This window comes from Aeromonas sp. 25-248, assembly GCF_053005425.1.
This window is the reverse complement of the sequence record NZ_JBRKTB010000002.1, coordinates 111,956-226,924: the sequence shown is the minus strand read 5'-3', so window position 1 is coordinate 226,924 and position 114,969 is coordinate 111,956. Positions and strand designations below refer to the sequence as shown.

The window sequence follows — 114,969 nt, the reverse complement described above, 5'->3', positions numbered from 1 at the left end:
CCCTGCTGGCCAACCTGCCGATGGGCTACTCCGACGGCTACCGCCGCGCCATGAGCAACAAGGCCTATGTGCTGATCCATGGCCAGAAGGCCCCCGTCGTGGGCAAGACTTCCATGAACACCACCATGGTGGACGTCACCGACATCAAGGGGATCAAACCCGGTGACGAGGTGGTCCTGTTCGGACGCCAGGGTGATGCCGAGGTGAAACAATCTGATCTGGAGGAGTACAACGGTGCCCTATTGGCGGACATGTACACCGTCTGGGGCTACACCAACCCCAAGAAGATCAAGCGCTAAGCAAATTGCTGACATGAAAAAGGGCTCCCGAGGGAGCCCTTTTTACTGCGCCGTTCACGCCGCCTTTTTGCGGGTCATCAGCAGACTCAGCCCCATGGAGGCCAGCAGGATCAGCGCCACCACGCCAAGGGCGATGCCGGTCGGTATCTTGAAGATATCGAGCAGCAACATCTTGACCCCGATGAACATCAGGATCAGCGCCAGGCCGTATTTGAGCAGGGCGAAGCGATCGGCCACCCCGGCCAGCAGGAAGTACATGGCGCGCAGCCCCATGATGGCGAAGATGTTGGAGGTGAGCACGATGAAGGGATCCGTGGTCACCGCGAAGATGGCCGGGATACTGTCCACCGCGAAGATGAGGTCGCTCACCTCCACCAGCACCAGGATGAGCAGCAGCGGGGTCGCGTAGCGCACACCGTCACGCCAGACGAAGAACTTCTCTCCCTCCAGCGTCTCGGTCACCTTGAAACGACGACGCATCCAGCCGAGCAGGGCATTGTTCTCGAGATCCGGCTCCTTGTCGGCCGCCCACAGCATCTTGGCACCGGTCAGCAGCAGGAAAGCCCCGAACAGGTAGAGGATCCAGTGGAACTGCTCGATGAGCCAGCTGCCCGCGAACACCATGCCGGCGCGCATCACGATGGCCCCCAGCACCCCGTAGAGCAGGACCCGGCGCTGCAGCTCCGCCGGGATGGCGAAGTAGCCGAACAGCATCAGCCAGACGAAGACGTTGTCCACCGCCAGTGCCTTTTCGATGAGGTAGCCGGTGAGAAACTCCAGCCCCTTCTGGTTCGCGATCTCGCGCCCGGCACTGTGATCCAGCCAGAGCCAGATGGCCAGGTTGAACAGGAGCGCCACGCTGACCCAGATGAGAGACCAGATGCCCGCCTCTTTCAGGGACACCTTGTGCGCCTTGCCGCCACCGACAAAGCGGATATCAATCCACAACAGGACCAGCACTATGCTGAAGAAACCGGTCCACATCCACCATTCACCCATTTTCACTTCTCCCAAAACGACAAAACCCACGGCCGGGAGGCAGTGGGTTCGCGTTTGGAGCAGATACACCTTGCCTCTCGGCAAGGTCTCACTTACAGCCGACTTGCGTCAACTGCCCGGCTGCCGGGTGCACTGCAGGATATGGGTGCACCGTAATGACGACAAACCGGCGAGAAGTTACTCCCCTTGTGCGGCGGATAGTAGCAGCGACAACCGCTGGCGCCAAGAGGCATCTTATCCCCCATGCAATAAAAAGGGCGCCAGCACGCGCCCTTCTCGATACGGTTCTCCTTAGAACCTGTTTACGAGCTGTCGCGAGAGGTCGTCAACAAGGTAAAGAGCAGCGCAGGAACCGGAATGTATATGAATACATGAGGATTCCGAACAGCGCATGAGCCTTGATCACGGCCTCGCAGCAAGATCGTTAACAGGTTCTCAGAGCGGATCCACCTTGAGACAGGAAACCGCGTGGTCGAAGTTGCCCTCGAGCTGGGGCCGGGTCTTGGCGCACTCCGGACCTGCCACCGGGCAGCGGGTACGGAACACGCAACCGGAGGGCGGATTCATGGGGGATGGCAGGTCCCCTTCCAGGATCTGGATGACCTTGCTGCGCTCCAGATCCGGATCCGGGATGGGGACCGCCGACATCAGCGCCTTGGTATAGGGGTGCAGGGGATTGGCGAAGATCTCCTTGCCGGTCCCCAGCTCCACCGCGTTGCCCAGGTACATCACCAGCACCCGATCGGAGATGTGTTTGACCACGGAGAGGTCGTGGGCGATGAAGATGAGGGAGAGACCCATCTCCTTTTGCAGAGATTTGAGCAGGTTCACCACCTGAGCCTGGATGGAGACATCCAGCGCCGAGACCGGCTCGTCACAGATGATCATCTTGGGCTCGAGGATGAGCGCCCGGGCGATGCCGATGCGCTGGCACTGGCCGCCGGAGAACTCATGGGGGTAACGGTTCACCAGGTTCGGCAACAGACCCACCTTGGTCATCATGGCGCGCACCTTCTCCTTCACCTCTTCCCTTGGCAGGGTCGGGTAGAAGGTGATGAGGGGCTCGGCGATGATGTCGCCTATGGTCATGCGGGGGTTCAGGGAGGCCAGCGGGTCCTGGAAGATCATCTGGATCTCCTTGCGCTTCTCCCGCAGGGCGTTCTGCTCGAGCTTGGTCAAGTCCTGCCCAAGCCACACCACCTTGCCGTCGGTGGCCGGTACCAGGCCGATGAGGGCACGGGCGAAGGTGGATTTGCCGCAACCGGACTCCCCCACTACGCCCAGGGTCTCCCCTTCATAGAGGCGCAGGGTCACCCCGTCCACCGCCTTCAGGGCGGAGGGCTTGGCCCAGGGCCAGGCCTTGTCACTCTTGATATGGAAGTGAACCTTGAGGTCGGACACTTCCAGCAGCAGTTTCTTGTCAGTACCCATTTAGTTCACTCCCTTGATCATGGCATCCGATACCCAGTGGCACGCCCGCTCCCGGCCGTCGTTGAACGGCGTCAGGATCGGAGACTGCTGGCCACAAATCTCGCTCACCCGGTGGCAACGCTCCTGGAAGGGGCAGCCGGTGGGCAAACGCAGCAGGTTGGGCGGATTGCCCGGAATGGTGGGCAGCTCTTCCCCTTCGGTGTCGAGGCGGGGAATGGCGCGCAGCAAGCCTTCGGTATAGGGGTGGCTCGGGCGATAGAAGATATCGTTGACCCGGCCGTACTCCATGGTCCGGCCTGCGTACATCACCAGCACCTTGTCGCAGATGCCGGCCACGACGCCAAGATCGTGGGTGATCATGATGATGGCGGTGTTGAACTCGCGCTTGAGCTCGTTCATCAGGGTCATGATCTGGGCCTGTACCGTCACGTCCAGCGCCGTGGTCGGCTCGTCGGCGATGAGCAGCTGCGGCCGGCACAGGAGCGCCATGGCGATCATCACCCGCTGGCGCATGCCGCCGGAGAACTCGTGGGGGTACATGTTCATCCGCTTGCGCGACTCGGGGATCTTCACCGCGTCCAGCATGCGCACAGACTCCTCGAAAGCAGCGGCCTTGGTCATCCCCTTGTGCAGCATCAGCACTTCCATCAGCTGATCCTTGACCTTCATGTAGGGGTTGAGCGACGTCATGGGGTCCTGGAAGATCATGGCGATCTTCTCGGAGCGGATCTTGTTGAGCTTGTGCTCCGGCAGATTCAGGATCTCGTCCCCCTGAAATTTGGCCGAGCCGGTTATGACACCGTTCTTCGCGAGCAGCCCCATGATGGCAAAGGCAGTCTGGGACTTGCCTGAGCCCGATTCCCCGACGATCCCCAGGGTTTCGCCGGCAGAAAGAGAAAAGTTGAGGTCGTTGACGGCCACCACATTGCCGTCCGGGGTCTTGAACTCGACCCGCAGATCTTTCACATCCAGTAATTTCATCTCAGTACTCCTTATCGCGCTGTCGTGATGGGGGCCTGCCCGTGGTGAACGCGGTGCGTTCCCTGAACGGGTCTGATGGCCCCTTGGCGTCTTGCCGGTCCCTGGGTATCAGCGATCCTTGGGATCCAGGGCATCACGCAGACCATCCCCGAGGAAGTTGAAGCAGAACAGGGTCACCACCATGAAACCGGCGGGGAACAGGAGTTGCCAGATGGCCACTTCCATCGACTTGGAGCCTTCATCCAGCAGGGCGCCCCAGCTGGTCATGGGCTCTTGCACGCCCAGACCCAGGAAGCTCAGGAAGGATTCGAACATGATCATCCCCGGCACCAGCAGGGTGGCGTAAACCGCCACTATGCCGAGCACGTTGGGCACGATATGACGGGTGATGATCTTCCACTTGGAGACGCCGCAGACGTGGGCCGCCTCGATGAACTCCTTGCTCTTGAGACTCAGGGTCTGGCCGCGCACGATCCGCGCCATGTCGAGCCAGCTCACCGCCCCGATGGCGAGAAAGATGAGGGCCAGGTTGCGACCGAAGAAGGTCACCAGCATGATCACGAAGAACATGAAGGGGAAGGCGTTGAGGATCTCAAGCCCCCGCATCATCAGGCTGTCGACGCGACCGCCGATGAAGCCGGACGCGGCGCCGTAGAGGGTGCCGATGATGACGGCGACCAGGGCCCCCATGATGCCGACCATCAGGGAGATGCGTCCGCCGAGCAGGGTACGCACGAACAGGTCGCGCCCCAGGCTGTCGGTGCCGAACCAGTGGCCGGTCTCCATGTCCGGGGCACTCTGCATGGCCCCCCAGTCCGGGTCATCGAACGTGTACTGGGACAGGTGGGGCCCCACGATCACCGCCAGACCGATGATGGTCAGGATGATGAGGCTGGTCAGGGCCGCCTTGTTGCGCAGGAAACGGCGACGGGCATCCTTCCACAGGGAGCGTCCTTCCACCACTTCCACTTTCTGGGCGAACGCCTCGACGGCTTCGCGCTTTTCAGTTGTGACTACCATGATGTACTCCCGGCTTAGTAACGGATCTTGGGATCGATGACGGCATAGAGAATATCGACCACGGCGTTAAAGGTGATGGTGAGCGCCCCGACCAGAATGGTCAGACCGAGCACCATGGAGTAATCACGGTTGAGGGCACCGTTGACGAACAGCTGGCCAATCCCCGGCAGGCCGAAGATGGTCTCGATGACCACGGAGCCGGTGATGATGCCCACGAAGGCCGGTCCCAGGTAGGAGACCACCGGCAGCATCGCCGGGCGCAGCGCGTGCTTGAGGATGATGTGGCGCAGCGGCAGCCCCTTGGCGCGGGCGGTACGGATGAAGTTGGAGTTCATGGTCTCGATCATGCTGCCGCGCATGATGCGGGAGATGGCCGAGATGTAGTACATCATCATGCCGAACACCGGCAGTACCATGAACTGGGCGCCGCCCCCCTGCCAGCCCCCCGCCGGGAACCAGCCCAGATAGATACTGAAGAAGAGCACCAGCAGCGGTGCCAGCACGAAGCCGGGTATCACCACCCCGGCCATGGCCGACGACATCAACAGGTAGTCGATGAGGGTGTTCTGTTTCAGGGCCGCAATGGTGCCGAAGGTGACCCCCAGGGTCACTGCCAGCAGGAAGGCGACCGAGCCTATCTTGGCGGAGACAGGCAGGGCCTGGCTCACCAGATCATTGACGGTGAAGTCCTTGTATTTGAAGGAGGGCCCCAGATCCCCCTGGACCAGGTTGCCGAGGTAAGTGAGGTATTGCATGCCGATGGGCTTGTCCAGGCCATATTTGGCTTCGATGTTGGCCAGGACTTCCGGCGGCAGGGCGCGTTCGCTGGTAAAGGGGTTACCCGGGGCGAAGCGCATCATGAAGAAGGAGACGGTGATCAAGACCAGCAGAGTCGGGATCGCTTCCAGTAGACGTTTAAGGATGAATTTCAACATAGACATTTCCTGTCCTGTACTGCTTCCAAAGGGTCGCGGTTGTAATAAAGGCCCGCCGTCTGGCGGGCCCTGCTTGTTATGCGACTTGTTTCTTTACTCAGTGAGCAACGATGTACATGTCTTTGCTGTAGATGTTGTCCAGCGGGTTGGCCGGGTAGCCGCCCACGTAGGGCTTGACCATGCGGGAGGTCACGTACTGATAGATGGGGGCGATCGGCATGTCCTTGGCCAGGATCTCTTCGGCCTGGACATAGAGCTTGTTGCGCGCCTCGGCATCCACCTGGTTGCGGGACTCGCTCATCAGCTTGTCGAACGTCGGGTTGGAGTATTTGCCGTCGTTGTTGCCGTGGGTGGTCTGCATCAGATCCAGCATGGAGGAGGCTTCGTTGTAGTCCGCAATCCAGCCGGCGCGGCCCACGTCGAAGTTACCCTGCTTCTTGGTCTCCAGGTAGGTCTTCCACTCCTGGTTCACCAGGCTCACCTGCACGCCGAGCTTCTTCCACATGGAGGCGACGGCCACGGCCACCTTTTTGTGGTTGTCATCGGTGTTGTAGAGCAGCTCGAACTTGAGCGGCTTGCCCGGGCCGTAACCGGCTTCGGTCAGCAGCTCTTTCGCCTTGGCATCGCGCTCTGCCTGGGTCAGCTTGGACCAGGCCGGCGCCACCGGCTTGAAGCCATCTACAAAGTCAGGCACGAGCGTATAGCCCGGGGTTTCGCCCTTGCCCATCACCTTGTCGGCGATCACGTTGCGATCGATGGCATAGGAGAGGGCGGTACGCACCCGCACATCGTCAAACGGCTTGTGCTTGAAGTTGTACTGGTAGTAGTAGGTGCCCACATAGCCGCTGACCTTTACTTCGTCCGGCAGCTCTTTCTTCATCTGCTTGAAGCGTTCGATGGGCATGTTGTAGGTCAGATCCACTTCGCCAGCCAGATAGCGGTTCAGCTCGGCGTTGGTGGACTGGATGGGCAGGTAGGTCACCTTGTTGATGACGGTCTTGCCGTTGTTCCAGTAGTTGGGGTTGCGCTCGACGTCGACGCGCTCGTTGACCACCCAGTCCTTCAGCACGTAGGCGCCGTTGGATACCATGTTGCCGGGCTGGGTCCACTTATCACCGAACTTCTCGATCACCTTCTTCGGGACCGGATAGGTGGTGGTGTGGGAGAGCATGCTGACGAAGTAAGGCACCGCCTTCTCCAGCTGCACCTCGAAGGTGTGATCGTCCACCGCCTTCACGCCCAGGGTGTCGGCCGGCTTCTTGCCCGCGATGATGTCGGAGGCGTTGACGATGGTCGGGATCTCCATGTACCAGGAGTAGGGAGAGGCCGTCTTGGGATCCACCGCGCGCTGGAAGGCAAAGACGAAGTCATGCGCGGTGACCGGATCCCCGTTGGACCACTTGGCATCCTTGCGCAGGTGGAACACGTAATGTTTGTTGTCCTTGGTTTCCCAGGACTCGGCGACGCCGGGCAGGGTCTCACCCTTGGGGCCGGAGGAGACGAGACCTTCGAACAGGTCACGCAATACGTTGGATTCGGGGGTACCTTCCACTTTCTGGGGATCCAGGGTGGCGGGTTCGGAACCATTGCCTTTCACCAGGGTTTGCTCGGGAGCAAGCTTGGTACCGGCGGGGACATCGGCGGCGTGAGCCAGGGTGGCGCCACCGAAAAGTGCAGTCAATAAAAGGGTATTAATAATTGTTTTTCTATGAGTCATTTCCATACTCCAACAAGAACATTCCATGCATTTGTTATCCACGAGACAAACACCTCGCTGCCCGCATAATTCCCTGACAATTCTGATAATGCAATAGATATCATCAGGAACAGGCCGCTTTCATGGTCAAAAAAACAACTTAAAACCATTTATTCAGCATTTAAATATCCCGCAGCGGTCATTTTTCGTACAAGGCCGCTCGATTCTAGGAAATGACCAACAAAAAAGAAACAATAAAAAGCCGGTCACAAGGACCGGCTCCGACAAAAACGGACCTGGCTCACACCAGACCGGGGAAGACTCCCTTGATGCCCGCCACGATGATCTCGATGCCAAGGGACATCATGATGAGACCCATGATACGGGTCACCACGTTGATGCCGGTGTTGCCCATCAGCTTGAACAGCAGGGGAGCAGCCCGGAAGATGAGCCAGGAACAGCAGGCAAACGCCACCACCACCACGAACATGCCGGCCATCTGGGGCAGGGTCTTCTGGCTGGCATAGACGATGGAAGAGGAGATGGCACCGGGTCCGGCCATCAGCGGCAGAGCCAGGGGCACCACGGCAATGGATTCACGCGCAGCCAGTTCACCCTTCTCCTGCTTGTTGTGCTTCACCTCCCCCAGCTTGCCCTGCAGCATGGACCATGCGATCAAGGTGATCAGCGAGCCACCGGCAATGCGAAACGACGCCAGGGAGATGCCGAAACTGTCGAGGATGAGCTGTCCCATGCACATGGAGACCATCAGGATGATCATCACGGCAATGTGGGCGGTGGTGTTGGTCTTGCGTCGCTCCTCCGGCGACATGTGGCCCGTCAGGCTCACAAAGACCGGCAACAGACCCAGCGGGTTGATGATCGCGAACAGGCCGACGAAAAATTTCAGGTATAAAGAGAAGTCTATTGCTGCCATAGGCGCCATCCAGAACCAATACGAGCCACAAGGGGCCAGCCCCCAAACTGCGCGTAAATTTACACCATGGCTTTTCCCTTCTCCAATCAAATAATCTCACCCTTACCGGGGCTTTTTAGTTAGTTCCGCTAATGTATCGACATAATTCAACATATCGGGTTGTTAAGGGAGAGAGGCCACCATTAACATCGCCGGGTGCCATGGCAGCGCGTTATATCAACCCTCAGCCAAGAAACGATATTTTCGGCAAATGGCACCCTTGCTTCTCACCACACCTGCTTGCTGCCACCGCCAGATGTGCTGTTTCGCCAGGGCGACTGGATGAAAACAACAACCCCTTTCTCAACATAAATGAAACGTCAGGGGAGTGAACGTTCTGCCACCATCACGGCGATACCGCCTCCCCCCATCCCGGTCAAGGCGAGAATTCATCGGATCCCCTTCCCTGAGCAGATATTCCAAGGGCGCGTGACAGCAGCTCGTGATGCCAAGAAAGGATGACACACTCCCGTAACATAGTGGTGCGATAAGGGGTGAAACAGAATTTCTTTTGTTCTTTTGTTACATATGATCCAGATCAATCTTTTCTGACACATCCCGACCCTATAATCGAGCCAGAAAACAGTTTACTAAGGCATGTAAATACCCCGTTATGGTGATTCTCGCCTTGACAAGGTGGCTATAATTGCCGGGCATTGCCAAGGTCTTACTAAACAGTTTTCAAATCATCAGGAGATAAACATGGCAGTAACCAATTTGGCTGAACTGGATGCACTGGTTGCCCGCGTCAAAGAAGCACAGCGTCAATTCGCCAGCTTCTCGCAAGAGCAGGTAGACAAGGTCTTCCGTGCCGCCGCCCTGGCCGCCAGCAACGCCCGTATCCCCCTGGCCCAGATGGCCGTGGCTGAATCCGGTATGGGTATCATCGAAGACAAGGTTATCAAGAACCACTTCGCCTCCGAATACATCTACAACGCCTACAAAGATGAGAAGACCTGCGGCATCCTCAGTGAAGATGACGAGATGGGCACCATCACCATCGCCGAGCCGGTAGGCATCATCTGCGGTATCGTACCGACCACCAACCCGACTTCCACCGCGATCTTCAAGGCACTCATCTCCCTGAAGACCCGCAACGCCATCATCTTCTCCCCGCACCCCCGCGCCAAGAACTCCACCAATACCGCTGCCAAGCTGGTACTGGATGCTGCCGTGGCTGCCGGTGCGCCGAAAGACATCATCGGCTGGATTGATCAACCCTCCGTCGAACTCTCCAACGCCCTGATGCGTCACGACGACATCAACCTGATCCTGGCCACCGGTGGCCCGGGCATGGTGAAGGCCGCCTACTCCTCCGGCAAACCCGCCATCGGCGTGGGTGCGGGCAACGTGCCCATCGTCATCGACGAAACCGCCGACGTGAAGCGTGCCGTCGCCTCCATCCTGATGTCCAAGACATTCGACAACGGCGTGGTCTGTGCCTCCGAGCAGGCTGTTATCGTAGTCGACTCCATCTACAACCAGGTCAAGGAGCGTTTCGCGACCCACGCCGGCTACATCCTCTCCAAGGACGAAGCGGACAAGGTGCGTAAAGTGCTGCTGATCAACGGCGCCCTGAACGCCGACATCGTGGGCCAGCCTGCTACCAAGATCGCCGCCATGGCCGGTGTGACCGTGCCTGCCACCACCAAGATCCTCATCGGTGAAGGTCTGGAACTCTGCGCGGAAGACGAGTTCGCTCACGAGAAACTCTCCCCGACGCTGGGTATGTTCCGTGCCAAGAACTTCGAAGAAGCCGTCGAAATGGCCTGCGACATGGTCAACATCGGTGGTATCGGCCACACCTCCGGTCTCTATACCGACCAGGATCGCAATGCCGACCGCATCAAGTACTTCGGCGACAAGATGAAGACCGCCCGTATCCTCATCAACACCCCCTCCACCCAAGGTGGTATCGGTGACCTGTACAACTTCGCGCTGGCCCCGTCCCTGACCCTGGGTTGCGGCTCCTGGAGTGGTAACTCCATCTCCGAGAACGTCGGTCCCAAGCACTTGATCAACAAGAAGACAGTCGCAAAACGGGCAGAAAATATGCTGTGGCACAAACTTCCGAAATCCATCTACTTCCGTCGTGGTTCCCTGCCGATCGCCCTGGGCGACCTGGAAGGCAAGAAGCGCGCCATGGTGGTGACCGACCGCTTCCTGTTCAACAACGGCTATGCCGATGAAGTGGTTCGCCTGCTCAAGAAGCTGAACATGGAAGTGGAGATCTTCTACGAAGTGGAAGCCGACCCCACCCTGTCCGTGGTACGCAAGGGCGCCGAGATGGCGAACTCCTTCAAGCCGGACGTGATCGTCGCCCTGGGCGGTGGTTCACCCATGGATGCGGCCAAGATCATGTGGGTCATGTACGAGCACCCGGACACCGCGTTCGAAGATCTGGCCATGCGCTTCATGGACATCCGCAAGCGTATCTACAAGTTCCCGAAAATGGGCGTGAAGGCCGAGCTGGTCTGCATCACCACCACGTCCGGTACCGGTTCTGAAGTGACCCCGTTTGCGGTCGTGACCGACGACGCCACCGGCATGAAGTACCCGCTGGCCGACTACGAGCTGACCCCGAACATGGCCATCGTGGATGCCAACCTGGTAATGGGCATGCCCAAATCCTTGTGTGCCTTCGGTGGTATCGACGCCGTGACCCACGCCATGGAAGCCTATGTCTCCGTGCTGGCCAACGAATACTCCGACGGTCAGGCGCTGCAAGCCCTGAAACTGCTGAAGGACTACCTGCCCTCCAGCTACATCAACGGCGCCAACGACCCGGTTGCCCGCGAGAAGGTGCACAACGCGGCCACCATCGCCGGTATCGCGTTTGCCAACGCCTTCCTGGGTGTGTGCCACTCCATGGCCCACAAACTGGGTGCGGAGTTCCACATCCCCCACGGTCTGGCCAACGCCCTGCTGATCAGCAACGTCATCCGCTACAACGCGAACGACAACCCGACCAAGCAGACCGCGTTCTCCCAGTACGACCGTCCGCAGGCTCGCCGTCGCTACGCCGAAGTAGCTGACCACCTGGGCCTGACCGCTGCCGGTGACCGTACCGCCGCCAAGATCGAGAAGCTGCTGACCTGGCTGGACGAGCTGAAGGCTACCCTGGGGATCCCGGCCTCCATCCGCGAAGCCGGCGTGAACGAAGCGGACTTCCTGGCCAAGGTAGACCAGCTGGCGCTGGAAGCCTTCGATGACCAGTGCACCGGCGCCAACCCGCGCTACCCGCTGATCACCGAGCTGAAAGCCATCCTGATGGACACCTACTACGGCCGTCCCTTCATCGAGGAAGCCCCTGCTGCCGCCCCGGTTGCAGCCAAGGTCGACGCCAAGGTGGACAACAAGAAAAAATCCAAGGCCTGATAAACGCCACGGATGACAAGAGCCCGCGCACATGCGCGGGCTTTTTTGTTTGTCTATCTGTTTAATTTTGCTAGCTTGTTGATAGGCAAATTCGACAGAAGAGCTAGTCCATGGCGCTGATACAGGCCTCCATCGAGCAGTTGAGAGTCGGCCACTACATCCATCTTCCCACGGGATGGACGAGCCACCCTTTCATGTTCAACGCCTTCAAAATCAAGGACCAGCAACAGCTCGACATCATCCGCCACCTCGACCTGACCCTGCTGATGGTGGATCCCGACAAGAGCGATCTGCCGGTCGAGCCCCTGCTGCGGGCCGAACCCGTCCCCTCTCTTGAGATGAGCGACACCGGGGATACCACCCCCTCTTCTGAGGGCCCCACCTTCGACGAAAAGGCGTTCAGGCGCTCCCTTCGCATCGCGGACAAGGCGTTCGGTCAATCCCTGTCAGATCTTCGCGACGCCCTTGGCGCCCTCAACCTCAAACCGGACGAAGGCCTGGCCAATACCGCACAGATAGTGCGCAGCACCGCCGCCCGTCTGGCAGAACACCAGGGACCGCTCGGTCTGCACCTCATCCGCAGCCAGAACACGGATACCCTGCTGCAACACAGCCTGAGCGTGGCATTCATCGCCATGTTGATGGCACGGGAGCTTGGCATGAATCCCGTCGAGATCGAGGAGACCGGTCTGGCGGGCCTGCTCCACGACATCGGCGAGCTCAGGATCCCGAGCCAGATCATCCAGAAGCGGGGGGAGCTCAGCAAGGCGGAGCAGAATTTCCTCAACATGCACCCCCAGTACGGACTGGAGATGCTCAACCAGTTGCAGGCTTTCGAACCCAGGATCCGCGAGGTGGCCTACCTGCATCACGAACGCCTCGATGGCAGCGGTTTTCCCCTCGGGATCAAGGGCGACAAGATCCCCCCCCTCGCCCGCCTCATCGGGCTGGTGGACCACTATGACGAGCTGCTTCACCCGCGCAGCGGCCTCAACCCACCGGGACCCAGCCAGGTGATCGGCCAGCTCTACAAGCTCTCCCAGAAGAAGTTCGAGCAAACCCAGGTCAGGTTGCTGATAAAAGTGCTGGGGGTCTATCCGCCGGGTTCCCTGGTGCGCCTGGATGACGATGCCCTGGCCCTGGTGCTCTCCACCGAGCCCAGCATGCCCCTCAGACCCAAGGTGCTGCCCTACCTCAAGGGACAGCGACCGGAAGGGGTGGTCATGATCGATCTGCGGGAAGATACGCGAAGCATCGTCGCCACCCTCAGACAGGAAGAGCTGGACGACGCGCAACGCGCCTTTTTCGGTCTGGGTCGGCGGGTCTGTTACTATTTCGCCTTCTGAGTTATCCCCAGAAGCTGGGGATAACTCATTGGACAAACCTGAATAATTGCTCAGGTCCCCTCGAAATCGTCCACCATTGGAGCTGGATAAAAAACGCCCAGCCGATGGCCGGGCGGAGCATGCCACCTCCGTGTGGCGTATCCGGTGGATACCTTCATGCTCGCATCAGCAATATCAAGCGGGCACCGATTACACAAATATCAATTTAACGTGCTGATTTTATATGGTTTTATTTTTCCATTCTGGCAAACTGCCGCAGCGTTCAGCCCGCAGCCCGCATCAGGACGGGCTCAGGCTCACCCTGCGTCATGACAACGCCCGGCTCCGGCGTGGTGTTTGAGGAAGCTTTTTTATGCAACTAGTCCTCTCTCTGCTCCAGCAGATGAGTGTCAGCCTGGTCATCGCCTACCTTTTTTCCAAGAGCCCCCTGTTGCGTCCCCTGGCCAACTACTCCGTCAGGCTGCCCCACAAGGTGCTCATCTATGTCATCTTCTCCTGCTTTTGCATCCTGGGAACCTATGTGGGCCTCGACATCGATGACGCCATCGCCAACACCCGGGCGGTCGGTGCCGTACTGGGGGGACTACTGGGCGGCCCTCTGGTGGGATGCCTGGTGGGGCTGACCGGCGGCCTGCACCGCTATACCCTGGGGGGATTCACCGATCTCGCCTGCGCCATCTCCACCACCTGCGAAGGCTTGTTGGGGGGGCTGGTCCACTGGCGGCTGATGCGGGCAGGCAGGGTCAATGACCTCTTTGCCCCCAGGGTCGCCTTCTTTACCACCTTCGTGGCCGAGATCATGCAGATGGTGATCATCCTGCTGGTCGCCACCCCCTTCGACAAGTCCCTGCTGCTGGTGCGCACCATCGCTACCCCCATGATCCTCGCCAACTCCTGCGGGGCGGCGCTCTTCATCAGCATGATCCGCGATCAGCAGCGGATGTACGAAAAGTTCTCCCGAGTCTTCTCCGCCAAGGCGCTCACCATCGCCAACCGCACCGTCGGCATCATGAGCCAGGGGTTCACTCCGGAGGCCAGCGGCAAGATAGCCCATATCGTTCAGGAAGAGACCGGCGTCGGCGCCGTCGCCATCACGGACACCGACAAAATCCTCGCCTTCATCGGCACCGGGGAAGATCACCACAAGCCGGGCACTCCCATCACCTCGGCGATCACCCTGCAAGCCATCGCCCAGAACAAGGTGCTGTTCGCCGATGGCAACAGCCAGCCCTATCGTTGCAGCATCTCCCCCCAGTGCCAGCTCGGCTCCGTGCTGGTGATCCCCCTGCAGGGTGACGAGGGGGTGATCGGCACCATCAAGCTCTATGAGCCAAAGAAGCGGCTCTTCCTCAAGATCAATCACACCCTGGGAGAAGGGATCGCCAACCTGTTGTCCCAGCAACTGCTGGCAGGCCGCCTGGAGCAGCAGCAGCGCCTGCTGGTGCAATCCGAGCTCAAGCTGGTGCAGGCACAGATAAACCCCCACTTCCTGTTCAACACCCTCAACACCATCAGCGCCATTACCCGCCGCGATCCGGGACGGGCACGGGAGCTGCTGCTGCACCTCTCCCGCTTCTTTCGCAACAACCTCAAGCGCCAGAGCGGCCTGACCACGCTGCGTGAGGAGCAGGAGCACTGCCTCTCCTACCTGGAGATAGAGCAGGCCCGCTTTGGCGAGCGGCTCACCGTCATCAACGAGATCCCGTTCCACCTTGCCGAGGTGCAACTGCCGAGCTTCACCCTGCAGCCCCTCATCGAGAATGCCATCAAGCACGGCATCTGCTCCCTGCTGGGAGAGGGGCGACTTCGCCTCTTCGCGAGGGAGACCCCCGAGGCGATCACCCTTTGCGTCGAAGACAACGCCGGGGCCTGGCAACCATCCGGCCAGGGGGATGGTCTGGGGATGAGCCTGGTGGACAAGCGCCTCAAGAGTGCCTTTGGCGAGCGCTATGGCATTGACGTCCAGTGGGAGCCAGAGCAATGGACCCGGGTCTCCCTGACGCTCCCACGACAACCCCGCACCACCGCCAAGGAGATGACATGATCCGCACCCTGATCGTCGATGACGAGCCCTATGCCCGCGAGGAGCTGGCAGAGCTGCTGGCCAGCGATCCCGACATCGAGATCCTGGGCATGGCGGGCAACGCCATCGAGGCGCTCGGCCTCATCCAGCAACTCAAGCCGGATGTGGTGTTTCTCGATATCCAGATGCCCAAGCTGAGCGGCATGGAGCTGGTGGCCATGCTCGATCCCCTGCCCCGCATCGTCTTTGTCACCGCGTTCGACGACTACGCCATCCAGGCGTTCGAGGAGAACGCCTTCGACTACCTGCTCAAGCCGGTGGAGCCGGCGCGCCTCGCCAAGACCCTGGCGCGGCTCAGGCAGGACATCACCCCGCAACCGGTCGGGACCCTGGCCCCGACCATCCACCATATCCCCGGATACCTGCACAACCGGGTGCGGCTGCTCCCAACCTCCCAGGTGGAGTACGCCTTCTCCGATCTCGGCGGTGTCCATGTCGCCTGCCAGGGCGAGCTGTTTCACACCCAGCTCACCCTCAAGTCCCTGGAGGAGAAGACCCCGCTGCTGCGCTGTCACCGCCAGTATCTGGTAGCCCCGGCCGCCATCTTCGAAATCCGGCTGCTGGAGAATCAACTGGCGGAGATCGTGACCCCGAGCGGGGCCCGGGTACCGGTCAGCCGCCGCTACCTCAAGGAGCTCAAAGACGAGCTGGGACTGGAATAAAACGGGGCGCGATGTGCGCCGGATCACAGCGGGCAACCGCTCGGGTCGCCATGTCGCCGCTCACCCTCTTTCACCTGCCGTTAACAGAAGTCCCCCCTACACTGGCTGCGCACACCAAAAAATAACAAAGCAGGAGCGTAGCAATGATCTGGTTCTTCCTCTGTGTCGGCTTGTTGATAGCCGGCTACTTCGTATACGGCAAATTCATCGAACGGATATTCGGGCCCAAACCCGAGTTGAAGACCCCCGCCATCACCATGGCGGACGGAGTGGACTATGTCCCCATGTCGGACAAGAAGGTCTACCTGGTTCAACTGCTCAACATCGCCGGCGTCGGCCCCATCTTCGGCCCCATCCTGGGTGCCCTCTATGGTCCGGTCGCCATGCTCTGGATCGTCTTTGGCTGCATCTTCGCAGGTGCGGTCCACGACTACTTCTCCGGCATGCTGTCGGTACGCGCCAGGGGCGCCTCGGTGCCGACCGTGGTCGGTGAGCACCTGGGCACCGCCGCCAAGCACTTCATGAACCTCTTTGCCGTGGTGCTCCTGATGCTGGTGGGCGTGGTCTTCGTCCTGAGCCCGGCGGGCCTGCTCGCCAACCTCACCTCCACCGATCTGGTCTACTGGATTGCGGCCATCTTCGCCTACTACATCCTCGCGACCATCGTCCCCATCGACAAGATCATCGGCCGCTTCTACCCCATCTTCGGCGCGCTGCTGGTCTTCATGTCGGTCGGCCTCATCATCGGCCTCATCGTCTCCGGCAAGGGCTTCTACAACACCGGGATGGACTTCTCCAACCTGCACCCGACGGATCTGCCGCTCTGGCCGCTGCTGTTTATCACCATCGCCTGTGGTGCCGTCTCCGGTTTCCACGCCACCCAGTCTCCGCTGATGGCGCGCTGCATGCAGAACGAGAGCTCCGGTCGCTTCATCTTCTACGGAGCCATGATAGGGGAAGGGATCATCGCCCTCATCTGGTGCACCCTGGGTCTCTCCTTCTACGACAGCACCGAGGCGCTCAACGCCACCCTGGCCAGCGGCGGCCCCTCTGCCGTGGTGCACGAAGTCTCCACCAGCCTGCTAGGTACCGTGGGCGGCATCCTGGCCATCCTCGGCGTGGTGATCCTGCCCATCACCTCCGGTGACACCGCGTTTCGCAGCGCCCGCCTCATCGTGGCGGACTTCCTTAACCTGACCCAGAAGCCCATGGCCAAGCGTCTGCTCATCGCCATCCCCATGTTCATCCTGGGCTTCATCATCTCCAAGGCCGAGTTCGGGGTGATCTGGCGCTACTTCGGCTGGGCCAACCAGACCACCGCCGTCATCATGCTGTGGGCTGCGGCCGCCTACCTCATCAAGGAAGGCAAGCTGCACTGGGTATGCACCATTCCCGCCATCTTCATGACCGCAGTGGTCATCACCTACCTGGCCAACGCCCCCATCGGTTTCGGCCTCGAGATGAATGTTTCCACCATCATCGGTCTGGTGAGCACTGCCCTCATCACCCTCGCCTTCCTGGTGAAATTCAGGCCCTCCCAACTGAGAGAGGCCAAGGAGAGCTGAGGCATCAGCTTCTCTTCATGACAAGAGGCCCGGCATTGCTGCCGGGCCTCTGCTTTTTGTGGTCACTCCCTGACGGGGGGCTCGGCGGGATCGGGCGCCCGGGCCGGCGCCTGATACCACTGCTCCCTGGCCACCAGCACAGCCTGCTCCGGCTGGGCAATGAAGTTGGGGGACATGATCTGCACCCCGAACTCGTTGAAGACATCCTGAATATGGCCATGGAGCTCCGTCTTGACCACCGCAGGGAGTTCGCTTGCCTTCATCCTCACCTGCAACTCGTACTCCACATACCAATCCTGCAGATTCAACTGCCGCACCAGGGGAGCTTCATCCTGATTGAGCCGGGTGCAGCGCCTCGCCGCCAGCTCCAGCATGGCATGTACCTGACGCCAGGGGGTGTCATAACCGATAGTCACCTTGGTCAACAGGGCCACCCCCTTCTCGCCCGCCAGCCGTGTCAGGTTCACCACCTTGCCACCCACCACCACCGCATTAGGCAGCGTGACCTCGTGATCCTGGCGCGTCACCAGCTTGGTCGAGAGGGCATTGAGCTCGCTCACCATCCCCTCCACCTCGCCGATCTGCACCAGATCCCCTGGCCGCAGTGCGCGGGAGTAGATGAGCACCAGGCCGCTCATGGCATGGTTCATGATACCGGCCGATCCCAGTGTCACCATCAGACCGAAGAAGACGCTGATCCCCTTGAAGGCATCGGAATCCGCCCCCGGCAGATAGGGGTAGGCCACGGTCAGGGCAAACAGCCAGATCACCACTGACAGCAGTCGCCGGGTGGCGCCTATGGTTTCGGCGTGCAAACCCTGCACCCGGAACTGGCCACGCTCGATGCGGTCGAAGAGGATGGCCAGCATCTTGATGAAGAAACGGGTGATGACCACGATAAGCAGCACGGTTACCAGACCGGGCATGGCGGCAATCATGCCTTCCAGCATGTCGCCACACAGGGCAAACAGGGATTCCCCAAGCTGATAGCTCCAGGCCCGGGTCTGGGGGAACAGGCCGAGCACATAGGTCAGCCAGCCATAGGTGAGCATGAAGATGAGCAGCAGCGTGATGAGGCCGAGCAAGCGGACCTCGACATTCCCGGTGACCTGGCGCCAGGAGTGGGGGACCAGCCCCTTCTGCAGCAACAGGCGGTTGGCCAGCCACTTTCTGACTCGCCGATGCCCCCGCTGCAACAGCCAGATGAGGCCGAAGAAGATCAGGCTGGCCACCACCGCCAAGCCGACGGCTCTGAGCAAATAGGGGGTCGAGTGCAGCTCGAGATACTTGATGCGCACGCCGTCGAGCCGATGCCGGACGCGCTCGGCCGCCTGATCCAGGGTCAGCTCGTCGAATTCATCAAGGTCCCCTTCCAGCAGCACCAGAATGCGCTTGCCATTGACCAGAAACTCCCGGCTCTCCTGGCCGTGTCGGCTGCCTTTCGTCACGGCCACAGGCGTCATGAGGTCGCTTGGCTCCATCCGCTGAACTCGCTCATGGGCCAGCCGTACCCTGGCCGCCCCATCCAGGTTGCCATATTTAGCCGTCAGCATGACGATGGGTTCATGAAGCAGGACCAGGGTCTGTGCCAATTCCTGCTCATTGGGTTCCATTCTGGGTTCGGCGGTCCAGCCGAGGCGGGACCACAACAGGCAGATCAGCAACAGGCCAAGCCGCCATCCTTTGCCACTGCACCATTCGTTCATCAGGTTCACCTCTCACCTTGCCCGGGCATCCATTGCTGTTTGATTTTATCTAACCAAATCAATTTTGTGTGTTAAATGAGCAACCGATGAACCATGCCTGTACCGCCACACCAACTCTCCGATTGCAGACTTGCACCGACGGCATATGCTGTCATTATTGCCGAAGCCTCGACTCGACAATCGAAGCATTGTTAGCGACTCAGACGGGAGAAATCGATGGTACTTGACTACATTGCCCTGGGGATCCTGGTGTTTGTCGTCTTGGTCATGTTCTATGGCATTATCGTCATTCACGATATTCCATATGAAATTGCCAAGCACCGTAATCACCCCCACCAGGACGCCATTCACGTGGCAGGCTGGGTCAGCCTGTTCACCCTGCACGTGCTCTGGCCCTTCCTCTGGATCTGGGCCACGATTTATCGCCCCGATCGCGGCTGGGGCTTCTCGCAACGCCTACAACATGACGAAACCGAGATCAGCGCACTCAAAGAGGAGCTGGCCGCACTGCAGGCTCGCATGACCACGCTCGAACAGACCGACAAATAGGTAACGCCCCATGGACCTGCTACTTATTCTCACCTATACGGCCCTCTGCATAGGTATTTTCAAGATCTTCAAGATCCCGCTCAACAAGTGGACCGTGCCGACCGCCGTGCTGGGTGGCGTCATCATCATCGGCACACTCATCATGCTGATGAACTACAACCACCCCTATTCCGAGCTGGCTCGCAACTATTATGTCTCCACCCCGGTCGTGCCCCTGGTCAAGGGGCGTGTCACCGACGTCCCGGTCAAGCCCAACCAGCCGGTCAAGAAAGGGGATGTGCTGTTTCGCATCGACGCTGAGCCCTTCAAGGAGAAGGTCGCCAGCCTGACGGCGCGCCTCGCCTCCAACACCGATTTTCTGAAGGCTCTGGACGCCCGCCTGCGCTCCGCCAGCCTGGACAGGGATCGCGCCCAGGAGCTGATGCGACGGGGCATCGGCAAACAGCGCGACCTCGACGTCACCCAGGCCAACGTGGATGACATCGTCGCCCAGATAGATCAGCAGAAAGCGACCCTCAATGACCTGAGTGCCCAGCTCAACATCGCCAAGTACGATCTGGAGCAGACCGTGGTCTACGCCCCGAGTGACGGTCATGTCGTGCAACTGGCATTGCGCCCGGGCATGATTGCCGCCCCCTTCATGTTCCGCCCCGTGATGACCTTCATTCATGAAGATGCCAATGCCTATGTCGGCTGGTTCTGGCAGAACAGCATGCAGCGGCTCAAGGCGGGTGACGAGGCCGAAGTCGTGCTCGACGGCATCCCGGGTCGCATCTTCAAGGCCAAGGTGCAGTCCGTTATCCCGGCCATGGCACCGGGCAATATCCAGGCACAGGCGGGTCTTATCGATCAGACCTCGGCCCAGGTACCGGGTCGCCTGCCCATCGTGCTCGAGATCACCGATCCCGAGTGGGCAAACTACCAGGTGATCGCGGGTTCCAGCGGTCAGGCCGCCATCTATACCGAGCACTTCCACCACGTGGCCATCATGCGCAAGATCCTGATGCGCATGGGTAGCTGGCTCAACTACCTGTTCCCCTTCCACTGAGGTCCCTGACCTGCACGGGCCGGCATCCTGCCGGCCCGCTTCCTGTCAGCGCGAGCCTCCCTCGCTGCATTTTCCCCGCAAGATCCCTATAATGGCGCCACCTTGCGCCACAGCCGTTCCCCATGTTCGTTCTCAGACCCTATCAAACCGACGCGGTCAACGCCGTCATCAGCCACTTTCGCAAACACCCGGATCCCGCCGTGGTGGTGCTGCCCACCGGGGCCGGCAAGAGCCTGGTGATTGCCGAACTGGCCCGCAAGGCCCGTGGCCGGGTGCTGGTGCTGGCTCACGTCAAGGAGCTGGTGGAGCAGAACCACGCCAAGTACGAGGCGTGGGGGCTCAAGGCCGACATCTTTGCCGCCGGGCTGGATCGCAAGGAGGCGAGCGCCCAGGTAGTGTTTGGCTCGGTGCAGTCGGTGGCGCGCAATCTGGATGCCTTCGACGGCGCTTTTTCGCTGCTCATCATCGACGAGTGCCACCGGGTCTCGCTCGATGACGACAGTCAGTACCATCAGGTGATAGACCACCTCAAGGCCGCCAATCCGGCCCTCAAGATCCTCGGGCTCACCGCCACCCCCTATCGACTCGGGCTGGGCTGGATCTACCGGCGCCACTACCACGGCATGGTCAAGTGCCACGGCGAGCGGCTCTTTGGTGACTGCGTGTTCGAACTGCCCCTGCGCTTCATGGTGAAAAACGGCTACCTGACCCCGCCGCGCCTGGTGGACGCCCCCATCGTCCACTACGACTTCAGCAAGCTGGTGCCGCGGGAGAACGGCCTGTTCAGCGAGGCGCAGCTCAACGGCGAGATCAGGCGACAGGAGCGGGTCACCCCCCATATCCTGAGCCAGGTGCTGGAGTATGCGGCCGACCGGCAGGGGGTGATGATCTTCGCCGCCACCGTCGAGCATGCCCGGGAAATTCATGGCCTGCTCGATGCCAGAGGCCAGCAGGCCGCCCTCGTCACCGGCGAGACGCCGGGACCGGAGCGCGACGCTCTAATCAGTGCCTTCAAGGCGCGCGAGCTCAAGTTTCTGGTCAACGTGGCGGTGCTCACCACCGGTTTTGATGCCCCCCACGTCGACCTTATCGTGATGCTGCGTCCCACCGAATCGGTGTCGCTCTATCAGCAGATTGTGGGACGGGGCCTGCGCCTCTCACCCGGCAAGAGCGATTGCCTGGTGCTCGACTACGCAGGCAACAACTTCAACCTGTTTGCCCCCGAAGTGGGGGAGCCCAGGCCCCACGCCGGCACAGAGCCGGTTCAGGTGTCCTGCCCCGCCTGCGGCTTTGCCAACACCTTCTGGGGCAAGACCGACGAGGATGGCAAGGTGATCGAGCACTACGGCCGCCGCTGTCAGGGACTGTTTGAAGATGACGAGGGCAACCGCGAGGAGTGCGACTACCGCTTTCGCGCCAAGATCTGCCCCGGTTGCGGCGCTGAAAACGACATCGCCGCCCGTCGCTGCCAGAGCTGTGACCAGCTGCTGGTGGACCCTGACGACAAGCTCAAGGAGGCCCTCAATCTCAAGGACTGCATGGTGATCCGCTGCGCCGGTTTGACCCTGAGTGCCGGGCGCGGCAAGCAGGGGGAGCGGCTGGAGGTGACCTACCACGACGAGGATGGCCTGACCCTGACGGAGTACTTCCCCTTTCACTCCCGGGGTGCACAGCGCTTGTTTCAACAACGCTTTGTGCGTCATCATTGGCCCGCCCCGGGCCTGGAGCCCGAATTCACTACCCTGGCGAGCGTGATGCTCGCGGCAGACCAGTTCCGTCACCCGGATTTCGTCATCGCCCGCAAGTCGGGACGCTTCTGGCAGGTGAAGGAAAAAATATTCGATTACGAGGGGCGTTACCGGACTGCCAACGCCCCGGCCTGACCCCATGGCAGGCGATACCCGGCAGTCACCCGTTTTGATTATCGGGGCGGTTTCTGATGCCGCCCTTTCGTTCAGTTAGAGGATCCTATGCAGCGGCTGTTGATTGGTTTTTGTGCTCTCTTTTCTTTGGCGGCCCAGGCCGCCCCGCTGACCCCGCCCAAGGGGGGCCAGTACGCCGTCATCGTACAGGGCAACAACGGGGTGGAATTTGCCCGTCACGCCGATGACATGATAGCCCCCGCCTCCACCATGAAGGTGCTCACCGCGCTCGCCGCCCGCCTCGAACTCGGTGCCGACTTCCGCTTCGCCACCGACATCCAGGCCCAGCCCGGCGCCAAACAGGGCACCACCATCAACGGCGACATCTGGATCAACTTCGTGGGCGACCCGACCCTGTCGCGCATGGATCTGGTCGCCCTGTTCAAACAGTTGGGCGTCACCCGCATTCAGGGCAACGTCTATGTCAACACCGGTGCCTACAACGGCTATGAGCGTGGCAACGGTTGGTCCTGGGGGGATCAGACCCTCTGTTTCGCCGCTCCCGTCTCCTCGGTCATCATCGACAAGAACTGCGCCTACGGCACCATCACCGCCACCCAGATTGGCAAGCCTGCGGTGGGCAACGTGGCCACCGGTGTGCCCATCGGCATCGGCGCCGACAACGTGGAGGTGATGAGCTATGGCGACATGGCGCGTCAGTTCTGCGCTCTGGAAGTAGAGATGGCCAAGGGCAACTTCTACGAGCTCAAGGGCTGCATCACCCCGAACAAGGAGCCACAAGGGCTGCGCTTTGCCATCCATGACGTGGAGGCCTGGGGCTGGGACAACATCCGCTGGGCCATGAACCGCGCCGGGATCAGCCACGACGGCCTGCTGCGGGTCACCCATCAGGCCCCTGTCGGTGCCCAGACCCTGGCGACCCACTACTCTGTCTCCCTGCCGGTGATGCTCGCCAAGATGTTGAAAAAGTCCGACAACCTCTACGCCGATACCTTCCTCAAAACCGTGGGGCGTCACTACTACAACAAGCCGGGAAGCTATCGCAGCGGTACCATGGCGGTGCGCGCCATCCTGACCAAGCACGGCATTGACCTTGGCAACGCCACCCTGGCCGACGGCTCCGGCCTCTCCGCCCACAATCTCATCAGCGCGCGCCAGATGTTGTCGGTGCTGAACTTCATCCAGAAGAACGATGCCGAGCTCGACTTCATCAAGCTGCTGCCAAGCTCCCAGGTGGACGGCACCCTGGCCTGGCGACGCAGCGTCACCGCTCCCATGATGAAGAACAAGGTGCACGCCAAGACCGGTACCATCACAGGTACGTCGAACCTCGCCGGCTTCATCGACACCGCCGGTGGCCAGCGCAAGGCCTTCGTGATGTTCCAGCGCGGTCTCTCCCAGGATCCGGCGACCCACGAGCGCTACCGCGCCAGCAAGGCGCCCTGGCCCTGGACCGTCTTCGAAAAAGGCGTGCTGGAGAGCATCTACCAGCAGCAACCCATCCAGATCGTCGAGCAGTGATAGACGGGCTGCCTTGCCGGCAAGGCGGCCCGATTCCCCGGCCTTGGGGCGAAACAGGGGCGCTGGCGCCGTCATCAGCAGCGGGCGCAATCGGAGATGGCGAACGTAAGCATCGCTATTTTCAGCTTTGACTGACAGGGCGCCACGGCTATGCTGTGCCCAGCCTCATCTCAATGGCCTTCTTCAACGGCTTGTTTAATGGAGAGAAAAGATGTTTGTAGAGATTTTTGGTCGTCCCGGTTGCCCCTATTGCGTGCGTGCCAAGCAGATTGCCGAGCAACTGACCGAGGAGCGCGATGACTTCGAGTTCCGCTACGTGGATATCAACGTGGCCGGGCTGACCAAGGACGATCTCGCCGCCAAGGCGGGCAAGCCGGTCACCACTGTGCCGCAGATCTTCCTGGATGAGCAGCACATCGGCGGCTGCACCGATTTTGAGGCCTATGCCAGAGCCAATCTGGGTCTGTAAGCCCCGACACCATGAAAAAAGGCGCCTCTGGCGCCTTTTTTCATGTCGCCAAACCTGCCTCAGGCCACCGGCGTGAAGCGGCTCACCACCTGTCCCTGATGTTCAATCCACTCCATGAACATGGCGACGGGGCGGGCATAGACCTGACCATCCTGTTCGGATTGATAGATCACCAGCTGCTCCTGGGTTTCGGTGTTCAAGGCCAGGGCCAGAACCTGGTAATAGCCCCCCTTGAAATGGCGGTAGCGACCGGTGGCGGGTGCCTGCATGAGTGAACCTCGAGAGCGGGAAGATGAGCCCCCGTGCCTGCGTGCTCCCCTGGCAGATCGACGGGTCGGGGCCTTTTTTACCCCAGCCAATCGTGCCAGATGGGGGAGATATTTCAATACACTCATGTTGCTTTATGAATCTGCCCCTCATCTTTCACTGATCTACCAAAGAGAGGCAAACGATCATGCTGAATTTAACATTTCAACAACCCTGTTTCAGGGGTAAATATCAGGGATTTATTCCATAAATTAGATTGTTCTAGCATTCAATTCTGTGAAGAATAGGGGCAGAGAAATTTGATACTAAAAACAGCTTTTCTGCCAACGCGCCCCACGGGGAAGGAATCACGCTCACCATGTTCACTATCGACAAGTCGCACAAGCTCGACGATGTCTGCTATGACATCCGCGGCCCGGTGCACAAAGAAGCTCGCCGTCTCGAAGACGAAGGTCACCGCATCATCAAGCTCAACATCGGCAATCCGGCCCCGTTTGGCTTCGAAGCACCGGAGGAGATCATCAAGGATGTGATCCTCAACATGCCCCAGAGCCAGGGCTACTGCGACTCCAAGGGGCTCTTCTCCGCCCGCAAGGCGGTGATGCAGTATTACCAGCAAAAAGGGATGCGCAAGGTCGACATCGACGACATCTACATCGGCAACGGTGCGAGCGAGCTCATCGTGATGGCGATGCAGGCGCTGCTCAACAACGGCGACGAGATGCTGGTGCCCTCCCCCGACTACCCGCTCTGGACCGCGGCCGTCACCCTCTCCGGCGGCCATGCGGTGCACTACCGCTGTGACGAAGGGGCTGACTGGTACCCGGATCTGGACGACATCCGCGCCCGCATCACCCCGCGTACCCGCGGCCTGGTGCTGATCAACCCCAACAACCCGACCGGCGCCGTCTACGGCAGCGAGTTTTTGCTTGAAGTGATCGAGATCGCCCGCCAGCACAACCTCATCATTTTCGCCGACGAAATTTACGACAAGATCCTCTACGACGACATCTCCCACACCAGCGTCTGCACCCTGTGCGACGATGTGATGGTGGTGACCTTCAACGGCCTCTCCAAGGCCTACCGCGCCTGTGGCTTCCGCCAGGGCTGGATGGTCATCACCGGGCCCAAGGGGCGCGCCAAGGGTTACATCGAGGGGCTGGAGATGCTGGCCTCCATGCGGCTGTGTGCCAACGTGCCCATGCAGCACGCCATCCAGACCGCCCTTGGGGGCTACCAGAGCATCAACGAGCTGATCCTGCCGGGGGGCCGCCTGCGTCGCCAGCGGGACAAAGCCTGGGAGCTTTTGAACGAGATCCCCGGGGTCTCCTGCGTCAAGCCCAAAGGGGCGCTCTACATGTTCCCGCGCCTCGACCCCAAGGTGTATGACATTCGCGATGACCAGAAGATGGTGTTCGACCTGCTGCAGCAGGAGAAGCTCCTGCTGGTGCAAGGCACCGGCTTCAACTGGCCGGCACCGGATCACTTCCGCCTGGTATTCCTGCCCCGGGAAGAGGAGCTGGAAGAGGCCATCGGTCGCCTCGCCCGCTTCCTCAAGGGCTACAAGCAGTAAGCAAGGCTCATGGAAAAGGCTCCCGCGGGAGCCTTTTTGTTGTCTGTCGTTTTCTATCCGCGCCATCAGCCGTGGAGCAGGGCACCGGCCACCAGCACCGCCATGGTGATGAGGGCCACCCCGATGATGAAGGGCAGCACCCAGCGCACGAAGCGATCGTAGGGGATCCTGGCGAGCGCCAGCCCCGCCACCAGGTGAGCGGCGGTGGGGGCAAACAGGTTGATCCAGCCGGAGGCGGACTGATAGGCGGTGATCACCAGATCCCGCGAGATGCCGGAAAAGTCCGCCAGCGGCCCCATCAACGGCATGGAGACGGTCGCGAGCCCCGAGGTGGAGGGAATGAAGAAGCTCAGGATGATATGCACCAGATAGGCCATCAGGATGAAGACCGACGACGACAGCCCGCTCACCAGCCCCTCGGCCCAGTGCAGTATGGTGTCGATGATGACGCCGTGCTCCATCACCACATAGATGCCGCGCGCCACCGCTACCACCAGGGCAACCCCGATGAGATCCCGCGCCCCGTTCAGGAAGGTCGCCACGTAGTTGGACTCCGGCATCCGGTTGATGAGGGCAATCAGGATGGAGGCGCTGAAGAAGAGGGTAGAAAGCTCGTCGAACCACCAGCCCAGGGTGGGCAACAGATCGATGCCCAGATCGGACCAGGGCACCACCGCATAGATCATCAGCAGGAAGGTGCCGAAGAAGACCAGCATGGTGAGTTTCTGCTTGCCGCTGAAGGCGAGGTTGCCGCTCTTCATCTGGGAGAACTCGTCGTCATAAACGATATCGGCCAGCACGGAGCGGGACTTGTCCTGCTGCACCTGCCTGGCGTAGCGCATCACGAACCAGGAGGCGAAGATCACCAGCAGCAGCCACTGGATGACCCGCAGCCCTATCCCCTCACCGATGGGGATACCCGCAAAGCCGGAGGCGATGCCGGTGGCAAACGGATTGACGGTGGAGGCGAGCACCCCGACCCCGGAGCCGAGCAGGATGATCCCCGCTGCCACCATGCGATCGAAGCCCGCCGCCATCATCACCGGCACGATGAGTGCCCAGAAGGCCACCGTCTCCTCCGCCATGCCGAAGGTGGAGCCACCAAGAGCAAACAGGGCGATCAGCACCGGGATGAGCAGCCGCTCGCGCCCGGCGAAGGTGCGCACTATGGCCCCGACCCCGGCATCCAGCGCCCCGCTTTGCATGGTCACCGCCAGAAAGCCGCCGATGATGAGCACGAACAGTGCCACGTCCGCCGCCTTGTGAAAGCCCTGGATGGGCGCCTTGAGCACATCGAATACCCCCTGGGGTTGGGAGGGGAGCTCGGTGTAACTGCCGGGTACCGGCAGCAATCGCTCGTCACCGCTGTAGTCGGCCACGGCCGCCGCAGCCACCGGCTGCTGGGTCTTGGCCGTCAGATAGTTGTATTTACCCGCCGGCAGCACCCAGGTGAGGGCCGCCATCAGGGCGATGATGATGAAAAGCAGGGTATAAACCGTGGGGAGCTGGCGCTTCTTGGGCGCCTCATGGGATGTGGTCATGACTTTCGTACCTCGGCGGTGCCGTCTGTGATCCGGACAGCGCAAGCCTAGCGGGTTTGTTCGGGGAAAAAGGTGATCGCGGATAATAAACCTGAGGCAACAGGTTGAGCCTGCTGCAAAAAAACAGGGCCCCGCAGGGCCCTGTCTGTGCTGACGACCGACTTACAGCTCGATCACGTCGAATTGCACGTCCGGATTCACGTCCGCATCGTAGTCCACCTCGTCCAGGCCGAAACCGAACAGGCGCAGGAACTCCTGCTTGTAGCCGGTGTAGTCGGTCAGTTCACTGAGGTTCTCGGTGGTGATGGAGGGCCAGAGATCACGGCAGGTCTGCTGCACGTCTTCACGCAGTTCCCAGTCATCCATGCGGATGCGGGCCTGCTCGTCCAGCGCCATGTCGGCGCCGTACAGGCGGGTGCGCATCATGCGGTCCACCTGCTCCATGCAACCCTCGTGGATGCCCTTCTCCTTCATGATCTTGAAGGCCATGGAGATGTAGAGCGGCATCACGGGAATGGCAGAGGAGGCCTGGGTCACCACGGATTTGAGCACGGCCACGTGGGCGGTCCCCCCCTTGGCGGCCAGATCGCCACGGATGGCGGTGGCGGCGCGGTCCAGATCTTCCTTGGCGCGCCCCAGGGTACCATGCCAGTAGATGGGCCAGGTCAGGTCGGTACCGATGTAGGAGTAGGCCACGGACTTGGCGCCGTCAGCCAGCACACCCGCATCGCGCAGAGCAGCCATCCACAGTTCCCAGTCCTGACCGCCCATGACGGTGATGGTGCTCTGGATCTCTTCCTCATTCGCCGGCTCGACGGTGGCGGTGATGATCTGATCCTTGTTGGTGTCGATGGCGGTGGAGGTGTAGACCTCGCCGATGGGTTTGAGGGCTGAGCGCACCACTTCGCCGGTGTCCGGCAGCTTGCGCACCGGAGAGGCCAGGGAATAAACCACCAGATCGATTTGACCCAGATCCTGCTTGATGAGCTCGATCACCTTGGCACGGCACTCGTGGGAGAAGGCATCGCCATTGATGCTCTTGGCGTAGAGGCCGGCCTCTTTGGCGGCCTTGTCGAAGGCGGCGGAGTTGTACCAGCCGGCGGAGCCCGTCTTGGTCTCGGAGCTCGGCTTTTCGAAGAAGACACCGATGGTGGCAGCTCCGCTGCCGAAGGCTGCGGCAATGCGGGAGGCCAGACCATAGCCGGTGGACGCGCCGATCACCAGCACCTTCTTGGGGCCATTCTCGATGGCGCCCTTGGCTTGGGTGTAAGCGATCTGGCGACGAACATTGGCTTCACAACCGACCGGGTGGGTGGTGGTGCAGATAAAGCCGCGAACCTTGGGTTTGATGATCATGTGTTGTCTCTTATCCGTTTGATGGATGAAATCGGGGCATAAGATACCTCATTGCGGCCCGTTATGGTGCTCTGATGTGTTGAACTGCGGGGAAACAGGCAGGGATCCGTCCCTTTGTGCCGCCATGGCACACCCATTGCACAGGAGATCTCCCCGCCATGGACCAGAGAGAGGCAACGTGAGGACCGGAATGTCACACCCGGAACGAGGCCGTTGTCTGACCTTGCGCCATGTACTAGTGTGCAAGGAAGAGGATTCAAGGAGGAGTCTATGTCACGCATGCTGGTCATCTCTCTCGCCTGCCTGGGGCTTGCCACCGTCCCCGTTGTCCAGGCGGCTGTCTATCAATGCGCCCGCGATGGGCAGATCACCTTCAGCGACATCCCCTGCAGCAGCGACGCCAAACCCATGGCACTCAATGTCTATACCCCCTCCCCCGAGGCGGTGGAGCAGGCGGCCAACCAGACCCGGGAGATAGAGCAGAGCCTGGCGAACGGCCAGAAACAACGCCAGGCCGAGGCGCTGCGCACCGAGATCGAGGCCAAAAAGCAGAAGATGAACAACGAGATGACCCAGATCACGGAGAACAAGGCAAGATCCCGCAATGTCTCGGCAGAGATGCAGTCGGTCACTACCCGATATCAGAAAGAGATTGAGTCCCTGAACCAGAAACTCTCTACCTTGCAGGCAAAATAAACACTCCCTGTTTCGGGACAGGAAATATACCGAAGCGGCAATGTCGTCACGGGTTCACACATGCCGCATATCCAAAAACTCACACCCTTGGCCGTTTATTTCTCACACCAGAGAGTCAGATAGCGGCTATTTCCAGATCCCCGCCTCCACCTATTTCACTGTGCCCATATAAGACTCATTGAATCCCCATGTAGGCCACATGGCGCGCCACTGGGTTCATATGAAGGCGATATATAGAATAGTCAGTGCCAAAAGAGGCGCCTTCATGCCAATATTCCCTGGGGCCAGGGCGGCCCAGGAGATAAATAACCCTTGTACGAGACCCCACAATTAAAAAGCCATTTATCAACATTGAAAAATAAAAAGTTAATTTGAGTTCGATGACGACTCATCAGGACGCAATGCTATTGTTAATTTACTCAGATTTGGTCGTTATCCCATTCAAGGGTCTCATGGAGGAGCACTGTCATGTTCTGGAATCAAAAAGCAAGCAAGGAAGCGAGTGAGCAAGCGGCAAGGGTGGTGGAGCTGGGGGCATTTGAACAGGCTATCCAGTTGCAGGTCCCCTTCGTCCAGTTCACCCCGGCGGGAGTGGTCACCTTCGCCAACGAGCTGTTTCTCAAGATCGTGGGATTTGAGCGTGACGAGGTGATTGGCAAGCATCACAGCACCCTCTGCTTCCCCGACGACGTCAATACCCGGGATTACGAGACCTTGTGGCAGGATCTGCGCCACGGCGTCTCCCGCAGCGGCCGCTTTATTCGCCAGTCGAAATCCGGCAAGGCCGTGTGGCTGGAGGCGACCTATTTCCCCATCGTGATCGACGGCAAGGTGGTGCGGATCGCCAAGGTCGCCTCCGACGTGACCCAGCAGCAATCCACTCTGGAGCGCACCCAGGCCCTGCTGGCAGCCCTGGACAAGTCCCTGGCGGTCATTGATTTCCAACCCGATGGCACCGTCATCACCGCCAACCAGAATTTCCTCAACTGCTTTGGCTACCGGCTGGAAGAGGTGGTCGGCAAGCATCATCGCCTCTTCTGTGACAGCGATTTCTACCAGAACAACCCCCATTTCTGGCAGGATCTTGGCTCGGGTGACATCAAATCAGGGCTTTTCATGCGTCTGGGTCACCGGGGGGAGAAGATCTGGCTGGAGGCCACCTACAACCCCATCTTCAACCACGAGGGCAAGGTGGTCAAAATCATCAAGCTGGCGAGCGACATCACCGAGCGGGTGGAGAAATCCATCTCCACCCGGGAAGCGGCCCAGAAGGCGTGTGCCATCGCCAGCGAAACCGTCGCGAGCGCCGCCAGGGGGCGGGAGGTCATCGACAGGGTGCTCGACACCTCCTCCCACATCAACACCTCGGTCAATGCGGTCAGCAAGCAGATAGAGCAGCTCAACCAGCAATCCAGGAGCATCGAATCCATCATCTCCACCATCAGCGGCATCGCGGATCAGACCAACCTGCTGGCCCTCAACGCGGCCATTGAGGCGGCCCGCGCCGGAGAACAGGGGAGGGGATTCGCGGTCGTGGCCGACGAGGTGAGGCAACTGGCGGCGCGCACTTCCAGCTCCACCAGCGAGATCGTCACCGTCATCAAGCACAACTCGGAGATCACCTCCCAGATCACCCAGACCGTCTCCGTCGTCTCCGACAAGGCGGTGGCAGGTCAGGAGCAGGCCACCATCATCGCCGACGTCATCAAGGAGATCATCGAGGACGCCAACTCGGTGTCGGACACCGTCAAGAGCCTCTCCATCTGAGCGACAGCTGCCAATGACAACGGGGGGCCCAGGCCCCCCGTTGTCATTGCTGTCCGCCCACCCGAAACCCGCTCAGCCATCCCCCAGGAGATAGTGTCTGGCTTCCTCGTCCGCCAGCGCGAGGGCGATGTCCCATAGCGCGGCGATGCAGAGCCCCTCCTCCCCCACAGCCTCCTCTTCCAGCGCCTCCAGGGCTCTGGCATCGGCCAGGGTAAAGGGGGGATGGCTCAACAGGCTTTTGGCAGCGGCCAGCAAGTGCATGTCGCTCATCGGTCGGCTCCTTCTTCGACAGCGTGTTTCCCTGCCCAGACTGTAGCCCAATGGCGGCGACTCATCCCCCGGTGGCGACTGCCTGCGCACGCTTCCTGCCGGACGGCAGTTGGCCAACCCCGATGCCGACCAGTACGGCGGCGCAGGCCACCCATTGCAGGGCCGTGAGCGTCTCTCCCAGCAGCAGATAGGCGAGCAGCAGGGTAAAGACCGGGATGAGGTTCACATAGGCCGCCGCCAGGGTCACCTTCACCTGGGTCACCGACCAGTTGTAGAGCAGGTAGGCACCCAGGGTCACGAAGGCACCGAGGAAGAGGATGACCCCCATGTCCTGCCAGGCCCAGCTCGCGGGCCAGGGCGCACTGAAGGCAAAGGGCGCAAAGAAGAGCGTGCCGACAAAGGCCTGCAACGCCGTCAGTGTCATCACGCCGTAGCGGCTGGAGAGCTTCTTGAATACCACAGAATAGGTGGCGGCGCAGAGCATGGCGCCCATCTCCATGCTGTTGCCGAGCAGGGCGTTGGGAGCGAACTCGTCGGCGCCCTCCCCCAACCCCAGCAGGGCGATGCCAACGATGGCGATGGCAAAGCCCAGCAGTTGGCGGCGACTCACCCGCTCTCCAAGCAGTACGAAGGCCACCAGGGCCACCATCAGGGGAAGCAGGGCACAGACCATGCCAGCCTGGCCGGCACTGGTGTAACGCAGGGCGTTGACTTCCAGAAGGAAGTAGAGGCAGGGCTCAAGCGCCCCCATCAGGGCCAACCAGCGCCAATCCCCCTTCTGGTAAGTGACGCGACCAAGCTGGCGGTAGCAGAGCAGCCAGCAACAGGACGCCACCCCCATCCGCATGAAGAGCACCTGACCGAAGGACCAGATTTCCAGCACATGTTTGAGGGCGATGAAGGAGCTGGACCAGAGTAGCATGGCCAGGGTCAGCGTCAGGACGGGTAAAGGGCGCACAATGCCTCCATGAATTGGGCATTCGAATAATAACCATACGGCCTTGCGGTTGTCTAAAGGCACCTAACATCAGATAATACGGCCGCCTTCATACCGGATAACCCATCTTCAATGACTGAGTACCTGCTTTTACTGGTCGGCACCGTGCTGATCAACAACTTCGTGCTGGTGAAGTTCCTCGGCCTTTGCCCCTTTATGGGTGTCTCCGGCAAGCTGGAAACCGCCATCGGCATGGGTCTGGCCACCACCTTCGTCATGACGCTGGCCAGCGCCTGCTCCTATCTGATGGAGCACTACATCCTGATCCCGCTGGAGATCGCCTACCTGCGCACCCTGGGCTTCATTCTGGTGATCGCCGTGGTGGTCCAGTTCACCGAGATGGTGATCCGCAAGAGCAGCCCGACCCTCTATCGCCTGCTCGGCATCTTCCTGCCGCTCATCACCACCAACTGTGCCGTGCTCGGCGTGGCGCTGCTCAGCATCAACGAGCGCCACAACTTCATCCAGAGCATCATCTACGGCTTCGGGGCCGCCGTCGGCTTCTCTCTGGTGCTGATCCTGTTTGCCGCCATGCGTGAGCGGCTGGTGGCCGCCGACGTGCCGGCACCGTTTCGTGGCGTCTCCATCGCCATGGTCACCGCTGGCCTGATGTCGCTGGCCTTCATGGGCTTTACCGGCCTCATCAAGATATAACGCTATGATTCACATACTCTTTGCCATTCTGGTGCTGGCCCTGCTTGCCCTGGCCTTCGGCATCATTCTCGGCTTTGCCGCCGTCAAGTTTCATGTGCAGGCCGATCCCATCGTCGATCAGCTTGATGCCCTGTTGCCCCAGACCCAGTGCGGCCAGTGCGGTTACCCGGGCTGCAAACCCTACGCCGAAGCCCTGGCCAATGGCGACAAGATCAACAAGTGCGTGCCCGGTGGCGACGCCACCATGCGCAAGATTGCCGACCTGATGGGGGTCGAGCCCCAGTCTCTGGACGGCGGTGAAGACGCGGCAATCCCCGTCAAGAAGGTGGCCTTCATTCACGAAGACATGTGCATCGGTTGCACCAAGTGCATCCAGGCCTGTCCGGTCGACGCCATCCTGGGTGCCACCAAGGCGATGCACACCGTCATCGCGGCCGAGTGCACCGGGTGCGACCTCTGCGTCGACCCCTGCCCGACCGACTGTATCGAAATGATCCCGGTGCCGACCACGGTCGACAACTGGAAATGGGATCTGGCCAAGGTCGCCATTCCGGTCAAGATAGTGGAATAAACAGCGGAGTAACCATGCAGCATCTGCTCGAACGCATCAAAGCCGGCACTCTGTGGGATTTTCACGGCGGCATCCATCCCCCCGAGAACAAGCACCAGTCCAGCCTGACCCCCGTCGTTGACGCGGGCCTTCCCCCCCAGCTCATCATTCCGGTGCGCCAGCACGCGGGTCCGGCCGGCGAACTGCTGGTGCGGGTGGGGGACAAGGTCAAGAAGGGGCAACCCCTCACCCGTTTTGACAAGGGGCGCATCGTGCCGGTGCACGCTTCCACCTCGGGCACCATCACCGCCATCGAGCAGCACACGGTGGCCCACCCCTCCGGTCTTGACGATCTCTGCATCCTCCTCACCCCGGACGGAGACGATGCCTGGGGCGAGCGCACACCCCAGCCTGACTACTGGAACCTGGAGCGGGGGGAGTTGCTCGAGCGCATCCAGCAGGCCGGCATCGCCGGGCTCGGCGGCGCCGTCTTCCCGACCCACAGCAAGCTCGACGGCCGTGGCCAGCTCACCGAGATCCTCATCGTCAACGGGCTGGAGTGCGAACCCTACATCACCACGGATGACAGGTTGATGCAGGAGTACGCCGACGAGATCATGGACGGCATCCGGGTACTCAAGCACCTGCTCAAGCCCAAGCTCACCCTGATCGGGGTGGAAGACAACAAACCGGCGGCCATCGAGGCCCTGACCCGCCATGCCAGCGACGCCGACGTGCTGGTCAAGTCGGTACCGACCAAGTACCCCTCCGGCGGCGCCAAACAGACCATAGAGCTGCTCACCGGACGCCAGGTGCCCAAGGGAGGCCGGGCGGTTGACATGGGCATCATGGTGCTCAACGTCGCCACCGTCTTTGCCATCAAGCGCGCCATCATCGATGGGGAGCCGCTCATCGAGCGCATCGTCACCCTCACCGGCGACGCCTTCAAGAAAACCGGCAATGCCTGGGTGCGTCTGGGCACGCCGGTACGCTGGCTGCTCCAGCGTTTCGAGCTGCAACCGGAGGCGGATCAGCGGGTCATCATGGGGGGCCCCATGATGGGCTTCACCCTGCCCCACGCCATGGTCCCCGTGGTCAAGGCCACCAACTGCCTGCTCTCCCCCACCCGCGCCGAGCTGCCGCCCCCCGGCCCGGAACAGGCCTGCATTCGTTGCAGTGCCTGCGCCGATGCCTGCCCCGCCACCCTGCTGCCCCAGGAGCTTTACTGGTACAGCCGGGTCAAGGAGTACGACAAGGCCGAGAAGCTCAACCTCTTTGACTGTATCGAGTGCGGCGCCTGTGCCTGGGTCTGCCCGAGCGAAATCCCCCTGGTGCAGTACTACAAGATCGCCAAGGATGACATCCGCGAGGCCCGTGCCGAGGCCGAGAAGGCCGAACGAGCCAAGCAGCGCTTCGAGGCCAAGCAGGCTCGCTTCGAGCGTGAGAAGGCGGCCCGCGAAGCCCGCCACGCCGAAGCCGCTGCCCAGCGTCGCCAGGCCATGACGACGGCCGGGGGCGAAGATCCGGTCGCCGCCGCCCTGGCCCGCATCAAGGCCAAACAGGAGACGGCCCAGGTGGCCGTGAGTGAACCCGCACCGGACAACGAGGCCATGATTGCCGCCCGTGAGGCGCGCAAGCAGGAGGCCATCGCCCGTCGTGCCGCCAAGGCCGCTAATGGCGAGGGCAATGGGCTTGCTGACACCCCGGCACCAGGGGAGCAACATTCCAAGGCAGAGCTGGATCCCAAGAAGGCCGCCATCGCCGCCGCCCTGGCACGGGCCAAGGCCAAGAAAGCCGCCCAGGCGCAAGGTGATGGGCCGGTGGTCGCGGATAAAACATCTGTGAACACAACCGATAACGCCGTTGAGGCCCCGGCCGCCGCATCCGGGCCCGCCGCCGAGGTGGACCCCAAGAAGGCGGCCATTGCCGCCGCCATCGCCCGGGCCAAGGCCAAGAAAGCCGCCCAGGCGCAAGGTGATGGGCCGGTGGTCGCGGATAAGACATCCGTGAACACAACCGATAACGCCGTTGAGGCCCCTGCCGCCGCATCCGAGCCCGCCGCCGAGGTGGATCCCAAGAAGGCGGCCATTGCCGCCGCCATCGCCCGGGCCAAGGCCAAGAAAGCCGCCCAGGCGCAAGGTGACGGGCCTGTGGTCGCGGGTGAGACATCCGTGAACACAAGCGATACCGCCACCGCCGAGGCCCCTGCCGCCGCATCCGGGCCCGCCGCCGAGGTGGACCCCAAGAAGGCGGCCATTGCCGCCGCCATCGCACGGGCCAAGGCCAAAAAAGCCGCCCAGGCGCAAGGTGATGGGCCTGTGGTCGCGGATAAGACATCCGTGAACACAACCGATAACGCCGTTGAGGCCCTGGCCGCCGCATCCGAGCCCGCCGCCGAGGTGGACCCCAAGAAGGCGGCCATCGCCGCCGCCATCGCCCGGGCCAAAGCCAAGAAGCTGGCGGCCGAGGCTGCCTCCTCCCCTTCGACCGACAAGAGCCACTGACCCATGTTCAATATCGCGAGTGCGCCCTTTGCCCACAACCGCAAACAGACCCAGACCCTGATGGTGCTGGTGATCCTGGCCTGCCTGCCCGGCTTCCTGGCGCAGACCTGGTTCTTCGGCTGGGGGACCCTGATCCAGATCCTGCTGGCGCTGGTCACGGCCCTGGGTTCGGAGGCCCTGGTCCTTCGCCTGCGCGGCCGCCCCGTCAAACCGGCCCTGCTGGATGGCAGCGCGGCGCTCACCGCCGTGCTCATCGGTCTCTCCCTGCCCCCCCTGCTGCCCTGGTGGATGCTGGTGCTGGGCACGGCGTTCGCCATCATCATCGCCAAGCACCTCTATGGCGGGCTCGGTCAGAACCTGTTCAATCCTGCCATGGTGGCCTATGTGCTGCTGCTGGTCTCCTTCCCGGTCCAGATGACCAGCTGGCTGTCCCCTTCAAGCATCGCCGCCTACGACATCGGCTTCGCCGATGCGGCCTCGGTGATCTTCACCGGCTTCAGTCTCGACGGCTACAGCATGCTGCAGCTCAAGCAGGGGGTGGATGGCCTGACCATGGCCACGCCGCTGGATACCTTAAAGACCGGGCTGACCCAGGGGCTGACCGCCACCGAAGTGATGACCCACAAGGTCTTCGAGGGCTGGGGTGGTATCGGCTGGAGCTGGGTCAACCTCGGCTACCTGCTGGGAGGCCTCTTCCTGCTCCAGCAGAAAGTGATCAACTGGCGCATTCCGACTGCCGTGCTGGGCGCATTGCTGCTCGCTGCTACCCTGGGCTATCTGGCCACCCCGGATGCCACTGCCACCCCCATGCTGCACCTGTTCAGCGGTGCCACCATGCTCGGGGCCTTCTTCATCGCCACCGATCCGGTGAGTGCCAGCACCACCGCAAAGGGGCGCCTCGTCTACGGTGTGCTCATCGGCGTGCTGGTCTATGTCATCCGCCGTTTTGGCGGCTATCCGGATGCCTTCGCCTTCGCCGTGTTGCTGGCCAACCTGTGCGTTCCCCTGATTGACAGTCTGACCCGCCCCAAGGTCTATGGAGCCCGTCGCAAATGAACCCACATCTGAATTGCCGCAGACGCGAGACAGGGAGCCTCCCATGTTGAAAAGCATGCGCAAGAATGGCCTGACCCTGGCCCTCTTTGCCCTCGGCTGCACCGCCATGGTGGTGCTGACCAACGAACTGACCCGGGATCGCATCGCCCACCAGCAAGAGCTGGAGAAGCTGCGCACCCTGCAGGCCCTGCTGCCCGAGGGGAGTTATGACAATGATCTGGTGGCCAGTTGCAAGCTGGTCAGCAGCCGGGAATACCTGGGCAGCGATGAGCCCATGCCCCTCTATACCGCCACCCTCAAGGGGGTGCATACCGGCTACGCGCTGGAAACCGTGGCCCCCGATGGTTACAGTGGAGCCATTCGCATGGTGGTCGGCACCGATGCAAAGGGGGCCGTCAGCGCGGTCAGGGTGCTGGCCCACAAGGAAACCCCGGGGCTTGGTGACAAGATAGAGCTGAAGAAATCCAGCTGGATCGACAGCTTCACCGGCAAGTCCCTCACGGCCGACAACGACGCCACCTGGGCGGTGAAGAAGGATGGCGGCGAATTCGACGCCTTCACCGGAGCCACCATCACCCCGCGGGCCGTGGTCAAGGCGGTGAAAAATTTGCTGAGGCTGCAACAGGAGCACCCCGAACTGCTGCACGATGCCCCCTCCTGCCATACCAACCCCTAACGCCGGAGCACACGCAATGGAACAAGTCGACGTGATTGACACGGCCAGCCAACCCGCCGGGGAAAGTGGCCGCCGCGAAGAGCTCAAGGAGCTGATGCTACAGGGACTGTGGAAGAACAACCCCTCCCTGGTGCAGGTGCTGGGTCTGTGCCCCACCCTGGCGGTCTCCTCCACCTTCACCAACGCGCTGGGGCTCGGCCTTGCCACCATGGCGGTGCTGGTCAGCTCCAACCTCGCCATCTCGCTGGTGCGCAACTGGGTGCCCAAGGATATCCGCATCCCGGTCTACGTGATGATCATCGCGGCCCTGGTGACCAGCGTGCAGTTGCTGATGAACGCCTACACCTACGGCCTCTATCAGGCGCTCGGCATCTTCATCGCCCTCATCGTCACCAACTGCGTCATCATCGGCCGGGCCGAGGCGTATGCCTCCAAGAACCCGCCGCTGCTGGCGGCCCTCGATGGCTTCATGATGGGGCTGGGCTTTACTCTGGTGCTGCTGGTGCTGGGTGGGCTGCGCGAGATCATTGGCATGGGCACCCTGTTTGACGGTGCCGAGCTGCTGCTGGGTGACTGGGCCAAGTCATTGCGCGTCGAGCTGTTCCACGCCGACGCCAGCCTGCTGCTGGCGATCCTGCCCCCCGGCGGCTTCATCGGCCTCGGTTTGATGATCGCCGGCAAAAACGCCATCAACGACTGGATGGGCCGCAAGCAGAGTGCCGAGAAGGCCCACTGCACCGTGCCGGCGGCGGGCGCCCGCACTACCCAGCTCTGAGACAAGAGAGAGCCATGAACAACCAGAAACGCAGGCTGATCCTGGAGCGGTTGCGCGATGACAACCCCCATCCCACCACAGAGCTCAACTTCACCACGCCCTTCGAGCTGCTCATCGCCGTGCTGCTTTCGGCCCAGGCCACCGATGTCAGCGTCAACAAGGCCACCGACAAGCTCTATCCGGTGGCCAACACCCCCCAGGCCATGCTGGATCTGGGGGTGGACGGGGTCAAGGAGTACATCAAGACCATTGGCCTCTTCAACACCAAGGCCGAGAACGTCATCAAGACCTGCGCCATTCTGCTGGAGCGCCACGGCGGCGAGGTGCCGGAGAATCGCGAGGCCCTCGAGGCCCTGCCCGGCGTCGGCCGCAAGACGGCCAACGTGGTGCTCAACACCGCCTTCGGCTGGCCCACCATCGCCGTCGACACCCATATCTTCCGGGTCTCCAACCGCACCGGCTTTGCCGTGGGCAAGAACGTCGATCAGGTGGAGGAGAAGCTGCTCAAGGTGGTCCCCGCCGAGTTCAAGCTGGACGTGCACCACTGGCTCATCCTGCACGGGCGCTACACCTGTCTCGCCCGCAAGCCCCGCTGCGGCTCCTGCATCATCGAAGATTTGTGCGAATACAAAGAGAAGGTCTATCCCGAGAGTTGATCTGCAGGCCTCTGCGGATCCGGTCTCGGGCCATGGATTCAAGGCAGTACCAATCCACCAACCCGGAGAATTGAGCAATGAGAATTCTGCATACCATGTTGCGCGTCGGCGATCTGCAACGTTCCATCGACTTCTACACCCGAGTGCTGGGCATGACACTGCTGCGCAAGAGCGAGAACAGCGAATACAAGTACACCCTGGCCTTCGTCGGCTACGGCGACGAGAAGGATGAAGCCGTCATCGAGCTCACCTACAACTGGGGGGTGAGCGAGTACGAGCTCGGTTCCGCCTATGGTCACATCGCCCTGGAAGCGGACGACATCTATGCCACCTGCGAGGCGCTGCGCGCCGCCGGCGCCAAGATCACCCGCGAACCGGGCCCGGTGAAGGGCGGCACCACCGTCATCGCCTTCGTGGAAGACCCGGACGGTTACAAGATTGAGCTGATTGCCAAGAAAGACGCCGGTACCGGCCTGGGCGCCTGAGCCCACGCCGCCTGGCGGTGAGAAAAACAACGGGGCCCAGGGCCCCGTTTTCATTGCCTGCAGCCACCGTCAGGCCAGGCGGAAGCGCCCCATGCTCTGGCGCAGACCCGCCGCCAGCTGGCTCAGCTCCAGACAGGCTTTGGCGGTATGATCCGCGCCGGTCGCGACCTCGTTGGAGGAGTCGTTGATGCGCGCCACGTTGCGGCCCAGCTCATTGGAGACCGCATCCTGCTCGCCACAGGCACTGGCAATCTGGATCGCCATGTCGGCTATCTGGGCCACCGCCTCTTCAATCTGACGAATGCCCGCACTGGTGCGTTCACTCTGGCTCACGCACTGGCGGATCATCTCGCAACTCTGGCCGGTCACCGACTTCGCCCGGTTGGCACGAGCCTGCAGGGTCTCGATGATGGCGACGATTTCGCCGGTGGAGGCCTGGGTACGCCCCGCCAGGGTGCGCACCTCGTCGGCCACCACCGCAAAGCCGCGCCCCTGCTCACCGGCACGGGCCGCCTCGATGGCGGCATTGAGTGCCAGCAGGTTGGTCTGGTCGGCAATGCCGCGAATGACATCCACCACCAGGTTGATCTGGGCGGACTCTTTCTCCAGTTCACTCACCAGGTTGCCCGCCTGCTCCATCTCACCGGCCACCCGGGTGATGGCATCCAGGGCCCCCTGCACATCCTGACTGCCGCGACGAGCCAGGGCATTGGCGGAGCTTGCCGACTCCGAGGCCACCTCGGTGTTGCCCGCCACATCCGCTACCGTCGCCTTCATCTGGGCCATGGCGGTGGCGACCTGGGCTATCTCCTGCTGCTGGCTCTGGATCCCCTGGGATGATTGCTCGGAGACCGCGCTCACCTCCTCGATGGCGGCCCCCAGCTGGGTCACGGCGGCGGCCACCTCCTCGATGAGCCCACGCAGGTTGTCCTGCATCTTGAGGGAGGCGCTGGCCAGCATCCCCAGTTCGTCCTGCCCGATGTGCTGGCGATCCAGCCGATGGGTCAGATCCCCCAGGGCGATGGCATTGGCCTGGGCCACCACGGCTTGCAGGGGCAGGCAGATCTGGCGGGTGAGGAACCAGGTCATGACCCCCATGAAGATCAGCAGGGTCGCGATGCTCACCACGGCAAAGGTCATCACCATGGTGACGCTGCCAAGCAGACTGCCACGGTTCTCTTCCACAAAGCCAAGATTCACCTTCACCAGGGCACGCACCGCCAGCTCCAGCTCGGTGTAAAGCCCGTTCGAGCGAAACAGCGCCTCCCTGGCCTCATCCCTGCTGCCCTGGAACAACAGGGCATCCACCTGGTTGACGGCGCCCAGATATTGCAGCCACTGCTGCTTGACGCGGTTGAAGGCCTGGCGTTCATGCTCGGCCCCCACGGTCGCCTCGTAGGCATCCATGACCTGCTGCACCTTGCCCAGGCTCTCCTGGATGCGGGCGCGGCGAACCTGCCTGTCGACGGCATCTTCCACCATCAGCAGGGCAAACTGGGCACGGCGTACATAGGAGACGTCGTAGAGCAGGTTGTCCACCGAGAGCACGCTTGGCAGGGTGGAGTCGGTGAAGTTCAATACCCGATCCCGAATGTCCCGCAGTTCGGTGGCGAGAAACAGGCCGAAGACGGCGTTGATGACGGCAATGACCGCAAAGACGGCGGCAATCTTCTTGCCGATGGAGAGATGCTTGTAAGACATGTTGGCTGGTGATCCTCGACTGCAGTTGTGCAGTGACACAATGATCACATCCGTGTAAGCGGTGACCCGAGACTCCTGACGGGAAATGACGATGGGAGCGAAGAGAGGGGATCCCTTGCTTCCCGCTCGCCCCACGCCGGGCCTTGTGCCCGCCACGAGGCTGCCAGCACAGGAGCGACCAGCTCGACGCAAAACTTGAGCCGATTGCCACAATCGGTCCGCCGTCATGGACAAAGCAGGGGCCAGGTTATGTAATGGCCGCTCGTCTCTCCCCATTCCTGTCTTCAGAGGCCCCATGGACAACGTATCGACCCTCTCCCCTTCCTGGTCTGTCCAACTGCGCGAGCAGATAGCGGATCGCCCCCTCATCGCCCTGGGGCTGCTGCTCGCCCTGGTCGCCGTGCTGCTGCTCCTGGTGCAGAGTCTCGTCATGCTGGCAGCAGGAGAGATCACGCCCGGGGTACGCTATGGCCTCATCGGCGGCGCTGCGGGTTTTGCCGCCACGGCGCTGGGCGCCCTGCCTGCCCTGTTCCTGCGCGCCGTTCCCCAACGGGTGGAAGATGCCATGCTGGGGTTCGCCGCCGGCATGATGCTGGCGGCGAGCGCCTTCTCCCTGCTGCTGCCGGGGCTCGAGGCCGCCGAGGGGATCACGGGTGACGGCTTCCTCGCCGCCGCCGTGGTGGTGGCCGGCATGACCCTCGGGGTGCTGCTGATGCTGGGACTGGATCAATTCACCCCTCACGAACACGACAAGACCGGCCCCTGTGGTCCCGGCCATGAGAGCTGCTCACGGGTCTGGCTGTTCGTCTTCGCCATCGCCCTGCACAACCTGCCCGAAGGCATGGCCATCGGGGTCAGCTTCTCCCAGGGAGACATGACGGTGGGACTGCCCCTCACGACCGCCATTGCCCTGCAGGACATTCCCGAAGGGCTGGCGGTGGCGCTGGCCATGTGCGCAGCCGGTTTTCGCCCGCCGGTGGCCGTGCTGGTCGCCATCGGCAGCGGCCTGCTGGAACCGCTCGGAGCCCTGCTCGGGGTCGGACTCGCCAGCGGCATGGCCATCGCCTACCCCATCGGCCTCGGGCTCGCGGCCGGTGCCATGCTGTTTGTTGTCTCCCACGAGGTGATCCCGGAAACCCATCGCAACGGCCACCAGACCCACGCCACCCTGGGGCTCATGGCGGGCTTCGCCCTGATGATGACCCTCGACACCGCACTCGGCTGATCACCCCCCTCAAGCCCCGTGCGCCCGGTGACGACAGCGCGAACCCCTTGAAATAAGAGGGGGAAATCGCCTAATGTTGAGCACCCGGCGCCCTTTGACTGGTTGATGTACGGCGCCTGAATCCCATCGGAAGCCTGCCCGGATGACCCTCAGGATAATCCTGCTGCTGTGTCTGCTTGTCCTCACCGCCAGGACCATTGGCGCCACCGAGGTCTTTCATACGGCCGCGCAGCAGGCGTCGTCCCCCAAGTACGTGACGCTCCCCGACGGGCATGTCGGCGGGATCTGCGTCGATCTCTTCCGGCTCATGGAAGCGAGGGAGCCTGCCCTTCGCATTGAGGGAGAGCAGCGCTTCCTGCCGCTGCGACGGCTGGAAAAGAAGGTGCAGCACGGCCAGCTGGACTTCATCTGCGGCGTGGGGGAGAACCCGGCCAGGCGGGATCACTTCATCGTCCTGACCCCCGCCATCTTCACGGTGCGCTACCACCTGGCGGTGCGCCGTGACGATCACGTCGAGATACGCAGCTGGCAGGATGTCAGGGCCCTCGGCCAGGCGGGCATCATCCTCATCAACCATGGCAGCGGTGCTATCGCCAGGCTCCAGGACATCGGCGGCCTCATCATCGACAGCGGCGGGATCAGCAACCAGGCCAACTACGAGAAGTTGTTGATGAAGCGCGGCCGTTTCGTCTACTACCGCTCCCCGGGGTTTGAGTCCGACTTGCGCGAACAGGGGCTGGCCGACAAGATCCGCATCCTCCCCACCGTGATGGAAGAGACCCCCTTCTACATTCTGTTCCATCGCCACAGTGCCCCCGAGCGCCTGACCCTGTTCGCCAATACCCTGCAACGGCTCGCAGACAGTGGTGAACTGGCCGCCCTGGCCAGACGCTACCCCTGACCCCCCATCCGCGCCATCGCAATGCTCGGCGCCACCGCCAAGTTTTGCTATCATCCACGCCAACTTTTTCGGCCCAGCGGCCATCGAGACGAGGTAGATGATGAAAGTAGGTATTATCGGCGCCATGGAGCAGGAAGTGGCCCTGCTGCGCAGCCAGCTGAGCGAGCCCACCACCCTGCAACTGGGCGGCTGCGAGTTCTATCAGGGCAAGCTGGCCGGTAAAGAGGTGATCCTGACCCGATCCGGCATCGGCAAGGTCGCCGCCAGCGTCGCCACCAGCCTGCTGCTGGAGAAGTTCGCTCCCGATTGCGTCATCAACACCGGTTCCGCCGGCGGCTTCGCCCAGGATCTGCACATCGGTGACGTGGTCATCGCGAGCGAGATGCGCTTCCACGACGTGGACGTGACCGCCTTCGGTTACGAGATGGGCCAGATGGCCCAGCAGCCCGCCGCCTTCCCCTGCGACGAAAAACTCATCGCCCTGGCACAAGCCTGCATTGCCGAGCAAGGCAAGCACCAGACCAAGGTCGGGCTCATCTGCACCGGCGATCAGTTCATGTGCAAGCCGGACGCCATCGCGAAAGCCCGTGCCGACTTCCCGCAGATGCTGGCGGTGGAGATGGAAGGGGCCGCCATCGGCCAGGTGTGCCACATGTTCAAGGTGCCCTATCTGGTGGTACGGGCCATGTCGGACATCGCCGGCAAGGAGCAGGTGGAATCCTTCGATGCCTTCATCGAGGTGGCGGGTCAACACTCCGCCGAAGTGATCATCGCGCTGCTCGGCAAGCTGTGATCGACGCCCCCTCCTGGGATGCTCTGATGACCGCCCTCGCCTCCACGACGGCGGCCATCATGGTGGGGGCCGCCCTGCTGGAGGCCCTGCTGCCCTGGCCCGCACGCTTTCGACCCGGCGCAGCCGTGCCTCTGCTCACCCGCCTCGGCCAGAAGGTCTATCGCCCCGACGGCACGCCACGCCAGCAGAGCCAGGCCGGGCTCCTTGCCCTGCTGGTGGTCTGGGTGCCCTGCGCTGCCGGTCTCTGGGCGGTGCGCAATCTCTCCCTGTCCGAGCCCCTGTTCGACCTCCTGTTCCTGCTGCTGATGCTCGAATCCCGCCCCTTGCGGGAACTCGCCCGGGGGAGCCGCGCCCTGGCGACCCAGGAGACGCTGGTCGTGGCGAGGCTGCAGGTCGCCCCCTGGCTCAAGCGGGAGACCGGCAAGCTCTCGGTGATGGGGTTGAACAAGGCGGTGAGCGAGACCTGCGTGCTGCGCCTCGTGGGTCAGTGGGCCGCCCCCCTGCTGGGTTTTGCTCTGGCCGGGGTACAGGGTGCCCTGCTGGTGCGGCTCGCCCAGTTGACCCATCTGGCGTGGAACCCCAAGCAGAACGCGTTCGTCCACTTCGGCCGCCCGGCTGCGGCGCTCTATCAGGGTTTCTGCGCCCCCGCCATCCTGTTGCTGGCGCTCCCCCTGTGCCTGACCCAGGTGCGCGGGCTGGGCAACAGAGTGCGACCTGCGCTGCATTGGCCCCATCCCGCCATGGGGGTCCTGCTCGCGCTGCTGGCCCGGGCGACGGGCAGCCGACTCGGCGGCCCCCGCTACTATCAGGGCCAGCTGGTGCGCTTGCCGGTATTTGATGAGGGGAGCGAACCCGATGCCAACCTGCCCCTGCGCCTGCTGCAGCATCTGCAGCTGACCGGCTGGGGCTGGCTCGGGCTCTCGCTGCTCCTGACATGGATGGCGCTCAATCATGGCTGATCGCGTTTCCCTTCGTGCCCTGGGCCTGTTTGTCTGCCTGCTGGGCACCTCACTGTGCGCCATGGCCACCCCGCCGCAGCGCATCGTGAGCCTCACTCCCCATCTGACGGAACTGCTGTTCGATATCGGCGCCGGGGATCGCGTGGTCGCCACCGACGATGCCTCCGATTACCCCGCCGAGGTGGCCAACCTCCCCAGGGTGGCCAACTATCGCAGCATCAACCTCGAGGCGCTGCTGGCCCAGAAGCCGGATCTGGTAGTGGCCTGGCGCTCCGCCCAGGCCCGCATGCTGGGCCCGGTCGAGCGCCTCGGCATTCCCGTCTTCTACTCGGAGCCCACCGACTTTGCCTCCCTGGCCACCGAGATGCGCAGCCTGGGGCACCTTCTCGGGCTCACGCCCAGGGCCGACGAGCAAGCCCGCGCCTATCTGACCCGGCTCGACGCCCTGGCGGCGCGCTACGGCGAGCCCAAGCCCCTGTCGGTCTTCTATCAGCTCTGGTACCCGCCGCTCACCAGCGTCAATAATTCGACCTGGCCGGGGCAGGCCATCACCCTCTGCGGCGGACGCAACATCATGGCGACGACGGGAGCAGCCTACCCCCAGGTCGGGCTGGAGCAGGTGATCAAGGCCAATCCCGGGCTTATCCTGGCTGGCGGCCGGGATCCTTCCGTGCTGGATCACTGGCGGCAGTGGCCCATGCTGGACGCCGTCAAACACCAACGGCTCGCCCTCATCAACGCCGATGAACTGCATCGCTTCACCCCCCGCGCCCTCAACGCGGTGGAGCAGATATGCGAGGCGATCGCCGGGAGCAGCGCGTCAACCCCTTGATACCGCCTTCGTCACGGCGATGCTCTCTCCCATATCGCTGGTTATGGCATAAAATATGCTTTTGAATCTAACAGACACTCACTTCATAACGGGACCATGACATGTTCAACGGCAAAACGATCCTGATCACCGGGGGAACCGGCTCCTTTGGCAAGAAGTTCATTGAGGCTGTCCTCTCCCTCTACACGCCAAGCCGATTGATCGTCTACTCCCGTGATGAACTCAAGCAGTTCGAGATGCAGCAGCGTTTCAATCACCCTTGCATGCGCTATTTCATCGGTGACGTACGGGATGCCGAGCGCCTCGAGATGGCCATGCACGGCGTGGACTTCGTGGTGCATGCCGCCGCCCTCAAGCAGGTGCCTGCCGCCGAATACAACCCCATGGAGTGCATCAAGACCAACATCCATGGTGCGGAAAACGTCATCAAGGCGGCCCTCAACAACGGGGTCGAAAAGGTGATCGCCCTCTCCACCGACAAGGCGGCCAATCCGGTCAACCTGTATGGCGCCACCAAACTCTGCTCCGACAAGCTGTTCGTCGCCGCCAATAATATGGCGGGCAAGCACCCCACCATTTTCTCCGTGGTACGTTATGGCAACGTGGTCGGCTCCCGGGGCTCTGTGGTGCCCTTCTTCGATCGCCTGATCAAGGAAGGGGCCAGCAGCCTCCCCATTACCCATGCCGAGATGACCCGTTTCTGGCTCACCCTGCAACAGGGGGTCGAGTTCGTGCTGACCAACTTTGCCCGCATGAAAGGGGGGGAAGTGTTCGTTCCGAAGATCCCGTCGGTACGCATCACGGATCTCGCCAGCGCCATGGCGCCGGACTTGCCCCAGGAGATCATCGGTATCCGTCCGGGCGAGAAGTTGCACGAGGTGATGTGTCCGGCTGACGACTCCTACCACACCTATGAATTTGATGACTATTACGTCATCGCTCCCAGCATCACCTTCACCAGCCGAAACAATGACTTCGCCGTCAATGCCCTGGGTGACACCGCGGTGCGGGTCGAGCACGGCTTTGAATACAATTCCCTCAATAATCGCCACTTCCTGTCGATAGAGGAATTGAAAGTCATGAATCAGCAGGTGCTCGCCGAATGATCCCCTATGGACGCCAATCCATCACAGATGAAGATATCGAAGCCGTCGTCGCCGTGTTGAAGTCGGACTACCTCACCCAGGGTGAGGCGGTCCCCGCCTTCGAACAGGGATTGGCCGACTACTGCCAGGCTCCCCACGTGATCGCCTGCAGCAACGGCACCACGGCCCTGCACCTTGCCTGCGCCGCGCTGGCGCTCGGCGAACAGGATTGGGTCTGGGTCTCCGCCATCAGTTTCGTCGCCTCAGCCAACTGTGCCCGCTATTGCGGCGCCCAGGTGGATTTCGTCGACGTGGACTCCGCAACCGGCAACCTCTGCGTGACGGCGCTGCGCGAGAAGCTGCAACGGGTTCAGGGCAGCGCTCGTCAGCCGAAGGCCCTGGTCGCCGTGCATCTCGCGGGCCAGCCCTGCGATCTCGCCGAGATAGGCGCCCTGTGCCGAGAATATGGTGTGTCCCTCATCGAAGATGCCTGCCATGCCCTGGGAGCCCGTTATCAGGGAGAGCCCATCGGCAGTTGTGCACACAGCGACATGACCGTCTTCAGCTTCCATCCGGTCAAGCCCATCACGACCGGGGAAGGGGGCGCCGTCACGACTCGCAGTGCCGAGCTGGCCGCGAGGCTTCGTCTCTATCGCAGCCATGGCATCACCCGGGATCCGGCGCAGTTGACCGTCGACACTCCGGGGGGCTGGTACTACGAGCAGCAGGTACTCGGCTTCAACTATCGCCTGACCGACATCCAGGCGGCGCTGGGAAGCAGCCAGCTCGCCCGCCTGCCGCAGTTCATTGACAGGCGCCGGTTGTTGGCTGCCCGCTACGACGAGCTGCTGACCCGACTGCCGGTCGAGCCCTTGCACCAGGGGCATGACAGACTCAGTGGCTACCACCTCTATGTGATCCGGGTGCAAGACCGGGATGAGGTGTTTGCCCGCCTGAGAGACGCCGGTATCGGCGTCAACGTGCACTACATGCCCATTCCGGCCCAACCCTATTACCGTGAGCTCGGCCACGACCCCGCCAACTATCCCGGTGCCCAGGCCTATTATCGACAAGCCATCAGCCTCCCCCTGTTCCCCGGCCTCTCCCTGGCCGAGCAGGATCAGGTCGTTCAGACCCTGGAGTCGGTGCTATGCGCCTAGCACTGGGTACGGTCCAGTTCGGGCTCGATTACGGCATCAGCAACCGCACAGGCGAAGTGCAGGATCAGGAGCTCGACGCCATTCTGGCCCTGGCCCGCAAGCTGGGGGTGGATACCCTGGACACGGCCCAGGCCTACGGCAAGGCCGAGGCGAGGCTCGGGATGTACAACACCGCCGACTTTCAGGTCATCACCAAGCTCTCACCCAATATCGATGCCGCGGATCTGACCCCCTCTTTGGAGGCCAGCCTGCAACGACTGGCTCGTCCCCGTGTCGAGGGCTTGCTGCTGCACCGCAGCCAGGACGCCAGCCCGGCCCTGTTCGAGCGGCTGGCAGACCTGCAGCATCAGGGCAAGGTGGGCAAGGTGGGCGTCTCTGTCTACACCCCCGAGGAGCTGACGCGTTGGCTCGAGCAGGGTTATCCCCTGGAGCTGGTTCAGCTCCCCGCCAATCTGCTCGATCAGCGTTTTTTTCGCGCAGGCTGGTTCGATCGGTTGCAGGCCATGGGGTGTGAAATCCATGTGCGCTCCCTCTTCCTGCAAGGCCTGTTATTGATGCAGCCAACCCTTCGTCCCCCTTATTTCGACGCCTTCAGCGAACCGCTCTCGCGACTGGATGGGTGGCAGCCCCACCTCTCCCTCCTCCACAAGGCACTTGCCCTGATCCCGGCCCTGCCCCAGGTGAGCCGCTTCGTGGTCGGCGTCTGCCACGCACACGAGCTGGCAGCGATTGCATCTGCCTATGCCCATCTGCATCCTGCTCAGGACGCCGAACTGGCAACCCTCGCCTGCGACGAGCCGGCCCTCATCAACCCTGCCATGTGGAGAACATCATGATCCTCGGGATCCTGCAGGCCAGAGCCAACTCCAGCCGACTGCCTGGCAAGGTGCTCAAGCCTCTGCTCGGCGAGCCCATGCTCGCCCGCCAGATAGAGCGGCTCAAACGTTCCGCCAGGCTGGATCAACTGGTGGTCGCCACCAGTGATCAGCGCCAGGATGAGGCCATCGCGGCGCTTTGCGCCGAGCTGGACGTGCCCTGTTTCCGTGGCCCGCTGGACGATGTGCTGCTGCGTTTTCATCTCGCGGCCCAGCCCTTTGGGCCCAGCCAGATTGTCAGGCTCACCGGCGACTGCCCCCTCGCGGATCCCGCCCTCATCGACGAGCTTGTCGCGCTTCATCTGGACGGTGGCTACGACTACAGCAGCAACTGCTGGGATCCCAGCTACCCTGATGGGCTGGACGCGGAGATCATGAGCGTCGCCACCCTGGCGCTGCTGGCCGAGTACGCCCACACCCCGACCCAACGCGAGCACGTCACCTACTACATCCGCCAGCATGCGGATCAGTTCAAGATAGGGGCACTTAGCCGCACCCCCAGCCTAGCCCACCTGCGCTGGACGGTGGACGAACCCGCCGACTTCGCCCTGGTCGAGCAGATATATCAGCGCCTCTACCCGTCAAACCCGGCCTTTGCCACCGACGACATTCTCGCCCTGCTGGCTCGTGAGCCGCAGTTGGCGACTCTGAACACTCAACATCAACGCAATGAGGGGCTGGCGCGATCGCTGGCCAAGGAGAACCACTCATGACCTCACGGTATCAGCATTCACTGACCCTTTCAGCCCGGGCCGAGCAGAGCATTCCCTTAGGGTCCCAGACCTTCTCCAAGAGCCGCCTCTGCTTCCCCTACGGCGCCGCCCCGCTCTTTATCGAGCGCGGCCAAGGTGCCAGAGTGTGGGACGTGGATGGCAACGAGTATCTCGACTTTGCCAGCGGCCTGCTCGCCATCAGCCTGGGTTACTGCGATCCGGAGGTGAACCAGGCCGTGCTGGAGCAGCTCAACCTGGGCTCCATCTTCTCCCTTCCCCATCGGCTGGAAACCGAGGTGGCGGAACAGCTGATCGAGCTGATTCCCTGCGCCGAGATGGTGCGCTTTGGCAAGAACGGCACCGATGCCACCTCCGCCTGCATCCGCCTCTCTCGCGCCGTCACAGGGCAAGAGCGGGTCGCGGTCTGCGGCTACCACGGCTGGCAGGACTGGTACATAGGCTCCACCACCCGCCACCTGGGGGTGCCCGAGTGCGTACGCGAGCTGACCCATCGCTTCGACTACAACGATCTGGCCTCCCTCAAGGCCCAGCTGGAAGCCCATCCCGGCGAGTTTGCCGCCGTGATCCTGGAGCCCATGAACGTCGCCTGGCCCGCCCCGGACTTTCTGCCCGGTCTGCGACAGCTGTGCGACGAGCACGGCGCCCTGCTCATCTTCGATGAGACCATCACAGGTTTTAGAAATCATTTAGGAGGCGCCCAGACCCTGTTCGGGGTGACCCCGGATCTGGCCGCCTTCGGCAAGGGGATGGCCAACGGCTTCCCCATCTCCGCCGTAGTGGGCCGCCGCCAGTACATGCGCCGCATGGAGGACATCTTCTTCTCCGGCACCTTCGGCGGCGATGCCATCGCCCTGGCGGCGGCCAACGCCGTGATCGGCAAGATGCGTCGGCTCGACGTGCCCACTCGCCTGGCCGAGCGGGGCCAGCAACTGCTCGATGGGCTCAACGCCCTGTTGCAAAAGCTGGATGCCCCAGGCTGGCTGCAAAGCGCCGGCCACCCCAGTTGGTGTTTCTTACTGACAGGTGATTCAACCAACCACACAAGCTGGCAGTTAAAGAGCTATTTAATGCAGGAGCTGTGCAAGCGTGGCATCCTTAGCCTTGGCAGCCACAACCTGAACCTTGCCCATAGTGAAGAGGACATTCGAACCCTGCTGGCCGTCTATGCAGAAGTCCTGCCGGAGCTTATCCGTCTGGACGCGAGCAAGGCCATCCATCAGGCCCTGGATGGCGAGCCTATCCAGCCGGTTTTCAAGGTGCGCTGAGTGCAACCAGATATGCCGCAGACTCAACGCACAGCATCGGATAGCATGAGGCTAGACGGCCAGCGGATTGTTTTTCGTACCGATGCATCGCTGGAGATCGGTTCAGGCCATGTAATGCGCTGTCTGACCCTAGCCGATGCATTGAGTGAGAAAGGGGCTGAGTGCTGGTTTATCTGCCGTGCGCATCCAGGACACCTGGCTGAGCTTATCCGTACCCGTGGGCACCACTGCCATCTGCTTGACACAGTCGCCGAGCCAGAACAAGACTCTGTGGACATATCCTCACCTGCACATGCGAGCTGGCTTGGATGCAGCAGGATGCTGGATGCTGCACAAACCCATGTAATTCTGGCCGAGATGTGTCCAGCATGGTTGATTGTCGACCACTACGCTCTCGACGCCCACTGGGAAAGCAGGCTCCGTAATTATGTCGGTCGAATCATGGTTATCGATGACCTTGCAGATCGTCCTCACGATTGCGATCTGCTGCTCGACCAGAATCTGGGCCGCCAGCTCGATGACTACCGAAAGCATGTCCCACCCGGTTGCCAACTCCTGATCGGCCCACGCTATGCATTGCTTCGCCCAGAATTTGCTGAATTACGAGAATACTCTCTAAAGCGGCGCCAGCGTCCGGTGTTAAAACAGGTTCTGATCACTATGGGGGGTGTCGACAAGCTTAATGTAACTAGCCAAGTGTTGAATGCATTACGCTGTGCCCCCTTGCCTGACGGTTGTCGGATCCTTGTAGTAATGGGACCAAAGGCCCCATGGCTAACACAGATTGAAGATCTCGCTGCAACTCTACACTGGCCAACCGAAGTACTGGTTAATGCTAACAATATGGCGCAACTTATGGCGAGTAGTGACTTGGCGATCGGTGCTGCGGGTAGTACATCTTGGGAGCGATGCTGTCTCGGTTTACCTACATTGATGATGATAATTGCAGACAACCAACAAGAAGCAGCACACAATTTAATGTCGGCTGGAGCGGCTGTGTGTATGCAAGAAAGAAATATGGAAAAAAACATTACACATTGGGTTAATGAATTTATTACAGCACCAGGAACTAGCACTGCAATGACAAGTTGTGCCAGTAGTATTACAGATGGTTTAGGAGTCTGGTTAGTTTCAGACAAAATAATATCTACTTAAATGGGAATTTTGCCATGGATTCTCTTGGTGTATTACGAAATGTTAGAGAAAATGAACTTGATATAATGCTCGCTTGGCGTAACGAGCAAAAAGTAAGAAGTAATATGTACACTCAGCATATTATTTCGCGTGAAGAGCATTATTCTTGGTGGGAGAAAACTAAACTCCGTCAAGACCAAAGATATTATATGTATGAATACGAAGGGCAGCCATGTGGCATAACATCATTTAACAATATAGACTTGAGTAATAAAAATTCAGCCTGGGCATTTTACACAGCACCTTCAGCACCGAGAGGATCTGGAGCTAAGATGGAGTTTCTGATGCTCGACCTAGCATTCATTACGCTTGGCTTACACAAACTATACTGTGAGGTATTAGAGTTTAATCGCCCTGTAATTACTTTACACCACAAGTTTGGCTTTGAAACTGAGGGGGTTTTTAAGGATCAGCGCTTTACTAATGGAGAGTTTATCAACGTTCATAGACTGGCTATTTTAAAAACCCAATGGGAATCCAATAGAACTGCTCAACTAGAAAGAATAACAGCATTCAGGAGCAGATAGCATATGAAACCAAGAATATTTATTAATGATGTTGGCATTGGTGTTGATTTTCCTCCATATGTGATAGCAGAAATGTCTGCTAACCATAATGGCAATCTAAATAATGCATTCCGCTTAATTACAGAGGCTAAGCATGCTGGTGCTAGCGCTATAAAATTACAGACTTATACAGCAGACACCATTACTCTTAACAGCAATTCCCCAGAATTTCAAATCCATGAAGGGCTTTGGCGCGGTAAGAGTCTTTATCAACTTTACCAAGAGGCTCAGCTACCTTGGGAATGGCATGCTCCCTTATTTCAGCATGCCCGTAAAATCGGTATTACAATTTTCAGTTCTCCTTTTGACACCACCGCGGTAGATCTCCTAGAAGAGCTCAATGCGCCTGCCTACAAGATTGCTTCTTTTGAAGCAATTGACCTACCATTGATCCGCTATGTCGCAAGCACAGGCAAACCCATGATCATATCGACGGGCATGGCAAACGCGGAAGAAATTGAAAATGCGATTGAGGCGGCGAGAACTGGTGGCTGCAAAGAATTAGCCATACTTCACTGTGTCAGTGGTTATCCTGCTCCGGCTGAAGATTACAACTTGCGCACCTTGCTAGATATGCAGCAGCGCTTCGGATTAGTGACTGGGTTATCCGATCATACGCTCGACAATACAACAGCTATTGCCAGTGTTGCCTTGGGAGCATCGGTCATTGAGAAACATTTTACTCTGGATCGCAATGGCGGTGGTCCTGACGATAGTTTTTCGCTGGAGCCGACAGAATTAAAGCAACTATGTATTAGTGCCAGAACAGCATGGTCTGCACTGGGTCAAGTGGATTACAGCCGAAAATCCAGCGAAGTGGGAAATGTAAAATTTCGGCGCTCTCTCTATTTTGTCAAAGACCTGCAGGTGGGAGAAACCATCACGGCAGATGCGGTGCGCAGTGTACGTCCTGGCTTTGGATTGGCACCCAAATATCTTCCTGATGTGATAGGAAAAACTGTTACTCAACCTATATTGGCAAACACGCCGGTAAACAACGACGTTTTTAAATAATGGAAGGGCATATGCATCAGAAGAACGTCTTCATGGACCACGAAGGGAATGAGTGGTATAAGCGCAACAAGGCCGCCATCCTCGATAAATCTCTGGCAAATGATCCCATCTTCAAGGCGCTGGAATATCTGGGCAGCAGACCTGCCAGGATCCTGGAGATAGGCTGTGCCAATGGCTGGCGGCTGGCGCAGCTGGCCGAGCACTACGGTGCCCGATGCTATGGGGTGGACCCTTCGGCCAGCGCCATTGAAGACGGGAGCACACGCTATCCCGGGTTGCACCTTGCAGTCGGAACGGCCGACAGTCTGCCCGATATAGAACCTGTCGATCTCATCATCTTCGGCTTCTGCCTCTATCTGTGCGATCCCCAAGACTTGTTCAAGATTGCCGCTGGCAGCGATGCGCTACTGGCCGATCGGGGCCTGATGACCATACTGGATTTCAACCCGCCGGCAGGACATTATCGCAACGACTATCAGCATCATGCCCATTTATTCAGCTACAAGATGAACTATGGGGAGCTGTTTGGTTGGCATCCGGGTTACCACCGTCTGTTTGAACATGTACAGCATCACGACGGTAGCGCAGAAATGGAACCGGATGCCCTAATCTCCGTGCAAATCTTGCGAAAGGATGCAAGGTTGCTCGCAGCGCAGAACCCCTATCCAAAAAGATAAAAAATACCGACCCCTGGGTCGGTATTTTCTTCGTGCAAGGCTCATGGCTTGTATAACCCCTTCCAGGGGAGATTCACACCTTGCTACCCGCTTTTTTTCTGAACAATGCCATCACTTCGTTATCTATCATGTCCACACTGTCGAGTGCTCTTGGATACATCGCCTTCACCTTCCCGAGGAACTCCAGCCACAACGCGATGGCTGGCTTCATCAGTTGCAGGGTTTTTTCTTCACCTTCGAACGAATAGAGAACGGAGCTCAACAGCGTAAACACATAGTTCATTGAGCCGACCATGGTCTGGGTAATATGCTGCTGCCGTGTGGCTGCGATCTGGGCGAGGTAACCAAAGTTGCGCAACATCAACTGGTTCACTTCGTTGCGCGACGCGAACGGCTGCTGCCATTCCTCCATCATCTTGTCGATGAAAATATTGAAGAACTCGACATCGAGCAGAGAAGAAAAGTCTTCTTTGGACAGCGGAATGGGGGCGCACAACGATGCGATTTCTCCCAGCAACGCCGTCTTGTCAACGCGCTGGGAGAAGCTGATTTCAACGCTGGGCAAGGCTCTGGTATGGGTTATTTTGGCGCCATCGCTACAGTTGAAACACTGTACATCGGGATTGGCCGCCAGTGCTTGCTCCATGACATGGCGGGAGGTATCAAACATGGTGTTGCTGATGACCATACCGCCAAAATTCCCTTCTCGCCGCCATTGGCTGTCGCCATACATCATCTCACCCAGGGTTCCGGCACTCTCTTCATTGTTGTAGTAAGAGCTGAGCCGGGAATGGTGATGCCCCTTGTGCTTGTACCCATTGTCCAGACCGAAGAGATAAAGATGCTTGAAGCCAAGGTGGATGGGAGCACTGACACCGATGTTGCCGACCAGGGGGTTCACCCCTCCCAGGGCCGCACAAGGTTGTAAACCGGGGAAATAATTTCGATAAAGCACGACGCCAGGTTCACTGAGTTTGAATGCGAGTGCCGAGGTATTGAACAGCGTCGCGCAGTCAGGATGAATGACATCGGTACTCAGGAACAGCACATCGCGCAGATATTCAGGATCATCCAGGTTCACCAGGAAATCATAAACGACCTTGGTTCTTTCCGTCTCGACGTGAATGTCCGGTTTGATGCCCACTTTGTGCAAGGCAGAAATGGCGCTGCCACACGAAATGATGATGGCTTTGTCTTTGTTCTGTTCTATGACAGCAATGGCATCATCCAGAGACGGGCCATTGGCGACGATGAAAACAGGGGTTCGTTGATACTGGGGCGAGACCCGTCGATCTTTTTGCAGGAACGGGACTCCGCGCTCGATGTTGTTGATGGTGTGAGACAGGGCGATCAGATTGTCGTCAAAGAACCCCCACCCCATCACCAGCAAGAAATATTCTTGCTGCACCTTTTCGATCAGCTTTTTGATCTTTTCATTCTGATAGCCCCACATGATGAATGCATTGGCAATCAGGAAAGAACCACGGCTGTGAATGGCAGAGGCGAAATCCTTGACGATACTCTCTTCATCCTGTCCCAGCAGGATCTGCATCCCCAGGTTCTCCTGATGCAGGTAATCGAGCAAAGGTGCCCAGTCGAAGCAGTACAAGGAGGCGTAAAAGAGATCCAGATCTGGCTCGAAGAGGAACAGAGTGCCGATCTTGCACCTTTCATAGAGATAGCCAAGGTGGTATCCGAGACCGACGCCAAACACCAGGGCGCTGGGGACCTCATTGGGGACATGTTCGAGCTGGGTCTCCGTCTCAGAAATATCGTCAAGGTAAGCATTCAGCTTGTTGAGATACTCGACATGCATAAAGCCAAGGGGATTTGCCTCCTGGCTGAAGGAGAACTTGGACAGGCCCCCTTTCTCCATGAACTCGGTGACCAGGGTCTCACAGATGAGGTAGGGTTCGTTGCCGTAGACGGCAACGCCATCGTCTAGCCACTCAAGATTGGGTTGACCATTCTCGTTGCAGAAGAACCTGAACGGGCGAGCGGGTTGGTAACGCTCATAGGTATCGGCGATATGGGGAATATATCGACGGAATGCCGCCATATTCTGTTCAAATCTCAGCGGCAACGCCACTGCCATGGCGGCTTCCTGTTCCGCCTGCTGCTGGAGTCGCAGTGCATCCTGCTCAGCTTGCATCAGGGCGGAATCGACATTGAGCGACATCAGAACTCCTTGCTGTTCACACGATAGGCCTGACCGGCCTTGCTGGCTCTTCCGAACAGGGTCAACTGTTCAAAAATGGCATGATGATGAGTGGCGGCCAGGTTTTTCATGGCCTCTTCCTGAACGGACAATCTGACGGCCAGAGCGGCTACCGCCTGTTGCTCTGCCGCTTCGCCGCTGGCCAGCGTGACCAGCTTATCGATCAAGACAAGCCTGTCATCCATGCATTGCAAGGCATCATCATATTGCTGCTGCCGCAACAGCGTCTCCAGGAGGCGGGCATTCTCGTCCAGTGCCTCTTCGAGCACGGCAAGCCTGGAGCTCACAGCTCACCCAACTGCTGTCTCATCTGATAACCCTGGTGTTTTTCGGGTTCAGGCAGTTGATCCCAGCCTGACTTGATGGTCAGCATCAGAGTCATCACTTCATCAAGAGGCGCCGTATCCCGGTTCAGACTGGCATCCCAAACCCGTTCATCCATATAGGCGTAAAGCCCATACAGATCCTCCGCCATGCGCCCCTGGCTCATGTCCAGCGCATCCTGCAACCCGTGAAGCAATCCTTGTGCCTTGGAGACGGCAGTGGCTTTGGCCTCCATGTCATTGCGCTCAATGGCTCCCTTGGCTTGAGCCAGTCGCTCCAGGCAGCCCTGCATCATCAACTGGATGACACGGTGAGGGTCTGCAGTGGCCAGATCGGCCGCCAAATTACCCGCTGTATATGCTTTGATATTGCGCTTGTACATAATTCAACACTCTCGATCTATCAAGACTTCTGATAACTCGTCTGCAATGTTGCCAATGCAGAAGCAGAACTGTTCATCTTGACCAACAAGGCATCCAGACTGCCGTACTGGGCGCGCAATGCCGCTTCATACTTCGTCAACTGGGCATTGGCCGTAGACGTTTTTTGGGTCAGCGCACGCAAATCCGAATTCAGGACATCTTCTCGTTGCGCAAGCATGCCGCCGCTCTTGGTATATTCTTTCAGGCCGGAATTCAAGGTAGATGCCAGCCCCTTCTCTCCCCCAAACAGGGCCACCACCTGATCGAAGTTCTTGTCGACAGCTTCCCCGAACTTCGTCTTGTCGAGGGACAGTTTTCCCTTGTTGTCCATCTTGATGCCAATCTCAAAGACGGTGGAATAAGTACCGCTGTTCTGAGAAGGGCTGACCAGCAGGTTGCTCATGAAAGACTCGATCGCTCGGGTGGTGGAATCACCGGCCAGGGCACCGCCATCGTCCTGCTTCACACCACCCACGAAGGTGTTGCGTTTGCCCAGGGAATTCATCTTGTCTTGCAGAGTGTTGTAACCATCCACGAACTGCTGGACAAGCTCCTGAATGGAGGTCTTATCGGTCGTGATATCGACCTTGTTTGCCTTGAGATCCCCCGCACTGTCTTTATCCGACACGCGAAGTACCGTCACCTTGAGATCCTGAATGGAATCATCAAAGGTGTTGGTATCACTCTTGAGGACGTTGCCATCCACGTTAATCTCGGCACTGCTGGCTGCACGGGTCTGGCTCATCACACCGCCACCGGCTTCGAAGACCCCTAGCTCGGCGTTATCGCCGGTGATGGTCAAATCCTTGCCGTCTCCCGAGATACCGGAGTCGATCACCAGCTTGGCCTTGCCATCAGCCGTGTTTACGATGTTGACACTCAGGCCGAAGTTATCGCCATTGCTGTTGATGCTTTTACGGATATCTTGCAGGGTGTCCCCAGCCTTCACATCAACCTTGAACGTCTTGTCACCCGCCTTGAAGGTCAGTTGCCCATCCTGAGTCGCCAGAGGGGTGGTCGAACTGTCGAAGATCCCCTCCTGGCGGCTCGTTTCCGCCAACTTATTGACGATGATGTTGTATTGACCGTTGGAAGCACCAGACTTGCTCTCCACCTTCAAAATGGGGTCATCTTTGCTCTGGGTGATGTTGATGGCACGTTTGTTGAACGCACCTGGCGCACTCAGTTTATCCAGAATGTCGGTAAAGGCAGAGATGGAGGATTTCAGCTGACCGATACCGGACAAGGAGATCTGGGTACTGTTTTGCTTGGTAATGATCGGCTGTTGCAATTGAGCTTTTTTCGCTGCAACACTCGCCGAGATCACACTTTCAAGATCGAGTCCAGACCCCGCCCCTGCTGAAGTAATTGCCATCACATCCTCCTGTCTATCGACTTAAAATATCAGGTCACACCTGGCCATCGAACAACAGCCCGGAGAGACTTGGCAGGGTGTTCCCTGCCTGCTCCATGGCCTGCAACCTCTTGTTCATCAAGAGCATTTCTTCACTCGGGATCTGTCGGATAACCTGTTTGGTATCCACATCAATGACCTTGATGACCGGCTGCTCCAGCTCGGGAACCAGACTGAAGTTGATTGTCCATCCCTTCATCTTGCTCAAGTTGTCCAAGCGTTCCTGCAATTCTTGGGCCTGTTTTTCTATATAGGCCTTGTCAATGCTCGGCTTGACTGCCTTGATGTGTGTCGGTGGCTCCTGCGATGCCTTGGCTGCCGACTCGACGCCTTTCTGTTCGGCCACATCATGTCCACCCGCAACGGATGAAGAAGCAGGCATGGCGGCCTGAGGGCCGCCATGTTGAGTTAGCGTCGAAGAAACAGAAGGCATGGCTATCGATTCATTGCCCATCTGCTGCTCCTCATATCAATGATGTTGACGTTACGGCCCGCTTAACCCAGCAGTTGCAGTGCAGACTGCGGACGCTGGTTGGCCTGGGCCAGGATGCTGGAAGCCGCCTGTTGCAGGATGTTCTGCTTGGTCATGTTGGCGGTTTCTGTCGCAAAGTCTGCATCGCGGATACGGGAACGTGCTGCGCTCACGTTTTCCGAGATATTGGCCTGGTTACGAATGGTGGAGTCCAGACGGTTCTGCACCGCCCCCAGCTCTGCACGCTTGCTGTCCACTACTCCCAACATGGCATCAGCAGCAGCCAGAACCTGTTGAGCACCATTCTGAGTGCTAATGCTGATAGAGCTACCGGCAGCAAAGATGGCGGTAACGTTGATGGCTGTACCAATGACAGTACCTACATCCACCGTCGTATTGGCTGCAGCCGCAATGCCGGAGATGCTGAAACCGTCAGCCTGGGAGAGGCTGAAACCGATGGTTTGGTTGGCATCCGCACCGACCTGGAAGCTGCCGCTGTAGTTGCCATCCAGCAATTTGGTACCGGCAAAGGTGGTGTCTTTGGAGATACGGTTGATCTCCGCCCCCAGCTGATCCACTTCCTTCTGCAGAGCTTCACGATCTTTGGCGGAGTTGGAGCCGTTGGCAGATTGTTGCGCCAGGGTACGCATGCGTTGCAGCATACCTGTCACTTCGTCCATGGCCCCTTCAGCGGTCTGCGCCAGAGAGATGCCATCGTTGGCGTTGCGGTTGCCCTGGTCCAGGCCGTTTACCTGGGAGGTCAGACGGTTGGAGATCTGCAGACCCGCCGCATCATCCTTGGCGCTGTTGATGCGCAGGCCGGAGGCCAGACGGGTGTAAGAGGTATCCAACGACTTGGTGGTGTTCATCAAGTTACGCTGGGCGTTCAGTGATGAAGTGTTGGTGTTGATAAACATGGCCATAAAAGATTTCTCCTGATGAACAAGAAACTGCGGGTCCTGCTTGCATCAAGCGAGTCAGAATCCCACCGTTCAGATGGACAGATTGAACGGTCTGTCTCATCTGGCGGGCCCTCTGTTTGAACGGACGTCGAACCCGCAGTCGCGCAAATGTTGGATTTCCGAACACCCTTCAATTTGCTTCATCATCTGTAACGGCAGCCCTGCCGGAAGCTTTAGGAAAATACTTGCCGCTTTTGGCGACCCAGGTGGCAAAGTACCTCCTCCCTTGATGCAGAAATAGCCGGAGAGAATATTGCCGTGGTGAGTCTGGCAATCAGACAACCATGAACGGAGTGGAAAGATAACGTCACATTTGATGCTGCGGGTTAGTCGTGGCTGGTTGTGAGTCATCATGAGGCAAGACGGACCGGGACTATCGCGAGGTATCGGTCCAGGAGAATATCATCGTGCAGACTACCTTACCGATGATCATCACTTGAGCTGTGGCAAACGCCACAACTGCCTATCGCAAGCAGAAAGACAGGGGCTAAATAAAAAAGGAAGCATAAAATGCTTCCTTTTTAGACCTAGGTGGCATGGACAGTCGCCCTGTCAAGGGTCATCAGCCCAGAAGCGACAGAGCAGACTGCGGGCGCTGGTTGGCCTGAGCCAGGATGCTGGAAGCCGCCTGTTGCAGGATGTTCTGCTTGGTCATGTTGGCGGTTTCGGTGGCGAAGTCTGCATCACGGATACGGGAGCGAGCGGCAGAGACGTTTTCCGAGATATTGGACTGGTTGCGAATGGTCGAATCCAGCCGGTTCTGCACCGCACCCAGCTCGGCACGCTTGCTGTCCACGATACCCAACATGGAATCGACGGCGGCCAGTACGTTTTGCGCATTAGTCTGAGTACTGATACTGATGCCACCCGCACTACCACTCAAGAAGATGGTGCTCACGGCAAGAGTGCCACCGCTCGCTGCCGTCACAGTAGTGTTCGCTGCAGCAGAAATACCGGAAATGCTAAAACCCCCAGCTTGAGAAAGGCTGAAGCTGATGGTCTGGTTGGCATCCGCCCCTACCTGGAAGCTGCCATTGTAGTTTCCATCCAGCAGCTTGGTGCCAGCGAAGGTGGTATCGGTGGAGATGCGGTTGATCTCGGAGCCCAGCTGATCCACTTCCTTCTGCAGAGCTTCACGATCTTTGGCGGAGTTGGAGCCGTTGGCAGATTGTTGTGCCAGAGTACGCATGCGTTGCAACATGCCTGTCACTTCGTCCATGGCCCCTTCAGCGGTCTGCGCCAGAGAGATGCCATCGTTGGCGTTGCGGTTGCCCTGGTCCAGGCCGTTTACCTGGGAGGTCAGACGGTTGGAGATCTGCAGACCCGCCGCATCATCCTTGGCGCTGTTGATGCGCAGGCCGGAGGCCAGACGGGTGTAAGAGGTATCCAACGACTTGGTGGTGTTCATCAAGTTACGCTGGGCGTTCAGTGATGAAGTGTTGGTGTTGATAAACATGGCCATAAAAGGTCTCTCCTGATGAACAAGGAACTGCGGGCCCTGTGTGTTGTGTCATACACAATCAGGTTCCCACCGTTCAGATGGACAGATTGAACGGTCTGTCTCATCTGGCGGGTCCTCTGTTTGAACGGACATCGGACCCGCAGTTGCGCAAATGTTGGTTTTCCGAACACCCCTCGATTTGCTTCATCTTCTGTAACGGCCTGCCTCTCAGAACCTTTAAAACAATTTATGCATACCAGGTCACTAAAGTGAGAAAGCGGAGCCTTGGTAGCCCATCGGCCACTTCATTTCCCCCTCCCTTGCTCCTCTCCCGCCTTTTTCATATCTGATGCCATAAATTGGCATGGGTTGTGCAGTGTTTTCTGTGTCGCCATTTTTTCGGCGCCCATAAAAAAGGCCGACAATGTCGGCCAAAGAAGAGCTTACGCTCAGGAGAACAACCTCGAGGGTGACAGAGTGAACGATCTGCGCAACACTCGAGGGGTATACCAATAAGAGAACTTCTCTTTCGATAGAACAAGGCGTAAATCCGAACACCCCATTGTTCCATCTTGTTTACCAGGGCGGCCTGAACAACCGCCCTTTTCTTTTTCTCGGCATCAGGACCTTAGTTCTGCAGCAGGGAGAGTGCAGACTGGGGACGCTGGTTGGCCTGGGCCAGGATGCTGGAAGCCGCCTGTTGCAGGATGTTCTGCTTGGTCATGTTGGCGGTCTCGGTCGCAAAGTCTGCATCGCGGATACGGGAGCGAGCGGCAGAGACGTTTTCCGAGATATTAGCCTGGTTGCGAATGGTGGAGTCCAGACGGTTTTGCACCGCACCCAGTTCGGCACGCTTGCTGTCGACCACGGTCAGCATGGAATCAACCGCAGCCAGCACGTTTTGGGCGTTGGTCTGGGTACTGATGCTGATACCGCCAGCTGCAGCTCCGTTAGTGAAAATGGCATCGACCGCAAGGGTACCACCACTTGCTGCCGTTACCGTGGTGTTCGCTGCCGCTGCGATTCCAGAGATACTGAAACCGTTGGCCTGACTCAGGCTGAAGCTGATGGTCTGGTTGGCATCAGCACCTACTTGGAAAGTACCGCTAAATGAACCATCAAGCAGCTTGGTCCCTGCGAAGGTGGTTGCAGTGGAGATACGGTTGATCTCGGCCCCCAGCTGATCCACTTCTTTTTGCAGGGCTTCACGATCCTTGGCGGAGTTGGAACCGTTGGCGGATTGTTGAGCCAGGGTACGCATGCGTTGCAGCATACCGGTCACTTCATCCATCGCCCCTTCAGCAGTCTGAGCAAGGGAGATGCCGTCGTTGGCGTTGCGGTTGCCCTGGTCCAGACCGTTGATCTGGGAGGTCAGACGGTTGGAGATCTGCAGACCTGCCGCATCGTCTTTGGCGCTGTTGATGCGCAGGCCAGAGGCCAGACGGGTGTAGGAGGTATCCAGGGATTTGGTGCTGTTCATCATGTTACGCTGAGCGTTGAGCGATGAAACGTTGGTATTGATATACAGACTCATGATTTTTCTCCTAAGCTATTAAAATTTAACTTTAATTCACTCAGGCTTTGTTGTGTTTTGTGCCTGATATGTTTAGTTAACGGCGCCTTTTCACAAGACTTTAATTTCTTTTTTCTGCCTTTCTGGCAGTAATCGCCGCCTAACCTATATATCGGCCTCTATTCCTCACCCTTGAGAAAAAAATCAGGATTTTTTGTCACCTGACAGCCCGCCCCCCGGGCCATAGTGGCCACAGCCCGCATCAGACAAGGCGGGAGCGTGATCTTCACCCAGCCTTCAGAAATCGGCGCTGGCTCCCACTTTTGCACGCCAGCATTGCTCATCCCCACACCTTGCCCCTAAAATCGCCGCCCCATCATCTATTGGACGTGAGTTGTTCTCCATGCAGACACTGGTTGAGCAGATTGTTTACATCAGCGACATGTTTGGTACTGCGGTATTCGCGTTTTCGGGCGTACTGGTGGCGGGCCGCCTCAGGATGGACGGTTTCGGTGTCATGGTGCTGGCGGCGGTTACCGCCATCGGGGGTGGCACCATCCGTGACATGATCCTGGGGGCAACCCCGGTCTTCTGGGTGCGCGACCCCCTCTATATCTGGGTGGTCATTGCCACGGCGCTCATCGGCATGTGGATGGTCAAGCTGCCCCGCCGCATGCCCTGGTACGTGCTGCCGGTGGCGGACGCCTTCGGGTTGGCGCTCTTTACCGTGATCGGGGCACAAAAAGCCCTCAACTTTGGTACATCGGGGCTTATCGCCGTATTGATGGGCACCATGACAGGGGTCGCTGGGGGCATGATAAGGGACGTGCTGGCCCGGGAAGTGCCCATGGTGCTGCAAAAGGAGATCTACGCCACCGCCTGCATTCTGGGCGGCATCCTCTATACCCTGTCGCTGGAGGTCGGGGTAGACAGGGTCAGCGCCATGCTCATCAGCATGCTCGGGGTGTTTGGTCTGCGGGTGGCGGCCATCTACTGGCACCTCTCCCTGCCCACCTTCTCGCTGCAGCGCAACTGAGAAGCCTCAGAGTGGGCGAGATCCCATCCCGGCAGGGACAAGATTGAACCAAGCCGGCTTTTCTGTTGTCATACAGGGGTCGTTTCAAGCCGGAAAACCTCATGCAAAAACTTGGGCTCATTACCACGCTTGTTCTGATGATGGTGGCAGCGGCTCATGCGGGGGCACAGGCCCTGTTCGGGCGTCTGGCATCCACCCCGGTGCAGCAGTTCAACCAGCAGATCCGTCAGGCGAGCAGCAGTCAGCAAGGCTGGGTCAACGACTATCGCGAAGTGGCTCGCCGCTTCGTCGGCCATAAAGATGTACCCACCCGTATCCATGCTCAACAGCTGGACAACGATCTGGTGCTCTCGGTGGCCCTTGATGGCCAGCGTAGCGACATGCTCTACATCCTGACCCTGTTTCGCAGCAACAACCTGTGGCAGATGCGTCAGGCCGAGATGGGCTGGCGCTGTCAGGGTCAGGAAACCTTCACCCCGGTCCCCTGCCCCTGAGCGTCTACCTTCATCCGAGTGAAATAAAAAATCCGGCGCCTTGGCCGGATTTTTTATACGCGTCTTGCCGTCACATCACGGACGGTAGACCTTGACGTTGGCAAAGCCCTTCTCTTTCAGGTAAAGCGCCTGCAGCTTGCTCATCACGCCACGATCGCAATAGAGCAGGTAGGTCTTCTCTTTCGGCAGGTCACCAAAGGCGGTGGCCAGCTTGAAGAAGGGGATATGCATGATCTCGCGCCCTTCCACCACCAGCGGCTTGTCGTCATGCTCCTCCATGGAGCGGATGTCCAGGATCACCTCGTCGTCACCGCTCTCGGCGGTGGTCTCCACCTCCTGCACCTCGGCGGCGGTCTCTTCACCGATGCGACGAATGTCGAGGTAACGGGCCTCGGCCACCACCTTGTCCAGAATGGCAAAGTCGAAGTTCTCCTCTTCCGCCTCGATGCGGGAGAGCTCGGCCTTCACGGTCGGCTTCTTGGAAATCACGCCGCAGTACTCCGGCATGGTCTCGGCGAACTCCAGGGTGCCGATGCGACGGGCTTCGCTGATGATGTCCGGCTTGTCCCAGGTGATGAGCGGGCGCAGGATCACCTTGTCGGTCACCCGGTCGATGACGTTCAAGTTGGTGAGGGTCTGGCTGGAAACCTGGCCAACGCACTCGCCGGTCACCAGGGCCGGGATCTGGAACTCGTCGGCCACCTTGGCAGCGGCACGCATCATCATCCGCTTGAGCACCACCCCCATCTGGCCGTTGTCGATCTTCTCGAGGATCTCGGCCACCACGGGCTCGAAATCCACCGCGGTGAAGCGCACCCGGTGGGAGGAGCCGAAACGGTTCCACAGGTGATAGGCCACCTGCTTGACGCCGATCTCGTGAGCCGCCCCACCCAGATTGAAGAAGCAGTAGTGCACCCGGCAGCCGCGCTTGATGAACTGGAAGGAGGCGACACCCGAGTCAAACCCGCCGGAGAGCAAGCTCAGCACATCTTCCTGGGTGGCGATGGGCATGCCGCTCAGCCCCTGGTGGATGGCGCTGACGATGAAAAGCTCCTCGCCATCGATCTCGAGGTTGATCTTCACATCCGGGTTCTTGAGGCGCACGCCGTTGCTCACGCAGTGCTGGTTCAGACCGCCGCCCACGTAGCGTTCAATCTCCAGCGAGGAGAATTCGTGCTTGCCGTGGCGCTTGGCACGCACGCAGAATGTCTTGCCCTCGAGCTGATCACCCCAGACGGCTTTCACCTGCTCGAAGATGTCGTGCAGGTCGGTAAACTTGCTGGCCTGCACCTCGAGGAAGGCCTGAATGCCGGGGATGCAGGCCAGGGCTTCGATGGCCTGCTCGCGGAACTGGTCATTACGGGAGCTCACGATCAGCTTGTCCCAATCCATCCGCACCCGGGCATCGTCGTCGAAGCGGCGCAGGACATTGCGGATATTGCCCTGCAGGATCTTGATAAAGCGCTGGCGAACCGACTTGCTCTTGATGGTGATTTCAGGGAACAGCTTGATAATGAACTTCATGGTAATGACTCGGGTGGCCTTGATTTAAGGGCGCGAATTATATCAGAACTTTGTGACCAGCGCCTACTGCATGAGCGGCTGCTCACATTCCCCCACGCAAAGTTTGCCGCATCCGGGCAATCATGCGTATATTCCCACCCCTGCATCCTGGCAACACAGCATTCATGAAAACCCATATCTACTACCCCGGCATGGAGGTACGCGACGAGCTCTGGCTCAAGTTTGCCCTGCTCTATCTGGAGCGGCTCGCCTTCGTCTTCACCGTCAGTGAGAAGAGCGGTCTCACCGCCCTGCTGGAGACCCTGCGCCAGCAAACCGACCTGCTGGCCGAGCCGCCACGACCCGCCTTCTTCGCCCATATCACGCCCCAGGTGGAGAGCCAGATTGCCGGCCTGGTCGCCCCCGACTTCGTGCGTCACAAGGTGTTTGGCAACAGGGAGCTCATCGCCCGCTGGCGTTCAGCCCCCAACCACGACTGCTTCTGCCCGGCTCAGGCGGGACTGGAGCGGCTACACGGGTTTTGTCTGACCCACGGCTTTGCGACGCAGGATGAAGGGGGGATCAGAATGGCGCGCCGCTTTGCCAACCTGCTCTCCATGCGCCTCGCCCGTGAGTGGGCTCTCGCCAATGACGGGGCGCTGATTACCGATCACGACTATCTCGACCGCCTGCTTCACCTGCTCGAATCCCGCTACCACAATCGCGGCGGTCAGGATTGCTTCCACCTCGAGATCCCGCTGCAAGTGCCCACTCACCTGGCCGACATCCCGTTTGCGGAGCTCATTGCCCTGCGGGGGCGAAGCGGCTTTCGTCAGCAGCTCGCCGAGTTCCATCAGGCCCTCGATGCCCTGCTCGCCATGCTGGGCAGCGGCTACGCCGAACCCGCCGTGTTGACCCGCTTCGAGCAGGCCCAGCAGGGGTTCACACCCTTGCTGGGACCCGAGACCGTCACCCTGCCGCTCACCACGCTCGTCAGTACTGGCTTACCGGCCATGGCGATGATCCACCACCTCAAGGGGAGTCACCCACAGAGCGACCTGGTGTTTCATCCCATCAAGAAGAGCCACTTCCACCAGCGCAAGAGCCGGCATTTCTTCACCCGGCTGGGGCAGGTCAAGCCCTGACTCCCCGCCTCTGCCGGGGAATCGACAATCAACTGACGGCATCGGGACCATCACCGATGCCGTCAATATTCTGGCGCTCACCACGCCCTCAGGAGGGGTTTTCCAGCCGAAACTCGATGCGATCGCTGTTTCCCGCCTCATCCACCACCACCAGCTGATAGCGGCCCGCCTTGCTCACTACTTGATCCCCGTCCCAGCGCAGCCGCTGGCCGTTGAGAAACCAGGCCGGCTTGCCGACACCGCCGAGCACCTTGGGCTGCAACCGATAGCGCTGACTGCGGATAAGGTTGCCCTCCCCCAGTGCCAGGATGCGGATGGGGGCCTGCTGCTCGGCGCTCTGCCCCTCCCCCGCGCAGCCCCTGGCAAGCAGCGCCTGACGCCGCTCGCCCGGTGAGCGCCATGGCTCCAGCGACAGCGGCCAGAGCGCTCTAAAAGCGGATTGTGCCGCATCGTGGCAGCGGGTCAGCGTCGGCTTGCCGTCGACAGTGAGCGCAACCTGGCGCAGCGGCGAGGGCCAATCCATGGGATCCGGCAAGGTGGGAGGGTCGCGCCCTTCCAGCAGCCAGGCGCTCTGATGCTGCAAACAGGCCTCTGGCAGGGTCGCGCTCGTCTTGCGCCCCAGCGGCCAGCAAACTTCGGCCTCGCTCACCGTGTTGGGTTGTGCCGGCAGGGGGCTGTTGTCCGAGAGCCGCGAATAGACAGAGAGCAGCAGCGGCACTGCCGCGCTCTGTCCATAAAAGCCGGGCATGGGGGTGCCATCGGGGCGCCCCAGCCAGACGCCGATGGTCCAACGACCGGAGACCCCCATGGCCCAGCTGTCGCGATAGCCATAGCTGGTGCCGGTCTTCCAGGCCAGTCGATTGACCCGGCCGGTCGCCTCACTGGCAAAGGGCTGATCCGCGCGCCCCTGGGCGCTCAATATCTGCCAGATGATCCAGGCGGCCCCCGGGCTCAGCAAGGGGCGTGACACCGCCTGCTGCCCCGCCAGCCAGACCGGCATCGCCACCTGCCCCTGCCGGGTCAGCGAGCTGTAGAGCGCCACCAGCTGCTCGAGCCGAATGCCCGCTGCCCCGAGCGCAATGGCCGGATTGGGCTTGCCTACGAGCGCCAGCCTCACCCCGGCGTTGTCGAGGCGGCTCACCAGTCTGTCGGCCCCGAGCGCCTCCAGCACCTGCACCGCCGGCACGTTGAGGGATTGCTGCAGCGCCTGGGCCAGGGTTACCGGTCCCTGAAAGGCGCCAGAGAAATTGGCGGGGCGATAGTCCGAGCCCAGCCTTGGCGCATCGGAGAGCAGAGAGGCCGAGTGCACCAGCCCCTCGTCCATCGCCAGACCGTAGATGAAGGGCTTGAGGGTGGAGCCGGGAGAGCGGATCGCCTGCACCATGTCGAGATAACCGTGGCGACGCAGATTGCCATACTCGGCGCTGCCCACATAGGCGCGCACCGCCATGGTTTTGTTGTCGACCAGGAGCAACGCCGCTGAGGTCTGCTCGGGGAAGCGGCGGATATAGCTCGCCACCAGCCCCTCCAGCCAGCGCTGCAGATCGCCGTCGATGGTGGTATGCACCAGGGCCCCGGCCTGATGGTCGGCGGCGAGGCGGGCAAAGAGCGGCGCCTCCATCGGCGTGAAGTGACCGCGGGCCAGCACAGGCTCGATGCGTCCCTCCAGCCACACCTGTTCGGGCCAGACCCCCTGCGCCACCAGCCGCTGCATCACCTTGTCGCGAGCCGCGCGAGCCCGTTCGGGATGCCGGTCCGGCCGGTTGCGGCTGGGGGCCTGAGGCAGCACCGCCAAGAGCGCCGCCTCGGCATGGGTCAGCTTGGCCGCGCTCTTGCCGAGATAGGCAAAACTTGCCGCCTGTACCCCCTCCAGATTGCCGCCAAAGGGCGCCCGGTTGAGGTAGACGGTAAGCAAGGTGCGCTTGTCATAGTGCCACTCCAGCTGCAGCGCGCGCGCCATCTGGCGCAGCTTGCCGGGCACGCTTCTGTGGTAGGGCTCGATAAGGCGGGCCACCTGCATGGTGAGGGTCGAGCCCCCCGACACGGCCCGCCCGTAACGCAACCACTGCCAGACCCCGCGCACCATGGCCACCGGATTGACCCCGGGATGGTGCCAAAAGTAGCGATCCTCGTAGCCCAGCAGCGCCTCGATATAGCGAGGGGAAACCTGCTCCAGGGTCACGGGGTAACGCCACACGCCGCTGGTATCGGCAAAGGCGCGCAGCGGTCGCCCCTTCATGTCGAGCACCACCCGTGCATAGGCCGGGTCGAGCGGTGGCGGCGGGAAGAGTCGATCCAGCGCCAGCAATGACAGGAGCAGTGCTACAACGCCCAGCATCGAGAAACGCAGCCAGCGTGGCAGGCGACCAAGCCAGCTCCAGCAAGCGTGGCCAGTGCGACCCAATTTCAGCCAGCCACGCTGCCAGAAAGTGAGCGGGCGAACCCGCTCAAGGGAGGGTTTGTTACTCAGAGATGATCACCTCATGGATATCCTCACCCACAGCCCGGATCTCGGGTCGGTACATATCCTCCACCTGGGTCGGCGGCACCTGATAGCGACCCGGCGTCACCGCCCGCATCAGGTAGACCAGTTGCTGGTTGCTCCCGGCGCTCAGATCCAGCGCCGCCGTGTAGCGGTCATCGCGAAACTCCTGATGCTTGAGGTAGTCGTTCCACTCGCTCTGCCACGCCGGTTTCCCCTCGATGGAGAGCTCTTCGAGCTTGATGCTGTTGCCAAGGGCCGGGTTCTCCAGCTCAAAGCCAGCGGGCACCATCTCCACCAGCAGGGCATCGGGCACCGCCGATTCACTGCTGACATTGAGCCGCACCACCACCAGATCGCCCACCTTCACCTTGGTCGGGTCAAAACGCTGACCGTCGCTGTTGAACCAGCTGCGGGTCACGCTTATCCCCTGACTCAACCGGGTAGGAGCCTGTTCGGGGTAGCCGATCACAGTGCGCTGCACATAGAGGGAGCCCTTGCCCTCGTTGGTGACGGCGCTCGCCGCCAGCGCCTCAGGGGTGCCCTGCTGCAGCGGAGCCGAACCGCTCAGGGATCCACTGCCAAGAGAGGAAGCCACCCTGGCCTGCCAGTCGACGGCCGGATCGACGCGGGCGAGTCGCAGCAGGGCGAGCCGCTCCTGAGTGCTGAGCCACTGACGATGGGCCAGGGTATCGGCCACCTTGGCACTGAGGGCCGGCCAGCGCTCCGCAGCCAGCTTGTGTTGGCGCAACAGGGAGAGCTCAAGGGCCTGATCGCGCAGCGGCGAGCCGTAATCCCCCAGATAATCGTCCCCGCGCTCGGTCGCCAATGCCCGGCTGAGGGCCTTGGCGGCATTCTGCTCATCCCCCATGGCCGAGAGCGCCAGCGAGAGGTGCAAGAGTGGCAAACCGGAGCGGGCGTGATCAGCCTGCTGCTCCCAGATAAGGCGCAGGGTAGCGAGCGGCGCCTTGCCCACCCGGGCCAACACATAGGCGCTGTAGGACTGATAGGCCAGCCGGCTGTGCTCGGGAGCACTGCTCCAGCGCTCGCCATACTGGCTGTCGGTGAGATAGCTCTGCAGCCGGTTCAGCGCCTGATTGAGCATCGCCTCCGGCACTGCGTCACCCGCCTCCTTGCGCGCCAGCAGGTAGTCGGCGGCATAGGCGGTGAGCCACTGCTCCTCGTCGGAGCGACCATCCCACAGGCCAAAGCCACCGCTTGGCAGTTGCAACCGCTGCAGCCGTTGCAGCAGGGCGCGTTGCACATCCGCCTCGCTCGCCGTTTTCTTGCCCTCTGCGGGTTTGCGCCAGGCGGCCCGCTCATCGGCCGTGGTCAGCAAGTAAGGCCAGGCACGGGACAAGGTCTGCTCCAGACAGGCATAGGGGTAGTCGGCCAGCGCCTGCCACTGGGCTGCCGGATCCCAGGGGGGAGTGCCGGAGAGGCTGAGCAGCCCCTGCAGGTTGGCGGGATCCAGTCCGGCCAGCTCAGCTGGCGCAAAGCTCATCTGCTGGCCGGGAGCCAGCATCTGGTAGCGCTGGCGAGTCTCGGCCGGCCAGGGGGATCGCAGCGGCAAAGTCCAGTCGCGGCTGATGGCAAAATCCTTGCCGCTGGCAGCCAACTGCAGACGTGCCACGCCGCTCGCCCCAGTCACGGTGAGCGGCAGGGTCAGCCACTGCTCCTCGCCATTTTTAAGGGAAAGGGTGCCGGGCAGCTCGCCGTTTGCTTTCAGCCCGCCGTTGAGGGTCCAGGCAAGGGAGAGGGTCTGATCCTCACCGCTCATGTTGCGCAGCTGCACCAGCGCCCGGGTCTCATCCCCTCTGGCGCCAAAGCGCGGCCAGCCGATCTCTGCCACCAGCGGCGCCACCACCTTGACGGCGCGCTCGGCCTCACCCACCTGCTGTTCGTTCCAGGCCAGCGCCATCAGCGCCAGCTCGCCGTTGAAGTTGGGCAGCTCGAGCGGGATCACCACCTTGCCACTCTCATCAAAACTCACCTCGCCGCTCCAGAGCGCGGCAATCTCGACCCGGCTCTCCAGCGCGCCGCCCTTTTTCAGCGGCGCCCGGTCACCCCCGTAGTTGAGGCGAGCCAGCTTGCCATCCTGCGGCGGGATCACCTGGCCGTAGTTGTCGAACAAATCTTGCGCGAAGCGCTTGCGGCCAAAGAAGATCTCGAACGGGTCGAGCGGCTGATAATCGCTGATGTTGAGCACACCCCGATCCACCGCCGCCAGCACCACGCGGCCCTGACTGTTGGGGGTGGAGGTGGCGGTCACTTCCAGCCGGGTGAGCGGCACCGCTTTGTCCGGCGCGCTCAGGGTAAGCGGCAGACGGCGCGCTTCCCGATCCAGGGTGAACGGCACCAGCCCGACCGAGCGCAGGCTCTGCACACTCTTTTGGCTCACCGGCTTTGAGTCACTGTCTGGCGCGGCGATCTGGGCCGAGATATGCAGGTCATGGCGCTGCCACTCGGGGCTGACCGGGATCTCGAATTCGCCTCGGGCATCCTTGGCATCGTTGCCGGCCCCCTTGAGCTCGATGCGCTGCCACCAGCGCAGGCCGTCACCATCTTCCACCAGCAGCAACCCCTTGCCGGGGCGCGGGGCCACCAGGGTCACTTTGGCCTTGTCACCCGCCTGATAGGCGCGCTTGTCGAGAGTGATGGCAATCTTGTCGGGCCGTGCCTGCTCCCCACCGCCGCCCCAAGCGTAACTGCCTATCTCTACCCGCAGGCTGGATTGATGGCCCTGACTGTTCTCCACTTCCAATCGATACCAGCCCGCCGCCAGTTGCAGCGTGAGCGGGGTCGGCCCCTTGCCATCCAGCTGCAGGGTCTGCTCCTGTTCCAGATAGGGCTGGCTGTTGAACTCGTACTTCCACCCCTCCCCATCGGCGTAGTGCCAGTAGTAGTCGCGGTACTCGTTGATGAGGCGCACTTTCACCCCCCCCGCCACCGGCTGGCCTTGCTCATCGAGGTTGAGGATCTGGAAGGGGAGCGGCTTGCCCCCTTCCACCCGCTCCGCCACGAAATCGGCCTTGAGCGCTGGCCACTGGCTGCCCGCGGGCCAGCCATACTGGGTGCGGCTGCGATTGACGGCGCGGCCACCGGGTTCGGAGAGCGACACTCGATAGGCCACCTCCAGCGGCCCGAGGGCGCGCACCCCATCGAGCTCATCAGCTAACGAAAACGTCCCCTGCCCCTGCGCATCAAGGGTGAGACTGAGGGGCTCAAGATCCCTGGCCTGCTCGGCGAGCAGCACGTCACCCAGCGTGAACTCCTGCCACTGGGTGAAGGGCATGGTGGCGCGGCTTAACTTCACCTCCGCCTTGGCTTTGGTGGCACTGGCTGGTGCGCCGTAGAGATAGTCCCCTTGCAGCGGCAGGCTGAGGGCGGCGTCCAGACTCGTCACTTCCCCATCCGGCCCCTTGCCAAGCTGCAGTTTCAGGCGCTCCGGCAAAAACTCCTCCACCAGGAAAGGCCACTCGAAACGGCTGCCGGCGGCAGTCTTGAGGTTGATGGTCCAGCGCCCGAGCGGCGCATCCTCCGGCAGATGCAGGCCGTAGTGGGCCGCGCCCAAATTATCCGGCAGCAGCCGCTTTTGTTCGAGCAGCTGGCCGTCCGGCTGTTTCACCTCCAGCTCCACCGCCATGCCCGGCAGCAGCTGGCCATCCTGCCCCTTGAGCAGGATTTCGCTGTCGAGCCGCTCGCCGGGGCGATAGAGATCGCGTCCGCTGAACAGATAGAGTTGCTGGGCCTGCCAGGGCTGGGTGCCGAGATCGAAGGTGGAGAGATCGAGGGCCGCGCCATCGAGGCGCAGCACCGCCAGATGGTTGCCCTGCTCGGCCAGCAGCAGGCGAGCCCCCTGCACCTGATCGAAGCGGCGATGACCTTGGGGGTCGGTGGTTTGCACCTGCAGCCGGTTGCCCTTCTGGTCGAGCAGGGAGAGCTGCACATCCTTGAGGGGGTCGGCGCTGGCCAGGGAGCTGACGAACACCTCCAGCTCATCGCGGTAACGGCGGGCACTGAGCCCCATGTCGCTCACCGCAAAGTAGGTGGTCTCCTTGCGCCAGTCGTAGTTGCCAAGGGGCGACATCACCGCAAAGTAGACGCCGGCCTCCGCCAGCTGCGGCTCCTTCACATTGATGAGGCGGGTCTCGCGCCGGTTGGCATCGAGCTCCAGCGCATAGCGGCCGCTGAACACCCGCTTGGCCCGCTTGGTGATCTGCTCAAGCTCCCAGTTGCCCATGCCGGCACCGGGGCGATACTCGGCCAGGAAACGGGGCAGATACTCCGCATCGACCCGGAAGAAGTCGATATTGACCTCATCCACATTGACCGCGCTGATGGGCAGGCGCAGCTCGTCGCGCAGCGGCAATACCATACCGCTCGCGGTAAACGACGCCCCCGCCTCCAGCGGCCGGGTCTTGAGGGTCCAGCGCTGGGGGGATGGGCCCAGCCCAGCCTTGAGGCTCACCTCGTAGCGTTTGTCGGGTTGCACGTTCGGGAAATAGAGGGTGCGGCCATCGTCGGCGAGGATCCACTCCCCCTGCACCTGCTTGCCCCCTTCACTCACAGAAAGCCAGCTCTGCCAGTTTGCCTTGGGCGCCAATGGGCCGGAGAAGACCAGCGCCAGCGCCGGGGCATCCCGATACTGGCGGGCATTGGCCTGCACCACGGAGGCGGGCGCCCCCGCCTCCTGCCGGGCCATCGGGTCAGTCGTCGGCTCCTGGCTGACAGGCTTGTCGGGGCCGCAACCAGCCAGCAGCAGCGCCGCCAGCCAGGCCACACGGGGAAGACGAGTCACGGGGCAGGAGAGAGAGAGGTGCATGGTGTTCATCCCGGGTTGGATCGCCGCAGCGCAGGAGCCAATAGAATAAAGCGTCGCTCCCGGGAACACCAACTGCCATATCGGGCGGCATCGGCCAACAGAGATGCCTACATCGCCACGGACGCGGGCACGACGCCCCGTGAAGCGCGAGGTTTATTCGAGACCCTGCATGCGATGTCCTGTTCCATGAAAGAGGATTGTCGTGATTTTCTGAACCCAGGCTAAACCGGGCACCACTGTTCACTTGTGCGTGATCGGGCCATTCATTATGCTCGGCCCTGCTCAATGCAGGCCTTCCAATCAACGACATATCAAGCAGATAAATATTTTTTAAGCCTTGAACACCTGTGCCATACATAACGTGCAGGTGCGCTCGATGTATGCCTCAACCATTGAAAACAAACTTATTAATTGTCCATCGACCAGAATGCCGACCTTGAGTTCACACAGGGTCAGCGGGGTCATGCATCCATCCCTCTCTGGAGTCATATCAGCATGGAAAATAACGATCTGTCCCTCGTCGAAAAAAGATTGGTTGCCAGATTCCTGGACATGTTCATCAAATTTGGCCTTATTCTGGCGCTAGGCTCGTTCTGCTTCACCGTGTTCTCCCCCTTCATGAACATGATGCTGTGGGCCCTGATCCTGGCGGTCACCCTTTACCCCCTCCATCAGCGCTTTGCCGCCCGACTCGGGGGAAAACAGGGCCAGTCGTCCACCCTGCTGGTCCTGCTGGGCATCCTGCTCATCGTGGCCCCCACCGTTGCCATGCTCGGCTCCCTGGGAGACAGCGTCAGTGCCCTGATAGACAAGGTGGAGAACAACACTCTGGTGATTCCGGCGCCTTCCGCCGACATCGCCAGCATCCCGCTGATCGGTGCCAAGCTGCACGCCTTATGGACCAAGGCATCCGTGGATCTGCCGAGCCTCCTCATCAGCTACAAGCCGCAGCTCGGCGACATGGCCAAGCAGACTGTCACCATGCTCGCCAGCATGGGGGGCGGCCTGCTGGGCTTCGTCGCCTCTTTCATCGTGGCTGGCATCATCATGGCCTGGGGGGCGCCGGGTGCCATCAGCGCCGAGCGCATCGCCATGCGCATCACCGATGAGCGCAAGGGCCACGCCCTGACCAAGCTGTGCACCAGCACCATCCGGGCCGTGGCCATGGGGGTCATCGGGGTAGCCTTCATCCAGGCCCTGCTGGCCGGCGTCATCATGTCCCTCGCCGGGATCCCGGCGGTCGGCATCTTCTTCGTCCTGGCGCTGATCCTGGGCATCGCCCAGGTCCCCGTCATCCTGGTCACGGGACCGGCCATTGCCTTCATGTGGATGGCGGGGGATCACGGCACCCTGCTCAACGTCATCTACTCAGTGCTGCTGGTCGTGGCCGGCATGGCCGACAACGTGCTCAAACCGCTGCTGCTGGGGCGTGGCGTCGATGCGCCCATGCCGGTAGTGCTGCTGGGGGCCCTCGGCGGCATGGCCACCAATGGCATCCTCGGCATGTTCATCGGTGCCACCCTGCTCTCCATCGGCTATCGCATCTTCATGGCCTGGGTCAACGACGGTCTGGCCAACGCGGAAAAATAACCCCATGGCCGACGCACTTTCTCTCCTTCGCCCCCTGTTTGCAGGGGGCACCTGCCTGCTGCTCGGTGCCTGTACTCTGCTCGGGCCCGATTATCAGGCCCCCGGTGTCGAGGAGATGGCCAACTGGCACAGCGCCAGCGAGGGTCAGCAGGCGGTGACGGTGACCGACTACCGACGATGGTGGGACAACTTGCACGATCCCGTGCTGAGCGCCTTGGTGGAGGAGGCCTTCCTCAAGAATCCGGACGTGCGGATCGCCGGCCTGCGGATCCTCGAGGCCCAGGCCCAGCTTGGCATCGCCGAGAGCCTGCTCGGCCCCCAGGCGACGGTGGGAACGGCAGAATTCCTTCAGGCAGGTCAGACCCGAGGCGGCCACAGCAGCGCGGGCAGCAGCTACGGCGCCGGCTTCAACCTCGGCTGGGAACTCGACTTCTGGGGCAAGTTCCAGCGCGGAGTCGAGGCGGCGGATGCCAGCTATTTCTCGACCCTGGCCCAGTATGACGACATCCAGGTGTTGATGGCCGCCCAGGTGGCCCAGCTCTATGTGAGCATCCGTACCCTGGAGGCCAGGCTCCAGATCGCCCGGGAGAATGCCCGCATCCAGCGGCGCAGCCTGGAGATCACCGAGCGACTGTTCAAGAGCGGCAACAGCGCCGAGCTGGACGTGCAGCAAGCCAGGACCCAGTACCTGGGCACCCTGTCCGGCATTCCCCAGCTCGAGACCAGCCTGCGCCAAAGCCAGAACGCCCTCTCCACCCTGCTCGCCCGCGCCCCGGGTCCCCTGCCCGAGATGACCACCAACACCGGCAAGATCCCCCAGGGCGAGCTGGCCCTGGTCACCGAGATGCCCGCGGATCTGCTGCGCCGCCGTCCCGACGTGCGGGTGGCGGAGCGCCAGCTGGCCGCCCAGTCTGCCCTGATCGGGGTGGCCGAGAGCGAGCTCTACCCCTCCATCACCCTGCTCGGCACCCTGGGGGTCAACGCCACCAATGGCGAGAGCGGCACCTTCTCCTGGGCCGTCGGTCCTTCGCTGAGCTGGAACCTGCTGGATCAGGGACGGCTCGGCAACCAGATCCTGGTGCAGGACGCCCGCTTCCAGCAGCTGCACGAACGCTATCGCGACAGCGTGTTCAAGGCGGCCCGCGAGGTGGATGATGCGGCGGTGGCCTACGCCAACGGCCAGGAGGAAATCGCCCTGCTGACCCAGACCGGCGAGGCCGCCCGCCGCTCCCTCGAAATCGCCAACACCCAGTACCGCGAGGGGATGGCGGACTTCCAGCGGGTGCTCGACTCCCAGCGTGCTCTGTTCAACCAGCAGGAGCGCCTGGTCAACAGCCGCGGTGCCCGGATGCGCGACCTCATCACCCTCTACAAGGCACTGGGTGGCGGTTGGGAACAGGGGCGCGAACGTCCCCTGGTGACCCCCAAGGTGGAGGCTCAACTGCGCACGCGCGCCGACTGGGCCCCCCTGCTCGACGCAGCCCACTCCCCCATGACACAGAAGGCAAACTCCCATGACTGACACAGCCTCTCCCGGCCAGGCCAGCCGCGGCGCCACCCTCGGGCTGCTGGCCGCGATCCTCCTCCTGCTCATCTGGTATCTGCTGGCGGACAGGTTGACCCCCTACAGCTCCCAGGCCCGGGTGCAGGCCTTTGTGGTTCCCGTCGCCGCCGAGGTGTCCGGCCAGATCAAGCGGGTCTATGTCCACGACAATCAGGACGTGGAGGCCGGCACCCCCCTGTTCGAGATCGATCCCGAGCCCTATGACATCGCCCTGGCCAAGGCCAGATCCGACTACCAGACGGTGCTGAGCGGCGTCAAGGCGAACACCGAAGGGGTCAAGGCGGCCGAAGCCTCCCTGATGGCCATGCGCGCCGCCTATGACAACGCCGCCAAGGATGCGGAGCGCCAGGAGCGGCTCTATCGGGAAGATCCGGGGGCCATCTCGGTGCGTCGCCTGGAGGTGGCCCAGGCCAGCCGCGAGACCGCCAAGAGCCAGGTGGCGGCAGCCGAAGCCGACGTTCGCCGCGCCATCGAGGCCGCCGGGGCGAGCGGCGATGACAACTCCCAGCTGCTCAGTGCCCGCTCGGCGGTGCACAAGGCCGAGCTGGATCGCCAGAACACCCGCGTAGTGGCGCCGGGTCGGGGGCTCATCACCGACTTGAGCACGGATGCCGGCCAATTCATCGGGGCCGGCGCACCGGCCATGACCCTGATCGCCATCCACGACGTCTGGGTGTCGGCGGATCTGACGGAGAACAACCTCGGCAACATTCGGCCGGGAGACAGGGTCGCCATCCTGCTCGACAGCCTGCCCGGACAGCTGTTCAAGGGGGAGGTTCGCAGCGTCGGCTACGGGGTGAGCGATGGCAAGAGCCAGCCCGCCGGCGCCCTGCCCACGGTGGACAACAACCGCGACTGGCTGCGCCAGGCCCAGCGTTTCCCGGTCAAGGTCGCCTTCCAGAGCGACGACTTTCCGCCGGTCGAGGCGCTGCGGGTCGGCGGCCAGGCCGATGTGCTGGTCTACACCGGCGAGAGCGGGGTGATGCACTTCCTGGGAGCGCTCTATATCCGGCTGATGAGCCTCTTCTCCTTCCTCTATTGAGGCGCCAGATGCATAACGCCGACAGGGCTGTACTGCGCATTGGCACTGGCATCGGGCTCGCGACGGGGATCTGTTACGGCCTGGCGCTGCCCATGCCCCACCTCGGGGTCATCATGGCCTGGGTGGTGCTGTGCCGACCCGGAGAGGCCCTCGGCCTGAAGAAGGGGCTGGCAGGGGGGCTGTTGTTGCTGGGGATCATGACCGCCGGGGTGCTGCTGGTCCCCCTGCTGACCCACTATGCCCTGGCGGCCGTGCTGCTCGTCGCCCTGCTGCTCTACCTGCTGATGCAGCAGGCGATGGCCGGCAAGGGCGCCGCCGCCATGCTGCTGATCATGGCCATCACGGTGATCCCGGTGGCCGGTCTCATCGAGCAGTCCCTTGCCATCGCCCTTGCCCAGATGATGGGGCTGGGGATCCTGATAGGCACCCTGGTCAACCGCCTGGCCCACGCACTCTTCCCTCCCCTGCAGGTGGCGGGAGCGGCGGCAAGACCGGTGCCATTGCCCCCCGAACATCCCGAGCGGCTGGCGCTGCGCGCCGTCGCCATGGTGCTGCCGGTGTGGCTGCTGGCCCTCGGCAATCCGGCGTTCTACATTCCGGCGGTGATGAAGACGGTGACCCTGGCCCAGCAGAGTACCTCCCTCAACGCCAGACAGGCGGGCCAGGAGCTGGTGCTCTCGACCCTGGCGGGCGCCCTGCTGGCGTTCGCACTCTGGCTGGGGCTCAGCCTCTGGCCCTCGCTCCTGATGCTGGTGCTGATGCTGGCCCTGATGACCCTCTGGCTGGCGCGGCGCCTGGTGCGGCTGGTGGCGGGGCGTTTCCCGCCATCCTTCTGGAGCAACGCCTGGATCACGGCGCTCATCCTGTTTGGCCCGGCCATCGAGGACAGCGCCACCGGCAAGGATGTGTGGTTGGCGGCCGCCATGCGTTGCGGCCTCTATCTGGTGGTGGCCGGCTATGGCTGGCTCTGTATCTTGCTGCTCGAGCAGTGGTGGCCGGCCGGCCGCCCACTGGCAGAAGCCAAGCTAGGAGATTGATATGTTAACGATTTTTTTGGTCGGCATCCCGGTGATCCTGGTCAACATGCTGCTGCAATCCCTGGTATCCGTCTGGTGCATCCGTTTCTACGTCAAGCGATTCAATCGACGCGAGGGGGCCCTGGCCGGCATGCTGGCTTTGTTTGGCATCATCACCCTGGTGATGCTGGGCAACCTGGCCCAGATCGGCGTCTGGGGCGGGCTCTTCCTGTGGCTCGGGGAGTTCGATACCCTGCAGGAGGCCGTCTATCACTCCGGGGTCAACTTCGCCACTCTGGGCTATGGCGACATCGTCATGAGCCCGCAGTGGAAGCTGCTCGGCCCCCTGGAGGCAGTCAACGGTGCCCTGATGATAGGCCTCTCCGGCGCCTCCATGCTCGCGGTCTTGCAGCACCACATTCGCAAGCAGTTCGATGACGTGACCCCCTGACAGCGAGGGGCCACCTGCGGCAAACCCCTGCGGCAACAAAACGGGCCACTCTTTGGAGTGGCCCGTTTGCATACAGAGTGATCAATCGGGCCATGTCAGCCTGGAGGATCTACTCGGCGATCACCGTCTGCCAGGTCTTGAAACCGCCTGAGAGGTTCTTGACCCGAAAACCGTGCTGGCTCAGCAAGCGGCAGGCCACGTGACCCCGCAGTCCCACCTGGCAGCTGATGAGCAGCTCTTTATCCTTGGGCAGCTCATGGAGGCGGCCGCGCAGCTCGTCCAGGGGGATGTGCATCGCCCCCGGGATGCGCCCCAGCTTGTCGAGTTCGGGGGCGTTGCGCACATCCACCACCTGCTGATGGGGGTGGCGAGCCTGCACCTCGGCTGCGTGGCAGAGCAGGGTGTCCCCCTTCAGATGGTTGCTCGCCACGAACCCGGCCATGTTGATCACATCCTTGGCCGAGCCAAAGGGCGGCGCATAGGTGAGCTCCAGATCCTGCAGATCAAACACGGTGAGACCGGCGCGCTGGGCCACCGCCAGCACGTCGATGCGCTTGTCAATGCCATCCTTGCCGATGGCCTGGGCGCCGTAAATCTTGCCATCGGGAGCAAACAGCAGCTTGAGGCTGACCGGGTGGGCGCCGGGATAATAGCCGGCGTGGCTGCCCGGGTGGACATAGACCTTCTCGAACGGCAGCCCCAGCTGCACCAGCCGCTTCTCGTTCAGCCCCGTGCTCGCCACCGCCAGATCGAACAGCTTGCAGATGGCGGTCCCTTGCGTCTTCTTGTAGGTTTCGCTTCGCCCCAGCATGTTGTCGGCGGCGATGCGCCCCTGCCGGTTGGCGGGGCCCGCCAGCGGGATCAGCACGGACTCGCCGGTGACGAAGTCGGTCTCCTCCACCGCGTCCCCTACCGCGAAGATGCAGGGATCCGAGGTGCGCATGCCCGCATCCACCTTGATGCCGCCCCGCGGTCCCAGCACCAGCCCCGCCTTGGCGGCGAGCAGAGTCTCGGGCTTGACGCCGATGGCGAGGATCAGAAGGCCGGTGTCGAGATGAGAGCCGTCGCTCAGGGTCAGGCGCAGTCCACCCCGCTGGGCGGTCGCCACGGCGGCGGTCTTCTCGGCAGGCACCTCCAGGCTTTCGATGGCAGCGAGGCCGGTACGCAGGCGAAGATCGACCCCCTCCTCCCGGATGCGGGCGTGGAGCAGGTTGGCCATCTCCTTGTCCACCGGCGCCATCACCTGATCGGAGAGCTCCAGCAGGGTGACATCCAGCTTGCGCTGGTGCAGCGCCTCCATCATCTCCAGCCCGATGAAACCGCCCCCCACCACGGTGACGTGGCGGGGCTTGTCGTGCGCCAGCGCCGCCAGGATGCGATCCATGTCGGGAATGCTCCGCAGGGTGTGTACCCCCGGGCTGTCGATGCCGGGGAAGGGAGGCCGGATGGGGGCAGCGCCCGGGCTCAGCAGCAGCACGTCGTAGGCTTCGCGCCGCTCTTCGCCGGTGAGCAGGTTGCGCACCAGCAAGCTCTTGCCGGCCCTGTCTATCTCGATGACGTCGTGAAACACCCGCACATCCACGTTGAAACGGCGCTTGAAGCTTTGCGGTGTCTGCAGCAGCAGGGCATCCCGATCCGGGATATCCCCCCCGATGTGATAAGGCAGACCGCAGTTGGCGAAGCTCACGAACTCGCCCCGCTCGAACATCACGATCTCCGCCTCTTCGCTCAAACGGCGGGCACGGGCGGCGGCGGACGCCCCCCCGGCCACACCACCCACAATCAGGATCCGTTTCATCTGCAAGACTCCACTCAACAGGAAATGACCAATAAATTAGGCTTATCTAATTTAGAACTCAATGAAATTTTGTTTGCCACGGATTTGCAGTATTCTTGCCCTCCGACAATTGCTCAACAGGATAGTGTCAGTTCATGTCGTCTACCGCGCTCAGCCATCTTCCGACCGCCAGCCAGGCGCCCCTGTTTTTCCGCCTGGATACCCGTAGTCAACGGCTGGTCGCCCTGACCGATGTGATGCAGACGCCGCTCCACTGGCTCGACGAGCCCCGCAGTGCCTGGCCGGCCCAATTGCCGGACGCCCTGCGCCAGCCCATCGAGCAGCGTCTGGCCAGCGGCAAGGGGGGCAAGCTGGTGCTGCGCTTTGACGCCCTCCTCTGGCACATTTCCCTCTCCCACGAGCAGGACGCCTTCTGGCTCATCTGCCTGCAGACCCAGTCCCAGGAGAGCGCCGCCAGCCTGTCCCTGCAACTGCCGCGCCTGAGCCAGATGGCCAGCCAGCAGCAGTATGACGCCATGCTGGAGAGCCTCAAGGAGTGCCTGGGGGCCGATCGCCTGATCCTCTGGCACTACCAGGCCCATGGCGCTCTGGGCGGCGAGCAGCTGACCCCGGTGTTCACCCTGGGGGTGGACGCGCTCGGTGCTATTCGCGGAGACAGCCGCTACATCCGAGCCCTGCGCGCCCGGGGCGCCCTGAGTTTCTCGGAGGCGGCCCACCAGCCCATGTTGAGCCAGCACTACTACCTGGCCGATGCCAATGTCTGCTCCCGCCTGGACGGCGCCTTGCTGGAGCAGGAGAAGCTCATCGGCGTGCTCAGCCTGGAGTATGCCGAGAGCACCCTCATCAGCGATGACACCCTGCAACTGGTACGTCATTGCGCCCGCTTGCTCGGCCACTGGCAGCCGGACCCCGTGGCGACCGACGCCCCGGACCTCGCGCCCCCACCCGGGCTTGCCAACCTGACCGGCAACGATTACTGCCGCGCCCTGCTGCGCTGGGCCATGGGCCTGAGCGGTGCCCACATGGGCTGGATCGGCGAGTTTCAGCCTCGCGGCCAGGATCTCTGGCTCATTCCCCGCTGCGTGGTGGAGGGGGAGACCTTCGCCGTCGTCAAACCCATGCCCATGGACATCGGCCCGGGCCGGGAGATCTTCCAGCACGGACAGAGCCTCTACGTGGAAGATCTGGCCCTGCGCTATCCCCAGTCCAGCCAGCTGCTGGCCCTCGACGCCAAGGCCTATGTCGGCATCCCCTTCCCGGGGCCAAACGGTCTCCCCCTGGGGCAGCTCACCCTGCTGCTCGCCACCCCTCTGGCCGATCCCGCGTCCCTGCTGGACGTCCTCTACGAACAGCGCGAGCGGGCCGCCAGCGAGTTGCAACGCCTGGCCAATGACGATGCCCTGCGCCTGGCCGAAGTGGCCTTCAACACCCATGACGGCCTGCTGGTGATGGATCACGGGGGCATCATCCTCAAGGTCAATGCCTCCTTCAGCCGCATCACCGGCTTTGCCAGCGAGGAGATGCTGGGCCTGCACATCGATGCCCTGAGGCCCACCTACTATGGCGACACCCTCAAGGAGGAGGTGATCGCGGCGGTCAACCGGCAGGGATACTGGCTCGGGGAGGAAAAATGCCTGCACAGGGAGGGACACCTCTTCCCGGTGCGGCTCATGGTGAGCGGGGTCAAGGACGAGGAGGAGGAGATCAGCCACTTCGTCTGCAGCTTCCACGACATCACCCAGGAGAAGGAGACCGCCCGCCACATCGAGCGCCTCGCCTACTACGACGACCTGTGCGATCTCTACAACAGGCGGAGCCTGACCGACATCATGCAGCGCACCTTGCAGGCCCCGAGTGGCCAGTGGGGGGCCCTGCTGCTGCTGGATCTGGACAACTTCAAATCCATCAACGACTCCCTCGGTCACGCCTGCGGCGATCTGCTGCTCCAGGCCGTGGTGGTGCGACTCAAGTCCCTGCCCCAGGAGAACCTGGTGCTCGCCCGCACCTCGGGTGACGAATTTGCCCTGCTCTTCACGGCACTGGGCCAGGGCTATATCACCGCCAAGATCCTGGCGGAGCACTTTGCCCGGGAGCTGATGGGGATCTTCCGTGCCCCCTTCGACATCGGCGATCACAAGCTGCACTGCAGCGCCTCCGTGGGGATCAGCCTGTTCAGCGATGACGACAAGGATCACCTTGTCCTGATGCAGCAGGCCGATACCGCCGTCCACATGGCCAAGCGCGCGGGCCAGGGCAACCATATCTTCTTCAGTGAAGCCATGGCGGAAAAAGAGAAGAGCAAGCTTTCTCTCAACAACCAGCTGCGCGATGCCCTGCGCAACAACGAGCTGGTGCTGCACTACCAGCCCCAATACCGGGTCGACAACGGCACGCTCTCGGGCATAGAGGCGCTGCTGCGCTGGCAGAAGGCCGACGGCACCATGGTGCCACCCGGGGAGTTCATCCCCATCGCCGAGGAGACCACCCTGATCCAGGAGATAGGCTACTGGGTGATGAAGACCGCCTGCGCCCAGTACAGCTTCTGGCTCAACAACGGTCTCGCCATCCCCCATCTGTCGGTCAACGTCAGCGCCCGCCAGTTCCACACCGCCGGTTTCGTGCAGCAGGTGGAGTACATTCTGCGGGACACCGGGGTGCCCCCGTCGCGCCTGCTGCTGGAGATCACCGAGTCCGTGGTGCTGGAAAACCGGCTGGAGAGTATCGCCAGGATCCGCCAGCTCAAGGCCCTCGGCCTGCTCATCTCCATCGACGACTTCGGCACGGGCTACTCGTCCCTGGCCTATCTGCGGGATCTGCCCGCCGACGAGGTAAAGCTCGACAGAAGCTTCATCCAGACCCTGGTCCACAGCGAACAGGACAAGGCCATCGTCAAGGCCATCCTGGATCTCGCCCGGGTGTTTCGCTTCACCGTCACCGCGGAAGGAGTGGAGGAAGAGGAGCAGCTCGCCGTGCTCAAGGCCCTGGGATGCCAGCATTATCAAGGCTTCCTCACCAGCCGGCCGCTCCCCGTCAAGGCACTGGAGAGCCTGCTGGGTGCCACCCCTGCGGGCTAAACTGGTAGGATTTATAGGGCTTTCTGTCATAAAATAACGACCGCTCGAACCTTGTCCGCACCATTGGAGTCGTCTATGTCAGTCATTAACCGGATCCCCGCCGTTGAATCCAAGGGACCTGCCACCCCCGGCACGCAGCGGATCCCGACCGTTGAAGCCAGCGACACCGGCACTACCGACATCATTGGCCGGATCCACTCCGTCGAGACCTGCGGGACCGTCGACGGCCCCGGCATCCGCTTCATCGTGTTCATGCAGGGCTGCCTGATGCGCTGCAAGTATTGTCACAACCGGGACACCTGGGACACCCAGGGCGGCCGCGAGGTCACCGTGCCCGAGCTGATGAAGGATCTCACCAGCTATCGCCACTTCATGAATGCCTCCGGCGGTGGCGTGACCGCCTCCGGCGGCGAGGCCATGCTGCAGCAGGAGTTCATCGCCGAACTGTTCACCGCCTGCAAGGCCCAGGGGATCCACACCTGCCTCGACACCAACGGTTTCGTGCGTCACTACGACGAACTGCTCGACCGGGTGCTGGACAACACCGATCTGGTGCTGCTCGACATCAAGCAGATCAACGACGAGAAGCACATTCCCCTCACCCACGTCAGCAACAAATACACCCTGGAGTTCGCCCGCTACCTGGCCTCCCGCGGTCAGACTATGTGGATCCGCTACGTGGTGGTACCCACCTGGTCCGACGATGACGAGAGCGCAGAAGGACTCGGCCAGTTCATCGCCGAGCTGGGGGACTGCGTCGAGAAGGTGGAGCTGCTGCCCTACCACGAACTTGGCAAGCACAAGTGGGACGTGCTGGGAGATACCTATGATCTGGTCGGCATCAAGCCCCCCAGCAAGGAGACCATGGACAGGGTCCAGGGCATCCTTGGCAAGTATCACCCCAACGTGAAGTATTGAGACAGGAGGCCGCCCGGCAGAGGGCGGCCTCTTTTCATTGCGCCGGCATTCGCCACGGCGCCATCACCGACAGCCGCATCCGGGGGAACCGCTCATGAGTGAAGGACAAGTCGCTGCCCTCCTGCTCTGGCTGGTGCTGCTCGCCTTCAGTCTGAACGCCTCCCTGCTGCGCACCCTTGGCGCCCACCCGCTCTATCAGCATCTTTGCCTCGGCGGCGCCATCGTGCTGGTACCGCTGTGGACCTTGCGGGCCGGGTTGCACGAGGGGCTCGAGATCCACTTTCTCGGCCTCACCAGCCTGACCCTGTTGCTGGGCTGGCGCCTCGCCCTGCTCGCCCCCTGCCTCACCCTGCTGCTCCTCGCTTACTTCGGGGTCATCCCCCTGGCCGACATCGGCTGGCAGGCCCTCATCGGCGTCGCCCTGCCGGTGGCCACCAGCTGGCTGCTGTTTCTGGGGAGCTGGGCCTGGCTGCCTCGCCACCTCTTCGTCTACCTGTTCGTGGCGGCATTTCTCGGGGGGGCGCTGAGCATCTCGGCCAAGGTGCTCGCCAGCGCCCTGCTGATGGGGGTGAGCGGCACCTACTCCTGGCACACCATCAGCGCCGACTACCTCTCCATCTGGCCGCTGCTGCTCTTCCCCGAGGCGCTCCTCAACGGCATGACCATGACCCTGCTCGCCGTCTATCGCCCCCACTGGGTCAACACTTTCTTCGACAGGGAGTACCTGGGGCGCTGAGCCTGCCCATGGTCCATAAAAAAAAGCCCGCAGTTGCGGGCTTTTTCTCTGCTGGCAGTCAGACGCTGCGCGGGCGCAGGTGGGCATGCCAGCGGGCTTCCCACTTCTTGAACAACCAGACGATGACGAAGGTGAGCAGCATGTAGAGCAAACCTGCGGTCAGGAACGCCTCGAACGGGCTGTAGTAGCGGGAGTTGATGATCCGCGCCGCGCCCGTCAGATCGACGATGGTGATGATGCCCGCCACCGCCGACCCCTGCAGCATGAAGATCACCTCGTTGCTGTAGGCCGGCAGCGCACGGCGAAACGAGTTGGGCAGGATGATGCGGGTGAGGGTCTGCCAGCGGGTCATGCCGAAGGCGCTTGCCGCTTCTATCTGCCCCTTGGGCATGTTCATCACGGCGCCACGCACTATCTCGGCGGTGTAGGCGCCGGTGTTGAGAGTGAACGCCAGCAAGGCACAGAACCAGGCTTCCGAGAAGAGGGACCAGGCCGCACTGTTCTTGAGCCACTCCCACTGGGCGGCACCGTAGTAGATGATGAAGAGCTGCACCAGAAGCGGGGTGCCACGGAAGAAGTAGATATAGGCCCAGATTGGCCCCTTTATCAACCAGTTGCGGCTGTTGCGCAGTATGCCCATGGGCACCGCCAGCATGAGCCCCAGCATGAGCGAGGCGGCCACCAGCCAGATGGTGGTATAGAGCCCCTCCCAGTAGGTGGGCCACTCCTTGAGAATGATCGAGAAATCCATGGCTTACCTCGTCTTGATGGCGTAGTGACGCTCGGCCCACTTGAGCGCCGAGGTAGAGACTGCGGTGAAGACCAGGAAGATCAGCGCCACCGCCATGTAGAAGGTGAAAGGCTGCTGGGTCGAGCCCGCCGCGAGCGACGCCTTTCGCACCATGTCATCGAGCCCGATGATGGAGACCAGGGCCGTGGTTTTCAGCAGCACCAGCCAGTTGTTGCCAAACCCGGGCAGGGCGTGGCGCATCATCTGGGGAAAGAGGATCCGCACAAAGACCTGGCTTGCCCGCATGCCGAAGGCACGGGCCGCCTCGAGCTCCCCCTTGTCCACCGCCAGGATGGCGCCGCGGAAGGTCTCGGTCATGTAGGCGCCGAAGATGAAGCCGATGGTGGCGACCCCGGCCGCAAACGGGCTGATGTCGATGTAATCGGGCAGCAAGGAGACCCACTCCTGGTTCGGGTTGCTCGCCAGCAGGTGGTTGTTGTAGGCCTCGTTGACCCAGGTGCAGATCCCGTTGATGAGCACCTGGCCGCCGAAGAAGAGCAGCATCATCAGCACCAGATCCGGGATGCCGCGAATGACGGTGGTGTAGGCCGCCGCGATGCCGCGTGCCCACTTGTAGGGAGAGAGCTTGGCCAGGGCCCCCAGCATGCCGAGCACCAGGGCCAGCAGCAGGGAGGCGAGCGCCACCTCCAGGGTGATCCAGGCCCCCTCCAGCAGAGAGGTTTCGTATCCTTTCAAATCAAACATATGCAATGCAGCTCCATCGCAATCGGGCCCGTCACTCCCAGCGGAAGGCAACGGGCCCGATGACTACTGACGGGATCAACCTGTCGTTGTTCGCCTGACGTCGGCTTACTCGCCGTACACGTCGAAGTCGAAGTACTTGTCGTTGATTTCCTTGTACTTGCCATTGGCACGCAGGGCCAGGATGGCGGCATTGAATTTCTCTTTCAGATCCTTGTCAGCCTTGCGCACCGCGATGCCGGCACCCTCGCCAAACCACTTGGGATCGGTCAGTTTCGGGCCGATGAACTCGAAGGCATCGCCCCCTTCCTTCTTCAGCAGGCCGTCGCTGATGGCGGCGGAGTCGGCCATCACGTAGTCGACACGGCCGGATTTCAGATCGAGGTAGGCTTCATCCGCAGTGCCGTAGCGCTTGATGGTGGCATTGGGGAAGTTGTCGGTGATGTAGGTATCCATGGAGGTGGCACGCTGCACGGCGATGGTCTTGCCGTCCATGAAGGCCTTGTCGAGCTGGATCTCGGTCCCTTTCTTGGCGGCGAAGCGCGCCGGGATGTGCTGGTACTTCTGGGTGAAGTCCACCTTCTTCTTGCGCTCTTCGGTGATGTCCATGGTGGCGATGATGGCGTCATACTTGCGCGACAGCAGCGCCGGAATGATGCCGTCCCAGTCCTGCTTGATCAGGGTGCACTTCACCTTCATCTCGTCGCACAGGGCGTTGGCGATGTCGATGTCGAAGCCTTTCACCTCGCCGCTCGGCTCGGTCCAGGAGAAGGGGGGATAGGCCCCTTCCACCCCGATCCGCACCTCTTTCCACTCTTTGGCCATCAGGCTACCGGAACACAGGGCCGTCATCACGGCAGTCGCCAGCATCAGCTTGTTCATGTATCTCTCCTTGATAAACACGTCGATCGTTGAAAGTACGGATGGTTGAAATTGAATCCCGTCCATCAATAGATGGACGAGATGAATTGCTTGAATCGCTCCGACTTGGGATGGGCAAAGATCTCCTTGGGATTGCCCTCCTCCTCCACGCGCCCCTGGTGCAGGAACATCACCTTGTTCGACACATCGCGGGCAAAGGACATCTCGTGGGTCACCACCATCATGGTACGCCCCTCTTCCGCCAGCTCGCGCATCAGGCCAAGGACCTCCCCCACCAGTTCAGGGTCGAGGGCCGAGGTAGGCTCGTCAAACAGCATCACCTCGGGCTCCACCGCCAGCGCCCGGGCGATGGCGGCCCGCTGCTGCTGGCCGCCGGAGAGGTGACCGGGATAATAGTCGCGACGCTCCCACAGCCCCACCCGGTTGAGCAGGTGCTCCGCCTTGGCGATGGCCTCGGCACGGGGCACCTTGAGCACCTGGATGGGCACTTCGATGATGTTCTGCATGATGGTCATGTGGGACCAGAGATTGAAGCTTTGAAACACCATGGCCAACCGACTGCGGATGCGCTCCACCTGGCGCATGTCTTCCGGCAGGCGTTCGCCGGAACGGCTGGTTTTCATCCGGATCAGCTCCCCATGGAGGGAGACGCTGCCCGATGAGGGGGTTTCAAGCAGATTGATACAGCGTAGAAAGGTCGACTTCCCCGAACCCGAGGAGCCGATGAGGGAGATCACATCCCCCTTGTGGGCCGTCATATCGATGCCCTTGAGCACTTCGTGGGTGCCAAAATACTTGTGCAGATCACGAACTTCCAGTGCGGCAACGTCGCTCATCCATTACAACCTTGTCTGTCCCTAGACGCCGCTTCGGCGTGACTCCACCATCGTCCATTTAACAAAACGTTAACCGATGGCAACCTTCAGCGAAAATATCATTGAGGTAGTGAAAAAACAATACAGAACCGAGGTATTTGGTGTTTTATCTGTATTTTAATTGGCCTATTGAGTATTTTTCAGCACTTTGTCTGCATAAAATCCATTTTTTGTCGCACCTTCCCTACCGCTCTTTTATACCCGCAGCGCACTGGTAGCAAGCACATTTCACCATATCCGCCAGATGTCACCCCAAAGGACTTTATTCACCCGGGCAGATTCCCCTTCTCTCGTCATTTCATGGGGATGAAATTGATTTCTCAGGTGATGTGGCCCTCTTTCCCCGTTTGCGTACAGAGCCGACTGTCATCAAAAAACACAACAATATGATAAAAAAGTCCCGTATGGGCCATGCTGATGCACAGATCCGTGACACAGGTGCAACAAGTCGTGATAAGGTGCCGTTTTTCCACGTTTTGTGATCGAGGCCCCGATGTTGCTCAATGTGTTGCTGATCCTGCTGCCGCTCGTGATCGGCTATCTGGTTCCCCTCTCTTCCGCCCGTCTGATCAAGCTGGTCAACCAGTCCCTGGGCAAGATGGTCTACCTCATCCTGTTCCTGATGGGTCTGGGGCTGGCCTATGTGGAGAACCTGGGCAGCAACCTGGCAGTGATCTTCAAGGTGGCAGGGGTGATGCTCGCAGCCATTACCCTCTGCAACCTGCTGGCCCTGTGGTGGCTGGACAAGCGCAGCCCCCCCACCCACGAGGCCAGTGACGGCAAGATGCCGAGCAAGCTGCACCTGTTATGGGAATCCCTCCAGCTCTGTTTCGTGGTGCTGGGGGGCGTCTTGCTGGGGCTGGTAGTGGACTTGCGCGCCCTGCCCATCGACAAGTTGAGCGAGTGGGCCCTGATGCTGCTGCTCTTGCTCATCGGCATCCAGATGCGCAACTCCGGCATGCGCCTGCGCCAGATCCTGCTCAATCCCTGGGGCATGAAGATCGCGCTCACCGTCATCCTCAGCAGCTGGCTCGGCAGCCTGCTGGCCGCCCAGCTGCTCGGCATGCCCTTTGCCCATGGCCTCGCGATGAGCTCCAGTTTTGGCTGGTATTCGCTCTCCGGCATCCTGGTAGCGGACAAGCTGGGCCCGGTGCTGGGGTCCGCCGCCTTCATCAACGATCTGGGGCGCGAGCTTATCGCCATCCTCATCATCCCGGTGCTGATGCGCCGCCACCCCAGCGCCGCCATCGGCTACGGCGGCGCCACGGCGCTGGACTTCACCCTGCCTGTCATCCAGAAATCCGGCGGCATCCAGGTGGTGCCGGTGGCCATCGTCTCCGGCTTTATCCTGAGCCTGCTCGGCCCCATTCTGATCCTGGGGTTCCTGGCCATCTGAACCCCATGGCACGACAAAGCCCGGCACTGCTGCCGGGCTTTTTTTGATGAACTGAGCGGGCTGGATGACAGACGCCGGTATTCAGGTGCGCCACCGCCCCCCACTCATCACCCGCTCGATGGTGAACGTATCAGGATCGATCAGCAGCAGATCCGCATCCTGCCCCACCCCCAGGGTACCCTTGCTCGCAAGCCCCAGCGCCCTGGCCGGATTGGCCGTCACTACCGCCAGTGCCGTCTCCAGTGCCACCCCCTTGCCGCAGGCCGCCACCACCTCCTGCCACAGGCTCCCTATCTGGCCACAGCGCAGCTCGATGAGCCGCCCCTCGCCGTCAAAGCGCGGCAGACTGGCGTTGGCGTCCGAGCTGAAGCTGATGCGATCCACGGGCACGCCGGCCGCCAGCAACGCCACCAGGGCGTCGGCCGCGAGCCGCTCCCCGTCATCCAGCAGATCCGGGAAGCTCGACGTGGTGAGGTCGACCCAGCCGCCTGCCCGACCCCACTCGATGGCCTCGGCAAAGAGCCAGGGATTGCGGTTGCAGTGGGTGGGGTAGAGCTGGCGTTGCGGGATGTCGGTGCCGTCTCGCAACGCCCGCAGGGGCGCCAGCGCCCCGCGGCCATCCCCCAGGTGAAAGAAGCTGACGCCACTTTTGCCCGACAACAGCCCGGCCACCCGTGCCTCGCTCGCCAGCCGCGCCAGCTCGTCGTGGGTGGGGGCGCTGGACCTGTGATCGCTGATGGCCACCTCCCCCACCCCCAGCACCTCGGGGATCAGCATGATGTCCGACTCCACCGTGCCGGTGAGGGTCTTGACCGGCAGGTGGTAGGAGCCGGTGTACATGAAGGCGCTCACCCCGGCGGCGCGAAACTCGCGCACCTTCCCCAGCACCTGGGCCGGGCTGCGGGTCAGGCTGTCGGTGCCGAGCGCCGCCACGAGCGTGGTAACCCCCGCCGCCAGAGCTTCCCTTGCCGAGAGCTCCGGCGTGCGAAAGCCGAAGCCTCCCTCGCCTCCCCCTCCCGTGATATGGGCGAGCGGGTCTACCAGTCCGGGCACCAGATAGCGGCCGCCAGCGTCCACCCGCGTCAGTGGCCAGTCGGCCGGAACCGTCAGCCCCTTGCCCATCCAGGCGATGCGGCCATCCGTCACCAGCAGATCCTGCTGGCCGAGCGGGGCCGGACTATGGATCTGCGCACCCTCGATCAGGGTCAACATGGGGTCTCTCCTTGCTGCATGAAAAAGGAGGGAGCAGGCTCCCTCCGACTGTTACCCATCAACCGCCATAGATATCGTACTTGAAGTACTTCCGGTTGATCTCCTGATACTTGCCGCTGGCGCGCAGGGCCTTGATGGCGTCGTTCAGCCTGGCCCTGAGATCCGGATCCCCCTTGCGCACCGCGATCCCCATGCCGTCGCCAAACCATTGACGGTCGGTCAGGGCCGGCCCCACATAGTCGTACTTGTCGCCCCCTTCCTTGCCAAGCAACCCCTGTTCGATGGCCGAGGCGTCGGCCAGCAGGGCCAGCACCCGTCCCGCCTTCAGGTCGAGGTAGGCTTCATCGGCACTGCCGTAACGCACTATGGTGACGCTGGAGCCGAAGTTGTCGGTCAGGTACTTGTCGTGGGTGGTGGCCCGCTGCACGCCGATGCGCTTGCCCGCCATCCCTTCCGGCGTCAGCGTCAGTTCGGTGCCCCTGGCCGCCACGAAGCGGTTGGGAATGTGAGCATATTTCTCGGTGAAGTCGACCTTCTTGCGCCGCTCGTCGGTGATCGACATGGCAGCGATGATGGCGTCGTACTTGCGCGACAGCAGGGCCGGGATCATGCCGTCCCAATCCTGGGCCACCAGTTCGCACCTGACGGCCATCTGCTGGCACAGGGCGTTGGCAAGATCGATGTCAAATCCCTTGATCTCTCCGGACGCATCGGTCCATGAGAAGGGTGGATAGGCCCCCTCCACCCCAAAGCGTACCGTCTTCCACTCCTTGGCGGTGACGGGGGTGGCGAGCAGACAGGCAGCAACAAGGGCTGACAGGGTCAGTGTGGTCTTCATCGTGAGTACTCCATTACATAAAAAGCGCACAGGCGCGGTCAAGGCATCGCAGGCAGAGGCAAGCGATGGCCAACAAACGGCAAATTGCAGATGAGCGGGATTACGCCGCCATGGGCGTCAATGAACTGCTCCGGGGCCTCGACCTATTCGTCGAACCACTCGGAGAGATAGAAAGGCTTGAAATAGAAGGCCAGAAAAAAGCCTCTGGCTTTGCGCATCATGGTGATTTGTCGCGTCCTGTGACAAAGATGGCAAGCACCTTACCACGCCTCAAATTTGCCCGGCAAGGGGACTTGGGGATGAAACATCCTGCCCATGGTCAATCCGGCCACGATTCGTTAGGCTCGGATCACCCGTTCACGCCCAGGCACGCGAGCCCCATCCCATGAATTTTCTCGCCCACCTCCATCTGGCGGCCCATACCGGCAGCTCCCTCACCGGCAACCTGCTGGGGGACTTCATCAAGGGCCCGCTGCCGACGGGTCTGGCTGACCACTTCGACGAGGGGATCTGGCTGCACCGCAAGATAGACGCCTTCACCGATGCCCACCCGGCCCATCGGGCCGCCGTGGCGAGCTTCGCCCCCCCCTGGCGCCGCTTCGGCGGCATTGTGGTGGACATGCTCTACGATCACTGGCTCAGCCAGCACTGGCAGAGGTTCAGCGCAGCCCCCCTGCCCCACTTTCTGGCGCAGAGCTATGGTCAACTTCTCCTGGATCATCACAGCCTGCCACAGGGCCTGCCGATGGCCCTGCGGCGCATGGCCGAGCAGGACTGGCTGGCCTCCTACCAGTACCGGGAAGGGGTGGGGGCGGCCCTCAACGGCATCGGTCGTCGGCTGCGCCGCCCCGTGCCGCTCGGGGAGGCGCTCCACGCCCTGGATCAGGCTCGCTGGACCGAGGCCGAGCACGCCTTCCTGCACTTCTACCCGGAGCTGATGCGCTTTTGCGAGGCGCAGATCGCCGCCCACCGCACTGCCACCTCATCCCCGCCATAAAAAACGCCCCGAGCGGGGCGTTGTCATCGGGGGAACGCTCAGGCCTTGGGGCTGGCCGGCAGGAAGCGAAACGCCTTGGCCGGGACGAATTTCTCCGCCGTCTCCCCCGCATAGAGCTGCTGCTCGGTCAGGGGCAACTTGCGCACCGGGGCCCCCGCGGCGAGATCCAGCTTGTCCATGCTCACCCAGAAGGTGTTGGGCAGATGGGTCAGCTCGAAGAAATAGCGGCGATGCTGCTGATCCGCCACGCTGCGCCACAGGGTGGTGGAGATGTTGGGCTGATCCGGTGTGCTGATCCCCATGGGTACCGAGACGTTGCGCATCACGCTCATCACCCCGGCCACCGCCTCGTTGGCCTGGTCGGTCTTTGGCAGGGTCTTGATGTAGAAGGAGGCGCGGGCAAAACGGTCCGCCGAGCGGTTGGTGCCGGGCAGCATGGTGAGACCGCCAATCTCCTCCCAGTAGTCGTTGAGGGCCAGTTGCTTGTCAAAGGTCGGCGAGTTGGTCATCACCTGATAGCTACGGTCGTGGTAGATCTGCAGCTTGCCCCCCACGTACTGGAAGATGGCGGAATCGCCGCTCGCATCGGAGAGGGAGAGGTGCAGCTGGCCCGGCTTGCCATCCGGGGTCAGGGTGGTCACCACATAGAACTCGTCCTTCGACAGGGCCTCGACCGCCTCGGCCACGGTGGCGAAGTTGTCCAGCGCGTACTGGGCCCAGAGCGAGATGGAGAGAGTCTTGCGCGGATCCTTGTCGCTCGGGGTCACATACTCGGACTCGGTCAGATAGAGCAGGTTGGCCACCAGCCCCTTCTCGTTCATGCCGTCGGCAGTGCCTGCATCGAAGCCTGCCGCCACCACGGAGCCGTAGCGCGACGTCCACGTCATGGAGTGCGCACCAGCCTCCCCTTCCCGCGCGATGCCACGGGGCAGCGCCCAGAGATTGGTCGGCATGGCGCTGCGCCAGTCCATGGTACGACCGGTCACCACCAGCGCTCCCTCCCCCTGATAGACGGCGCGGGTACAGGCATCGGCGAGGGAGCTGACGGAGAGGGAGACGGTCAGGGCCAGCAGGGTCTTGTGCAACAGGGGGGAACGCAGGATTGTCATATGGATCACTCGAGACTGGTGAAAACACAAGCATACCCCTTTTTGCATAACAGGGGCTGACTGAGGCTGGCAAGCCAGGTGGCAGATCTGTCAACAGAGGCGCTTCCCTGCCAATCAGCGATCAATATTCATAAATTAATCAAAGAGATAAGCAAGCCACTTCGGGGCGATACCGCCAGATGCCATTCGCTGGCTTGCGTCGGTTTCAGACACATTCCCTGCCCGCCAGCAGGCGGACAGGGAGGCGCTCAATCTTTCTTCTTGCGGATACTCAGCCCCAGCTCGCGGCCGCGCAGGCGGGCGTAATAGATGGTGCCCACAAACGCCAGGGTGGTGAGCACCAGCTCCACCACCGCCAGCCACCGCTCCCCCTCATCCGTGGTGATCAGGGTCAGAGCGTGCAGGAAGTAGGGCATCAGCACGAAATTGCCCCAGGCGTGGGTGTAGGGATTGCCCTGCACTATGCCCTTGAGGGGGAAGAGCAGCGGCACCGTCCAGATCACCGGCAACAGCCAGGGATTGAGGTCGGGGTGGGGCGAGAGCCAGAGGTGCCAGAGCAGCACCCAGGCCAGCAGGCCGAAAAAACCGGCCAGGGTCAGCAGGCGAGCGAAGCGGGTGCTCACTTGAGGATCTCCAGCACCTGCTCGGGCGGACGACCGATGCGGGCCTGCCCGTTCTTGATGACGATGGGGCGCTCGATGAGCTTGGGGTGCTGGTGCATGGCACGAATGAGGTCATCGCCGCTCACCTCGCCGAGCCCCAGCTCCTTGTAGAGATCTTCCTTGGTACGCATCAGCTGTCGGGGATCCGTGAAGCCAAGCTGACTCAGGAGGGTGCGGATCTGTGCCTCACTCGGGGCCTGCTCCAGATAGAGCACCACCTCGGGGGCGACCCCGTGCTGTTCCAGCAAGGCCAGGGTTTCACGGCTCTTGGAGCAGCGCGGATTGTGGTAGATTTGGGTCTCGCTCATGATAACTCCCTGATTAATCGCAAGATGGGACAAGAAATGGCGCTATTGTAGGGGAAACGGATGGTCAGGGTAAGCGGGAAGGCTATGGAAATGAAACGGATCTGTTGGCTGATTGTGGCAACCCTGCTGGGGGCCTGCAGCCCGGCACCCGACTTCACCGACGGCGCGGGAAAGAAGGTCAGCCTCGCGGATCTCGGTGGCAAGCCGCTGCTGGTCAACTACTTCGCCCCCTGGTGCGCCCCCTGCCTGCGGGAGATGCCCCTGCTGGCAACATTGCACCAGGAAGGTCAGATCCGGGTGATCGCCATCAACTATGACCCCGCCTCCCCCGCCGAACTGACCGAGCTGGCAAGGCGCCACGCCATCAGGGTTCCCCTGATGATCCCGGATGACGACGCCCGCCTCCCGTTCCCAAGGCCCGGGGCGCTGCCCACCAGCTATCTGCTTGATGCCAGGGGAACGCTGCTGGAGACCCTGGTGGGGGAGCTGGACGAGCAGAAGATAGGCGAGATAAAACACCGCCTGGTGAGCGCCCCATAGCAGAGCCATCCATCACATTCATTTCTTCATCATCAAGATGCGTTGAAACCGATGAAAGGCCCTATTTTAGCCTGCAAAACAAGGCGGGGTGCCCCCAAAGGAGCACCCCGCCTGCCATCAACCCGCTCCGGACTCAGCCCTTGAGGCTGTCCAGATCCTTCTTGGCCCGCTCCAGCTGGGTGATGCGCGCCTCGATGCGGGCCAGGGTCAGCTTGTCGCTGGTGGTGCCCCGGGCCACGATCAGTTCGTCGATGGCCGCCTGGTAGTCCCCGCGCAGGGAAAGGGTCTCCGCCCGTGCCATGTGCAGGTCCGTCATTCTGCCCGCCTTGCGGTAGGCGTCCGACAGCAGGCTCCAGGCCAGGCTGTTCTCGTCGTGCTCCCGGGCATAAGGGTCCAGTATGGCGATGGACTTCTTGTAGTTGCCCCCCTCCAGATAGGCGTTGCCGAGGTTCACCACCACCACCTCGTTGTCCGGCATCCGGGTGCGGAAGCGCTCCAGTCTGGCGATGGCCTGGGCGCTGCGCCCCTTGGCGAGATCGATGTCGGTCAGGGCATCCACCACGAAGAGATCCTCCGGGTGACGGGTCGCCAGCTCCTGCATCAGGGTATCGGCCTCGTCGGTGCGCTTGAGCTGCAACAGGGCCAGCGCCTTGCCATAGATGGCGGCATCCTTGAGGGGGTAATCTCCCTTCTGCAGGCGGCTGTCGAAGTAGGTGAGCAGCGCCTGGGGCGTCTCGGTGCCATAGCGCACCTGGATGCGTACCTTGGCCAGCCAGAAGTCCAGGCTCGGCGGCAGGGCGCGCGCGCCATAGCTCCCGGCCCGGGCACGGGCTTCGCTGATCCGGGTCTCCGGCAGGGGGTGAGTCAGCAGCATCTCCGGCGGCTTGCTGGCATAGCGGTACTCCGCCGCCAGCTTCTGGAAGAAGTTGGCCATGCCCATGGGATCGAACCCGGCGTCATACAGCGTCTTCATGCCGATGCGATCCGCCTCGTATTCGTTGTCCCGGGTGTAGTTGATGGCCGACTGCATCGACAAACCAAGCGTGGTCTGCAAGGCCGCGATGCCGGCGGTGGGGTTGATCACCGCGAGTGCAATGGAGCCCACCAGGCCGGCCAGGGTCATGGCGGAGCTGCTCGCCTGTGCCTCCATATAACGGGCGATGTGACGCTGGGTCACGTGGGTGATTTCGTGGGCCAGTACCGAGGCCAGCTCGCTCTCGCTCTCGGCGTAGAGGAAGAGGCCGGTGTGCACCTTGACCCGGCCACCGAGGAAGGCCGCCGCGTTGATGCTGGGATCATTGATGAGGAAGAAGGTGAACGGGAAGCGCACCCCGTCGGCATTGGTCAGCAGCCGCTGGCCCAGATCGTCGATGTATTCGTTGAGCACGGGGTCATCGATGATGGGCAGGCCCGCCCGGGCAAAACGCATGAAGGCGTTGCCGTAGCGCACCTCCTGCTCGATGGGCAGTGCGGCGACCCCGGCGGTACCGATGTCGGGCAACTGGTTGCTCCCCTGGGCGTGGAAGGTCGCCCCCATCAGGGTGACCAACAGGGGAAGCGATGCTATCAGGGGGGAAAAACGTGCCACGTTATCTCTATCTCCAATCAGACCCCAGCGGGCATCGGCAGAATACCCTTGCCATTCAAGGCCCACAAGCGTTGTTTCATCCTCTCATCACGGCCATAATGACCGCCACGCACGCGATGGAGTTCTCATGGAACAGCTCGACCTGACCCCCTGGCGTTGTCCCGAGCCCCTCATCCGGCTCAAGCTCTGGTTGCGCCAGGCCCGGCCCGGTCAATCCGTGTGCATCCAGCTCGGGGATGCAGGCTCCCGGCAGGACATTCCCGCCTATCTGCGCCGTCAGGGTCACCATGTCCAGACCCGGGAAGAGTCAGCTGCCCGCCTCTCCCTGCTGCTCGTCGTTGCCCGTCCCCCCCGGGACGCCCTGCTCACCCCCGAGCCCATGCCACCCACCCCGTGAGCCGCCATTCAAGGAAGCCTCGATGTTAGATGTATTGAAGCGCTGGTATCAGACCCGTTTTTCCGACCCCGATGCCGTCACCCTCTTCCTGCTGCTGGTCTTCTGCTTTGCCGTGCTCTGGCTGTTTGGGGATCTGCTGGCACCGCTGCTGGTGGCCCTGGTGATGGCCTATCTGCTGGAGTGGCCGGTGAGTCGCCTGCAACGGGGCGGTCTTTCTCGCACCGTCGCCACCAGCTTGGTTCTGCTGTTGTTCATCACGGTAACGACCCTGATGCTGCTGGGCCTCATCCCGACGCTGGTGAGCCAGGGGGTCAACCTGGCCAAGGAGGCCCCCGCCATGCTGGCCCATGCCCAGGACTATGTGCGCACCCTGCCGGAAAAATACCCCGAGATCATCGACGTCAGCCTGGTGGAGACCATCATCGACAACATTCGCCAGCGCATCCTGACCGGCGGCGAACAACTGGTAAGCGCCTCTTTGAGCTCCCTCATCAACGTGGTGGCCATCCTTATCTACGCCATCCTGGTGCCCCTGATGGTCTTCTTCATGCTCAAGGACAAACAGGTGCTGATGGGCGGCCTGCGCCGCTTCCTGCCCCGCAACCGCACCCTGGTGAACCGGGTCTGGGTGGAGATGAACGACCAGATCATCAACTACATCCGCGGCAAGGTGATCGAGATCGTCATCGTCGGCATCGCCACCTATGTGCCCTTCGCCCTGATGGGATTGCGCTACTCTGCCCTGCTGGCGGTCGCGGTGGGCTTCTCCGTGCTCATCCCCTATATCGGCGCCGCCGCGGTGACCGTGCCGGTGGCCATGGTGGCCCTGTTCCAGTGGGGGCTGACCCCCGACTTCGCCTGGCTGATGGTGGCCTATTTCGTGATCCAGGCCCTCGACGGCAACCTGCTGGTCCCCCTGCTCTTCTCCGAGGCGGTCAACCTGCACCCGGTGGCCATCATCATCGCCGTGCTGGTGTTTGGCGGTCTGTGGGGCTTTTGGGGCGTCTTCTTCGCCATTCCCCTCGCTACCCTGGTCAAAGCGGTGCTCAACGCCTGGCCCAAGCGGGAAGATCTCCCTCGCCCCGCCCCCTGACCCTGGCAAGGGGCGAGGCCGGGTCTCGCCCCTTCCAGATACCGGCCACCAGCAGCACCTCCGTGACGCTGGCTCATGCTTGCCTTGTCGGGTTTAATTGAAAACCGACATCCGTCTGACTTGCTACGCCGGTCTGATTCGTTCCCACGCCCACCCACCGACAAGGATCTGTCATGCCCCCACTCCCTGCCCTGCGCCATGCCTCTCTGGGTGCCTTTCTGGCACTGCTGTTCTGTTCTCCCGTCCGGGCAGACCTCGACATCGGGGCCCTCAGCGCCTTCTCCAGCGACAGCCCTGACAGCCCCATTCCCAAGGGGCTGGTGCTGGGCGGGGCCGTCATCGGCGGTCAGGCCCGTTACCAGCACCAGGACGACACCCTGATGCCCATCCCGGGGGCCCTCTATTTTGGTGACAACCTGATGTATCTGGGGGATCGGGCCCGCTACTACCTGAGCCGGGATGGCAACCTCTCGACCTATGCCTTCGGCCGGATGCGCTTTGGCAATCTGGACCCGGACGACGATCCCTTCCTCCATGGCATGGAGAAGCGCAAGGGGCAGTTCGAGGCCGGCGTTGGGGCCGATCTCATCACTCCCTACGCCCTCTGGAGCGTGCGGGCCACCACGGATGTGACCGGCACCAGCAACGGCCAGGAGCTGATGCTGTGGGCCAACTTCCCCATCATCCGCGGCCCCCTGCTGCTGATGCCGGGAGCCGGCGTCATGCTGCGCAGCCACAACCTCGCCAACTACTACTTCGGCGGTGTCTCGCAAGACGAAGCGAGGGCGGACAGGCCGGCGTGGAACACGGGCACCACCCTCTCCCCCATGGTCTCCCTCATCGGCAGCTATCGCTTCAGTGCCAACTGGATTGGCGGCTTTGGCATCAACTACGAACGCTACGACGACGACATCGCGGACAGCCCCATCGTCCAGCATCAGGGAGAACTCTATGCAGGCTTCGGGGTGGGCTACATCTGGTAGCCCCATCCGGACTGGGCAACAAAAAAGGAGCCCATGGCTCCTTTTTTACGGCTATCCGGCGCAGCGCCACCCTGCCACTTCGGCGAGAAATTCGGCGAGCGCCCGGTTGATGAACGCGGGGTTCTCCAGGGTCGAGATGTGACCAGCCCCCGGGATCTCCTTGAACGGGCACCCCAGCACCTCGGCCATCAGATACCCCTCCAGCACAGGGCGAGCCTTGTCCTCACACCCCGTCATCACCAGTGCGGGCAGCCTCATCTCTTCGAGCCAGTCGATGCGATCCTCCCGGGTCACGAAGCTGCGCCCCACCGCCACCAGGCTCGCCACCTTGTCGGCGGGCCATTGGGCCAGCCGAGCCTTGAAACCGGCCATCAGGGCCGCGTCCGGTTGATGGGCAAAGAAGAGCGGCGCCACCTGATCGGCGATGGGCGCAGGCACAGCGCCGACCTGTTCGATCATCGCCAGCATGCCGAGATAGCGCTCGCAGGTGATCTGGGGTTCAAGGCCGACGAAGCTGTCCATCAGCACCAGGCCCTTGAGGCGAGCAGGCGCCATGCGCGCCAGCTCCACGCCCCACATGCCACTGATGGAGAGCCCCACCAGCACGCACTCGTCGATGCCGAGGGCATCGAGCAGCGCCAGGTGATCCCGGGCCAGGGTCGCCAGGGTGCAGGGCCCCTCGGGCAGCACATCGGAATCCCCGTGCCCCCAAAGCTCGGGCACGATGCAGCGATACTGCCCCTTGAGGGCCTCGATTTGCGGTGCCCACATGGCACTGTCCCACAGGTAACTGTGGCCAAAGAGCAGTGCCGGACCCTGCCCCTCGTCCAGATAGGCCATGCGGCGGCCCGCTATCTCCATAAACTGCTTCATGTTTTCTCCTGTTGCCAGCGGCTGATGAGGCGGCAGTGTAACACGCCACCCTTGGCAGGGGTGCCCGCCTGGTGCAAGCTGGAGAGACTCACAACGAGGAGTCACCAAGGAGAGGATGATGGCCAAGGAAAAGAGCAAGAAACGCCCGCGTCTGGACAAGAAGACCTACGAACATCACCTCGCCCACTTGCAGGAGGAGCTGGTCAAGTTGCAGGAGTGGGTCAAGCAGGAGGGGCTCAAAGTGGTGGTGCTGTTCGAGGGGCGCGACGCCGCGGGCAAGGGGGGCGTCATCAAGGCGATCACCGAGCCCCTCAACCCCCGGGTCTGCCGGGTCACCGCCCTGCCCGCCCCCTCGGATCGGGAGCGCACCCAGTGGTACTTCCAGCGCTACGTGGCGCACCTGCCCTCGGCGGGCGAGATGGTGCTGTTTGACCGCTCCTGGTACAACCGGGCCGGGGTCGAACGGGTGATGGGCTTTTGCAGCGACGACGAGTATCGCGAATTCCTGCGCGCCTGCCCCGAATTCGAGCGGATGTTGATCCGCTCCGGCATCACCCTCATCAAATACTGGTTCTCGGTCAGCGACGAAGAGCAGGAGAAACGCTTCAAGGAGCGCATCAACACTCCCATCAAGCGCTGGAAGTTCAGCCCCATGGATCTGCAATCCCGCTCCCGCTGGGTCGAGTATTCCCGCGCCAAGGATGACATGTTCACCTACACGGATACCGAGGATTGCCCCTGGTTCGTGGTGGACGCCGACGACAAGCGCCGCGCCCGCCTCAACTGCATCTCCCACCTCCTTGGCAAGGTGCCCTACGAGGCGATCCACTACGAGCCCATCACCCTGCCTCCCATCAAGACCGAAGGGTATGAGCGCCCGCCGCTCACCAGCCAGCACTTCGTGCCGGACGTCACCGCCGCCCTCGAGTCAGACAAGCACGGGCAGTGACGGGCCCCGGCCAGCCGCACCCGCTGGCCGGAACCCCGGCTTCGGATGACGGGCAATAAAAAGCCGGTCTTGCGACCGGCAAAAGGCATTGAACGTATAGAAAGGAAAACCTGGCACTCTCGCCCTCTCAGGCGCGGATATATTTGGCCGTGCGCGGGAACGCCTGCTCTTTGGCATCGAACAGGTAGCAGGCTTCGGCCGGGATGCCGATGCTGTACTCCTGGCCGGTGGCCACGTCGATGTCGGAGCTCGCCTTGACGGTGAAGTCATGACCATCCACGTCCATGTAGACGAAGGATTCTGCCCCCAGGTGTTCGGCTACCTGCACCACGCCGCTCACGCGGCTGTCGGCATGGGCATGACCCAGCGGCACCAGGTGCTCGGGGCGAATGCCCAGCTCCACCTTGTCGCCCACCGCGCCGCGACGGGCATCCACCCGGGCACGCACGGTATCGCCGGAGGTGAGCTTGACCACGCACTCCTGCTCCCCGATCTCCACCAGCTCGCCCGCCAGGAAGTTCATCTTGGGGGAGCCGATGAAGCCTGCCACGAACTTGTTGTCCGGGTTGTGGTAGAGCTCGAGGGGGGTGCCGAACTGCTCCAGGTTGGTGGCCGCCTCGCCCTTGAGCGGGCTCAGCACCACGATGCGGTTGGCTAGCGTCATGGCCTCCACCTGGTCGTGGGTCACGTAGATGATGGTGGAGTTGAGCTCCTTGTGCAGCTTGGCGATCTCGATGCGCATCTTGACCCGCAGAGCGGCGTCGAGGTTCGACAGCGGTTCGTCAAACAGGAACACCTGCGGCTGCTGCACGATGGAGCGGCCGATGGCCACCCGCTGGCGCTGACCGCCAGAAAGGGCCTTGGGCTTGCGGTCCAGCAAAGGCTCGAGACCCAGGATCTCGGCGGCGCGCATCACCCGCTTGTGGATGTTCTCCTTGTCCATCTTCTTGAGCTTGAGGCCAAAAGCCATGTTCTCGTAGATGTTCATGTGCGGGTAGAGGGCGTAGGACTGGAACACCATGCCGACGTTGCGCTCCACCGGCGGCACGTCGTTCATGTAGCGCCCGCCGATGGTCAGCTCGCCGCTGGTGATGTCTTCCAGACCCGCGATCATCCGAAGCAGGGTGGACTTGCCGCAGCCGGACGGGCCGACGAAGACGATGAACTCCCCTTCCTTGATGTCCAGGTTGATACTGCGCAGGGTGTCCTTGTGGACAGCCGGGTCGTAATTTTTGCGAACGTTGTTGAGTACTACTTCAGCCATGTCGAGCTCCGCTCTTGAATCTTTGCAAATCGTGATGACGGGGGGAGCCAGCTCCCCCGGCCATGAACCGTTAACCTTTCACGCCGCCTGCGGTCAGACCGCCCACCAGCCAGCGCTGGGCGAGCAGGAACACGACCGTGATGGGGAAGCCTGACAGCACGGCGGCTGCGGCGAAGTCACCCCACAGGTAGTTCTGCGGATAGAGGTACTGCTGGGCCCCGACCGCCAGGGTCAGATTGTTCACATCCTGCAACAGGATGGAGGCCATGGGCACCTCGGTGATGGAGCCGATGAAGGCCAGGATGAACACCACCGCCAGAATGGGCACCGACAGGGGCAGCAGGATCAGGCGGAACGCCTGCCACGGAGTAGCGCCATCGATGGCCGCCGCCTCCTCCAGGGAAGAGTCGATGGTCTCGAAGTAGCCCTTGATGGTCCAGACGTGCAGGGCGATGCCCCCCATGTAGGCCAGGATCAGGCCGCCGTGGGTGTTGAGACCCAGCCAGGGGATGTAGTCACCAATCTTGTTGAAGAGCGCGTAGATGGCCACCAGTGCCAGCACCGCCGGGAACATCTGGAAGATCAGCATGCCCTGCAGGATGGTGGACTTGCCACGGAACCGCAGACGGGCGAAGGCGTAGGCACAGGTGGTGGAGAGCACCACTATCATCAGGGCGGTGATGCCCGCCACCTTGATGGAGTTCCACAGCCAGGTCAGCACCGGGAACGGCGGCGGCGTGATGCTGCCGTCGGCGTTGGTGATGGACATGCCGAGCGCCAGCTTCCAGTGATCCAGGGTCGGATTGGTGGGGATGATCTCCCCCACCGAGAAGTTGCCGTTACGGAACGAGATGGCGATGACCATGATCAGCGGGAAGATGATCAGTGCCAGGAAGCCCCACATCACCAGGTGGGTTGCCCACACCCGGTATTTGACTGATTTGGGTTGTACGATTGCCATGTTGAAGCCTCCTTACAGTTGCTTGTCGGCTTTGGACAATTTCAGGTTGAGCAAGGCCAGCGCACCCACGATGAGGAAGATGGCGGTGGCGATGGCACTGGCCAGACCGTAGTCCTGACCACCCGAGCCCTGGAACGCGATCCGGTAGGTATAGCTCACCAGCAAGTCGGTGGTCCCGGCCGGCGTGGTGGCCCCGATGATGTCCGGCGCCCCGTTCGTCAACAACTGGATAAGTACGAAGTTGTTGAAGTTGAAGGCAAAGGATGCAATCAACAGCGGTGTCAGCGGCTTCATCAAGAGCGGTACGGTGATCTTGAAGAAGTTCTGTACCGGCCCCGCCCCGTCCATGGCGGACGCCTCGTAGAGATCTTCCGGAATGGCCTTGAGCAGGCCCATGCAGAGGATCATCATGTAGGGGTAACCGAGCCAGGTGTTGACGATGAGGATCATCACCTTGGCCAGGAAGGGATTGGTGTACCAGTCCGGCTTGATGCCGAAGGCCGCCTCCAGGAACAGGTTGATTTCACCGAAGTTCTGGTTGAACAAGCCCTTGAACACCAGGATGGAGATGAACGCCGGTATCGCATAGGGCAGGATCAGCATGACCCGGTAGAAACCACGCCCCCTGAGCTGCTCCCACTGCACCAGACACGCCAGCACCATGCCGATCGCCAGGGTGAACGCCACCGAACAGGCGGAGAAGATCACGGTCCAGACGAAGATCTGCATGAAGGGACTCTGGATACCCGGGTCCGTCATGATGCGCATGAAGTTTTTCCAACCCACGCTCACCACGAAACCGGGGGCAACGCCCTTGCCGACGAAGTGACCTTCCGCATCGATGTACTGGTAGAAGCCGGTGTCACCGTTGGGCAGCATCAGCTCGCCGCTCTGGTTGTCACGTAGCAGGTTGCTGTCCTTGATCATGACGCCGGACTTGAGCACGGCGCCGTCGACCAGCTGGGTATAGAGCTGTTTCTGGGCGGCAAACTTGCGCAGGCTGCTCAGGGTCAGATGGATATTGCCTTCGGGCAGTACCACATCCAGGGCACTCAGGTGGGTGCGGTGATCAACGATGGCACGAATGGGTGCCGCCTCGCCGACCGTGGCCCCGTCCAGAGGCTGCAACTGAACAACCTGGGGCTCGTCACGGACCCGTCCTTCACGGACGGCCAGGGTACGCGCCTTGTTGTTCAGCAAGGTAAGGGGTTGACTGATAAAGGATTGGTCGTCCTGTTTCAGCAGCAGCTGAAACTGATTGTTCTCACCACCCAGGAGGGTGAAATCGAATTCACCGCCGGTCACCTTGTAGGTTTTTTTCAGATGGTAATCCCGTGCCTGCTCAAGGGAGAGCAAGTTGGATCCCGAATAGTTGGTGAAGGCGATGCCGATCGTGTAGGCAAGAGGGAAGATGATAAAAACAACCATGCCTGCCACACCGGGGAAAATATAACGGTGGGCATAGGTCTTCTTGTTCATGAAGACATAGAGACCGACGGATACGACCACCAGATCGAGCAGGGCAAATACCCACTCGCCGCTGGCATACATCATCACGGCCGCATAACCATTAAGCACTGCGATCAGTGCCGCCATGGTCCATTTCAGCCAGACGTACTTGTCTTTCTTCGGACCGGCATAGGATTCGATAGAAGGTACTACTTCCATGCCAATTAACCTTTATTGCGCCAAGAGAGATTGAGAGAGTGGGAGGCCCGAAGGCCTCCCGGGTAGTGCATGCTTACTGGACGATACGCTTGGCAGCGGTATCCAGGGCTTCGTCAACACCCTGACGGCCAGAGGTGACGTTCTTGAGGGCGGTTTCGAAGGAGGACCAGAAACGGCTCATCTCGGGCACGGACGGCATCGGTTCGCCGTTCTGGGCGTTCAGCATGGTGGCCTTGATGTTGGGGTCGGCTTCCAGGGTCTTCTGGAAGGACTTCAGGGCCACGGCACCCAGCGGCTTGTCGGCGTTCATCGGCGCCAGACCGGCATCGGTCAGCAGGTAGTTCTCGAGGAACTCGATGGCCAGATCCTTGTTCGGGCTGGCGGCGTTGATGGTGGCACCCAGTACGCCAACGAAGGCCTTGGCCGGCTTGCCTTTCAGGGTCGGCAGCTGGGCTACGCCATACTTGATGCCGCTCTTGTCCAGGTTGCTCCAGGCCCAGGGACCGTTGATCATCATGGCCACTTCGCCCTTGTTGAACTTGGCGTCCATCACACCGTAGTCGATGCCCTTCTCCAGGTGACCGGATTTGATCATCTCGGAGATGTAGCCGACGCCGGCCTTGGCACCTGCGTTGTTCACGCCGGTGTCTTTGACGTCATAGCCGGTGGCGGTCTTCTTGAAGGCATAACCACCGTTGGCAGCCACCAGGGGGTAGCTGAAGTAGGGGGTGTCATAGGCCCACATGATGGCGCGCTTGCCATTTTTCTTCAGGTCTTCGTCGATCTTGGCGATCTCTTCGAAGGTCTTCGGCGGGTTGGGCAACAGATCCTTGTTGTAAATCAGGCTGACGGCTTCTACCGCGACCGGGTAGCCATAGGTCTTGCCATCGACGGTCATGGCATCCCAGGCGAATTGCTCGAACTTGGCCTTGGTGGCGGCATTCGGGGTCACGGGAACCAGCAGACCGGACTTGACCCACTCACCGTAACGGTCGTGAGCCCAGAAGAAGATGTCCGGGCCGTTGCCGGTGGCGGCGGCTTGCTGGAATTTGACTTCAACCTGATCCGGGTGGGCGACGGTGACCTTGATGCCGGTTTCGGCTTCAAACTTCTTGCCGACTTCGGCCAGGCCGTTGTAGCCCTTGTCACCGTTGATCCAGATGGTCAGCTGACCTTCATCAATGGCAGCAGTGGCAGAGCAGGCCACGCCCAGGGTAGCCAGACCGATCAGGGATGACAGCAATTTCTTTTTCATGAGCCTTTCCTTGTATTAGTTCCGCGCTGTAAGAGCATTGTGTGCAGATGAATATTATCCCAAGCAGTCAATGCCTCACATGACACGCCTCGCATTTTTGAAATGCAATTACGTATTTTCTTCCAGAAAGTTATGAAAACATTTTCTTATTTCAGCGACTTAGGAAGGGATATCCCCATATTTTTGCCAAGATATGGAAATTAAATTACAGAAAGGAAATTAATTTACGCCATTGAAAGGGATTTCACCCCACTGAAAACCCTTTCATTCCCGATATTTTGTTCAATGTGTTAACAAAAGTACTGAGGTGGTTTCCATCTACATCACCCCCTTAAATAAAAAGGCACCGGAGCGGACTCCGGTGCCTTTTTGCAAGAAATGACGGCTGGATCACATTACGACTGGCGCAGCAATTGATCCTTGAGATTGGGCGGGACTCCCCTGATGGTCAGGGTGTCGGTCTGGGGATCGTAAAAAACCCGGCTGTTGAGCAACTTCTGCTCGAAGCTCAGGGTCAGTCCGCCACCGGAGCCCACAAACTTGGTCAAGCCCCGCAGGGTGGAACGGTCCGCCGGGAAGCGCTCCTCCAGCTCGTACTCCTGACCGATGAAGCTGTAAAAATCGAGATCCCCATCACCGGGCAATTCCGCCGACAGCTCCTTGATCTCGATCTCCTCGCCGGCGCTGGCCTGCTCGGTGCAATATTTGAAGACCTGCTTCTTGTAGTCATTGCGCTCGGCCGGTTCGAGTTGGCGGCTGTCGCAGTAATCGTCCACCGCCTGCAGCAACCCCTTGTTCTGGATCTTGGCATCCATGCCCTCCCGGGCCCCCAGCAGATCCATGAAGAAATCCCCCAGCTTGCGACCGACCCGGCCCTTGCTGAAGGTGATATAACGACGCGAATCCCCCTGGGTTTTCCACTCGGTGAGATCGATGCGGGCCACCAGATTGAGTTTGCCGATATCCAGGTACTGGATGTGGCGCAGCTCCAGCGCCTCGCTCACGGTGACGCTCTCCTTGCCTTCCAGCAGGGCGATCATCAGGTAATCCACCCCCACATAGTTGTACTTGGCAATCAGCAACACCCCCTGCTCGTCCAGGGCATGCTCCACCAGCTGCTTGACCAGCATCTGGGTCAGGTTGACGGAAAAGGGGACGAACTCGGTCTGCTCCGCCAGCAGCTGCTCCAGGGCGATGCGAAAGGCGGGGGAAGGCTGCTTGGGGGCGTCTTCCCCCTCCGCCAGCTCGGCGACGGCGGCCTCGGGATCGGCGAAGAAGCCAAAGCCCTTCCCCCCCTTGCCGTTATAGATGCGATGCAGTTCTGCCATCAGCCCTTGTACCGCCTCGTCGGCAGGCAGGGTCTGGCTGCGGGTATCGGCGTGGGGCTGGCCATCGTTGCCCGCCCGCAGGGAGTGAAGAATGATCTTGTCGATATCGAGACTCATGTCACAAAGCCATAGTGTTAGCCGAAAGGGTGAAGTATTATAAGGCGCTTTGAACCGAGGTGAACCCAAGATTATGCCCATCGTATCAAAGTACAATAACGAGCAGTTTGACGCCCTGATGAACGACCTGATCACCGCCCTGGAGAAACACAAGGCACCGGTGGATCTCAGTCTGATGGTCCTTGGCAACCTGACCACCAACATCATCAACGGCATGGCCCCGGCCCAGCGCCAGGCGATCACCGAGAAGTTCATCCAGGCACTCACCGCCTCGGTGGGCCATCGCCACGATGCGCACTGAGTTTCTTCGCATTCTTTGATGTTTTTCAAGCAGATGGATCATTATGGTCGAAACCGGCAACCCCTATCGCGATAATGTCTCTCGCCTGATCACCTGGGGGCATTGGTTCTCCTTCTTCAACATCATCCTGGCCATGCTGATCTCGACCCGTTACCTGGGCGCCATCAGCTGGCCGTCGACCACGCTCGGCGTGACCTATCTCGTCATCAGCTGGATAGGTCATTTCTCGTTCCTGAGCTTCGTCACCTATCTGCTGACCATCTTCCCCTTGAGCTTCATCCTGCCCAGGGAGAAGCCGCTGCGTTTCATTTCATCCATCATCGCCACCCTGGCGCTGGTGCTGCTGCTTATCGACACCCAGGTGTTCCAGCTGTTCAAGTTCCACTTGAATGGCCAGGTGTGGCAACTGCTGCTGGATCAGGCGCAGACCGAAGAGGGCTCTATCTGGAGCATCATCTTCGTGGCGGTGCCCGCCATCTTCCTGCTGCAACTGCTGCTGTCGGCCTATGTGTGGCGCAAGATCAACAAGCGCAAACGCCGCCAGTACGGCAATCAGGTGGGGCTGGCCCTGCTGGTCTGCTTCATCCTCACCCATCTGGTCAACAGCTGGGCGGATGCGACCCTGTATCAACCCATCACCATGCAACGGGCCAACTTCCCCCTCTCCTACCCCATGACCGCCAGGAGCTTCCTGGCCAAGCATGGCTGGCTCGACCTCGAGCAGTATGAGAAGAAGGCCGAAGATCAGGGAAGCGCTGAGCACCGTCTGCTCTATCCCTTGCGCCCCCTCAGCGTGAGCGCACCCAGCGATCACAAGAACCTGCTGGTGGTGGTGGTCGACTCCCTGCGAGCCGACATGCTCAACAACATCAACATGCCCAATCTGCAACGCTACGCGGACAACCACTTCAATTTCCGCCAGCACATGAGTGGTGGCAATGATGAAGCCATGGGGATGTTCAGCCTCTTCTACGGGCTGCCCGGCCACTATTACGGGGACATCCGGGCCGACAAGCGCCCCCCCGTGCTGTTCGACGAGATGCTGCGTCAGGACTACCAGTTCGGCCTGTTCGGTGCACTGGAAGATGCCAAGCAGTATCGCCAAAGTCTGCTTGCGGGTCTGCGCAAGCAGGTATTCGTCTCCCGCCAGACCGATGACCGCAGACTCATCGACGACTGGCAGCAGTGGCTTGGCACGCGCACCGCGGACAGACCCTGGTTCTCTCTGGTCTATCTCTCTAGCCCGGGGGATTATCAGGTGCCAGCCAGCATCAAGGGCCCCTTCCAGCCCGAGTTGACCCGCTTCAACCCGGCCACTGCCTATCGGCCCGAGAACCTGCAGAAGCTGGAGAACCGCTACAAGAACGCGGTCTTCTATACCGATCAACTGCTGGAGCAGATGCTGACCCAACTGCAATTGCAGGGGCTTGATGATCAGACCATCGTCGTGGTCACCTCCAACCACGGTCAGGAGTTCAACGAGACCCAGAGCAACAGCTGGGGCTATGGCAGCAATTACTCGACCTATCAGGTGCAGGTCCCCCTGGTGCTGGCCTGGCCTGGTGCCGAACCTGCGCCCCAGGCGCAGGCGAGCAGCCACCTGGATCTGGTACCGACCCTGATGAAGAACATGCTGGGTGTACGCAACCCCTATCGTGACTACAGCACGGGGCGCAACCTGTTCGAAGCCAGTACACGCACCTGGCTGCTGGCGGGGGATCAGAATGACTTCGCCATCTATCAGGGCAACACCATCACCCAGTTCAACAAGCAGGGGGACTTCGAGCTGCTGGACCGCGACACCTATCGCCCCATCAAGCACGGCACCCCGGATATGGGCACCCTGATCCAGGTGATGAACGAGCTCAATCGCTTCTATCGCGCCCCCTGATCAGCGCCAGCCTACCTCCTTGAGCCCGCCCCTATGGCGGGCTTTTTCTTGCCCGCACCACGCCCGTCCTCCTGTTTCCCATGGCGTCATTCGCAAACGTATGCCACTACCTTACTGATTTATCTCTCAAAAAACTCAATTCGATCAATATCATAAAAACAAAATGATAATGATTGTCATTTATTGATCTACTTGACTCCCTCTGCAATAATCCGCGCCCTTCAGGCTTAAATAATAATTATTCTCAAATATGAAAATTCGACTTCTTCACTACTGGCCCATGCTGCTGTCCGGTACGGCGCTGGCTACCAGCGATCCCGCCGGGGTCGACACAACGGACATGCCCCCCGAACTCAAGGGGCGGGAAACCATCGTGGTCAAGGGACAGCGCATCGAGCAGAAGCTCTCCGACGTGTCGGGTTCCATCACCGTCATCACGGAGGAGGATCTGGATCGCCAGGTTGCCACTGAGCTCACCGATGTGTTCAAGAACGAACCCGGCGTCTCGGTGACCGGCTCCGCCGGTCGCCCCCAGAACATCATCATCCGCGGCATGGGCGGCAACCGGGTGCTCATCATCAAGGACGGGGTGCGGGTCAGCGACGGTTTTGGCGCCGACGACCTCAACGACAAGGTGGGCCGCTTCAGCTTCGATCTCGACGATGTCAAACAGATAGAGGTGGCCAAGGGAGCCGGTTCCTCCCTCCATGGCTCCGATGCCATCGGCGGCACCATCGTCATCAGCACCAAGCAGCCGGAAGATTACCTTCAGGGCCAGGATGCCTATCTCAGCAGCAAGGTGCTGCACGATGGCAGCAGTGACAAGCAGAAACTGAGCGCCACCGGCGCCGCCCGGATACGGGATACCGAACACCTGCTGCGCCTCTCCGGCTGGCAGGGACATGAGACCGCCAACTACGACGAGAGCCGCATCCCGGCGGATCTGGATGGCCTCAGCGCCTCCACCAGCTCTCGCATACAGCTGAACGAACATCATCTGCTGCGCCTCGAACTCGACTACTTCGAGGACAACGCCGAGCGGGATCAGGGGCCGCGCGAAGTGCCCCAGCCCGATGGCAAGTGGCAGGTGCGCCAGTACCACGAGCAGGGCAGCCAACGCACCCAGGGGGGCAAGCTGGCCTGGGAGGCGAGCAACCTCGACACAATACTGGCCGACAGTCTCACCTGGAGTGCCTACGGCAATCACTCGAAAAACACCGCCAACAAGCGCAGCCTGCTGCAAAACGATCTGCTGAGCGGTTATCCGCGCTATCGCAGCGAACGGGAACTCGCCACCTTCACCGAAGACAGGATCGGTACCGAGCTGGATGTGCGCCGGGATCTCGCCACCGGCCCTCTCGCCCATCAGCTCAGTTACGGCATCGAGCTCGAGCGCACCACCCACGAGCGGCCGGTGGAGAAGCTGAGTCTGGAGGCCGGCATTCCCCAACCCGGCCAGTCCGCCCCCTTCAGCCGCGCCCGTACCGACAGGGCCGGAGTCTGGCTCGGCGACGTGGCCAGCCTGGGTCAGTGGCAGTTCACCCCCACCCTGCGCATGGATCACCAGTGGCTCACGCCGCTGGACGGCAGCCACGACAGCAACCACAGCTGGCACCTCTCCCCGAGCCTGGCCACCAGTTACCGCTTCAACGACCAGTGGCGTAGCTGGCTCAGCTATGCCAACGGGTTCCGGGCGCCTTCCTACGACAAGGTGTACGGCAACATCCCCCACTACTTCGCTCTGCCACCCTTCGAGATCATCGCCAACACCGGGCTCAAGGAGGAGACCAGCCACAGCATCGAGTGGGGGCTGAGTGGCGAGGGGGACAACTGGAGCATCAAGCCAGCGCTCTTCTACAACCGCTACTACAACTTCATCGACTGGCGCGAGGTGGGGCTGCGCCTGAGCGATGGCGTCATCCTGCGCCAATATCGCAACGTCGCCAAGGCCGAAACCTGGGGGGCCGAACTCGCCGCCAGCTACTGGCTGACCCAGGAGTGGGAGCTCGCCACCAAGCTCGGCTGGGTCGATGGCGAGGACAACAAAGGTGAAGCGCTGCGCACCCTGACGCCCCTCGAGGGCAACACCCGTTTGAGCTATCAGGCCAATGAGTGGAGTCTGGGCATTCAGGCGGACTATGCCGCCGCCATGAGCCGGGTGCCCACCTGCGGCAACAGCCTGACCGGCCGCCAGGGGGA

The 114,969-nt window shown here is 61.3% G+C and carries 101 protein-coding genes and 1 pseudogene (2 of these 102 only partly in view); 59 read left to right on the top strand and 43 right to left on the bottom strand.

Annotation, left to right across the window (positions count from 1 at the left end; genetic code table 11):
• Positions 1-299, top strand: partial view of an alanine racemase gene (gene alr / locus ACVDHI_RS04415; protein ID WP_041212842.1) — the end only. It extends 928 nt beyond the left edge of the window; 299 of the gene's 1,227 nt are visible here — the last part of the coding sequence; the start codon falls outside the window, past its left edge; it ends in the stop codon at positions 297-299.
• 54 nt (positions 300-353) lie between these two features.
• Here alr and ACVDHI_RS04410 read toward each other — a convergent pair whose 3' ends face one another.
• From ACVDHI_RS04410 to ACVDHI_RS04380, 7 genes are all read right to left on the bottom strand, one after another.
• Positions 354-1,298 (bottom strand): TerC family protein, encoded by a 945-nt coding sequence (locus tag ACVDHI_RS04410; protein WP_029314355.1) that lies wholly within the window; start codon positions 1,296-1,298, stop codon positions 354-356.
• Positions 1,299-1,733: 435 nt separating this feature from the next.
• Positions 1,734-2,729, bottom strand: a complete 996-nt coding sequence (gene oppF, locus ACVDHI_RS04405) for a murein tripeptide/oligopeptide ABC transporter ATP binding protein OppF (RefSeq protein ID WP_010674333.1) — start codon at positions 2,727-2,729, stop codon at positions 1,734-1,736.
• Positions 2,730-3,710, bottom strand: coding sequence for an ABC transporter ATP-binding protein (oppD, locus tag ACVDHI_RS04400; RefSeq protein WP_039038983.1), 981 nt, complete (start codon positions 3,708-3,710; stop codon positions 2,730-2,732). It lies immediately after the preceding gene.
• A gap of 108 nt (positions 3,711-3,818) precedes the next feature.
• A complete protein-coding gene (gene oppC / locus ACVDHI_RS04395) occupies positions 3,819-4,730 on the bottom strand; it encodes an oligopeptide ABC transporter permease OppC (RefSeq protein WP_447211739.1) in 912 nt (303 codons plus the stop codon).
• A gap of 14 nt (positions 4,731-4,744) precedes the next feature.
• Positions 4,745-5,665 carry an oligopeptide ABC transporter permease OppB gene (oppB, locus tag ACVDHI_RS04390; protein ID WP_010674330.1) on the bottom strand — a complete coding sequence of 307 codons (921 nt, stop codon included), beginning with the start codon at positions 5,663-5,665 and terminating at the stop codon, positions 4,745-4,747.
• A 97-nt stretch (positions 5,666-5,762) separates the two neighbouring features.
• Entirely contained in the window at positions 5,763-7,382 is a 1,620-nt protein-coding gene (locus ACVDHI_RS04385; protein ID WP_447211738.1) for an ABC transporter substrate-binding protein, read from the bottom strand.
• Positions 7,383-7,662: 280 nt separating this feature from the next.
• Entirely contained in the window at positions 7,663-8,298 is a 636-nt protein-coding gene (locus tag ACVDHI_RS04380) for a YchE family NAAT transporter (protein ID WP_010674328.1), read from the bottom strand.
• A 741-nt stretch (positions 8,299-9,039) separates the two neighbouring features.
• On the opposite strand from ACVDHI_RS04380, the gene adhE reads away from it, so the two are divergent.
• The 5 genes from adhE (at position 9,040) to ACVDHI_RS04355 (ending at position 17,371) form a co-directional block, all read left to right on the top strand.
• On the top strand, positions 9,040-11,715 hold the full coding sequence (gene adhE / locus ACVDHI_RS04375; protein ID WP_042017218.1) for a bifunctional acetaldehyde-CoA/alcohol dehydrogenase: 2,676 nt from the start codon (positions 9,040-9,042) through the stop codon (positions 11,713-11,715).
• Between the two features lie 110 nt (positions 11,716-11,825).
• Positions 11,826-13,061, top strand: a complete 1,236-nt coding sequence (locus tag ACVDHI_RS04370) for an HD-GYP domain-containing protein (RefSeq protein WP_447211737.1) — start codon at positions 11,826-11,828, stop codon at positions 13,059-13,061.
• A gap of 352 nt (positions 13,062-13,413) precedes the next feature.
• Positions 13,414-15,105 (top strand): LytS/YhcK type 5TM receptor domain-containing protein, encoded by a 1,692-nt coding sequence (locus tag ACVDHI_RS04365; RefSeq protein WP_447211736.1) that lies wholly within the window; start codon positions 13,414-13,416, stop codon positions 15,103-15,105.
• A complete protein-coding gene (gene btsR / locus ACVDHI_RS04360; RefSeq protein WP_010674324.1) occupies positions 15,102-15,806 on the top strand; it encodes a two-component system response regulator BtsR in 705 nt (234 codons plus the stop codon). Before ACVDHI_RS04365 ends, btsR begins: the two co-directional genes overlap by 4 nt.
• 143 nt (positions 15,807-15,949) lie before the next feature.
• Positions 15,950-17,371, top strand: a complete 1,422-nt coding sequence (locus tag ACVDHI_RS04355; protein ID WP_039038989.1) for a carbon starvation CstA family protein — start codon at positions 15,950-15,952, stop codon at positions 17,369-17,371.
• 62 nt (positions 17,372-17,433) lie between these two features.
• On the opposite strand, the gene ACVDHI_RS04350 is transcribed toward ACVDHI_RS04355, so the two are convergent.
• Positions 17,434-19,077 carry a mechanosensitive ion channel family protein gene (locus ACVDHI_RS04350; protein WP_041215426.1) on the bottom strand — a complete coding sequence of 548 codons (1,644 nt, stop codon included), beginning with the start codon at positions 19,075-19,077 and terminating at the stop codon, positions 17,434-17,436.
• A 216-nt stretch (positions 19,078-19,293) separates the two neighbouring features.
• On the opposite strand from ACVDHI_RS04350, the gene ACVDHI_RS04345 reads away from it, so the two are divergent.
• The 5 genes from ACVDHI_RS04345 to ACVDHI_RS04325 all read left to right on the top strand — a co-directional run bounded on the left by ACVDHI_RS04345 (position 19,294) and on the right by ACVDHI_RS04325 (position 24,547).
• A complete protein-coding gene (locus ACVDHI_RS04345; RefSeq protein WP_039038991.1) occupies positions 19,294-19,626 on the top strand; it encodes a DUF3302 domain-containing protein in 333 nt (110 codons plus the stop codon).
• Positions 19,627-19,636: 10 nt separating this feature from the next.
• Positions 19,637-20,674, top strand: coding sequence for an HlyD family secretion protein (locus ACVDHI_RS04340; RefSeq protein WP_041215427.1), 1,038 nt, complete (start codon positions 19,637-19,639; stop codon positions 20,672-20,674).
• Positions 20,675-20,796: 122 nt separating this feature from the next.
• The gene (locus ACVDHI_RS04335) at positions 20,797-22,557 is read left to right on the top strand and encodes a DEAD/DEAH box helicase (RefSeq protein ID WP_447211735.1); all 1,761 of its coding nucleotides are present in this window, start codon (positions 20,797-20,799) and stop codon (positions 22,555-22,557) included.
• Positions 22,558-22,644: 87 nt separating this feature from the next.
• Positions 22,645-24,078, top strand: a complete 1,434-nt coding sequence (dacB, locus tag ACVDHI_RS04330) for a D-alanyl-D-alanine carboxypeptidase/D-alanyl-D-alanine endopeptidase (protein ID WP_324063074.1) — start codon at positions 22,645-22,647, stop codon at positions 24,076-24,078.
• A 211-nt stretch (positions 24,079-24,289) separates the two neighbouring features.
• A complete protein-coding gene (locus ACVDHI_RS04325) occupies positions 24,290-24,547 on the top strand; it encodes a GrxA family glutaredoxin (protein ID WP_010674029.1) in 258 nt (85 codons plus the stop codon).
• Positions 24,548-24,606: 59 nt separating this feature from the next.
• Here the strand turns inward: ACVDHI_RS04325 and ACVDHI_RS04320 are convergent, their stop codons facing one another.
• Positions 24,607-24,816 carry a DUF1653 domain-containing protein gene (locus ACVDHI_RS04320; RefSeq protein ID WP_447211734.1) on the bottom strand — a complete coding sequence of 70 codons (210 nt, stop codon included), beginning with the start codon at positions 24,814-24,816 and terminating at the stop codon, positions 24,607-24,609.
• A 356-nt stretch (positions 24,817-25,172) separates the two neighbouring features.
• On the opposite strand from ACVDHI_RS04320, the gene ACVDHI_RS04315 reads away from it, so the two are divergent.
• Positions 25,173-26,387, top strand: a complete 1,215-nt coding sequence (locus ACVDHI_RS04315) for a pyridoxal phosphate-dependent aminotransferase (RefSeq protein ID WP_005302243.1) — start codon at positions 25,173-25,175, stop codon at positions 26,385-26,387.
• A 65-nt stretch (positions 26,388-26,452) separates the two neighbouring features.
• Here ACVDHI_RS04315 and ACVDHI_RS04310 read toward each other — a convergent pair whose 3' ends face one another.
• Together ACVDHI_RS04310 and fabV are read right to left on the bottom strand one after the other, a co-directional pair.
• Entirely contained in the window at positions 26,453-27,928 is a 1,476-nt protein-coding gene (locus tag ACVDHI_RS04310; RefSeq protein ID WP_324056939.1) for a YfcC family protein, read from the bottom strand.
• A gap of 162 nt (positions 27,929-28,090) precedes the next feature.
• A complete protein-coding gene (gene fabV, locus ACVDHI_RS04305; RefSeq protein WP_010674026.1) occupies positions 28,091-29,284 on the bottom strand; it encodes an enoyl-ACP reductase FabV in 1,194 nt (397 codons plus the stop codon).
• Positions 29,285-29,554: 270 nt separating this feature from the next.
• On the opposite strand from fabV, the gene ACVDHI_RS04300 reads away from it, so the two are divergent.
• From ACVDHI_RS04300 to ACVDHI_RS04290, 3 genes and pseudogenes are all read left to right on the top strand, one after another.
• The gene (locus tag ACVDHI_RS04300) at positions 29,555-29,980 is read left to right on the top strand and encodes a DUF4124 domain-containing protein (RefSeq protein WP_039038680.1); all 426 of its coding nucleotides are present in this window, start codon (positions 29,555-29,557) and stop codon (positions 29,978-29,980) included.
• Positions 29,981-30,448: 468 nt separating this feature from the next.
• A pseudogene (locus ACVDHI_RS04295) lies at positions 30,449-31,207 on the top strand (PAS domain-containing protein); the annotation flags it as partial.
• A 6-nt stretch (positions 31,208-31,213) separates the two neighbouring features.
• Positions 31,214-31,747 (top strand): methyl-accepting chemotaxis protein, encoded by a 534-nt coding sequence (locus tag ACVDHI_RS04290; protein ID WP_257978395.1) that lies wholly within the window; start codon positions 31,214-31,216, stop codon positions 31,745-31,747.
• A 72-nt stretch (positions 31,748-31,819) separates the two neighbouring features.
• On the opposite strand, the gene ACVDHI_RS04285 is transcribed toward ACVDHI_RS04290, so the two are convergent.
• Positions 31,820-32,017, bottom strand: coding sequence for a hypothetical protein (locus ACVDHI_RS04285; protein ID WP_039038678.1), 198 nt, complete (start codon positions 32,015-32,017; stop codon positions 31,820-31,822).
• Between the two features lie 61 nt (positions 32,018-32,078).
• Positions 32,079-32,975, bottom strand: a complete 897-nt coding sequence (locus ACVDHI_RS04280) for a DMT family transporter (protein ID WP_447211733.1) — start codon at positions 32,973-32,975, stop codon at positions 32,079-32,081.
• A gap of 111 nt (positions 32,976-33,086) precedes the next feature.
• Between ACVDHI_RS04280 and rsxA the strand changes: the two genes are divergently transcribed.
• The 8 genes from rsxA to gloA all read left to right on the top strand — a co-directional run bounded on the left by rsxA (position 33,087) and on the right by gloA (position 40,370).
• The gene (gene rsxA / locus ACVDHI_RS04275; RefSeq protein ID WP_039038677.1) at positions 33,087-33,668 is read left to right on the top strand and encodes an electron transport complex subunit RsxA; all 582 of its coding nucleotides are present in this window, start codon (positions 33,087-33,089) and stop codon (positions 33,666-33,668) included.
• A gap of 4 nt (positions 33,669-33,672) precedes the next feature.
• A complete protein-coding gene (gene rsxB / locus ACVDHI_RS04270) occupies positions 33,673-34,239 on the top strand; it encodes an electron transport complex subunit RsxB (RefSeq protein WP_042017194.1) in 567 nt (188 codons plus the stop codon).
• A gap of 14 nt (positions 34,240-34,253) precedes the next feature.
• Entirely contained in the window at positions 34,254-36,722 is a 2,469-nt protein-coding gene (gene rsxC, locus ACVDHI_RS04265; RefSeq protein ID WP_447211732.1) for an electron transport complex subunit RsxC, read from the top strand.
• A 3-nt stretch (positions 36,723-36,725) separates the two neighbouring features.
• Positions 36,726-37,778, top strand: coding sequence for an electron transport complex subunit RsxD (gene rsxD, locus ACVDHI_RS04260; protein WP_447211731.1), 1,053 nt, complete (start codon positions 36,726-36,728; stop codon positions 37,776-37,778).
• 43 nt (positions 37,779-37,821) lie between these two features.
• Positions 37,822-38,454, top strand: coding sequence for an electron transport complex subunit RsxG (gene rsxG / locus ACVDHI_RS04255; RefSeq protein WP_041212825.1), 633 nt, complete (start codon positions 37,822-37,824; stop codon positions 38,452-38,454).
• 16 nt (positions 38,455-38,470) lie between these two features.
• A complete protein-coding gene (locus ACVDHI_RS04250) occupies positions 38,471-39,229 on the top strand; it encodes an electron transport complex subunit E (RefSeq protein ID WP_103259886.1) in 759 nt (252 codons plus the stop codon).
• Between the two features lie 14 nt (positions 39,230-39,243).
• Positions 39,244-39,885, top strand: a complete 642-nt coding sequence (gene nth, locus ACVDHI_RS04245) for an endonuclease III (RefSeq protein ID WP_005302279.1) — start codon at positions 39,244-39,246, stop codon at positions 39,883-39,885.
• A 77-nt stretch (positions 39,886-39,962) separates the two neighbouring features.
• Positions 39,963-40,370, top strand: coding sequence for a lactoylglutathione lyase (gene gloA / locus ACVDHI_RS04240; protein WP_010674310.1), 408 nt, complete (start codon positions 39,963-39,965; stop codon positions 40,368-40,370).
• Positions 40,371-40,439: 69 nt separating this feature from the next.
• Here the strand turns inward: gloA and ACVDHI_RS04235 are convergent, their stop codons facing one another.
• Positions 40,440-42,071, bottom strand: a complete 1,632-nt coding sequence (locus tag ACVDHI_RS04235; protein ID WP_324062481.1) for a methyl-accepting chemotaxis protein — start codon at positions 42,069-42,071, stop codon at positions 40,440-40,442.
• A 295-nt stretch (positions 42,072-42,366) separates the two neighbouring features.
• On the opposite strand from ACVDHI_RS04235, the gene ACVDHI_RS04230 reads away from it, so the two are divergent.
• From ACVDHI_RS04230 to ACVDHI_RS04165, 14 genes are all read left to right on the top strand, one after another.
• On the top strand, positions 42,367-43,296 hold the full coding sequence (locus ACVDHI_RS04230; RefSeq protein WP_039038671.1) for a ZIP family metal transporter: 930 nt from the start codon (positions 42,367-42,369) through the stop codon (positions 43,294-43,296).
• Between the two features lie 142 nt (positions 43,297-43,438).
• Complete coding sequence (locus tag ACVDHI_RS04225) at positions 43,439-44,197, top strand: substrate-binding periplasmic protein (protein WP_447211730.1); 759 nt, start codon at positions 43,439-43,441, stop codon at positions 44,195-44,197.
• A 100-nt stretch (positions 44,198-44,297) separates the two neighbouring features.
• The gene (mtnN, locus tag ACVDHI_RS04220; RefSeq protein ID WP_010674306.1) at positions 44,298-44,990 is read left to right on the top strand and encodes a 5'-methylthioadenosine/S-adenosylhomocysteine nucleosidase; all 693 of its coding nucleotides are present in this window, start codon (positions 44,298-44,300) and stop codon (positions 44,988-44,990) included.
• Positions 44,991-45,016: 26 nt separating this feature from the next.
• Positions 45,017-45,949 (top strand): cobalamin biosynthesis protein CobD/CbiB, encoded by a 933-nt coding sequence (locus tag ACVDHI_RS04215; RefSeq protein WP_324062476.1) that lies wholly within the window; start codon positions 45,017-45,019, stop codon positions 45,947-45,949.
• A complete protein-coding gene (locus ACVDHI_RS04210) occupies positions 45,942-46,781 on the top strand; it encodes a cobalamin-binding protein (RefSeq protein WP_410487951.1) in 840 nt (279 codons plus the stop codon). Before ACVDHI_RS04215 ends, ACVDHI_RS04210 begins: the two co-directional genes overlap by 8 nt.
• Positions 46,782-46,882: 101 nt before the next feature.
• Entirely contained in the window at positions 46,883-47,887 is a 1,005-nt protein-coding gene (gene pseB, locus ACVDHI_RS04205; RefSeq protein ID WP_041215437.1) for a UDP-N-acetylglucosamine 4,6-dehydratase (inverting), read from the top strand.
• Positions 47,884-49,026: a UDP-4-amino-4,6-dideoxy-N-acetyl-beta-L-altrosamine transaminase gene (gene pseC / locus ACVDHI_RS04200; protein WP_049636137.1), complete on the top strand. Its 1,143-nt coding sequence runs from the start codon at positions 47,884-47,886 to the stop codon at positions 49,024-49,026. The genes pseB and pseC overlap by 4 nt, the downstream gene beginning before the upstream one ends.
• On the top strand, positions 49,017-49,862 hold the full coding sequence (locus ACVDHI_RS04195; RefSeq protein ID WP_447211729.1) for an aldo/keto reductase: 846 nt from the start codon (positions 49,017-49,019) through the stop codon (positions 49,860-49,862). Before pseC ends, ACVDHI_RS04195 begins: the two co-directional genes overlap by 10 nt.
• Positions 49,859-50,614, top strand: a complete 756-nt coding sequence (locus ACVDHI_RS04190; protein WP_324062474.1) for a glycosyltransferase family protein — start codon at positions 49,859-49,861, stop codon at positions 50,612-50,614. Before ACVDHI_RS04195 ends, ACVDHI_RS04190 begins: the two co-directional genes overlap by 4 nt.
• Complete coding sequence (locus ACVDHI_RS04185) at positions 50,611-51,900, top strand: aminotransferase class III-fold pyridoxal phosphate-dependent enzyme (RefSeq protein WP_042015973.1); 1,290 nt, start codon at positions 50,611-50,613, stop codon at positions 51,898-51,900. The genes ACVDHI_RS04190 and ACVDHI_RS04185 overlap by 4 nt, the downstream gene beginning before the upstream one ends.
• Entirely contained in the window at positions 51,901-53,055 is a 1,155-nt protein-coding gene (gene pseG / locus ACVDHI_RS04180; protein WP_447211728.1) for a UDP-2,4-diacetamido-2,4,6-trideoxy-beta-L-altropyranose hydrolase, read from the top strand.
• 14 nt (positions 53,056-53,069) lie between these two features.
• Positions 53,070-53,621 carry a UDP-4-amino-4,6-dideoxy-N-acetyl-beta-L-altrosamine N-acetyltransferase gene (gene pseH / locus ACVDHI_RS04175; protein WP_113070439.1) on the top strand — a complete coding sequence of 184 codons (552 nt, stop codon included), beginning with the start codon at positions 53,070-53,072 and terminating at the stop codon, positions 53,619-53,621.
• A gap of 3 nt (positions 53,622-53,624) precedes the next feature.
• A complete protein-coding gene (gene pseI / locus ACVDHI_RS04170; protein ID WP_080767979.1) occupies positions 53,625-54,674 on the top strand; it encodes a pseudaminic acid synthase in 1,050 nt (349 codons plus the stop codon).
• 11 nt (positions 54,675-54,685) lie between these two features.
• Positions 54,686-55,351 (top strand): class I SAM-dependent methyltransferase, encoded by a 666-nt coding sequence (locus ACVDHI_RS04165; RefSeq protein ID WP_323882231.1) that lies wholly within the window; start codon positions 54,686-54,688, stop codon positions 55,349-55,351.
• A 73-nt stretch (positions 55,352-55,424) separates the two neighbouring features.
• Here ACVDHI_RS04165 and ACVDHI_RS04160 read toward each other — a convergent pair whose 3' ends face one another.
• The 8 genes from ACVDHI_RS04160 to ACVDHI_RS04125 all read right to left on the bottom strand — a co-directional run bounded on the left by ACVDHI_RS04160 (position 55,425) and on the right by ACVDHI_RS04125 (position 64,138).
• Positions 55,425-57,530, bottom strand: coding sequence for a motility associated factor glycosyltransferase family protein (locus ACVDHI_RS04160; protein WP_447211727.1), 2,106 nt, complete (start codon positions 57,528-57,530; stop codon positions 55,425-55,427).
• On the bottom strand, positions 57,530-57,838 hold the full coding sequence (locus ACVDHI_RS04155) for a hypothetical protein (protein WP_233759671.1): 309 nt from the start codon (positions 57,836-57,838) through the stop codon (positions 57,530-57,532). The genes ACVDHI_RS04160 and ACVDHI_RS04155 overlap by 1 nt, the downstream gene beginning before the upstream one ends.
• A 14-nt stretch (positions 57,839-57,852) precedes the next feature.
• Positions 57,853-58,275 carry a flagellar export chaperone FliS gene (gene fliS / locus ACVDHI_RS04150; RefSeq protein WP_324062467.1) on the bottom strand — a complete coding sequence of 141 codons (423 nt, stop codon included), beginning with the start codon at positions 58,273-58,275 and terminating at the stop codon, positions 57,853-57,855.
• Between the two features lie 20 nt (positions 58,276-58,295).
• Complete coding sequence (gene fliD, locus ACVDHI_RS04145; RefSeq protein ID WP_162183356.1) at positions 58,296-59,693, bottom strand: flagellar filament capping protein FliD; 1,398 nt, start codon at positions 59,691-59,693, stop codon at positions 58,296-58,298.
• Between the two features lie 31 nt (positions 59,694-59,724).
• Complete coding sequence (locus ACVDHI_RS04140; protein ID WP_225315744.1) at positions 59,725-60,183, bottom strand: flagellar protein FlaG; 459 nt, start codon at positions 60,181-60,183, stop codon at positions 59,725-59,727.
• A gap of 41 nt (positions 60,184-60,224) precedes the next feature.
• A complete protein-coding gene (locus ACVDHI_RS04135) occupies positions 60,225-61,124 on the bottom strand; it encodes a flagellin N-terminal helical domain-containing protein (protein WP_042015963.1) in 900 nt (299 codons plus the stop codon).
• A 601-nt stretch (positions 61,125-61,725) separates the two neighbouring features.
• Positions 61,726-62,625 carry a flagellin N-terminal helical domain-containing protein gene (locus tag ACVDHI_RS04130; protein ID WP_042015962.1) on the bottom strand — a complete coding sequence of 300 codons (900 nt, stop codon included), beginning with the start codon at positions 62,623-62,625 and terminating at the stop codon, positions 61,726-61,728.
• Positions 62,626-63,232: 607 nt separating this feature from the next.
• Positions 63,233-64,138 carry a flagellin N-terminal helical domain-containing protein gene (locus ACVDHI_RS04125; RefSeq protein WP_042015961.1) on the bottom strand — a complete coding sequence of 302 codons (906 nt, stop codon included), beginning with the start codon at positions 64,136-64,138 and terminating at the stop codon, positions 63,233-63,235.
• A gap of 382 nt (positions 64,139-64,520) precedes the next feature.
• Between ACVDHI_RS04125 and ACVDHI_RS04120 the strand changes: the two genes are divergently transcribed.
• Together ACVDHI_RS04120 and ACVDHI_RS04115 are read left to right on the top strand one after the other, a co-directional pair.
• Positions 64,521-65,153: a trimeric intracellular cation channel family protein gene (locus tag ACVDHI_RS04120; protein ID WP_041212810.1), complete on the top strand. Its 633-nt coding sequence runs from the start codon at positions 64,521-64,523 to the stop codon at positions 65,151-65,153.
• Between the two features lie 101 nt (positions 65,154-65,254).
• Entirely contained in the window at positions 65,255-65,647 is a 393-nt protein-coding gene (locus ACVDHI_RS04115; protein ID WP_039038657.1) for a hypothetical protein, read from the top strand.
• A gap of 75 nt (positions 65,648-65,722) precedes the next feature.
• On the opposite strand, the gene thiI is transcribed toward ACVDHI_RS04115, so the two are convergent.
• Complete coding sequence (gene thiI / locus ACVDHI_RS04110; protein ID WP_039038656.1) at positions 65,723-67,171, bottom strand: tRNA uracil 4-sulfurtransferase ThiI; 1,449 nt, start codon at positions 67,169-67,171, stop codon at positions 65,723-65,725.
• 164 nt (positions 67,172-67,335) lie between these two features.
• Here thiI and ACVDHI_RS04105 point away from each other — a divergent pair, with 164 nt between their 5' ends.
• A complete protein-coding gene (locus ACVDHI_RS04105; RefSeq protein ID WP_041212808.1) occupies positions 67,336-68,295 on the top strand; it encodes a hypothetical protein in 960 nt (319 codons plus the stop codon).
• An 88-nt stretch (positions 68,296-68,383) separates the two neighbouring features.
• On the opposite strand, the gene pbpC is transcribed toward ACVDHI_RS04105, so the two are convergent.
• The 3 genes from pbpC to ACVDHI_RS04090 form a co-directional block, all read right to left on the bottom strand.
• Positions 68,384-70,633: a penicillin-binding protein 1C gene (pbpC, locus tag ACVDHI_RS04100; RefSeq protein ID WP_447211726.1), complete on the bottom strand. Its 2,250-nt coding sequence runs from the start codon at positions 70,631-70,633 to the stop codon at positions 68,384-68,386.
• A 124-nt stretch (positions 70,634-70,757) separates the two neighbouring features.
• Positions 70,758-75,602, bottom strand: a complete 4,845-nt coding sequence (locus tag ACVDHI_RS04095) for an alpha-2-macroglobulin family protein (RefSeq protein ID WP_447211725.1) — start codon at positions 75,600-75,602, stop codon at positions 70,758-70,760.
• Positions 75,603-75,932: 330 nt separating this feature from the next.
• On the bottom strand, positions 75,933-76,067 hold the full coding sequence (locus ACVDHI_RS04090) for a hypothetical protein (RefSeq protein WP_010674281.1): 135 nt from the start codon (positions 76,065-76,067) through the stop codon (positions 75,933-75,935).
• A gap of 87 nt (positions 76,068-76,154) precedes the next feature.
• Between ACVDHI_RS04090 and ACVDHI_RS04085 the strand changes: the two genes are divergently transcribed.
• Genes ACVDHI_RS04085 through ACVDHI_RS04065 form a run of 5 tightly spaced genes read left to right on the top strand, consistent with a single transcriptional unit; the run spans position 76,155 to position 81,265 of the window.
• On the top strand, positions 76,155-77,192 hold the full coding sequence (locus ACVDHI_RS04085) for an AI-2E family transporter (RefSeq protein ID WP_227656144.1): 1,038 nt from the start codon (positions 76,155-76,157) through the stop codon (positions 77,190-77,192).
• Between the two features lie 4 nt (positions 77,193-77,196).
• Positions 77,197-78,714, top strand: a complete 1,518-nt coding sequence (locus tag ACVDHI_RS04080; protein WP_447211724.1) for an efflux transporter outer membrane subunit — start codon at positions 77,197-77,199, stop codon at positions 78,712-78,714.
• Positions 78,707-79,798 (top strand): HlyD family secretion protein, encoded by a 1,092-nt coding sequence (locus ACVDHI_RS04075; RefSeq protein ID WP_319892969.1) that lies wholly within the window; start codon positions 78,707-78,709, stop codon positions 79,796-79,798. Before ACVDHI_RS04080 ends, ACVDHI_RS04075 begins: the two co-directional genes overlap by 8 nt.
• 8 nt (positions 79,799-79,806) lie before the next feature.
• Positions 79,807-80,835 (top strand): hypothetical protein, encoded by a 1,029-nt coding sequence (locus ACVDHI_RS04070; protein ID WP_279986507.1) that lies wholly within the window; start codon positions 79,807-79,809, stop codon positions 80,833-80,835.
• 1 nt (position 80,836) lies between these two features.
• Positions 80,837-81,265: an ion channel gene (locus ACVDHI_RS04065; RefSeq protein WP_042015948.1), complete on the top strand. Its 429-nt coding sequence runs from the start codon at positions 80,837-80,839 to the stop codon at positions 81,263-81,265.
• 109 nt (positions 81,266-81,374) lie between these two features.
• Here the strand turns inward: ACVDHI_RS04065 and ACVDHI_RS04060 are convergent, their stop codons facing one another.
• On the bottom strand, positions 81,375-83,063 hold the full coding sequence (locus tag ACVDHI_RS04060; protein ID WP_324037803.1) for an FAD-dependent oxidoreductase: 1,689 nt from the start codon (positions 83,061-83,063) through the stop codon (positions 81,375-81,377).
• Between the two features lie 134 nt (positions 83,064-83,197).
• Between ACVDHI_RS04060 and ACVDHI_RS04055 the strand changes: the two genes are divergently transcribed.
• The 3 genes from ACVDHI_RS04055 (at position 83,198) to ACVDHI_RS04045 (ending at position 87,791) form a co-directional block, all read left to right on the top strand.
• Positions 83,198-86,137, top strand: a complete 2,940-nt coding sequence (locus ACVDHI_RS04055) for a sensor domain-containing phosphodiesterase (RefSeq protein ID WP_301481965.1) — start codon at positions 83,198-83,200, stop codon at positions 86,135-86,137.
• 75 nt (positions 86,138-86,212) lie between these two features.
• The gene (gene pflA, locus ACVDHI_RS04050) at positions 86,213-87,055 is read left to right on the top strand and encodes a pyruvate formate lyase 1-activating protein (protein ID WP_081332104.1); all 843 of its coding nucleotides are present in this window, start codon (positions 86,213-86,215) and stop codon (positions 87,053-87,055) included.
• 94 nt (positions 87,056-87,149) lie between these two features.
• On the top strand, positions 87,150-87,791 hold the full coding sequence (locus ACVDHI_RS04045) for an energy-coupling factor ABC transporter permease (RefSeq protein ID WP_053288556.1): 642 nt from the start codon (positions 87,150-87,152) through the stop codon (positions 87,789-87,791).
• Positions 87,792-87,849: 58 nt separating this feature from the next.
• On the opposite strand, the gene ACVDHI_RS04040 is transcribed toward ACVDHI_RS04045, so the two are convergent.
• From ACVDHI_RS04040 to ACVDHI_RS04025, 4 genes are all read right to left on the bottom strand, one after another.
• Positions 87,850-88,542, bottom strand: coding sequence for an ABC transporter permease (locus ACVDHI_RS04040; RefSeq protein ID WP_010674270.1), 693 nt, complete (start codon positions 88,540-88,542; stop codon positions 87,850-87,852).
• Positions 88,543-88,545: 3 nt separating this feature from the next.
• Positions 88,546-89,286, bottom strand: a complete 741-nt coding sequence (locus ACVDHI_RS04035; protein WP_010674269.1) for an ABC transporter permease — start codon at positions 89,284-89,286, stop codon at positions 88,546-88,548.
• Between the two features lie 105 nt (positions 89,287-89,391).
• Complete coding sequence (locus ACVDHI_RS04030; protein ID WP_041212797.1) at positions 89,392-90,165, bottom strand: ABC transporter substrate-binding protein; 774 nt, start codon at positions 90,163-90,165, stop codon at positions 89,392-89,394.
• A gap of 65 nt (positions 90,166-90,230) precedes the next feature.
• Entirely contained in the window at positions 90,231-91,001 is a 771-nt protein-coding gene (locus ACVDHI_RS04025) for an ABC transporter ATP-binding protein (protein ID WP_010674267.1), read from the bottom strand.
• Between the two features lie 532 nt (positions 91,002-91,533).
• On the opposite strand from ACVDHI_RS04025, the gene ACVDHI_RS04020 reads away from it, so the two are divergent.
• Entirely contained in the window at positions 91,534-92,436 is a 903-nt protein-coding gene (locus tag ACVDHI_RS04020) for a lysine exporter LysO family protein (RefSeq protein ID WP_041215456.1), read from the top strand.
• A gap of 81 nt (positions 92,437-92,517) precedes the next feature.
• Here the strand turns inward: ACVDHI_RS04020 and iadA are convergent, their stop codons facing one another.
• The gene (gene iadA, locus ACVDHI_RS04015) at positions 92,518-93,648 is read right to left on the bottom strand and encodes a beta-aspartyl-peptidase (protein WP_447211723.1); all 1,131 of its coding nucleotides are present in this window, start codon (positions 93,646-93,648) and stop codon (positions 92,518-92,520) included.
• A 58-nt stretch (positions 93,649-93,706) separates the two neighbouring features.
• Complete coding sequence (locus ACVDHI_RS04010; RefSeq protein ID WP_447211722.1) at positions 93,707-94,486, bottom strand: ABC transporter substrate-binding protein; 780 nt, start codon at positions 94,484-94,486, stop codon at positions 93,707-93,709.
• 65 nt (positions 94,487-94,551) lie between these two features.
• On the opposite strand from ACVDHI_RS04010, the gene ACVDHI_RS04005 reads away from it, so the two are divergent.
• Both ACVDHI_RS04005 and ACVDHI_RS04000 read left to right on the top strand, forming a co-directional pair.
• Entirely contained in the window at positions 94,552-94,875 is a 324-nt protein-coding gene (locus tag ACVDHI_RS04005; RefSeq protein ID WP_042015941.1) for a hypothetical protein, read from the top strand.
• Positions 94,872-95,483 (top strand): acyl carrier protein phosphodiesterase, encoded by a 612-nt coding sequence (locus ACVDHI_RS04000; RefSeq protein ID WP_042015939.1) that lies wholly within the window; start codon positions 94,872-94,874, stop codon positions 95,481-95,483. Before ACVDHI_RS04005 ends, ACVDHI_RS04000 begins: the two co-directional genes overlap by 4 nt.
• Positions 95,484-95,521: 38 nt before the next feature.
• Here ACVDHI_RS04000 and ACVDHI_RS03995 read toward each other — a convergent pair whose 3' ends face one another.
• From ACVDHI_RS03995 to arsC, 3 genes are all read right to left on the bottom strand, one after another.
• Positions 95,522-96,592, bottom strand: a complete 1,071-nt coding sequence (locus tag ACVDHI_RS03995) for a linear amide C-N hydrolase (RefSeq protein ID WP_104452739.1) — start codon at positions 96,590-96,592, stop codon at positions 95,522-95,524.
• A gap of 248 nt (positions 96,593-96,840) precedes the next feature.
• Positions 96,841-97,215, bottom strand: a complete 375-nt coding sequence (locus ACVDHI_RS03990; protein WP_113070448.1) for a DUF2069 domain-containing protein — start codon at positions 97,213-97,215, stop codon at positions 96,841-96,843.
• Positions 97,212-97,562 carry an arsenate reductase (glutaredoxin) gene (arsC, locus tag ACVDHI_RS03985; protein WP_010674260.1) on the bottom strand — a complete coding sequence of 117 codons (351 nt, stop codon included), beginning with the start codon at positions 97,560-97,562 and terminating at the stop codon, positions 97,212-97,214. Before arsC ends, ACVDHI_RS03990 begins: the two co-directional genes overlap by 4 nt.
• Before the next feature lie 60 nt (positions 97,563-97,622).
• Between arsC and ACVDHI_RS03980 the strand changes: the two genes are divergently transcribed.
• Positions 97,623-98,102 (top strand): TlpA family protein disulfide reductase, encoded by a 480-nt coding sequence (locus ACVDHI_RS03980; protein ID WP_139700978.1) that lies wholly within the window; start codon positions 97,623-97,625, stop codon positions 98,100-98,102.
• A 133-nt stretch (positions 98,103-98,235) separates the two neighbouring features.
• Here ACVDHI_RS03980 and bepA read toward each other — a convergent pair whose 3' ends face one another.
• On the bottom strand, positions 98,236-99,690 hold the full coding sequence (bepA, locus tag ACVDHI_RS03975) for a beta-barrel assembly-enhancing protease (RefSeq protein ID WP_223918331.1): 1,455 nt from the start codon (positions 99,688-99,690) through the stop codon (positions 98,236-98,238).
• Positions 99,691-99,817: 127 nt separating this feature from the next.
• Between bepA and ACVDHI_RS03970 the strand changes: the two genes are divergently transcribed.
• From ACVDHI_RS03970 to ACVDHI_RS03960, 3 genes are all read left to right on the top strand, one after another.
• On the top strand, positions 99,818-100,087 hold the full coding sequence (locus ACVDHI_RS03970) for a sulfurtransferase TusA family protein (protein WP_103259863.1): 270 nt from the start codon (positions 99,818-99,820) through the stop codon (positions 100,085-100,087).
• A gap of 22 nt (positions 100,088-100,109) precedes the next feature.
• Positions 100,110-101,180, top strand: coding sequence for an AI-2E family transporter (locus ACVDHI_RS03965; RefSeq protein ID WP_029314318.1), 1,071 nt, complete (start codon positions 100,110-100,112; stop codon positions 101,178-101,180).
• Between the two features lie 173 nt (positions 101,181-101,353).
• On the top strand, positions 101,354-102,163 hold the full coding sequence (locus ACVDHI_RS03960; RefSeq protein ID WP_232092701.1) for a MipA/OmpV family protein: 810 nt from the start codon (positions 101,354-101,356) through the stop codon (positions 102,161-102,163).
• 51 nt (positions 102,164-102,214) lie between these two features.
• Here the strand turns inward: ACVDHI_RS03960 and ACVDHI_RS03955 are convergent, their stop codons facing one another.
• On the bottom strand, positions 102,215-103,036 hold the full coding sequence (locus ACVDHI_RS03955; RefSeq protein ID WP_447211721.1) for an alpha/beta fold hydrolase: 822 nt from the start codon (positions 103,034-103,036) through the stop codon (positions 102,215-102,217).
• Positions 103,037-103,154: 118 nt separating this feature from the next.
• Between ACVDHI_RS03955 and ppk2 the strand changes: the two genes are divergently transcribed.
• Complete coding sequence (gene ppk2, locus ACVDHI_RS03950) at positions 103,155-103,985, top strand: polyphosphate kinase 2 (protein WP_010674253.1); 831 nt, start codon at positions 103,155-103,157, stop codon at positions 103,983-103,985.
• A gap of 127 nt (positions 103,986-104,112) precedes the next feature.
• On the opposite strand, the gene ACVDHI_RS03945 is transcribed toward ppk2, so the two are convergent.
• The 5 genes from ACVDHI_RS03945 to yejK form a co-directional block, all read right to left on the bottom strand.
• Complete coding sequence (locus ACVDHI_RS03945; protein ID WP_041212788.1) at positions 104,113-105,249, bottom strand: ABC transporter ATP-binding protein; 1,137 nt, start codon at positions 105,247-105,249, stop codon at positions 104,113-104,115.
• 70 nt (positions 105,250-105,319) lie between these two features.
• Positions 105,320-106,210: a maltose ABC transporter permease MalG gene (malG, locus tag ACVDHI_RS03940; RefSeq protein ID WP_010674251.1), complete on the bottom strand. Its 891-nt coding sequence runs from the start codon at positions 106,208-106,210 to the stop codon at positions 105,320-105,322.
• A 12-nt stretch (positions 106,211-106,222) separates the two neighbouring features.
• Positions 106,223-107,878, bottom strand: a complete 1,656-nt coding sequence (malF, locus tag ACVDHI_RS03935; RefSeq protein ID WP_041215465.1) for a maltose ABC transporter permease MalF — start codon at positions 107,876-107,878, stop codon at positions 106,223-106,225.
• 73 nt (positions 107,879-107,951) lie between these two features.
• Positions 107,952-109,133: a maltose/maltodextrin ABC transporter substrate-binding protein MalE gene (malE, locus tag ACVDHI_RS03930; protein WP_010674249.1), complete on the bottom strand. Its 1,182-nt coding sequence runs from the start codon at positions 109,131-109,133 to the stop codon at positions 107,952-107,954.
• 395 nt (positions 109,134-109,528) lie between these two features.
• Positions 109,529-110,578 (bottom strand): nucleoid-associated protein YejK, encoded by a 1,050-nt coding sequence (yejK, locus tag ACVDHI_RS03925; protein ID WP_039038628.1) that lies wholly within the window; start codon positions 110,576-110,578, stop codon positions 109,529-109,531.
• A gap of 73 nt (positions 110,579-110,651) precedes the next feature.
• Between yejK and ACVDHI_RS03920 the strand changes: the two genes are divergently transcribed.
• The 3 genes from ACVDHI_RS03920 to ACVDHI_RS03910 form a co-directional block, all read left to right on the top strand.
• The gene (locus tag ACVDHI_RS03920; RefSeq protein WP_039038627.1) at positions 110,652-110,879 is read left to right on the top strand and encodes a YejL family protein; all 228 of its coding nucleotides are present in this window, start codon (positions 110,652-110,654) and stop codon (positions 110,877-110,879) included.
• 43 nt (positions 110,880-110,922) lie between these two features.
• The gene (locus tag ACVDHI_RS03915) at positions 110,923-112,770 is read left to right on the top strand and encodes a DUF3413 domain-containing protein (RefSeq protein ID WP_010674246.1); all 1,848 of its coding nucleotides are present in this window, start codon (positions 110,923-110,925) and stop codon (positions 112,768-112,770) included.
• 280 nt (positions 112,771-113,050) lie between these two features.
• A protein-coding gene (locus ACVDHI_RS03910; protein WP_447211869.1) for a TonB-dependent hemoglobin/transferrin/lactoferrin family receptor crosses the window boundary here: on the top strand, positions 113,051-114,969 show its 5' portion. 220 nt of this gene lie beyond the right edge of the window; the window shows 1,919 of its 2,139 coding nt (coding positions 1-1,919); the start codon lies at positions 113,051-113,053; its stop codon lies off the right edge, out of view.

Coding starts and splice junctions, on each gene's coding strand:
- rsxD (WP_447211731.1), top strand. CDS start 36,726: ATGTTCAATATCGCGAGTGCGCCCTTTGCCCACAACCGCAAACAGACC.
- ACVDHI_RS04285 (WP_039038678.1), bottom strand. CDS start 32,017: ATGAGCGACATGCACTTGCTGGCCGCTGCCAAAAGCCTGTTGAGCCAT.
- ACVDHI_RS04035 (WP_010674269.1), bottom strand. CDS start 89,286: ATGTTTGATTTGAAAGGATACGAAACCTCTCTGCTGGAGGGGGCCTGG.
- arsC (WP_010674260.1), bottom strand. CDS start 97,562: ATGAGCGAGACCCAAATCTACCACAATCCGCGCTGCTCCAAGAGCCGT.
- malE (WP_010674249.1), bottom strand. CDS start 109,133: ATGAAAAAGAAATTGCTGTCATCCCTGATCGGTCTGGCTACCCTGGGC.
- ACVDHI_RS04235 (WP_324062481.1), bottom strand. CDS start 42,071: ATGTCTTACAAGCATCTCTCCATCGGCAAGAAGATTGCCGCCGTCTTT.
- btsR (WP_010674324.1), top strand. CDS start 15,102: ATGATCCGCACCCTGATCGTCGATGACGAGCCCTATGCCCGCGAGGAG.
- ACVDHI_RS04080 (WP_447211724.1), top strand. CDS start 77,197: ATGGCCGACGCACTTTCTCTCCTTCGCCCCCTGTTTGCAGGGGGCACC.
- adhE (WP_042017218.1), top strand. CDS start 9,040: ATGGCAGTAACCAATTTGGCTGAACTGGATGCACTGGTTGCCCGCGTC.
- ACVDHI_RS04020 (WP_041215456.1), top strand. CDS start 91,534: ATGTTGCTCAATGTGTTGCTGATCCTGCTGCCGCTCGTGATCGGCTAT.
- ACVDHI_RS04130 (WP_042015962.1), bottom strand. CDS start 62,625: ATGGCCATGTTTATCAACACCAACACTTCATCACTGAACGCCCAGCGT.
- iadA (WP_447211723.1), bottom strand. CDS start 93,648: ATGTTGACCCTGATCGAGGGTGCGCAGATCCATAGTCCGGCCCCGCTC.
- rsxA (WP_039038677.1), top strand. CDS start 33,087: ATGACTGAGTACCTGCTTTTACTGGTCGGCACCGTGCTGATCAACAAC.
- rsxC (WP_447211732.1), top strand. CDS start 34,254: ATGCAGCATCTGCTCGAACGCATCAAAGCCGGCACTCTGTGGGATTTT.
- ACVDHI_RS04335 (WP_447211735.1), top strand. CDS start 20,797: ATGTTCGTTCTCAGACCCTATCAAACCGACGCGGTCAACGCCGTCATC.
- ACVDHI_RS04065 (WP_042015948.1), top strand. CDS start 80,837: ATGTTAACGATTTTTTTGGTCGGCATCCCGGTGATCCTGGTCAACATG.
- ACVDHI_RS04370 (WP_447211737.1), top strand. CDS start 11,826: ATGGCGCTGATACAGGCCTCCATCGAGCAGTTGAGAGTCGGCCACTAC.
- dacB (WP_324063074.1), top strand. CDS start 22,645: ATGCAGCGGCTGTTGATTGGTTTTTGTGCTCTCTTTTCTTTGGCGGCC.
- yejK (WP_039038628.1), bottom strand. CDS start 110,578: ATGAGTCTCGATATCGACAAGATCATTCTTCACTCCCTGCGGGCGGGC.
- ACVDHI_RS04365 (WP_447211736.1), top strand. CDS start 13,414: ATGCAACTAGTCCTCTCTCTGCTCCAGCAGATGAGTGTCAGCCTGGTC.
- ACVDHI_RS04075 (WP_319892969.1), top strand. CDS start 78,707: ATGACTGACACAGCCTCTCCCGGCCAGGCCAGCCGCGGCGCCACCCTC.
- ACVDHI_RS04190 (WP_324062474.1), top strand. CDS start 49,859: ATGATCCTCGGGATCCTGCAGGCCAGAGCCAACTCCAGCCGACTGCCT.
- ACVDHI_RS04045 (WP_053288556.1), top strand. CDS start 87,150: ATGAGTGAAGGACAAGTCGCTGCCCTCCTGCTCTGGCTGGTGCTGCTC.
- pseI (WP_080767979.1), top strand. CDS start 53,625: ATGAAACCAAGAATATTTATTAATGATGTTGGCATTGGTGTTGATTTT.
- ACVDHI_RS03960 (WP_232092701.1), top strand. CDS start 101,354: ATGCCCCCACTCCCTGCCCTGCGCCATGCCTCTCTGGGTGCCTTTCTG.
- ACVDHI_RS04340 (WP_041215427.1), top strand. CDS start 19,637: ATGGACCTGCTACTTATTCTCACCTATACGGCCCTCTGCATAGGTATT.
- ACVDHI_RS04135 (WP_042015963.1), bottom strand. CDS start 61,124: ATGGCCATGTTTATCAACACCAACACTTCATCACTGAACGCCCAGCGT.
- ACVDHI_RS04345 (WP_039038991.1), top strand. CDS start 19,294: ATGGTACTTGACTACATTGCCCTGGGGATCCTGGTGTTTGTCGTCTTG.
- rsxB (WP_042017194.1), top strand. CDS start 33,673: ATGATTCACATACTCTTTGCCATTCTGGTGCTGGCCCTGCTTGCCCTG.
- ACVDHI_RS04140 (WP_225315744.1), bottom strand. CDS start 60,183: ATGGGCAATGAATCGATAGCCATGCCTTCTGTTTCTTCGACGCTAACT.
- ACVDHI_RS03920 (WP_039038627.1), top strand. CDS start 110,652: ATGCCCATCGTATCAAAGTACAATAACGAGCAGTTTGACGCCCTGATG.
- ACVDHI_RS04165 (WP_323882231.1), top strand. CDS start 54,686: ATGCATCAGAAGAACGTCTTCATGGACCACGAAGGGAATGAGTGGTAT.
- oppC (WP_447211739.1), bottom strand. CDS start 4,730: ATGGTAGTCACAACTGAAAAGCGCGAAGCCGTCGAGGCGTTCGCCCAG.
- mtnN (WP_010674306.1), top strand. CDS start 44,298: ATGAAAGTAGGTATTATCGGCGCCATGGAGCAGGAAGTGGCCCTGCTG.
- ACVDHI_RS03980 (WP_139700978.1), top strand. CDS start 97,623: ATGGTCAGGGTAAGCGGGAAGGCTATGGAAATGAAACGGATCTGTTGG.
- fliS (WP_324062467.1), bottom strand. CDS start 58,275: ATGTACAAGCGCAATATCAAAGCATATACAGCGGGTAATTTGGCGGCC.
- ACVDHI_RS04315 (WP_005302243.1), top strand. CDS start 25,173: ATGTTCACTATCGACAAGTCGCACAAGCTCGACGATGTCTGCTATGAC.
- ACVDHI_RS04230 (WP_039038671.1), top strand. CDS start 42,367: ATGGACAACGTATCGACCCTCTCCCCTTCCTGGTCTGTCCAACTGCGC.
- pseH (WP_113070439.1), top strand. CDS start 53,070: ATGGATTCTCTTGGTGTATTACGAAATGTTAGAGAAAATGAACTTGAT.
- ACVDHI_RS04085 (WP_227656144.1), top strand. CDS start 76,155: ATGTTCATCAAATTTGGCCTTATTCTGGCGCTAGGCTCGTTCTGCTTC.
- ACVDHI_RS03995 (WP_104452739.1), bottom strand. CDS start 96,592: ATGACAATCCTGCGTTCCCCCCTGTTGCACAAGACCCTGCTGGCCCTG.
- ppk2 (WP_010674253.1), top strand. CDS start 103,155: ATGGCCAAGGAAAAGAGCAAGAAACGCCCGCGTCTGGACAAGAAGACC.
- ACVDHI_RS04300 (WP_039038680.1), top strand. CDS start 29,555: ATGTCACGCATGCTGGTCATCTCTCTCGCCTGCCTGGGGCTTGCCACC.
- thiI (WP_039038656.1), bottom strand. CDS start 67,171: ATGAAGTTCATTATCAAGCTGTTCCCTGAAATCACCATCAAGAGCAAG.
- ACVDHI_RS04310 (WP_324056939.1), bottom strand. CDS start 27,928: ATGACCACATCCCATGAGGCGCCCAAGAAGCGCCAGCTCCCCACGGTT.
- oppB (WP_010674330.1), bottom strand. CDS start 5,665: ATGTTGAAATTCATCCTTAAACGTCTACTGGAAGCGATCCCGACTCTG.
- ACVDHI_RS04040 (WP_010674270.1), bottom strand. CDS start 88,542: ATGGATTTCTCGATCATTCTCAAGGAGTGGCCCACCTACTGGGAGGGG.
- ACVDHI_RS03945 (WP_041212788.1), bottom strand. CDS start 105,249: ATGGCTGAAGTAGTACTCAACAACGTTCGCAAAAATTACGACCCGGCT.
- ACVDHI_RS04350 (WP_041215426.1), bottom strand. CDS start 19,077: ATGAACGAATGGTGCAGTGGCAAAGGATGGCGGCTTGGCCTGTTGCTG.
- ACVDHI_RS04250 (WP_103259886.1), top strand. CDS start 38,471: ATGGAACAAGTCGACGTGATTGACACGGCCAGCCAACCCGCCGGGGAA.
- ACVDHI_RS04215 (WP_324062476.1), top strand. CDS start 45,017: ATGACCGCCCTCGCCTCCACGACGGCGGCCATCATGGTGGGGGCCGCC.
- ACVDHI_RS04010 (WP_447211722.1), bottom strand. CDS start 94,486: ATGAAGACCACACTGACCCTGTCAGCCCTTGTTGCTGCCTGTCTGCTC.
- ACVDHI_RS04210 (WP_410487951.1), top strand. CDS start 45,942: ATGGCTGATCGCGTTTCCCTTCGTGCCCTGGGCCTGTTTGTCTGCCTG.
- pbpC (WP_447211726.1), bottom strand. CDS start 70,633: ATGCTGGGCGTTGTAGCACTGCTCCTGTCATTGCTGGCGCTGGATCGA.
- ACVDHI_RS04000 (WP_042015939.1), top strand. CDS start 94,872: ATGAATTTTCTCGCCCACCTCCATCTGGCGGCCCATACCGGCAGCTCC.
- ACVDHI_RS04095 (WP_447211725.1), bottom strand. CDS start 75,602: ATGCACCTCTCTCTCTCCTGCCCCGTGACTCGTCTTCCCCGTGTGGCC.
- ACVDHI_RS03965 (WP_029314318.1), top strand. CDS start 100,110: ATGTTAGATGTATTGAAGCGCTGGTATCAGACCCGTTTTTCCGACCCC.
- oppD (WP_039038983.1), bottom strand. CDS start 3,710: ATGAAATTACTGGATGTGAAAGATCTGCGGGTCGAGTTCAAGACCCCG.
- ACVDHI_RS04185 (WP_042015973.1), top strand. CDS start 50,611: ATGACCTCACGGTATCAGCATTCACTGACCCTTTCAGCCCGGGCCGAG.
- pseC (WP_049636137.1), top strand. CDS start 47,884: ATGATCCCCTATGGACGCCAATCCATCACAGATGAAGATATCGAAGCC.
- ACVDHI_RS04070 (WP_279986507.1), top strand. CDS start 79,807: ATGCATAACGCCGACAGGGCTGTACTGCGCATTGGCACTGGCATCGGG.
- ACVDHI_RS04380 (WP_010674328.1), bottom strand. CDS start 8,298: ATGGCAGCAATAGACTTCTCTTTATACCTGAAATTTTTCGTCGGCCTG.
- oppF (WP_010674333.1), bottom strand. CDS start 2,729: ATGGGTACTGACAAGAAACTGCTGCTGGAAGTGTCCGACCTCAAGGTT.
- pseB (WP_041215437.1), top strand. CDS start 46,883: ATGTTCAACGGCAAAACGATCCTGATCACCGGGGGAACCGGCTCCTTT.
- ACVDHI_RS04355 (WP_039038989.1), top strand. CDS start 15,950: ATGATCTGGTTCTTCCTCTGTGTCGGCTTGTTGATAGCCGGCTACTTC.
- ACVDHI_RS03955 (WP_447211721.1), bottom strand. CDS start 103,036: ATGAAGCAGTTTATGGAGATAGCGGGCCGCCGCATGGCCTATCTGGAC.
- ACVDHI_RS04105 (WP_041212808.1), top strand. CDS start 67,336: ATGAAAACCCATATCTACTACCCCGGCATGGAGGTACGCGACGAGCTC.
- ACVDHI_RS04055 (WP_301481965.1), top strand. CDS start 83,198: ATGTCGTCTACCGCGCTCAGCCATCTTCCGACCGCCAGCCAGGCGCCC.
- ACVDHI_RS04325 (WP_010674029.1), top strand. CDS start 24,290: ATGTTTGTAGAGATTTTTGGTCGTCCCGGTTGCCCCTATTGCGTGCGT.
- fabV (WP_010674026.1), bottom strand. CDS start 29,284: ATGATCATCAAACCCAAGGTTCGCGGCTTTATCTGCACCACCACCCAC.
- rsxG (WP_041212825.1), top strand. CDS start 37,822: ATGTTGAAAAGCATGCGCAAGAATGGCCTGACCCTGGCCCTCTTTGCC.
- ACVDHI_RS03970 (WP_103259863.1), top strand. CDS start 99,818: ATGGAACAGCTCGACCTGACCCCCTGGCGTTGTCCCGAGCCCCTCATC.
- ACVDHI_RS04115 (WP_039038657.1), top strand. CDS start 65,255: ATGCAAAAACTTGGGCTCATTACCACGCTTGTTCTGATGATGGTGGCA.
- ACVDHI_RS04025 (WP_010674267.1), bottom strand. CDS start 91,001: ATGAGCGACGTTGCCGCACTGGAAGTTCGTGATCTGCACAAGTATTTT.
- pflA (WP_081332104.1), top strand. CDS start 86,213: ATGTCAGTCATTAACCGGATCCCCGCCGTTGAATCCAAGGGACCTGCC.
- nth (WP_005302279.1), top strand. CDS start 39,244: ATGAACAACCAGAAACGCAGGCTGATCCTGGAGCGGTTGCGCGATGAC.
- ACVDHI_RS04385 (WP_447211738.1), bottom strand. CDS start 7,382: ATGACTCATAGAAAAACAATTATTAATACCCTTTTATTGACTGCACTT.
- malF (WP_041215465.1), bottom strand. CDS start 107,878: ATGGAAGTAGTACCTTCTATCGAATCCTATGCCGGTCCGAAGAAAGAC.
- ACVDHI_RS04005 (WP_042015941.1), top strand. CDS start 94,552: ATGGCCAACAAACGGCAAATTGCAGATGAGCGGGATTACGCCGCCATG.
- ACVDHI_RS04160 (WP_447211727.1), bottom strand. CDS start 57,530: ATGTCGCTCAATGTCGATTCCGCCCTGATGCAAGCTGAGCAGGATGCA.
- ACVDHI_RS04225 (WP_447211730.1), top strand. CDS start 43,439: ATGACCCTCAGGATAATCCTGCTGCTGTGTCTGCTTGTCCTCACCGCC.
- malG (WP_010674251.1), bottom strand. CDS start 106,210: ATGGCAATCGTACAACCCAAATCAGTCAAATACCGGGTGTGGGCAACC.
- ACVDHI_RS04120 (WP_041212810.1), top strand. CDS start 64,521: ATGCAGACACTGGTTGAGCAGATTGTTTACATCAGCGACATGTTTGGT.
- ACVDHI_RS03915 (WP_010674246.1), top strand. CDS start 110,923: ATGGTCGAAACCGGCAACCCCTATCGCGATAATGTCTCTCGCCTGATC.
- ACVDHI_RS04195 (WP_447211729.1), top strand. CDS start 49,017: ATGCGCCTAGCACTGGGTACGGTCCAGTTCGGGCTCGATTACGGCATC.
- ACVDHI_RS04060 (WP_324037803.1), bottom strand. CDS start 83,063: ATGAAACGGATCCTGATTGTGGGTGGTGTGGCCGGGGGGGCGTCCGCC.
- ACVDHI_RS04090 (WP_010674281.1), bottom strand. CDS start 76,067: ATGACCCCGCTGACCCTGTGTGAACTCAAGGTCGGCATTCTGGTCGAT.
- ACVDHI_RS04410 (WP_029314355.1), bottom strand. CDS start 1,298: ATGGGTGAATGGTGGATGTGGACCGGTTTCTTCAGCATAGTGCTGGTC.
- ACVDHI_RS04125 (WP_042015961.1), bottom strand. CDS start 64,138: ATGAGTCTGTATATCAATACCAACGTTTCATCGCTCAACGCTCAGCGT.
- ACVDHI_RS04030 (WP_041212797.1), bottom strand. CDS start 90,165: ATGAACAAGCTGATGCTGGCGACTGCCGTGATGACGGCCCTGTGTTCC.
- gloA (WP_010674310.1), top strand. CDS start 39,963: ATGAGAATTCTGCATACCATGTTGCGCGTCGGCGATCTGCAACGTTCC.
- ACVDHI_RS04320 (WP_447211734.1), bottom strand. CDS start 24,816: ATGCAGGCACCCGCCACCGGTCGCTACCGCCATTTCAAGGGGGGCTAT.